90 protein-coding genes, 1 pseudogene and 2 riboswitches are annotated in these 101,291 nt (G+C 45.6%); of the genes and pseudogenes, 33 read left to right on the top strand and 58 right to left on the bottom strand.

Going from position 1 to position 101,291, the window contains the following annotated elements; translation table 11 throughout:
* The 5 genes and pseudogenes from BM049_RS11845 to BM049_RS08225 form a co-directional block, all read left to right on the top strand.
* Nucleotides 1-231: pseudogene (locus tag BM049_RS11845) on the top strand (ISLre2-like element ISAot1 family transposase); the annotation flags it as partial.
* A gap of 138 nt (nucleotides 232-369) precedes the next feature.
* Nucleotides 370-1,266, top strand: coding sequence for a tyrosine recombinase XerC (gene xerC / locus BM049_RS08240; protein ID WP_091530408.1), 897 nt, complete (start codon nucleotides 370-372; stop codon nucleotides 1,264-1,266).
* Between the two features lie 29 nt (nucleotides 1,267-1,295).
* Nucleotides 1,296-1,835: an ATP-dependent protease subunit HslV gene (gene hslV, locus BM049_RS08235; protein ID WP_091530405.1), complete on the top strand. Its 540-nt coding sequence runs from the start codon at nucleotides 1,296-1,298 to the stop codon at nucleotides 1,833-1,835.
* A 13-nt stretch (nucleotides 1,836-1,848) separates the two neighbouring features.
* A complete protein-coding gene (hslU, locus tag BM049_RS08230) occupies nucleotides 1,849-3,273 on the top strand; it encodes an ATP-dependent protease ATPase subunit HslU (RefSeq protein WP_091530402.1) in 1,425 nt (474 codons plus the stop codon).
* Between the two features lie 21 nt (nucleotides 3,274-3,294).
* Nucleotides 3,295-4,281: a sensor domain-containing diguanylate cyclase gene (locus tag BM049_RS08225; protein ID WP_091530398.1), complete on the top strand. Its 987-nt coding sequence runs from the start codon at nucleotides 3,295-3,297 to the stop codon at nucleotides 4,279-4,281.
* A gap of 59 nt (nucleotides 4,282-4,340) precedes the next feature.
* Here the strand turns inward: BM049_RS08225 and plsY are convergent, their stop codons facing one another.
* Nucleotides 4,341-4,940, bottom strand: coding sequence for a glycerol-3-phosphate 1-O-acyltransferase PlsY (gene plsY, locus BM049_RS08220; protein WP_091530395.1), 600 nt, complete (start codon nucleotides 4,938-4,940; stop codon nucleotides 4,341-4,343).
* Between the two features lie 264 nt (nucleotides 4,941-5,204).
* Here plsY and parE point away from each other — a divergent pair, with 264 nt between their 5' ends.
* The 4 genes from parE (at nucleotide 5,205) to BM049_RS08200 (ending at nucleotide 11,420) form a co-directional block, all read left to right on the top strand.
* Nucleotides 5,205-7,184, top strand: a complete 1,980-nt coding sequence (gene parE, locus BM049_RS08215; protein WP_091530393.1) for a DNA topoisomerase IV subunit B — start codon at nucleotides 5,205-5,207, stop codon at nucleotides 7,182-7,184.
* Nucleotides 7,185-7,204: 20 nt separating this feature from the next.
* Nucleotides 7,205-9,682 (top strand): DNA topoisomerase IV subunit A, encoded by a 2,478-nt coding sequence (gene parC / locus BM049_RS08210; RefSeq protein WP_091530390.1) that lies wholly within the window; start codon nucleotides 7,205-7,207, stop codon nucleotides 9,680-9,682.
* Between the two features lie 279 nt (nucleotides 9,683-9,961).
* Complete coding sequence (locus tag BM049_RS08205; protein WP_091530389.1) at nucleotides 9,962-10,483, top strand: RNA polymerase sigma factor; 522 nt, start codon at nucleotides 9,962-9,964, stop codon at nucleotides 10,481-10,483.
* Nucleotides 10,476-11,420, top strand: a complete 945-nt coding sequence (locus tag BM049_RS08200; protein WP_091530386.1) for a hypothetical protein — start codon at nucleotides 10,476-10,478, stop codon at nucleotides 11,418-11,420. The genes BM049_RS08205 and BM049_RS08200 overlap by 8 nt, the downstream gene beginning before the upstream one ends.
* A 65-nt stretch (nucleotides 11,421-11,485) precedes the next feature.
* On the opposite strand, the gene BM049_RS08195 is transcribed toward BM049_RS08200, so the two are convergent.
* Nucleotides 11,486-12,490 (bottom strand): potassium channel family protein, encoded by a 1,005-nt coding sequence (locus BM049_RS08195; RefSeq protein WP_091530384.1) that lies wholly within the window; start codon nucleotides 12,488-12,490, stop codon nucleotides 11,486-11,488.
* A gap of 440 nt (nucleotides 12,491-12,930) precedes the next feature.
* Nucleotides 12,931-15,528, bottom strand: coding sequence for a bifunctional acetaldehyde-CoA/alcohol dehydrogenase (gene adhE, locus BM049_RS08190; RefSeq protein WP_091530382.1), 2,598 nt, complete (start codon nucleotides 15,526-15,528; stop codon nucleotides 12,931-12,933).
* A 339-nt stretch (nucleotides 15,529-15,867) separates the two neighbouring features.
* Between adhE and pflB the strand changes: the two genes are divergently transcribed.
* The 3 genes from pflB (at nucleotide 15,868) to BM049_RS08175 (ending at nucleotide 19,978) form a co-directional block, all read left to right on the top strand.
* A complete protein-coding gene (gene pflB / locus BM049_RS08185; protein WP_091530380.1) occupies nucleotides 15,868-18,129 on the top strand; it encodes a formate C-acetyltransferase in 2,262 nt (753 codons plus the stop codon).
* 34 nt (nucleotides 18,130-18,163) lie between these two features.
* On the top strand, nucleotides 18,164-18,916 hold the full coding sequence (gene pflA, locus BM049_RS08180; RefSeq protein WP_091530377.1) for a pyruvate formate-lyase-activating protein: 753 nt from the start codon (nucleotides 18,164-18,166) through the stop codon (nucleotides 18,914-18,916).
* Between the two features lie 135 nt (nucleotides 18,917-19,051).
* Nucleotides 19,052-19,978 (top strand): manganese-dependent inorganic pyrophosphatase, encoded by a 927-nt coding sequence (locus BM049_RS08175; protein WP_091530376.1) that lies wholly within the window; start codon nucleotides 19,052-19,054, stop codon nucleotides 19,976-19,978.
* Nucleotides 19,979-20,534: 556 nt separating this feature from the next.
* Here the strand turns inward: BM049_RS08175 and BM049_RS08170 are convergent.
* From BM049_RS08170 to BM049_RS08135, 8 genes are all read right to left on the bottom strand, one after another.
* Nucleotides 20,535-21,506, bottom strand: coding sequence for a hypothetical protein (locus BM049_RS08170; protein WP_091530373.1), 972 nt, complete (start codon nucleotides 21,504-21,506; stop codon nucleotides 20,535-20,537).
* Between the two features lie 605 nt (nucleotides 21,507-22,111).
* Complete coding sequence (locus BM049_RS08165; protein ID WP_091530370.1) at nucleotides 22,112-23,161, bottom strand: alanine racemase; 1,050 nt, start codon at nucleotides 23,159-23,161, stop codon at nucleotides 22,112-22,114.
* Complete coding sequence (locus BM049_RS08160; protein ID WP_091530368.1) at nucleotides 23,158-24,318, bottom strand: M20 metallopeptidase family protein; 1,161 nt, start codon at nucleotides 24,316-24,318, stop codon at nucleotides 23,158-23,160. The genes BM049_RS08165 and BM049_RS08160 overlap by 4 nt, the downstream gene beginning before the upstream one ends.
* 50 nt (nucleotides 24,319-24,368) lie before the next feature.
* Nucleotides 24,369-25,085, bottom strand: coding sequence for a 2,3,4,5-tetrahydropyridine-2,6-dicarboxylate N-acetyltransferase (dapD, locus tag BM049_RS08155; RefSeq protein ID WP_091530365.1), 717 nt, complete (start codon nucleotides 25,083-25,085; stop codon nucleotides 24,369-24,371).
* Nucleotides 25,086-25,088: 3 nt separating this feature from the next.
* Nucleotides 25,089-25,823, bottom strand: a complete 735-nt coding sequence (gene dapB / locus BM049_RS08150) for a 4-hydroxy-tetrahydrodipicolinate reductase (protein WP_091530362.1) — start codon at nucleotides 25,821-25,823, stop codon at nucleotides 25,089-25,091.
* Between the two features lies 1 nt (nucleotide 25,824).
* Nucleotides 25,825-26,709, bottom strand: a complete 885-nt coding sequence (dapA, locus tag BM049_RS08145; RefSeq protein WP_091530359.1) for a 4-hydroxy-tetrahydrodipicolinate synthase — start codon at nucleotides 26,707-26,709, stop codon at nucleotides 25,825-25,827.
* Nucleotides 26,706-27,698: an aspartate-semialdehyde dehydrogenase gene (locus BM049_RS08140; RefSeq protein WP_091530356.1), complete on the bottom strand. Its 993-nt coding sequence runs from the start codon at nucleotides 27,696-27,698 to the stop codon at nucleotides 26,706-26,708. The genes dapA and BM049_RS08140 overlap by 4 nt, the downstream gene beginning before the upstream one ends.
* A gap of 28 nt (nucleotides 27,699-27,726) precedes the next feature.
* Entirely contained in the window at nucleotides 27,727-28,929 is a 1,203-nt protein-coding gene (locus BM049_RS08135) for an aspartate kinase (protein ID WP_091530353.1), read from the bottom strand.
* A 93-nt stretch (nucleotides 28,930-29,022) separates the two neighbouring features.
* A riboswitch (Lysine riboswitch) is annotated at nucleotides 29,023-29,203 on the bottom strand.
* A 558-nt stretch (nucleotides 29,204-29,761) separates the two neighbouring features.
* Between BM049_RS08135 and arcA the strand changes: the two genes are divergently transcribed.
* From arcA to BM049_RS08095, 8 genes are all read left to right on the top strand, one after another.
* Nucleotides 29,762-31,006 carry an arginine deiminase gene (gene arcA / locus BM049_RS08130; RefSeq protein ID WP_091530413.1) on the top strand — a complete coding sequence of 415 codons (1,245 nt, stop codon included), beginning with the start codon at nucleotides 29,762-29,764 and terminating at the stop codon, nucleotides 31,004-31,006.
* Between the two features lie 30 nt (nucleotides 31,007-31,036).
* On the top strand, nucleotides 31,037-32,050 hold the full coding sequence (gene argF, locus BM049_RS08125) for an ornithine carbamoyltransferase (protein ID WP_091530351.1): 1,014 nt from the start codon (nucleotides 31,037-31,039) through the stop codon (nucleotides 32,048-32,050).
* Between the two features lie 77 nt (nucleotides 32,051-32,127).
* A complete protein-coding gene (gene arcC, locus BM049_RS08120) occupies nucleotides 32,128-33,069 on the top strand; it encodes a carbamate kinase (protein WP_091530348.1) in 942 nt (313 codons plus the stop codon).
* 31 nt (nucleotides 33,070-33,100) lie between these two features.
* Nucleotides 33,101-34,609, top strand: coding sequence for a YfcC family protein (locus BM049_RS08115; protein WP_091530345.1), 1,509 nt, complete (start codon nucleotides 33,101-33,103; stop codon nucleotides 34,607-34,609).
* 189 nt (nucleotides 34,610-34,798) lie between these two features.
* Complete coding sequence (locus BM049_RS08110; RefSeq protein WP_091530342.1) at nucleotides 34,799-35,542, top strand: DeoR/GlpR family DNA-binding transcription regulator; 744 nt, start codon at nucleotides 34,799-34,801, stop codon at nucleotides 35,540-35,542.
* A 2-nt stretch (nucleotides 35,543-35,544) separates the two neighbouring features.
* Entirely contained in the window at nucleotides 35,545-36,468 is a 924-nt protein-coding gene (gene pfkB, locus BM049_RS08105; RefSeq protein ID WP_091530340.1) for a 1-phosphofructokinase, read from the top strand.
* Nucleotides 36,469-38,367 (top strand): PTS fructose transporter subunit IIABC, encoded by a 1,899-nt coding sequence (locus BM049_RS08100; RefSeq protein ID WP_091530337.1) that lies wholly within the window; start codon nucleotides 36,469-36,471, stop codon nucleotides 38,365-38,367.
* A 568-nt stretch (nucleotides 38,368-38,935) separates the two neighbouring features.
* A complete protein-coding gene (locus BM049_RS08095) occupies nucleotides 38,936-39,286 on the top strand; it encodes a DUF2200 domain-containing protein (RefSeq protein ID WP_091530334.1) in 351 nt (116 codons plus the stop codon).
* A 1,224-nt stretch (nucleotides 39,287-40,510) separates the two neighbouring features.
* Here BM049_RS08095 and BM049_RS08090 read toward each other — a convergent pair.
* Together BM049_RS08090 and BM049_RS08085 are read right to left on the bottom strand one after the other, a co-directional pair.
* The gene (locus BM049_RS08090; protein WP_091530332.1) at nucleotides 40,511-40,771 is read right to left on the bottom strand and encodes a hypothetical protein; all 261 of its coding nucleotides are present in this window, start codon (nucleotides 40,769-40,771) and stop codon (nucleotides 40,511-40,513) included.
* 72 nt (nucleotides 40,772-40,843) lie between these two features.
* Nucleotides 40,844-40,948, bottom strand: a riboswitch (SAM riboswitch).
* A gap of 185 nt (nucleotides 40,949-41,133) precedes the next feature.
* Complete coding sequence (locus BM049_RS08085) at nucleotides 41,134-41,361, bottom strand: DUF6718 family protein (RefSeq protein ID WP_177188650.1); 228 nt, start codon at nucleotides 41,359-41,361, stop codon at nucleotides 41,134-41,136.
* 461 nt (nucleotides 41,362-41,822) lie between these two features.
* Between BM049_RS08085 and BM049_RS08080 the strand changes: the two genes are divergently transcribed.
* Nucleotides 41,823-43,079 (top strand): isoprenoid biosynthesis enzyme family protein, encoded by a 1,257-nt coding sequence (locus BM049_RS08080; RefSeq protein WP_091530326.1) that lies wholly within the window; start codon nucleotides 41,823-41,825, stop codon nucleotides 43,077-43,079.
* A 64-nt stretch (nucleotides 43,080-43,143) separates the two neighbouring features.
* On the opposite strand, the gene BM049_RS08075 is transcribed toward BM049_RS08080, so the two are convergent.
* The 15 genes from BM049_RS08075 to BM049_RS08005 all read right to left on the bottom strand — a co-directional run bounded on the left by BM049_RS08075 (nucleotide 43,144) and on the right by BM049_RS08005 (nucleotide 58,735).
* A complete protein-coding gene (locus tag BM049_RS08075; RefSeq protein WP_091530325.1) occupies nucleotides 43,144-44,583 on the bottom strand; it encodes a phospholipase D-like domain-containing protein in 1,440 nt (479 codons plus the stop codon).
* Between the two features lie 170 nt (nucleotides 44,584-44,753).
* A complete protein-coding gene (locus BM049_RS12115; RefSeq protein ID WP_177188649.1) occupies nucleotides 44,754-45,098 on the bottom strand; it encodes an ArsR/SmtB family transcription factor in 345 nt (114 codons plus the stop codon).
* 111 nt (nucleotides 45,099-45,209) lie between these two features.
* Complete coding sequence (locus tag BM049_RS08065) at nucleotides 45,210-45,518, bottom strand: DUF3784 domain-containing protein (protein ID WP_091530322.1); 309 nt, start codon at nucleotides 45,516-45,518, stop codon at nucleotides 45,210-45,212.
* A gap of 180 nt (nucleotides 45,519-45,698) precedes the next feature.
* Nucleotides 45,699-46,253, bottom strand: a complete 555-nt coding sequence (locus BM049_RS08060; protein ID WP_091530319.1) for a hypothetical protein — start codon at nucleotides 46,251-46,253, stop codon at nucleotides 45,699-45,701.
* Between the two features lie 27 nt (nucleotides 46,254-46,280).
* A complete protein-coding gene (locus tag BM049_RS08055; protein WP_091530318.1) occupies nucleotides 46,281-47,129 on the bottom strand; it encodes a patatin-like phospholipase family protein in 849 nt (282 codons plus the stop codon).
* Between the two features lie 134 nt (nucleotides 47,130-47,263).
* Entirely contained in the window at nucleotides 47,264-48,082 is an 819-nt protein-coding gene (locus BM049_RS08050; RefSeq protein WP_091530315.1) for an Ltp family lipoprotein, read from the bottom strand.
* A 182-nt stretch (nucleotides 48,083-48,264) separates the two neighbouring features.
* Nucleotides 48,265-49,854 carry a hypothetical protein gene (locus tag BM049_RS08045; protein WP_091530314.1) on the bottom strand — a complete coding sequence of 530 codons (1,590 nt, stop codon included), beginning with the start codon at nucleotides 49,852-49,854 and terminating at the stop codon, nucleotides 48,265-48,267.
* 64 nt (nucleotides 49,855-49,918) lie between these two features.
* Nucleotides 49,919-50,356: a hypothetical protein gene (locus tag BM049_RS08040; RefSeq protein ID WP_091530311.1), complete on the bottom strand. Its 438-nt coding sequence runs from the start codon at nucleotides 50,354-50,356 to the stop codon at nucleotides 49,919-49,921.
* Between the two features lie 122 nt (nucleotides 50,357-50,478).
* A complete protein-coding gene (locus tag BM049_RS08035; RefSeq protein ID WP_091530309.1) occupies nucleotides 50,479-51,378 on the bottom strand; it encodes an alpha/beta hydrolase in 900 nt (299 codons plus the stop codon).
* A 346-nt stretch (nucleotides 51,379-51,724) separates the two neighbouring features.
* Nucleotides 51,725-52,066 (bottom strand): hypothetical protein, encoded by a 342-nt coding sequence (locus BM049_RS08030; RefSeq protein WP_091530307.1) that lies wholly within the window; start codon nucleotides 52,064-52,066, stop codon nucleotides 51,725-51,727.
* A 185-nt stretch (nucleotides 52,067-52,251) separates the two neighbouring features.
* The gene (locus tag BM049_RS08025; protein ID WP_091530303.1) at nucleotides 52,252-52,551 is read right to left on the bottom strand and encodes an MTH1187 family thiamine-binding protein; all 300 of its coding nucleotides are present in this window, start codon (nucleotides 52,549-52,551) and stop codon (nucleotides 52,252-52,254) included.
* Between the two features lie 183 nt (nucleotides 52,552-52,734).
* Complete coding sequence (locus tag BM049_RS08020; protein WP_091530301.1) at nucleotides 52,735-55,626, bottom strand: insulinase family protein; 2,892 nt, start codon at nucleotides 55,624-55,626, stop codon at nucleotides 52,735-52,737.
* A 668-nt stretch (nucleotides 55,627-56,294) separates the two neighbouring features.
* Nucleotides 56,295-57,299: a hypothetical protein gene (locus BM049_RS08015; RefSeq protein WP_091530299.1), complete on the bottom strand. Its 1,005-nt coding sequence runs from the start codon at nucleotides 57,297-57,299 to the stop codon at nucleotides 56,295-56,297.
* Nucleotides 57,296-58,009, bottom strand: coding sequence for a SatD family protein (locus BM049_RS08010; protein ID WP_091530297.1), 714 nt, complete (start codon nucleotides 58,007-58,009; stop codon nucleotides 57,296-57,298). Before BM049_RS08010 ends, BM049_RS08015 begins: the two co-directional genes overlap by 4 nt.
* Nucleotides 58,010-58,165: 156 nt before the next feature.
* A complete protein-coding gene (locus tag BM049_RS08005) occupies nucleotides 58,166-58,735 on the bottom strand; it encodes a hypothetical protein (protein WP_091530295.1) in 570 nt (189 codons plus the stop codon).
* A 133-nt stretch (nucleotides 58,736-58,868) separates the two neighbouring features.
* Here BM049_RS08005 and BM049_RS08000 point away from each other — a divergent pair, with 133 nt between their 5' ends.
* Nucleotides 58,869-59,762: an SDR family oxidoreductase gene (locus tag BM049_RS08000; RefSeq protein WP_091530292.1), complete on the top strand. Its 894-nt coding sequence runs from the start codon at nucleotides 58,869-58,871 to the stop codon at nucleotides 59,760-59,762.
* 87 nt (nucleotides 59,763-59,849) lie between these two features.
* Here the strand turns inward: BM049_RS08000 and BM049_RS07995 are convergent, their stop codons facing one another.
* The 3 genes from BM049_RS07995 to BM049_RS07985 form a co-directional block, all read right to left on the bottom strand.
* Complete coding sequence (locus BM049_RS07995; RefSeq protein WP_091530290.1) at nucleotides 59,850-60,272, bottom strand: OsmC family protein; 423 nt, start codon at nucleotides 60,270-60,272, stop codon at nucleotides 59,850-59,852.
* A gap of 17 nt (nucleotides 60,273-60,289) precedes the next feature.
* Complete coding sequence (locus tag BM049_RS07990; RefSeq protein WP_091530287.1) at nucleotides 60,290-60,775, bottom strand: hypothetical protein; 486 nt, start codon at nucleotides 60,773-60,775, stop codon at nucleotides 60,290-60,292.
* A gap of 609 nt (nucleotides 60,776-61,384) precedes the next feature.
* Entirely contained in the window at nucleotides 61,385-62,026 is a 642-nt protein-coding gene (locus BM049_RS07985) for a hypothetical protein (protein WP_091530285.1), read from the bottom strand.
* 379 nt (nucleotides 62,027-62,405) lie between these two features.
* Between BM049_RS07985 and BM049_RS07980 the strand changes: the two genes are divergently transcribed.
* Complete coding sequence (locus BM049_RS07980) at nucleotides 62,406-63,689, top strand: YeeE/YedE family protein (RefSeq protein WP_091530283.1); 1,284 nt, start codon at nucleotides 62,406-62,408, stop codon at nucleotides 63,687-63,689.
* A gap of 765 nt (nucleotides 63,690-64,454) precedes the next feature.
* On the opposite strand, the gene rplS is transcribed toward BM049_RS07980, so the two are convergent.
* The 6 genes from rplS to BM049_RS07950 all read right to left on the bottom strand — a co-directional run bounded on the left by rplS (nucleotide 64,455) and on the right by BM049_RS07950 (nucleotide 67,328).
* Nucleotides 64,455-64,811 carry a 50S ribosomal protein L19 gene (gene rplS / locus BM049_RS07975; RefSeq protein WP_091530280.1) on the bottom strand — a complete coding sequence of 119 codons (357 nt, stop codon included), beginning with the start codon at nucleotides 64,809-64,811 and terminating at the stop codon, nucleotides 64,455-64,457.
* Nucleotides 64,812-64,947: 136 nt separating this feature from the next.
* Nucleotides 64,948-65,721 (bottom strand): tRNA (guanosine(37)-N1)-methyltransferase TrmD, encoded by a 774-nt coding sequence (gene trmD / locus BM049_RS07970; RefSeq protein ID WP_091530278.1) that lies wholly within the window; start codon nucleotides 65,719-65,721, stop codon nucleotides 64,948-64,950.
* On the bottom strand, nucleotides 65,718-66,233 hold the full coding sequence (gene rimM / locus BM049_RS07965; protein WP_091530275.1) for a ribosome maturation factor RimM: 516 nt from the start codon (nucleotides 66,231-66,233) through the stop codon (nucleotides 65,718-65,720). The genes trmD and rimM overlap by 4 nt, the downstream gene beginning before the upstream one ends.
* A gap of 80 nt (nucleotides 66,234-66,313) precedes the next feature.
* Entirely contained in the window at nucleotides 66,314-66,559 is a 246-nt protein-coding gene (locus tag BM049_RS07960) for a KH domain-containing protein (RefSeq protein ID WP_091530273.1), read from the bottom strand.
* Nucleotides 66,560-66,673: 114 nt separating this feature from the next.
* Entirely contained in the window at nucleotides 66,674-66,946 is a 273-nt protein-coding gene (rpsP, locus tag BM049_RS07955; protein ID WP_091487555.1) for a 30S ribosomal protein S16, read from the bottom strand.
* A gap of 178 nt (nucleotides 66,947-67,124) precedes the next feature.
* Nucleotides 67,125-67,328 carry a hypothetical protein gene (locus BM049_RS07950; protein WP_091530271.1) on the bottom strand — a complete coding sequence of 68 codons (204 nt, stop codon included), beginning with the start codon at nucleotides 67,326-67,328 and terminating at the stop codon, nucleotides 67,125-67,127.
* A 150-nt stretch (nucleotides 67,329-67,478) separates the two neighbouring features.
* On the opposite strand from BM049_RS07950, the gene BM049_RS07945 reads away from it, so the two are divergent.
* From BM049_RS07945 to BM049_RS07935, 3 genes are all read left to right on the top strand, one after another.
* Nucleotides 67,479-67,733, top strand: coding sequence for an SHOCT domain-containing protein (locus BM049_RS07945; RefSeq protein ID WP_091530269.1), 255 nt, complete (start codon nucleotides 67,479-67,481; stop codon nucleotides 67,731-67,733).
* Between the two features lie 116 nt (nucleotides 67,734-67,849).
* Nucleotides 67,850-68,206, top strand: coding sequence for a hypothetical protein (locus BM049_RS07940; RefSeq protein ID WP_091530267.1), 357 nt, complete (start codon nucleotides 67,850-67,852; stop codon nucleotides 68,204-68,206).
* Between the two features lie 310 nt (nucleotides 68,207-68,516).
* Nucleotides 68,517-69,872, top strand: coding sequence for an FAD-dependent oxidoreductase (locus tag BM049_RS07935; protein WP_091530266.1), 1,356 nt, complete (start codon nucleotides 68,517-68,519; stop codon nucleotides 69,870-69,872).
* Between the two features lie 18 nt (nucleotides 69,873-69,890).
* Here the strand turns inward: BM049_RS07935 and BM049_RS11840 are convergent, their stop codons facing one another.
* Nucleotides 69,891-70,130 carry a hypothetical protein gene (locus BM049_RS11840; RefSeq protein ID WP_177188648.1) on the bottom strand — a complete coding sequence of 80 codons (240 nt, stop codon included), beginning with the start codon at nucleotides 70,128-70,130 and terminating at the stop codon, nucleotides 69,891-69,893.
* Between the two features lie 63 nt (nucleotides 70,131-70,193).
* Between BM049_RS11840 and BM049_RS11835 the strand changes: the two genes are divergently transcribed.
* Nucleotides 70,194-70,442, top strand: a complete 249-nt coding sequence (locus BM049_RS11835) for a hypothetical protein (protein WP_177188647.1) — start codon at nucleotides 70,194-70,196, stop codon at nucleotides 70,440-70,442.
* 120 nt (nucleotides 70,443-70,562) lie between these two features.
* On the opposite strand, the gene ffh is transcribed toward BM049_RS11835, so the two are convergent.
* From ffh to BM049_RS11830, 7 genes are all read right to left on the bottom strand, one after another.
* Nucleotides 70,563-72,056 carry a signal recognition particle protein gene (gene ffh / locus BM049_RS07925; protein ID WP_091530262.1) on the bottom strand — a complete coding sequence of 498 codons (1,494 nt, stop codon included), beginning with the start codon at nucleotides 72,054-72,056 and terminating at the stop codon, nucleotides 70,563-70,565.
* Nucleotides 72,057-72,063: 7 nt separating this feature from the next.
* Complete coding sequence (locus tag BM049_RS07920) at nucleotides 72,064-72,411, bottom strand: putative DNA-binding protein (RefSeq protein WP_091530260.1); 348 nt, start codon at nucleotides 72,409-72,411, stop codon at nucleotides 72,064-72,066.
* A 46-nt stretch (nucleotides 72,412-72,457) separates the two neighbouring features.
* Nucleotides 72,458-73,591, bottom strand: coding sequence for a signal recognition particle-docking protein FtsY (ftsY, locus tag BM049_RS07915; protein ID WP_091530258.1), 1,134 nt, complete (start codon nucleotides 73,589-73,591; stop codon nucleotides 72,458-72,460).
* A gap of 56 nt (nucleotides 73,592-73,647) precedes the next feature.
* Nucleotides 73,648-74,460, bottom strand: a complete 813-nt coding sequence (locus BM049_RS07910) for a Cof-type HAD-IIB family hydrolase (protein ID WP_091530255.1) — start codon at nucleotides 74,458-74,460, stop codon at nucleotides 73,648-73,650.
* A gap of 18 nt (nucleotides 74,461-74,478) precedes the next feature.
* Nucleotides 74,479-78,039, bottom strand: a complete 3,561-nt coding sequence (gene smc / locus BM049_RS07905; RefSeq protein WP_091530253.1) for a chromosome segregation protein SMC — start codon at nucleotides 78,037-78,039, stop codon at nucleotides 74,479-74,481.
* Between the two features lie 54 nt (nucleotides 78,040-78,093).
* The gene (gene rnc / locus BM049_RS07900; protein ID WP_091530250.1) at nucleotides 78,094-78,798 is read right to left on the bottom strand and encodes a ribonuclease III; all 705 of its coding nucleotides are present in this window, start codon (nucleotides 78,796-78,798) and stop codon (nucleotides 78,094-78,096) included.
* A 582-nt stretch (nucleotides 78,799-79,380) separates the two neighbouring features.
* A complete protein-coding gene (locus BM049_RS11830; protein ID WP_177188646.1) occupies nucleotides 79,381-79,527 on the bottom strand; it encodes a hypothetical protein in 147 nt (48 codons plus the stop codon).
* 77 nt (nucleotides 79,528-79,604) lie between these two features.
* Between BM049_RS11830 and BM049_RS07895 the strand changes: the two genes are divergently transcribed.
* Complete coding sequence (locus BM049_RS07895; RefSeq protein WP_245751896.1) at nucleotides 79,605-81,527, top strand: right-handed parallel beta-helix repeat-containing protein; 1,923 nt, start codon at nucleotides 79,605-79,607, stop codon at nucleotides 81,525-81,527.
* Nucleotides 81,528-81,613: 86 nt separating this feature from the next.
* Here BM049_RS07895 and BM049_RS07890 read toward each other — a convergent pair whose 3' ends face one another.
* The 7 genes from BM049_RS07890 to BM049_RS07850 form a co-directional block, all read right to left on the bottom strand.
* A complete protein-coding gene (locus BM049_RS07890; protein ID WP_091530245.1) occupies nucleotides 81,614-82,009 on the bottom strand; it encodes a hypothetical protein in 396 nt (131 codons plus the stop codon).
* Nucleotides 82,006-82,380, bottom strand: a complete 375-nt coding sequence (locus BM049_RS07885; protein ID WP_091530242.1) for a hypothetical protein — start codon at nucleotides 82,378-82,380, stop codon at nucleotides 82,006-82,008. Before BM049_RS07885 ends, BM049_RS07890 begins: the two co-directional genes overlap by 4 nt.
* Complete coding sequence (locus tag BM049_RS07880; protein ID WP_143079472.1) at nucleotides 82,377-82,796, bottom strand: hypothetical protein; 420 nt, start codon at nucleotides 82,794-82,796, stop codon at nucleotides 82,377-82,379. Before BM049_RS07880 ends, BM049_RS07885 begins: the two co-directional genes overlap by 4 nt.
* Nucleotides 82,797-83,326: 530 nt before the next feature.
* The gene (locus tag BM049_RS07870; RefSeq protein WP_091530236.1) at nucleotides 83,327-83,581 is read right to left on the bottom strand and encodes a hypothetical protein; all 255 of its coding nucleotides are present in this window, start codon (nucleotides 83,579-83,581) and stop codon (nucleotides 83,327-83,329) included.
* Complete coding sequence (locus BM049_RS07865) at nucleotides 83,581-83,901, bottom strand: type II toxin-antitoxin system Phd/YefM family antitoxin (RefSeq protein WP_177188645.1); 321 nt, start codon at nucleotides 83,899-83,901, stop codon at nucleotides 83,581-83,583. Before BM049_RS07865 ends, BM049_RS07870 begins: the two co-directional genes overlap by 1 nt.
* 779 nt (nucleotides 83,902-84,680) lie before the next feature.
* The gene (locus BM049_RS07855; protein ID WP_177188644.1) at nucleotides 84,681-85,994 is read right to left on the bottom strand and encodes a CHAD domain-containing protein; all 1,314 of its coding nucleotides are present in this window, start codon (nucleotides 85,992-85,994) and stop codon (nucleotides 84,681-84,683) included.
* A 164-nt stretch (nucleotides 85,995-86,158) separates the two neighbouring features.
* A complete protein-coding gene (locus BM049_RS07850; protein WP_091530226.1) occupies nucleotides 86,159-86,437 on the bottom strand; it encodes a DUF427 domain-containing protein in 279 nt (92 codons plus the stop codon).
* Nucleotides 86,438-86,615: 178 nt separating this feature from the next.
* Here BM049_RS07850 and BM049_RS07845 point away from each other — a divergent pair, with 178 nt between their 5' ends.
* Nucleotides 86,616-88,250 carry an alpha/beta hydrolase gene (locus tag BM049_RS07845; RefSeq protein WP_091530224.1) on the top strand — a complete coding sequence of 545 codons (1,635 nt, stop codon included), beginning with the start codon at nucleotides 86,616-86,618 and terminating at the stop codon, nucleotides 88,248-88,250.
* A 119-nt stretch (nucleotides 88,251-88,369) separates the two neighbouring features.
* Here BM049_RS07845 and BM049_RS07840 read toward each other — a convergent pair whose 3' ends face one another.
* From BM049_RS07840 to BM049_RS07815, 6 genes are all read right to left on the bottom strand, one after another.
* Nucleotides 88,370-88,879, bottom strand: coding sequence for an SOUL family heme-binding protein (locus BM049_RS07840; protein ID WP_091530221.1), 510 nt, complete (start codon nucleotides 88,877-88,879; stop codon nucleotides 88,370-88,372).
* Nucleotides 88,880-89,096: 217 nt separating this feature from the next.
* The gene (locus tag BM049_RS07835; protein WP_143079471.1) at nucleotides 89,097-89,738 is read right to left on the bottom strand and encodes a hypothetical protein; all 642 of its coding nucleotides are present in this window, start codon (nucleotides 89,736-89,738) and stop codon (nucleotides 89,097-89,099) included.
* Between the two features lie 305 nt (nucleotides 89,739-90,043).
* Entirely contained in the window at nucleotides 90,044-91,024 is a 981-nt protein-coding gene (locus BM049_RS07830) for a Lin1244/Lin1753 domain-containing protein (RefSeq protein WP_091530216.1), read from the bottom strand.
* A 262-nt stretch (nucleotides 91,025-91,286) separates the two neighbouring features.
* On the bottom strand, nucleotides 91,287-91,517 hold the full coding sequence (locus BM049_RS07825; protein WP_091530213.1) for a hypothetical protein: 231 nt from the start codon (nucleotides 91,515-91,517) through the stop codon (nucleotides 91,287-91,289).
* Nucleotides 91,518-91,828: 311 nt separating this feature from the next.
* Nucleotides 91,829-92,566 (bottom strand): SEC-C metal-binding domain-containing protein, encoded by a 738-nt coding sequence (locus BM049_RS12050; protein WP_091530212.1) that lies wholly within the window; start codon nucleotides 92,564-92,566, stop codon nucleotides 91,829-91,831.
* A 310-nt stretch (nucleotides 92,567-92,876) separates the two neighbouring features.
* A complete protein-coding gene (locus BM049_RS07815; RefSeq protein ID WP_091530209.1) occupies nucleotides 92,877-95,252 on the bottom strand; it encodes a hypothetical protein in 2,376 nt (791 codons plus the stop codon).
* A 221-nt stretch (nucleotides 95,253-95,473) separates the two neighbouring features.
* On the opposite strand from BM049_RS07815, the gene cas9 reads away from it, so the two are divergent.
* From cas9 to BM049_RS07795, 4 genes are all read left to right on the top strand, one after another.
* On the top strand, nucleotides 95,474-98,716 hold the full coding sequence (cas9, locus tag BM049_RS07810) for a type II CRISPR RNA-guided endonuclease Cas9 (RefSeq protein ID WP_177188643.1): 3,243 nt from the start codon (nucleotides 95,474-95,476) through the stop codon (nucleotides 98,714-98,716).
* 178 nt (nucleotides 98,717-98,894) lie between these two features.
* Nucleotides 98,895-99,797: a type II CRISPR-associated endonuclease Cas1 gene (cas1, locus tag BM049_RS07805; protein ID WP_091530204.1), complete on the top strand. Its 903-nt coding sequence runs from the start codon at nucleotides 98,895-98,897 to the stop codon at nucleotides 99,795-99,797.
* Nucleotides 99,745-100,110 (top strand): CRISPR-associated endonuclease Cas2, encoded by a 366-nt coding sequence (gene cas2, locus BM049_RS07800; RefSeq protein WP_307723341.1) that lies wholly within the window; start codon nucleotides 99,745-99,747, stop codon nucleotides 100,108-100,110. The genes cas1 and cas2 overlap by 53 nt, the downstream gene beginning before the upstream one ends.
* A complete protein-coding gene (locus BM049_RS07795) occupies nucleotides 100,107-101,042 on the top strand; it encodes a hypothetical protein (protein WP_091530202.1) in 936 nt (311 codons plus the stop codon). The genes cas2 and BM049_RS07795 overlap by 4 nt, the downstream gene beginning before the upstream one ends.
* The last annotated feature ends 249 nt before the right edge of the window (nucleotides 101,043-101,291 follow it).

Here is a 101,291-nt window from a genome sequence, read left to right as displayed (position 1 = left end):
GTAGCTAATGTCGTAGCATTACTAACAGCAGAGCAAAACAGTCTTCTGGAAAAAGCTTTGACCACAAAAGTTGATTCTATCGTTGAACCGTTAGGTGAAGATCTTAAGGGAGCAGTCCGTCAGGCTTTGAAAAAGCCTCGTTCAACCACACACACTGTTCAAACTGGGAAAATATCCAACTTTGACCCTGTGAGTAGCTTCATTGGGAAATTAGGCCAGGCATTTTCCTAAAAATATTAACACAACATAATTTCTGTTAATTCTACTAGTTAAAGGTTACCGAGAAAAACTTGACGCATACATCCCACTTTCTTTGTGTGCCTGAATGTCTCGCATATGGTAAAATAGAGAAGGTGAGGAGAGATACGCATGGAAAATAAATGGATCCGCCTTTTTTCAAACTATCTGACCAATGAACGGCATTATTCTGAGCATACGAATCTTGCTTATATTGACGATTTACTGGCGTTTGAGCGTTTTTTAAAAGAAACAGGGGAAGAGGATATCTTGGCAGTGGAATTGTCTGACGCGCGCATATATCTGAGTTATTTAACGGATAAAGAATATTCGCGTGCTTCGATCTCCCGGAAGATATCCAGTATGCGTGCTTTTTATCAGTTTTTACTCAACAACGAGATCGTTAAGGACAACCCATTCTCTTATCTGCATCTGAAAAAACGCGGCTCACGCTTGCCCAGCTTTTTCTATGAAGAAGAAATGAAGGTGCTGTTTGAAGCTGCAGAAGGCGATGCGCCGCTTGACCTGCGCAATCAGGCTCTTTTAGAACTGCTTTACGGGACAGGGATCCGTGTGAGCGAATGTCAGGGCATCCGGCTGCAGGATATCGATTTTGAGATGGGTATGCTCTTCGTTAAAGGAAAAGGCCGAAAGGAACGCTATATTCCTTTCGGGCATTATGCAAGTGAAGCCGTCAAGGCCTATATCGAAGATGGAAGAAAGCCGCTGATGTTAAAATACAGGAAAGACCATGATCATCTTTTTATTAACCATCATGGGGATCAGATCACTCAAAACGGCATTCAGTTCGTATTGACACAATTGATCAAAAAGAGTGCGCTGTCTCATAATATCACCCCGCACATGCTTCGACACACCTTTGCGACTCATTTACTTAATAATGGCGCGGACATACGAACGGTGCAGGAACTGCTGGGGCATAAGAGTCTGGCTTCGACGCAGATCTATACGCATGTGACCACCGAGCACCTGCAGAAGGACTACAATTCTTACCACCCAAGAGCGTAACTAAACACTTTAAAATGGAGGAAAACAAAATGACAGAGTTTCATGCAACGACGATTTTAGCTATCCAACATAATGGCGAATGTGCCATGGCTGGAGACGGTCAGGTCACGATGGGCGAGAAAGTCATTATGAAAGGCTCAGCCCGTAAAGTAAGAAAAATATACAACAATGAAGTCCTCGTCGGTTTTGCCGGCAGTGTGGCTGATGCGTTTACTCTTGAAGAAAAGTTTGAAGGCTATCTGAACCAGTACAACGGCCATCTGATGCGGGCGGCGGTCGAACTCGCCAAGGAATGGCGCACAGATAAAATGATGAAAAATCTGGAGGCCCTGCTCATCGTGATGAACAAGGAACAGATGCTTTTAGTCTCCGGAAATGGTGAAGTCATCCAGCCGGACGACGGCATTTTAGGCATCGGTTCAGGCGGGAATTTTGCCTTGTCAGCTGCCCGTGCACTGAAAAAACACGGAGAAAAGCTCTCGGCGGAAGAAATCGCTAAAGACAGCCTGACGATCGCTGCTGACATCTGTGTGTATACCAATCATAATATCGTAACCGAAAAACTGTAAGGAGACTGATGACATGAAAGCTAGAAATGATTTAACACCAAGAGAAATCGTAACGAAACTGGATAAATATATCGTGGGTCAGAAGGACGCTAAAAAAGCTGTCGCGGTCGCTTTGCGCAATCGCTACCGCCGTCTGAAACTCGATGACGACATGCAGAAGGAGATCACACCGAAAAACATCCTGATGATCGGTGCGACCGGTATCGGTAAAACAGAGATCGCCCGTCGTCTGGCTGCTATCGTGGATGCTCCTTTCATCAAAGTGGAGGCAACAAAATTCACAGAAGTCGGGTACATCGGCCGGGATGTGGAATCCATGGTCCGTGACTTGACGGAATCTGCCATCCAGCTGGTTCGGGATGAATACCGCAGAAATGTGCGTGGACGCGCTGAAAGACGAGCCATCGAACGCGTGGCTAAAGCGCTGGCTCCCGGTATCAAAAAGGAAAAAAGCGGCTATGACAACAATCCTTTAGCCGGCATGTTCAAAGGGATGGGGATGGACCCGAACCAGTTCAACCAGAATGCCGATGAGGAAGAAGAAACAGTAACGGAAGAAATCTCTTCCAAACGCGATGCACTGATCGATCAGATCAGTCGCGGTATCCTTGACTCAAGAGAAGTTGAGATCAAAGTGGAAGAAAAGAAAAAAGCAACCAGCAGCCCGATGAGTCAGCCGCTGGAACAGATGGGCATCGACTTGTCAGAAACGTTCGGTCAGCTGACGCCTGCTAAAAAAGTGAAACGTAAAGTCACAGTGAAAGAAGCCGTCGATATCTTTACGGAAGAAGAAGCAGACAAACTTATCAATACGGAAGATATCTACTCAGACGCGATCCACCTGACTGAGAACTCAGGCATCATCTTTGTGGATGAAATCGATAAGATAACCTCTAAAGGGCAGCAGAACAGCGGTCAGGTGTCCAGAGAAGGTGTCCAGAGAGATATCCTGCCGATCGTTGAAGGATCCAGTGTCCGTACGAAATACGGAACGGTCAATACGGATCATATCCTGTTCATCGGCTCCGGTGCCTTCCATTTATCCAAGCCAAGTGATCTGATCCCAGAGCTCCAGGGACGTTTCCCGATCCGCGTGGAACTGGACGATTTGACGAAAGATGATTTTGTCAAGATCCTGACAGAACCGGAAAATGCGCTGGTGAAACAGTACCGGGCCTTACTGGAAACCGAAAACATCAACGTGATCTTTACGATGGAAGCGATCGAAAAAATCGCTGAGATCGCTTTTGACGTCAATGATTCGACAGACAATATCGGGGCACGTCGTCTGCATACGATCCTCGAGCGCCTGCTTGAAGATCTGCTGTTCGAGTCGCCGGACATGACGATGGGTGAAGTGAAGATCACAGAAAAATATGTTGAAGACAAAATCGGGCATATCGTCGAGAACAAAGACCTCAGCCGATATATCCTATAAAACAGTTATTGGGGTGCGTAAATGACGAGTGAGAACTTGCGGGAAAAGACAAAAGAGGAACTGCTTTTAAAGATCAACGCTCAAAAAATGCTGATCGATGAACTTCTGGCCGAAAAAGAGGCAGAAGTGAAACTGGACTATCCCTGGAAAGGGAATCTTGGTCACTGGTACTGGAACATCCAGACCAATGATGTGGTCTTTAATCCCCTGAAAGTAGAGGCCATCGGCTACTCTATCGATGAATTGCCTGAAAAGATCCCTTACGATTTTTTCACAAATAAGCTGCATCCTGAGGATTATGAATCTGTGATGGAGAATATGCGCCGGCACTTGGAAGGGCTCACTCCCGTTTACGAAGTCGAGTACCGCATAAAGGCCAAGGACGGCTCCTGGAAATGGTACTATGACCGTGGCAAAGTCACGAAAAGAGCAAAAGACGGGGCGCCTCTCTTTGCTGCAGGCATCGTGTTCGATGTGTCTAAGCAGAAAAGTAAAGTGGAGAATCTCGAGGATCTGACGTCTTCACTGATCGAACTGGTCGACAAGGATGAACTGACAGAGATCAGGAACCGCCGAGCCGTCATCAGAGAATTGAAGACGCATATGATCGATTCAGCGGTCAAGGGCAAGAAACTGGCTGTCAGCATGGTGGACATTGATGATTTTAAACAGCTCAACGACACCAAGGGACATGTCTTTGGGGACTATGTGCTCAAAGAAATCGCCAAGACACTGGAACGTAAACTGGATAAAAAGGGCATCGTCGGACGTTATGGCGGCGAAGAATTCCTGATCCTTTTACCTGACACCACAAAAGAGGCTGCAGAACAGCATCTCAATGACTGTCGGATGGCGATCGAAACCAATGAATTCCTGAAACTCGAGTCTTTGACTATCAGTGGCGGCTTCACACTCTATGATCAGGGAGATCATGAGGATGTGCTAAAGGAAGCAGATAAAAACTTGTATAAAGCAAAAGCTTCCGGAAAAAACAGGATCATCGGATAAAAAAAGACCTTTTTCACGCTCAGTCAGAACAAACCGACAGAGCTGGAAAAGGTCTTTTACTATTTTTTTGAACGGTTGAGTCCAAAAGGTACTTTGTTTTCTTCTCCTCTGCGGATCCGGTCTATGTTTGCCCTGTGCCTGACGACGACGAGGACCATAGCGATCCAGACGATGGCCGTAAAGACCCAGTCACCCACGAAGAGCGAAGCGACCGCAGCAAGGATCAAAGTCAGCACGCTCGCTAGACTGACCATGCTGGATGTGTACAGAATGCCTGCAAACACCATGATCAAAACCAGGACGAAGAGGGGTTGAGCACCCAGAGCGACGCCTGCAGTCGTGGCGACGGCTTTCCCGCCTTTGAATCCGGCAAAGATCGGATAGACATGACCGATGATCGCGAATAACCCGATGAACATGGGATGGATCGTCACACCAAACCACAGGGGCAGCAGTACTGCCAGCGTGCCTTTAGCAATGTCCATGATCAATACGACTGTTCCGGCCCATTTCCCCAGAACACGGTAAGTATTCGTGGTACCTGAATTTCCGCTCCCGTGCTCTCTTATATCTGTCTTATAAAATGCTTTGCCGATCCACACACCCGAGGGGATGGACCCCAGCAGATAGGCAGCAGCAATTAGAAAAAATTCAATCAAATGTATATCCTCCTTAAGTTGTCCCTTGATCCTTTATTATTCTACCATGCGGGGACCGTCGCGACAATAAAAGATGGCGGGCACCGCAGACGCCTTGAGTCACATGAAGTGGACGGGAACAAAGGTTTTTTACACATGCCGCTTAAATTATGGTAAGATTAATAGTGCTTGGCTTTTAATGAAAGAGTACACAATCTATATTTATCATAAAACGTTAACTCATGAAACATCAGCATGTGAAGAATCAAAGGAGAATCTGTGGTAATGGCAAAAAATAATTACGATGATAGTTCAATTCAAGTATTGGAAGGTCTGGACGCTGTCAGAAAACGTCCGGGCATGTATATTGGATCGACGGACTCCAGAGGGCTTCATCATCTTGTCTACGAGATCGTGGATAACGCAGTGGATGAAGTGCTGGCCGGATTCGGCTCGCGGATCGATGTCACGATCCATAAAGACAACAGTATCACGGTCAAAGATGACGGTCGCGGCATGCCGACGGGGATGCATAAATCCGGTGTCCCGACGATCCAGGTCATCTTTACGGTCCTGCACGCCGGGGGTAAATTCGGCCAGACAGGAGGCTACAAGACATCCGGCGGTCTGCATGGTGTTGGTGCTTCTGTTGTGAATGCGCTGTCTGAAGAGTTGACGGTCCAAGTCAACCGTGACGGCTTTGAATATACCCAGCATTTTAAAAAAGGCGGAAAACCTGCCGGCAAATTGACAAAGAAAAAAGGCCAGAAAAAAATGACCGGAACGACGGTGCATTTCAAACCGGACCCTGACATCTTTTCAACGACGGACTATTCATTTTCTATTCTAAGTGAACGTTTGAGAGAATCGGCTTTCCTTTTAAAAGATGTCACGATCACAGTCAAAGATGAACGGAAAGAGGATGCCGAAGAAGTCTTTCACTATGAAGAAGGAATCAAGGCATTCGTTGATTACATCAATGAAGAAAAAGATACACTGACGCCGATCGCCTATTTCGAAGGGGAGTATAAAGGCATCGAAGTGGAATGTGCCTTTCAGTACAATGACGGGTATTCGGAGAACCTGCTGAGCTTTGTCAACAATGTACGGACCAAAGATGGCGGGACGCATGAAATCGGAACGAAAACGGCGATTACAAAGACCTTTAATGAATACGCTAAGCGTGTGAACCTGCTTAAAGAGCGTGACAAGAACCTGGAAGGGACGGACGTGCGCGAGGGGATCGCAATCATTTTATCTGTCCGCATCCCTGAGAAACTCCTTCAGTTCGAAGGTCAGACGAAGAGCAAGCTGGGAACGACAGAAGCACGTGCGGCTTGTGACACGGTCATCTCAGAGCAGTTCAACTTCTGGCTGGCTGAAAATGGAGAAATGAGTCAGCAGATCGTCCGTAAAGCAATCAAAGCCAGAGAAGCCCGGGAAGCGGCACGTAAAGCAAAAGATGAATCCCGTAACGGCAAGAAAAAGAAACGTAAAGAAACTCTGCTGTCAGGTAAACTGACACCGGCGCAAAGTAAAAACGCTAAAAAGAACGAACTGTATCTGGTCGAGGGAGATTCCGCCGGTGGATCGGCCAAGCAAGGACGAGACAGAAAATTCCAGGCGATCCTGCCTCTACGTGGTAAGGTCATCAATACAGAAAAAGCGAACATGCAGGATATCCTAAAAAATGAAGAAATCAGCACAATGATCTACACGATCGGGGCCGGTGTCGGACCGGAATTCGATATCAAAGACTGCAATTACGATAAGGTCGTCATCATGACCGATGCGGATACGGACGGCGCACATATCCAGGTGCTGTTATTGACCTTCTTCTATCGTTACATGAGACCCTTGATCGAAGAAGGCAAGGTGTATCTTGCGCTTCCGCCCTTATATAAAGTGTCCAAAGGCAAAGGCAAAAAAGAAGTCATCGAGTATGCCTGGACGGATGAAGAACTGGATAAGCTACTTGAAACTTTCGGCAAAGGCTATATCATTCAGCGTTACAAAGGTCTCGGTGAGATGAACGCTGACCAGTTGTGGGATACAACGATGAATCCCGAGTCACGTACGCTCATACGTGTGACGATCGATGATGTGGCACAGGCTGAACGCCGCGTGTCTGTTCTCATGGGGAACAAAGTCGATCCCCGTCGTAAATGGATCGAAGAACATGTTGAATTCTCGCTTGAAGAGGAAGGCAGCATTTTAGAAACCAATGAAATTCTTGAAGAAGTGGAAGAAACTGTAGAGTTGTGAGAAAGGTTTGACTTACTGACATGGCAAAACAACGAGAAGAAATACAAGAGTTGACATTAGAAGAAGTAATGGGCGACCGTTTCGGCAGATATTCGAAGTATATCATCCAGGAACGGGCTCTTCCTGATATTAGAGATGGGCTCAAGCCCGTCCAGCGCCGTATCCTGTATGCAATGTATTCTGAAGGCAACACGCACGATAAGGGATTCAGAAAATCAGCGAAAACGGTAGGTAACGTTATCGGTAACTTCCACCCGCACGGCGACAGCAGTGTATATGAAGCGATGGTCCGTATGAGTCAGGACTGGAAAATGAAGACGCCTCTGGTCACGATGCACGGGAATAACGGAAGCATGGATGGCGATCCCCCTGCAGCGATGCGTTACACCGAGGCACGCTTGTCAAAAGTGGCCAATGAACTTCTGAAGGATATCGATAAAGAAACGGTTGAATTCGTCCTTAACTTTGATGATACAACAAACGAACCGACTGTTTTACCTGCGCGTTTTCCGAACCTGCTCGTCAATGGCGCAACCGGTATCTCTGCCGGTTATGCAACAGATATCCCGCCCCATAACCTGGGTGAAGTCATAGATGCTTGTATATATCAACTACAGCATCCGAATGCATCGGTCGACAAGCTGATGGACTTCGTCAAGGGGCCGGATTTCCCCACCGGCGGGATCATTCAAGGGATCAAAGGCCTGAAATCCGCCTACCAAACGGGGAAAGGCAAGATTGTTGTCCGTTCCAAGACCGAGATCGAAAAAATCCGGGGCGGCAAAGAACAGATCGTCATTACTGAGATCCCTTATGAAGTGAATAAAGCGACGATGGTGCGTAAAATGGATGAGATCCGCATCAACAAGAAAATCGACGGGATCGCAGATGTCCGTGATGAAAGTGACCGGACCGGCCTGCGTATCGTAGTCGAGCTGAAGAAAGACACACCGACTCAGGGGATCCTGACCTACTTATTCAAAAATACAGATCTTCAGGTCTCATATAACCTTAATATGATAGCCATCAGCGACAGACGTCCGCAGCAGGTGGGGCTGAAGGAGTTTCTAGCGGCGTATATCTCTCACAAAAAAGATATCGTCAGAAAACGCACGAAGTTTTTACTCAATAAAGACCAGAAGCGTGCACATATCGTTGCAGGTCTGATAAAAGCCATTTCCATCCTGGATGACGTCATCAAGACGATCCGCGGAAGCAAAAACAAGGGCGATGCCAAAGACAATATCGTCAATGCTTACGGATTTACTGCGATGCAGGCTGAAGCGATCGTGAGCCTGCAGCTTTACCGCTTGACCAATACGGACATCACGCAGCTTCAAAAAGAAGCCAGTGAGCTGGATGCGCGCATCAGTGAGTACAATAAAATCCTGAATGATGAGAAAACGCTGGAATCAGTTATGAAGAAAGAACTGAGAGAAGTAAAGAAGGAAAACGCCAAAGACCGACAGACGGTGATCCAAGACAAGATCGAAGAACTGAAAGTCGAAAAAGAAGTCCTCGTTACCGAAGAAGAAGTCGTGGTTTCAGTGACAAAAGAGGGCTACTTGAAACGGACAAGCCTGCGTTCTTACGGGGCTTCAAACGCTGAGGAAATCGGCTTAAGAGACGGGGATCACTCTGTCTTTACCGAAAAAATATCAACGCTGGATCACGTCGTTCTGTTTACGACGAAAGGGAATGTCATCAACCGACCCGTGCATGAGATCCCGGAAATTAAATGGAAAGACCTGGGCGAACATATTTCCCAGACGATCAGTATACAGCCTGACGAGAAGATCATCGCAGCATATGGCTTGAAGGAATTCTCAAAGCAGCAGAAATTCGTCTTTATCACGCAGGCGGGCTACATCAAACAGACGCTTGCTTCAGAATATGCGCCGAAACGGACCTACCGTTCACGTTCAGCGACAGCGATCAAATTAAAGACGAAAACCGATAAGCTGCTCTCCGTTTATCTGATCAATGACGAGTCGCTGTATGATGTCTTTTTAGTGACCCAGCTCGGGTTTGGTCTGCGCTATACGTTGCCTGAAGTGTCAACAGTCGGCGCGAATGCGAGTGGTGTAAAATCCATCAACTTGAAAAAAGAGGATCATGTAGCAGGGGGCCTCATCTTTGACCCTTCTGAAGGAAACAAGAGCGCTTTGATGATCACCCACCGCGGATCTGTCAAGCGGATGAACGTTGCTGACTTCGATGTTATTTCAAGAGCCAAACGCGGCCTGCTTGTGCTCAGAGAACTCAAGAACAAGCCTCACCGCATGGCGCTGTTGATCGATGTCGAACAGCTGGATGCTGAATGGACCATCGTGACGGACAAAGGCAATGAATTTACGGTCAGAGCGAAAGATTATGCCTTCAGCGACCGCTACAGCAACGGGTCATTCATCCTGGATGAAGATTCCGACGGTGTGCCTGTCGATGCCTATAAGGAAAGTATTGTTCAAATAGAAGAAGAAAAAGAAGCGAAAGAGTAATATCCACAGAGAGGGTACACATTCCGGATGAATGCGTGCCCTTTTTCTATAAAATAAGGGGATGAACAAAGCACAGCAGAGCGAATCACGGTGTCGCTAAAACGTCACATGGGAAGCAGCAGAAGTTTGGGTCATTATCTCTTCATTATCATCCTCACATGAGGGGGGAATACATCTGGGGCGTGAAATCAGTAAAATATTTTACATAAATCGGAAATAATTTAAACTATTTAAGGATCTGTTTCGTCTAATAAGTAAAGAGGAAAAGGAGGCGATGGCGTGGACAAGATACTTAAACGAGCTAAAAAAGGGGACAGTCAGGCTTTTTACACCCTTTTTCATTCCTGTGAAGAGGATATCTATAAAATGGCATACGTGTATGTCAACAATCAGACAGATGCTCTAGATATCGTACAGGAAACGGCTTACCGTTCTTTTAAAGCAGTGAAACACTTAAAAGATGGAAGATATTTCAAGACCTGGCTTATTCGGATAACCATCAACTGTGCGATTGATCATTTGAGAAAAAATCAGCGGCTGACCTATGTGGAGCCGGAAAAGAATGGCTATTATTACCAGGCGCCGGTTCACCAGACAGACCTTTCGCTTACACTTAAGTCGCTGATCAGCAAGCTGGATGAAATGGAGAAATCCATGGTCCTGCTCAAGTATTATGAAGAGTATACATTCAAAGAAGCGGCCGAGTTGTTAGATATACCTTCGGGGACGGCCAAATCCATATTATATAGAGCTATCGATAAACTCGGAAAAGATCTTCAGGAGGAGGATTTTTATGAATAAAGATCTCAAAGATATCATGAATGAAATAGAGGTTCCCAAAGAGCTGAAAGATAGAAGCACAAAGGGGATCCAAGAGGCAGAGCGGGAATGGGGAAAAACACAGAGATCCAGACCGAACAGTAAGGTGGTCTGGTCCATAGGTCTGGCAGCGGCTGCCGTGTTATTGATTTTCGCTTCTGTCGAGTTCTTTTCTCCAGAAGAAAACAAACGTACGGGTGAAGGCATTGATATCCCTGCTTTAGAATTGCCAGAGCAGCCAGAGGCAGACAGCAGCTCTATGGTTTCCCTGATCGTCTATAAAGGAAATATTTATACTCAATCGGATACCACGATCGATCGAGAGGATATCAGGGCGCTCCAGGGGGAAAAACTGGGAGAAACGATTCCCTCCATTGATGAGTGGAGTGATCAAAGTGATTATGCGGAGGAATTCGCCTCGACCATCAGTCAAGCGTCTGTCTATTCAGTGGAAGGATATGAGGAGTCGTTCCGGATCATGACTCTTTCCGAAGAAAATGAGCATGTGGACGGTATGCTTTTTGAAAAATTAAATGGATTGACGGTAACGCGTGGGGAAGATGTCTTCGGTAAACTGAAAATCGAAGGAAATATCAAAGCAGTACAGTATAGAAGTTTCGAGGGATGGGACAGTAAGACCGACACGTTCCAGACCCTGGAAAACGAAGCAGCTGTACAGTCTTTTATCACAGGGTTGTACAATGCCGTGCCTGTTGAACGCACCTCAGAAAACGATCCTATTGGAACGATGCGCAGCGATGAAACCTTTAAAGAACTGGTATTAAATCTGAAAGATGGAACAGAAATCTCCCTCATCTTATTAAGTGACAAGTATGTTTATTATGGTACGATGCCTGTTTATTTTGAAATGACTGATGAGGCATTCAGCGGGCTCTGGAATCAGCTCGAAATCAACTAAACAAAGGGGAAGGCAAAAAAAGCCGGGCAGAAAATGTCTGCCTGGCTTTTTTTGTATGATCAGGTTCAAGAACCGGCTAATTTTTTCAGTTTTTTGAAATCATCGTCGTCACCCAGAGCGATCAGTGTCTGACCAGGTGTCAGCAGATGATCTTTAGTCGGGTTGAAAATAATACCGTCCTCATCTTTTTCCTTGATGGCAATGATGATCAAGTCCGTCTGTTCAGGAATATTTGCTTCCATCAGGGTTTTATTGCTTATCCGCGAGGCCGGTTTGATGACCACTTCATTCAGGTTCAAGTCGATCTGACCGGAATGCGTGATCGTATCCAAAAAAGCAATGACAGAGGGTTTCAAGAGCATGGAAGCCATACGGTGCCCGCCGATCTCGTTTGGGGAGACGGTTTTGTCTGCCCCTGCCCGGATGAGTTTCTGGTGTGAGTTATGTGTAATCGCTCGTGCGACGATCAGAAGATCAGGCTTGAGCTGACGTGCCGTAAGCACGGTATAAAGGTTGTTCGCATCACTGTTCAGCGCGGCGATCAGCCCCTTGGCACGGTATATACCTGCTTTTTCAAGGACTTCATCCTGCGTTGCATCTCCCTGAAAAACAATGACGTTATCGAATTCTTTTACTGCTTCCAGTTTTTCCTCTTCGAATTCGATAACAACAAAATCCACTTGTTCCTTTTCAAGCGACTGGATGATATGCTGGCCTGTTTCACCGGCCCCACAGACAATAATGTGATCGTGTAATTCATTAAGCTGTTCATTCATTTTCTGTTCCCTCCATGCTTCCCTAAGTGTGCCTCCAAAGAAAAAACCGATCAGCTGTGACCCTGTATACCCGAGGATCCCCAGACTGAAGAAAATCAGGATGATCGTGAAGAGCTGGGCTGGGACAGTCATGGGAGCGACTTCCTGGAAGCCGACAGTGGAAATCGTGATGACCGTCATATAAAAGGCGTCCATGAGGCTGATGTCCAGCAAGAGATAATAGCCAATGATCCCCACCATGACAATGGTGATAAGTAGATATAAAATGTATAATGTCCGTTTGCGCTGCTGCACGTGATCAACTCCTAAATAGGTAAGTCTTCTTTCTCATTTTATCATGTAATCAGGTAAAGATATAGGAAGAGATCAGTTTGGTAACCGCTAGTATGGTATCCGCTGGACTTATTAGTACAGTTTTCTGGATTTGCGACTCCTGGTACAGTGGAGTATAGAGTGAGTAAAAACGATCACTAGAGATGATTGGCACCACTTCCTGAAAAATTTCCATCAGAACTGGTCGCAAAAACCATATTGAGATCACTTATAGTATACAGATGAACGAGGGGACAGGACGTTACCCTATAACGTAGAGAACCACTTGATCCTAAATAAACACAGAAAAGAGGTGTGCAGTTCAGAACAAGTCATACTGGTTTTAAAACTGAAATTAGAGCAAAAAAGAAGAGTCCGGCACGAATGTCCGGACTCTTCATATCATTCATTATACTGTTTGTTTATCCTTTATAGGCATTTCGGTAAACTTCTGCAAGTTCAGTGACTAAAGGCATTTTTGGATTGGCGATCGTACATTGGTCTTCGAATGCGCGGTCAGCCATTGCGTCGACAACTTTTTCAAATTCTTTTTTGTCTACGCCGTTTTCTTTGATACTCATTGGAATGTTGAGTTCTTTAGCTAAGTCGTAGACGGCTTTGATCAGGCTTTCTACGCCTTCTTCAGTTGTTTTTGCAGGTAAGTCAAGAGCTTTAGCGATTTCTGCATAGCGTTCGTCAGCAATAAAGTGTTCGTATTTAGGGAATGCCACGAATTTCGTTGGTTTCTTGGCATTGTAGCGGATAACATGCGGCATCAGGATCGCATTTGAACGGCCGTGTGCGATATGGAACTGTGCACCCAGTTTGTGAGCCAAGCTGTGGTTGATCCCCAGGAAGGCATTGGCGAAAGCCATACCGGCAATAGTCGAGGCATTATGCATTTTCTCTCTGGCTGTTTCATCTGCACCGTTCTTGTAAGCCATAGGCAGGTACTTGAAGACTAACTGGATCGCTTTGATGGCCAGTCCGTCTGTGTAGTCGTTTGCCATGTTTGACACATAAGCTTCGATCGCATGAGTCAGCACGTCCATACCTGTGTCCGCTGTAACAGCAGGGGGGACAGTCATCACGAACTGTGGATCGATGATCGCGACGTCTGGAGTCAGCTCGTAGTCAGCCAATGGGTATTTGGTCGATGTTTCTTTATCAGTGATAACCGAGAATGAAGTGACCTCAGAACCTGTTCCGGATGTCGTTGGAATCGCAACGAATTGAGACTTGCCGCCCAATTTAGGGAACTTGTAGACGCGTTTTCTGATATCCATGAATTTCTGTTTGATACCATTGAAGTCTGTATCAGGCTGTTCATAGAATAACCACATGCCTTTAGCAGCATCCATAGGAGAGCCGCCACCTAAAGCAATAATAACGTCAGGCTGGAAAGCGGCCATAGCTTCGGCGCCTTTCATGACTGTTTCTTTAGAAGGATCCGGTTCAACGTCAGAGAAGATCTCACAGTGAACATAATCCGGACGGTTTCTCAAGTGATAGAGGACACGGTCCACATAACCAAGTTCGACCATCATCGGATCAGTGACGATAAAGGCTTTCTTGATGTCCGGCATTTTAGCCAAATATTGTACAGAATTACGTTCGAAATAAACTTTTGGTGGAATCTTGAACCACTGCATATTGTTTGCACGTTTGGCCCGTTTCTTGACATTGATCAGGTGCATGGTGCTGACGTTTGTTGACACAGAATTCCCTCCGTATGAGCCACATCCAAGCGTAAGGGAAGGGATGTAGGCATTATAGATATCACCGATGGCACCTTGACTTGATGGTGCATTGACGATCAGTCGGCCGGCTTTCATGGCACGGTCAAATTTTTGAATGACTTCGTCACTGTGGGAGTGGATCACTGCGGAGTGTCCTAAACCACCGTAAGCCAGCATCTCTGTCGCGCGTTTGATTCCTTCCTCGGTATTGTTTACTTTATAGGCTGCAAGAACTGGGCTCAGTTTTTCTCTTGATAATGGATATTTCTTACCGACACCGGCATATTCTGCAATAAGGATCTTCGTGTCCTGAGGAACTTTGACTCCAGCCATGTCAGCGATCTCGTAAGCTGAACGACCGACGATTGCTGAATTCAACTGGCCTTCTTCTGAGACCATGAATTTCTCTACTTTTACTCGGTCTTCGTTGTTCAGGTAGTGGCAGCCGTTCTCGATCATTTGCTGTTTGACTTCATTATAAATCTCTTTATCTACAATAACTGCCTGCTCAGACGCACAGATCATACCGTTATCGAATGTTTTTGAAAGGATCAGATCGTTTGTGGCACGTTTGACGTTTGCAGTTTTTTCGATGTAGCACGGCACGTTACCGGCACCAACACCGAGGGCTGGTTTACCTGAACTGTAGGCTGATTTGACCATACCGGGACCGCCGGTAGCCAGGATCGTAGCGACACCGTCGTGCTTCATTAATGCCTGAGTTGCCTCAAGTGAAGGCTTGTCGATCCACTGAATGCAGTTTTCAGGTGCTCCGGCTTTGACAGCTGCTTCATATAAAGCTTGTGCTGCAGCAGCACTCGATTTTTGAGCAGAAGGGTGGAAAGCAAAGATGATCGGATTTCCTGTTTTGATTGCGATCATTGACTTGAAGATCGTTGTTGATGTCGGGTTCGTGACAGGTGTTACCCCTGCGACTACACCGATAGGTTCAGCGATCTCAACGGTTCCTTCATGGACGTTCTCATTGATGACACCGATCGTTTTGTCTGCTTTGATGCTGTGATAGATGTATTCAGACGCGAAGAGGTTCTTGATGATCTTATCTTCATATACGCCGCGACCAGTTTCTTCTACGGCCATTTTGGCAAGCGTCATATGTTCATCCAGACCAGCCAGTGCCATTTGCTTGACGATTTCATCTACCTGTTCCTGATCAAGTTCACGCATACCGTCCAGCGCTTTCTGTGCCTTCGTTACCAACTGATCGATAGCATCGTACACACTTGTTTCTTTTTTGTTTTTATCTAAAACCTTTACCATAATCATTTCCTCCTATAGTTAGTGAATGTTTGAGCAATACACTTTAAAAATAAAAGCCTTTCTCATATTTAACAAAGGGGCCCTGAAAAAGACTGGAAATTGTGAAGCCAAAGTGTTTAACTTTTTTCACTTTTTTACCACAAACCAAGAGTAACATAGTGAATTCGCTTTCATAAAGAGGGAGTTGTGTCAATATTGTGACAACTTGAACATGCAGCCGAAAACGTTGATTTAAAAGCAAAATGTCACATAATGTTCACTGGTTCACTTGTAAATAGTGAGCGATATGTGATATTATGAACTTGTCGAAATTGATATACACACAAAGGAGAATTAATTATGGAAAAACAGCGTACCGAAGAATTTTCTCTTGAAACCATCTGGGATGGTTTCACAGGCAAGACTTGGAAAGAAGAAATCGATGTTCGTAACTTTATCCAAAGCAACTATCGTCCATACGACGGCAACGAATCCTTTTTAGAAGGTCCGACAAAAGAAACAGAAGCTCTGTGGGCTCAGGTCATGGACCTCAACAAAAAAGAGCGTGAAGCTGGCGGCGTACTGGACATGGATACTGATGTCGTTTCTACCATAACTTCTCACGGTCCAGGATATTTATCTAAAGATAAGGAAAAAGTCGTCGGTTTCCAGACAGATGAACCTTTCAAACGTTCACTCCAGCCATTCGGCGGCATCCGCATGAGTGAAATTGCAGCTGAATCTTATGGTTATGAAGTGGATCCTTTCCTGTCACATGTGTTTAGAGACTGGAGAAAAACGCATAACCAGGGTGTATTCGATGCCTATACACCAGAAATGCGTAATGCACGCCGCACAGGGATCATTACTGGACTTCCTGATGCTTATGGACGTGGACGTATCATCGGAGACTACCGTCGGGTTGCTCTTTACGGCTTAGATCGTCTGATTGCTGAAAAAGAAGCAGACAAATCAAATACAGATAAAGCAATGATGAATGAAAAAATGATCAGAAAACGTGAAGAGATCAGCGATCAGCTGAAAGCTCTGCATGAACTGAAAGAGCTGGGTAATATATACGGCTTTGATCTTTCACGTCCGGCTCAAAATGCTAAAGAAGCCTTCCAGTGGCTGTACCTTGGATACCTAGCTGCGGTTAAAGAACAAAACGGTGCGGCAATGTCACTTGGACGTACATCGACATTCTTAGATATCTATATTGAAAGAGATCTGGAAAACGGCACGATGACTGAAGTGGAAGCGCAGGAATTGGTTGACCACTTCGTCATGAAGCTTCGCCTGGTCAAATTTGCCCGTACGCCAGAATACAACGAACTGTTCTCAGGCGATCCTACATGGGTAACAGAAGTCATTGCCGGTGTCGGCTTAGACGGCCGTCACATGGTCACTAAAAACAGCTTCCGATTCCTGAATACTTTAACGAACTTAGGACCGGCTCCAGAACCTAACTTGACTGTATTATGGTCAACAAAACTCCCTCAGTCATTTAAAAACTACTGTTCACGCGTTTCCATCGAAAGCAGCGCGATCCAGTATGAAAATGATGACATGATGCGTGAAGAATGGGGCGACGACTACGGCATCGCCTGCTGTGTGTCTGCTATGCCTATCGGTAAGCAAATGCAGTTCTTCGGTGCCCGTGCCAACTTGGCTAAAGCCTTGTTATATGCCATCAATGGTGGTGTGGACGAAAAATCTAAAGCGCAAGTTGCACCTGAATTCCGTCCGATCACTTCCGAGTATCTGGATTATGATGAAGTGACTCAGAAATATGACCAGATCTTAGACTGGTTAGCTGAAATGTATATCAATACCTTGAACATTATTCACTACATGCACGACAAATACAGCTATGAAAGTGTAGAAATGGCCCTGCATGATTCAGACGTTGCCCGTACGATGGCTACAGGTATCGCCGGATTCTCAGTTGCTGTTGACTCACTTTCAGCTATCAAACATGCGAAAGTCAAAGTCATTCGTGATGAAGACGGCCTGGCTGTGGACTACGAAATCGAAGGCGACTATCCAAAATATGGTAACGACGATGATAGAGTCGATGACATTGCCGTAGAACTTCTGAGATCATTCATGAACAAAGTCAGACAGTTCCCGACTTATCGTGATGCGACGCACACAACCTCTATCTTAACGATCACATCAAACGTTGTTTATGGTAAGAAAACAGGTAACACACCTGACGGACGTCGTGCCGGCGTACCATTCGCGCCTGGTGCCAACCCATTACACGGTAGAGATACAAATGGTGCCCTGGCAAGTCTGAACTCTGTGGCTAAACTACCTTACAAAGAGTCACTGGATGGCATTTCAAATACCTTCTCGATCGTACCGAAAGCCTTAGGCAAAGAAGACAGCGTTCAGCAGAACAACCTGTCCACGATGCTTGACGGCTACGTGAAAACAGGCGGACACCACTTGAACGTCAATGCCTTGAACCGCGAAACACTTGAAGATGCGATGGAGCATCCGGAAGAATATCCGCAGCTGACGATCCGCGTTTCTGGATACGCTGTAAACTTCATCAAACTGACAAAAGAACAGCAAATGGACGTACTGAGACGTACATTCCACGACTCATTATAAGAAAGCAGTTAAAAAATATTAGGGGGAAGTAATAATGACAGATTCACCAATAGGCTATGTACATTCAACAGAAAGCTTCGGCTCTGTTGACGGACCTGGGATCCGCTTCGTAGTGTTCATGCAGGGGTGTCGTATGCGTTGTGAGTTCTGTCATAACCCTGATACCTGGAACATGGGCGGCGGCACACCTTACGCACCTCAGGAACTTCTGGATAAAGCACTGAAATATAAGAATTACTGGGGAGAAGAAGGGGGGATCACCGTCAGTGGCGGTGAACCGCTCCTCCATATCGATTTTCTGATCGAATTTTTCAAACTGGCGAAAGCAGCAGGCGTCAGCGTTTCTTTAGATACCTGCGGTCAGCCGTTCACGTATGACGAACCTTTCTTCAGCCGTTTTGAGGAATTGATGAAGTATACGGATCTTGTCCTGATGGATATCAAGCATATCGACAATGAGATCCACAAGAAATATACGATGCATCCCAATACCAGTATTTTAGATATGGCAAACTACCTGTCTGAAATAGGGAAACCCATGTGGCTGAGACACGTGCTCGTACCTGAACGCTCGGATTATGATGAGCATCTGGAGCGCTTGAGTGCCTTTATCGAACAGCTGGACAGTGTGGAGAAAGTGGAAATACTTCCTTATCACCGCCTGGGCGTTTATAAATACGAGCAGCTGGGTATCCCTTATAAACTGAAAGATATCGATCCGCCTACGGCTGAACGTGTTGAAAATGCCAACCGCATTTTGAAAACACATAAATATCAGACGCAGTAATTAAAAACTATACGGGTGAGTGATTCAGCAGGAGATTTGCTGAATCAGAGCCTGTATAGTTTTTTTCATTTATTGAAATTTGAAGGATTTTACTATATCCTATAAGAAGAGAATGCAATTAAAAGGAGAATGACAGTGAGTAAAATATTGATTTTCGGCCATCAAAGCCCGGATACAGATGCCATCACATCAGCGATAACCTTTTCCCATCTGCAGAATGCCTTAGGAAAAGAGACGGAAGCCGTAGCATTAGGAAAAACGACAGCAGAAACGCAGTATGCTTTAGATCAGTTCGGCGTAGAAGCTCCCCGTATCATTACCACTGCTGCGGAGGAGACACAGGAAGTCATGCTTGTGGATCACAACGAAGCCCAGCAGAGCGTGCCGGATATCGATAAAGTCAAAGTTCTGGCCGTTGTCGACCATCACCGTATCGCCAATTTCCAGACAGCGAATCCGCTGCTTTACCGTGCTGAACCTGTAGGGTGCACCAATACGATCATCTTGAAGATGTACAAGGAAAACAATGTCGGTATTCCTAAACACATCGCCGGATTGATGCTTTCAGCGATCATCTCAGATACGTTATTGTTGAAATCACCGACATGTACGGAAGAAGATGAAAAAGCGGCAAAAGAATTAGCGGAGATCGCCGGAGTGGAATTGGAAGCTTACGGAAAAGAATTGCTGAAAGCCGGTACGGATACATCAAGTAAAAATGCCGACATGATCTTGAATGATGATGCGAAGAACTTCCCAATGGGCGGTTTGACCGTACGTATCGGCCAGGTGAACGTAGTGGACGTGGATGAGATCCTGGACCGCAAACAGGAACTGCTCGATGAAATGGCTGCTCAATCCGAAAACAACGATATTGATTTATTTGTCCTTGTAACGACGGATGTACTGAACAGCAATTCTGTAGCCATTGTCTATGGTAAAGAAAAAGCGCAGGTTGCTCAAGCCTTCAATAAAGAGTTGATCGACGATACCCTCATGCTTGAAGGAGTCGTTTCCAGAAAGAAACAAGTCGTGCCACCTTTGACTGCACAGTTCGGTTAAACGCGATAATAAATTTAATTGAAATTGGAAAGGACAGTCTCCCTGGAGACTGTCCTTCTTTTTTGTTTTTTAGCGATAGTTTTTCTGGGGAGTGACGAAGTTAAACCAGCCCGTAGTTCTTATTACCTTGAATGGATAGATAAAGCGGTCAGTTGTGCCTGCCCGCTTTTGATTCGTGGCTGACTGAGTCCTAAACTGCTCATGTTGCGCCAAGTCAGCGGGGCTATTTATCTGAGTAGAAAGCAAACGGTCCTTTTATAGTCTGCTCAGTTGTGTGGGAGGTCGGAGCGGTCGGAATAAAGCCGTTTTAGGGTCATCCCGCTAGGAACAGTAATCTGAGCAGGAGCAAGCAGAGGTGAAAAGAGCCTGCTCGGAGCAATGAGCCGGCTGAGCTTGTAGAATCTTTTTCTTATGTAGTAACTCAGCGATTGTAAGAGGTTCCGTTTGTCACAATTAGTTAAAAACTAATATGAAAAGACTCCTTAATGAGCTGCCCCAAAAACTCAGAAGTTTCAAGTCTGACTTTTTTGGGGCAGAATGCAAAGGAGTCTCTTTTTTACTTATCGATGGATTGCTGCTGGGGTTTGATGTGACTCGTTTTCACCCAGTTAAGTGTGTCCAGCAGGCCACGCCCCGAAACGGTTGCCAGGAAAGCGGTGGCTCCGAGTTTTCCGCCTGAACCGTCAAAAAGTGATGCGACGGCGATAAAAAGGATAGCGGTCAGGAGTGTCAGAAAGAACATTTCCGGATAGTTTTTTGCGCGTTCTTTGGAAACCATTCCGGCAAAGGTTGCGCAAAAAGCGGCAACGACCAGAATATGTCCGGGGTCCGGCGAAAGCACAGCGATGATCAAACCGACAAGGGCTGAGGCCGTCACGGGACTAAAAGAAAACTTGTCCTGCAGGAAATAGGTCGCCATGCCTGCTGCTATGATGATGAAAAGTAACGGCATATATAAATCAGAAGACAAAGGTTCTAAGGTTCTTAAAGGCGACCGGAACAGGACGGATGCCAAAACTGTTCCGCAGAAAGCCATGAATCCCAGTTTCCCTCCAAATCCTTTGAACAGATCCTGGGCCAGTATAAAGATTACGCCCGCAAGCAGACTGGCCAGCAGAAATGACCAGGGGTTTGAAAAAACGATGTTGCAGGCCATGCCCACAAAGGAACCGCAGTAGATAGCGACGGCGTACTTTTTAAATAGATAAGCCCCGGCTAAGCCGACACCGGCAGATGCCAGCACACCACCTAATCCCCATTGATGGTTTAGAAAAAAGGTCACGTAAGCTCCAGTGACGAGAGCAGCTAAGGTGTAAATATTTTTCGTTTGTTTTAACTGCATGGGCTGTCTCAGATCACTCTTTACAGACTGCCATTCCCTGCCTAACTGTTTGGCAAGGAACAATGCCGCTATTCCTAAAATCGTTAGGGAAGCGGTATTCATGATCCCGATATTTCCCTGGATCATTGAATAGAGGATATAAAAAGCGAAGAAGACAAAAAGCAGAAAACTGCTGGCTAAAACCACAGGATCAGTCCTTTCTATTTTTCACAAAAAAATGACTTACTGATAATTTGTTTTTAGTGTAAACGATTTAATTACTACGGCTAGTTTACCACATGTTTTAATCCCTTTAAACAATTATTTCACAAACTGAAGTTGTTTATGAGACGATTTTTATATTCGGTGAAAAAGGTGAGTATGCAAACTCGTCTGTCATGTCTTTTTGATGAAGAGGTTGGGGTCATCCCCAACCTCCACGGCCTTTATAAGGATATGTCATTCCGTGTAGTCACGATAGACTAGGATGGCGTCTTTCTATTATCTTTACGCTGCATAAACGGGCGTTCATAATAATTTATCGAACTTATCAAGGAATTCTTAGGGAAGGTGATACCCTGACTGATTTCCATCAGCTTTAAATGAAACAGTGATCTAAACTGGTCGCCATACCGACATTAGACCAACTTTTCGTAGCCCACCAGTGAAATTTATGTCGTAATAGCCTGATATTAAAAATTTGAAACTCAACATCGCTTGAGAAGCTTCTGGTTGTCTCAGGATTACGAATCGAAGAGTTGGACACATAAGAAAAAAGCTGAGACTATTGTCCCAGCTTCGAATGCTTTCTATTAAGTTAAGACGACCTCAAACGTTTGTTTATTGAGACTGGACATCTGCTGAGAAAACGAGCCGATGCCGTTTTTGGTGAACCAGTCAAAGCGCAGATCATCATCATAAAGCGTCACTGTATCGCCGATCTCAACATCTTCGTCGACTTCGACAAGAATATGGCTCATCATCATGACGCGGATAGGATATGCCTTCTCATTGATCTTAACGGGGAAGGCTTTGCGTCCTTTCAGCAGACCGTTCCCATAACCGATATCGCAGACTGCGACTGTAATGTCCTTCTCGGTCAGGTAGTCTGCAGAATAGCCTATCGATCGGCCGGCTTTTACAGGAGTCAACTCGATCACACTGGCTTCGATGCTGACTGCTTGTTCAGCGATAGAAGTGTCCAGGCCGTCGTAGTAAGGACGCGTCCCATATAAGATCACGCCACCGCGAATATGGGTGTGGTAAGGAAGCAGGTCGTCACGCAGATAGGAAGAGCTGTTCTGGGCGTGGATATAGGTCATATCCGGGAGATAAGCTTTTAATTCCTCCAATACGGTCTGCCAGTTCTTGACTTCCTTCTCATAGCGGTCGACTCCGAAGTCATCAGCTGAGGCAAAATGCGTCCACAAGCCAGTGACGTTCATGTCCGGATCGTCCAGGATCTGTTTCATCTGTTCGCTCGACGTAAAGCCCAGCCGGTTAAGATCATTGCGATAAACCAGCTGGATAGCGATGTCTTTCAGTTCTTCTCTGTATTTCTTGTAGAAATCCATCGAGGAAACGGTCAAGGTTAGGTTATACGTCCTGATCTGGTCAAAGTCGGCACCCGGATCGAGCAGCAGGATAAAAATATCCCGGTCCCATTCTCTCAGCTGGATGGCCTCTGCCAGGCTCGTCGTAGCGAATGATCGGATACCACCGGCATAAAAGGCCTCAAAGACCGTTTTCAGGCCGTGGTTATAGCCGTCATTTTTAACGATAGCGATGGTGTCGACCTGCGACTGGAAACGGCGCGCTTGCCGGGTCAGTCGTTCGGTGTTCAGTATTAAGCGTGCGGTCATCTAATCAGTCCCAGCGTAGAGGCAATCGCCTGATAATATTTCACACCGTTAAGCAAAATCTTTTCATCGAAGTTGAACAAAGCGGTATGCAGGCCGTGGATATAGCCTTTTTCTTCATTGCGGACACCTAAGAAGGCAAAGTTCGTTTTGGCGATGGAGGAATAAAAGGAAAAGTCTTCCCCGAACAGATAGGGGACAGCCAGCAGCTCGAGCGTCAAGCCGGCCTGGTCAGCCCCTGCCTGGACGGTATCCATCAGGGACTCATCGTTATAAACAGCCGGATAGCCTTTGGCAAAGTCGAGCGTCGTTTCCGTTCCAAAAAGGGCATCGGTACCGGCTACGATAGTTTCCATTTTCTCCTGGATGTGTATGAGATCCTCTGGTACATAGGTCCGGATCGTTCCCTGGATGTGACCGTCTGTGGCCACCGTATTGATGGCTTCGCCGGCATGGAGTTTCCCGATATGCAGGATATTCTGGTGCAGGCCGTTTAAAAAGTACTGCTGGACCTGACCGAGCTGGGTCGCGATGTGCGTCACCGCTCCGAGCGCACTGTGTCCTTTTTCTTTCTGTGCCACATGAGCAGACAGACCCTTGACGTTGATGCGGTATTCAGTCGCGCTCGCCATCAGAAAGCCTGGTTTGGTGGCCAGCGTGTGCTCAGGGATATCCGGGCCTAAATGCAGGCCGTAGATTTCCTTGACCTGATAGTCTTCAAAAGGAAACGCACGGATCAGTGCATCGGCACCGGCATTGGATTCTTCAGATGGCTGAAAGATAAGCAGGATATTTTTCTCGAGCTTTCCCTCGTCCTGTTTTTCCTTGCACCATTCGGCGAAAGTCAGCAGTATGGACGTGTGACCGTCGTGGCCGCAGGCATGCATGGCGCCGTCGTGCTGAGATTTGAATGGCACTTCTGTTTCTTCCTGAATAGGCAGGGCATCGATGTCCGCCCGAAAACCGATCGTTTCTTTTGAAACGGTACGGCCTTCAAAGAAGACGACGGTTGCGGTATCCAAAGGGGTGAAATAAGGAATCGACAAGTCATCTAACGTGGTTCTGATGTAGTCCGTCGTTTTATATTCATGAAAAGACAGTTCCGGGATCTGGTGCAGGTTTCTTCGGTGTTGTGTTAAGGTTTCTGGTATGTGATCCATACATTCCTCCTGTAAGTGATGATCGGGATAAGTGTCGGGTCGTTAGCGCCTTAGGAATCAAGTTCCCTTAATGCCGAGATGATGGCGACTTTTTCAGAAGCCACATCGGACGTGTTCTTGATTTTACGGGCAGGGACGCCGGCAACGACCGTATCTGCCGGGACATCTTCTGTGACGATGGCGCCTGCTGCGACGACCGAGCCTTTGCCGACACGGACGCCTTCCAGGATCACGGCATTCGCCCCGATCAGGACGTTGTCTTCGATAATGACAGGGGTGGCGCTGGCGGGTTCGATGACACCGGAAAGGACAGCACCGGCTCCCACATGGACGTTTTTACCGGTCGTTGCGCGGCCACCTAAAACGGCACCCATGTCGATCATGGTCCCTTCGCCGACGACAGCACCGATATTGATCACTGCGCCCATCATGACGACAGCGTTTTTGCCGATCGTGGCGTGGTCACGGATAAATGAACCCGGTTCGATCCGTGCATCCACTTTTGACGTATCTAAAAGCGGGATAGCGGAATGACGTCTGTCCTGTTCGATTTCAAGCGCACTGATTTTCTCATTGTTATCGTCATAAAAAGGGCGCCATTCTTTCAGATCGGCAAAAATCGTATAGCTGCCTTCTGATCCAAAGACTTTAAAGGTCTCGGGGAAAGCGTCTTGCTTAAGGGTCGTGTTGATGTAGATCTTTAAAGGGGTCGTTTTTTCTGAGCGGCTGATATATTCAATGATTTCTTCCGGGTTAAATGTCTGCATATTCTACACTCCTAAATTATTATACGTATAAAATCCATTTTCTTTGTTGACTAACTTTTCTGCTACTTTTAAGGCCCCGCGGGCAAAAATGTCCTTCGACTGGGCCGAGTGTTTCACGGAGATGACTTCATCGTGTCCGGCAAACAGAACTTCATGTTCGCCCACGATCGTACCGCCGCGGATAGTGGAAATACCGATCTCTTGTTTATCGCGTTTTTCAGATAACTGACTGCGGTCATAGACTTCTCTGGCATCGGGCCGGGCCTTGTCTTTGATGGCGTCCAGAAGCTTGATCAGTGTGCCGCTTGGGGCATCGATCTTCTGATTATGATGTTTTTCGATCATCTCGATATCGTAGTCATCCATCAAAGGAGCGATCGTTTCAAGAAGCTGGGTCACGATATGGACGCCGTAGCTCATGTTGGCACTGAAAAAGACCGGGGCCGTTTCCGCTTTTTTATCCATCAGTTCAAGCAGGGTCTCTTTTTCACCGGTGGTGGCGATGACCATCGGAATATTAAGGTCAGAAGTCAGCACCTCCTTTGTCAGCGTGGGGTGTGAAAAGTCGATCAGACAATCTGCTTCAGGCAAGCCTTCATTTACAGAATCAAAAAGTGGATGAGGACAGTCGTTTTCTTCAGTCGGTGAAAGCGCGCCGACGATCTCGTGACCGTTCGCTTCAGCCAGTTTGGCGACGCGTTTATTCATTGCACCGTATCCGACAAGCAATAGCTTCATCTCAATCATCCTTTCTTGTGTGATCGAAAAGTTCAGTAAGGACATCCTGAGCGGCAGATTCCAGGGGCACTAAAGGCAGACGCAGAGAATAATCGCCGAACCCTAAGTGACTGGTCAAGACTTTGATCGGGATCGGATTGACGTCCACGCCCAGAGCATCCACTAAGGGGAAAAGACGGTGACTGATCTCAGCAGCTTTTTTCGGATATTTTTGAGCGGCTTCATACATCTCCTGGTATTCTTTCGGCAGGGCATTGGCCAGTACGGAGATCAGACCATGTCCGCCAAGTGCATAGAAAGGCAGGGCCAGATCATCGTTACCGCTGTAAAAGGAAAAACTGTCGTCTACGACATACTGCAGACGATTCAGATGGGCAAGATCACCGGTCGCATCTTTCAGACCGACGATGTTCGGCTGCTTTAGAGCCAGCACTTCCAGTGTTTCCGGAGCGATGGTCATGCCTGTGCGGGCAGGCACGTCGTATAATATGATCGGAATGGTGACAGCTTCAGCGATCGCTGTAAAGTGAGCCAGCAGGCCTTTCTGACTGGTCTTATTGTAGTAAGGTGTGATGACTAAAAGGGCATCGACGCCCAGCTTTTCCGCTTCCTGTGAATGCGCGATGGCATCTGCCGTGTTGTTCGAACCCGTTCCGGCAATGACCGGGATGTCGCCGTCTGCCACATCGATCGCGATAGATAACAGGGTCGCTTTCTCTTTCTTTGTCAGCGTGGAACTTTCGCCGGTCGTCCCGTTGATGACGAAGGCCTGGATGCGGTTCTTTTTCAAATAAATCAGATGATTTTTGAAGCTGTCATAATCAACATTTCCTTGTATGAAGGGGGTGGTGACAGCAGCTGCTGCTCCGGTGAATAATCGTGTCATTGCTGATCTTCCTTTCGTGATAGGAGTTCTTCAAGTATCTGGACAGCATTCAGGGCGGCACCTTTCAGGATGTTGTCACTGACTGACCATAAATGATAAGTGTTCTTCAGGCTGTTGTCTTTTCGGATCCGACCAACGAAGACACCCTCTTGACCTGCTGCATCCAGCGGTGTCGGGTAAAGGTTTTGAGCAGGATCGTCCATCAGCACAATAGAAGGGAAGCCGGCTAAGGCCGTTCTCAGATCTTCGACAGACGGTTCTGCCTTCAGAGTCACATTGATGGCCACCGCATGGGCGTGCGGCACAGGGACGCGCACGCAGGTCGCGGTCACGTCAATGGATGCATCGTTCAAGATCTTCTGTGTCTCCCTGATCATTTTTTCTTCTTCTTTCGTATAGCCGTTGTCTAAAAAGACATCGATTTGAGGAATCACATTATGATAGATCGGTTTAGGGTAATTCACCGCCGCTTCACCGCGTTCGCCCCTCTCCAGGTCCTCAATGCCTTTCCAGCCGGAGCCGGACACAGACTGATACGTCGTGTAGGCCACGCGCCGGACACCAAAGGCATCAGCCAGAGGTTTCAAGGGAACGACGGACTGGATGGTCGAGCAGTTCGGATTGGCTATGATGTGACGCTTGAGGCTTGGTTTGTTGACTTCCGGAACGACCAGGTCGATCGCCTGATCCATGCGCCAGGCACTTGAATTGTCGATGACGACAGCTCCAGCCTGTTCAAATAGAGGGGCGAAGTGCAGACTGGTCTCCCCACCGGCGGACATCAGGACATAGTCAAACCCGCCATCTGTTTTTTCCTCTGTCAGTTCTTCAACCACATATGTCTTTCCTTTAAGTGTCACTTCTTTGCCTGCTGAGCGGGCAGAAGAAAAAAGAGTCAGGGAGGAATAGGGGATGTTTTTCAAATCCAGTATTTCCAGCATGGTGTTCCCCACAAGACCTGTGGCACCGACTACGGCAATGTTTGTCATGAAATCGTCCTTTCTTTTTTCAATAGTATTATAGATTGAAGGCCTGGCACAGAAGACGGGTAGCTTTCTCACCGTTTTGCTCATCCACTACATAGGAGACACTGATTTCAGAGGTCGTGACCTGATAAAAAGGGATGTCTGAGGCCAGCAGCGTCTTGAAAATCTTGGATGCGACACCGGTCATGTCGCGCATCCCGGCACCAATGACCGACAGCTTGCAGTAAGTGGTTTCTATTTTAACGTAAAGATTGGTATAAGACTCTTTTAAAGCATCGAAAAGCTGGTTCAGTTCGCGTTCTTCCGATTCTTTAAAGGTAAAAGACAGCTGCAGGCCATCCTGGTTCTGGATCTGTGAAATCATATCGATATTGATTTCAGCTTCTTCCAGTTTGATGAATAAATCGGTCAGAAACGTCTTGGTTTCCAGGGGATAGGTAATCGTGACGTGAGCCATCTCTTTATCTAGAGCGACTCCCGTGACAGCTTTGCGTTCGAGCATTTGATCATTGGGCACGATCCATGTTCCTTTCTCTTTCGATAATGTTTTCCCTAAGTAAAGCGGGATATTATGATTATTAGCCAGTTCGACGCTGCGCGTTTCAAGCACACCTGCGCCCAGCGCAGACATTTCCATCATTTCCTCAAACGAGATTTTTTCCCAGCGTTTGGCCTCAGGGAAGATTCGCGGATCTGTACTGAATACCCCAGTGACGTCGGTATAGATCTCACACGGGCAGTCCAAGGCGGAAGCGATGGCCACTGCTGTCGTATCTGAACCCCCCCGGCCGAGGGTCGTCAGTTCACCGGCTTTGTTGAAGCCCTGAAAACCGGCGACAATAAGCAGATCGTGTGAATCAAACAGTTCCTCCAGGAAATCCGTTTTGATGGAAGAGATTTTGCTTTTCAGATGTTTACCTGTCGTTTCGATGCCGGCCTGATAGCCGGTCAGCGGTTTGGCCCGGACGTTCATATCGTTCAAAGCGAGCGACAAGAAGGAGATCGTCTGCTGTTCACCTGTATTGAGCAGCATGGCCAGGTCCATGTCGTTGGGGTCAGCTGTCAGGTGGCTCACAGAGGCCAGCAGGTCATCCGTCGTTTTTCCCATAGCGGATACGACAACGATCAGCTGTTCGTCCTGTTCGATACGTGATTTGAGGTAGCCGGCGATCTCTTTGATTTTCATGAAATCTGCCACACTTGATCCTCCAAATTTTAAAACACTTCGTTTCATAGCGACTCCTTTTCTTTAAGTGATTGGGGAGAAGGTTGGTGATAAACAAAAAACAAGCCGGGAATGCCGGCTTGTCCGCAAAAAGATATCGTCACAAGCGGAAGCACTCCGTCAAGCCTAAGCTTTACGGCAGTCTGCATATTATTCATATGCAACCCAACAGTCTGTTCTCTGTAACAAACAGACCATTTCGGCAAATTTCCCTTTTCTCAGCTTCGGACTTACAGGTCCATAAAAAGTGAGTACTCATGATTTTTGCGCCTCATCCAGTCATTTAATTATTAACTTTATGTTTTTTAGCTTATCAAATTTTAATGTTAATGTAAACAACTAATCACTGAAAGTTAAAAACGGCTTCTGATCGTACCTGGCGAGGTCAAAAGGTCCCCGGACCATATTAATTGAGATTTATAGTTATGCAAGGTAAGATATAAGAGGTGAAAATCACAAGAAGAAAAGGGAGAGAAACAATCGTTATATCGATCAGGGCGTCTTATCGATAGCGACCCTATAGGGTTTAGTCAGCCTCGAACGTACAGCGGATGAAAAATTGTGATTTTTTTAATAAACTTATTAGCAATTATTTAAAATTAATAATTTTTGTATATTTTTCATCATTATACAAGACAGTTGCCATGATGACCCATTAATTATACATTATTTTAATTATTATACGTAACCCCCATGCCCACACGCTTGGGAAGCGTTACCAAAAGCTTAACAAGGCGCTTTGTAAGTGTTATCATATGCTTATCAAAGCGAATAAGGAGGAACAAGAGTGAAGTCAACGACTGCATCAGAAAGTACATCTTTAGAGACAGGAGAGAATGAAATGGAAACGAATAAGAAGTCAATTCACGTCTTTTCAGAAATCGGTGAACTGCAGACCGTCCTTTTGAAGCGTCCGGGGAGAGAAATCGAGAATCTGACCCCTGACATTATGGAACGCCTGCTTTTCGATGACATTCCACATTTGCCCGTTATTCAAAAAGAACATGACAAGTTTGCTGAAACATTGAGAGAAAACGGGGTAGAAGTTTTATACCTTGAAAAATTGTCGGCTGAAGCTATCGATGCATCCGACACGAAAGAATCCTTTGTGGAAACGATGCTGAATGAATCCGGTATTTCTTCCAAAAATGTATATAAAGCACTAAAAGACTATCTGCTTTCTATGGAAACACTGGACATGGTCGAGAAAATCATGGCAGGTGTACGCAAGAATGAAGTGGAGGTGGACTCCAATCATCTGGCCGATATCAGTGACCGCCATCAGTATCCGTTTTACATGGACCCTATGCCTAACCTCTACTTTACACGGGATCCCGGTGCATCAATGGGTAACGGCATGACCATCAACAACATGACCTATCAGGCACGTAAGCGTGAAACCTTGTTCCTTGAAACGATCATGAAACATCACCCACGGTTCAAAGACGGCGGCACAGAGATCTGGCGGGACCGCAATGTGACGACGCATATGGAAGGCGGAGACGAACTCGTCTTAACCGACAAAGTTCTGGCTGTCGGTATTTCTCAGCGAACAGAAGCAAAAGCAGTCGAAGACCTGGCCATTGAGCTGTTTGAGCGAGGTGCCTCGTTCGAAAAAGTGCTGGCCATCAAGATTCCGAATGTGCGCGCCATGATGCATCTGGATACCGTCTTCACTATGATCGACCATAATAAATTCACGATCCATCCGGGCATCCTGGAGCTTGACGGCTCGATCGATACCTACATCCTGGAACAATCAGATCAGCCTGGAAAGGTCAAGATCACGCACGAAACGGATCTAAGTGAGGTATTGAAAAATGCGCTGGGCGTAGAGGACATCGAACTGATCCAGTGCGGCGGCGGTGATGCTATTGCAGCGCCGAGAGAACAGTGGAATGATGGGTCGAATACCCTGGCTATTGCCCCTGGTGTCGTGGTCACGTATGACCGCAACTATGTCTCCAATGCTTTACTGAGAGAAAAAGGCGTCAAAGTCATCGAGGTCGAATCAAGTGAATTGTCCCGAGGTCGTGGCGGCCCGCGCTGCATGAGCATGCCGCTGGTGAGAAAAGATCTAAACTAAAAAATTATAAAACTATTAGGAGGAAACATTATGCAAAATGTATTTCAAGGACGCAGCTTATTAAAGGAAAAAGATTTTACTAAAGAAGAGCTAGAGTATTTGATCGACTTTTCCGCTCACCTGAAAGAAATGAAGGAAAAGGGCATTCCGCATCGTTACTTGGAAGGGAAAAACATTGCCCTGCTGTTTGAAAAAGCCTCAACCCGTACCCGTTCATCCTTTACCGTTGCTTCTATCGACCTGGGAGCACATCCGGAATATTTAGGTAAAAACGATATCCAGATCGGCAAGAAAGAATCGGTCGAAGACACCGCCAAAGTACTGGGACGCATGTTCGACGGCATCGAGTTCCGCGGATTCAAACAGGAAAACGTGGAACTGCTCGCTGAACACTCGGGGGTACCGGTCTGGAACGGTCTGACAGACGAGTGGCACCCAACTCAGATGATCGCGGACTATTTGACACTGAAGGAAAACTTCGGGAAACTGGAAGGGCTGACTCTGGCTTATACAGGAGATGGCCGTAACAACGTCGCCAACAGTCTGCTGATCACAGGCGCTATATTAGGGGTAAACGTTCATATCGTCTCGCCTGAATCCCTCTTCCCTGATGAAGCACTCGTCGACCTGGCTAAAGAATATGCCGAGAAGTCCGGCAGCCGCGTATTGATCACGGATGATGTGAAAGAAGGCGTTAAAGGTGCCGATGCCCTTTATGCGGACGTATGGGTATCCATGGGTGAAGAAGACAAATTCGAAGAACGCGTCAATCTGCTGAAACCGTATCAGATCAATATGGATATGATCAAGGCCACAGGCAAAGAGGAAACCATCCTCCTGCACTGCCTGCCAGCTTTCCATGATACCGAGACAGAATACGGAAAAATGGTCGAAAAAGAATTCGGTGAAGTCGAAATGGAAGTCACCGATGAAGCTTTCCGAAGCAAGCATGCCCGCCAGTTCGATCAGGCAGAAAACCGCATGCACTCTATTAAAGCCATCATGGCCGCAACCTTAGGTGATTTATTCATTCCACGCGTTTAAAACAATCGAATAAACTGGCTGGGCAGTCCGGTCAGTTTATTTGCCTATAAACTAATCGATGAAAGAGAGTGATCCTATTGTCAAAACGAAAAATCGTCGTCGCTTTAGGCGGCAATGCTATTTTAACGAATGATTCTTCCGCTAAAGCTCAGCAGAAAGCCTTGGAGCACACAGCTGAGTATCTCGTCCAGTTTGTCGAAAACGGGGATGCGATCGCTATTTCACACGGGAACGGTCCGCAAGTCGGCAATCTTCTCCTGCAGCAGGAAGCCGCCCACAGTGAAAAGAATCCGGCCATGCCTCTGGATACATGTGTGGCGATGACGCAGGGCAGTATCGGCTACTGGCTCCAGTCAGCCATGTCCAAGGCGCTGAAAGCCAAAGGTCTGGACAAAGAAGTGGCATCTATCGTGACCCAGGTCGTGGTCTCAAAAGACGATCCTGCTTTTGAAAGCCCTTCAAAACCCGTCGGCCCCTTCCTGACTAAAGAGGAAGCTGAACAACAGATGGAAGAAACAGGCGCGAAATTTATCGAGGATGCCGGTCGTGGATGGCGGAAAGTCGTGCCTTCTCCAAAACCTGTCGATATAAAAGAAGTCAAAGTCATCAAAACACTGATCGAGAACGATATCATCCCGATCACTGTCGGCGGCGGGGGAGTACCGGTCGTCAAACAAAATGATGAGTATGTCGGTGTGGAGGCTGTGATCGATAAGGATTTTGCCTCAGAAACACTGGCTGTCAATATAGAGGCTGATCTGCTGGTCATTTTAACTGGTGTAGACAACGTCATGATCAATTATCATACCCCAGATGAAAAAGTATTGAGCGAAGTGACCGTGGATGACATGAAAAAATATGTCGATGAGAAGCAGTTTGCTGCAGGCAGCATGCTTCCGAAAGTGGAAGCAGCCATCAAATTCGTTGAAGGGAATCCAAAAGGGAAGGCGATCATCACTTCTCTTGAAAATATTCAGGCAGCGATTTCAGAGAGTGGTGGTACGATAATCACGCGTTAAAGAATCAAAATAATGAGTTGGAGGGTTTAATATGTCAGAAAATAAAATCAAAGATAGATTGCTATCCTTGCCATCATCGTTTACCATACTATTTATCATCATTGTGATCATGTCCATCCTCACCTGGTTCGTTCCGGCAGGTACGTATGAGGTGAATGAAGCAGGCGAGATCATTGCCGGCACCTTTGCCTACACTGATCAGCAGCCTCAGGGACTGTGGGATGTATTCATGGCTCCTGTGAAAGGGATGCTGGGGACTGATACAACGCCGGGTGCGATCGAAGTCTCGCTGTTCATTTTAGTCGTCGGTGGGTTCTTGGGCGTCGTCGATAAGACGGGTGCCCTAGATACGGCGATCGCTCAAGTCGTCAGCGCCAATAAAGGCCGCGAAAAAATGCTGATTCCTATCCTGATGTTCATTTTCGCTTTAGGTGGAACGACATACGGGATGGCGGAAGAAACACTGGCCTTTTACCCGTTGATCATTCCCGTCATGATCGCTGTCGGCTTCGATATGCTGGTCGCTGTATCTGTGGTCCTTCTTGGTGCCGGGGTCGGGGTGCTCGCGTCGACCGTCAACCCGTTCGCTACAGGGGTGGCCTCACAGGCGTTAGGCATCAGCCCGGGTAACGGGATCGTTCTGCGTCTGGTCTTCTTCGTGGTGATGTACGTCATAGCAGTCGCTTATGTCTACCGTTACGCTACGAAAGTTCAGAAAGACAGAGAAAATTCGATGGTCGCAGAAGACTATGAAGAAAACAAAAAGAAATTCAAGACAAAAGATACCCATGATAAAATGAATACCAGACAGAAAATAGTTATTTTCCTCTTTGGCTTGACTTTCCTGTTGATGGTCCTGGGGCTTATTCCATGGACCCTGCTCAATGAGGACTGGACATTATTCGAAAACTTGAACACCTGGCTGATGGGACTTCCACTCATCGGAACGGTCCTTGGTCAGCAGATGGTTCCTCTGGGCGACTGGTATTTCGTTGAGATCACGATGCTTTTCCTTGCGATGGCTATCATCATCGGGATCGTCTACAGAGTGCCTGAAGAAGATATCGTTTCAGGCTTTGTCAATGGCGCGAAAGACCTCTTGAGTGTTGCCCTGATCGTGGCGCTTGCCCGCGGGATCCAGGTCATCATGAATGAAGGCATGATCACGGCGACCATTCTGCACTTCGGTGAAGAAACCCTATCCGGCTTATCGCCAGTTGTCTTCTCAGTGCTGACATATATCTTCTATATTCCGTTGTCCTTCCTGATTCCTTCAACATCCGGACTTGCTTCTGCGACGATGGGGATCATGGGACCTTTGGGGACATTCGTTGGCGTTGCCGAACATATCGTCGTTACGGCCTTCCAGTCAGCCAGTGGTATCGTCAACCTGATCACACCGACTTCTGGTGTCGTCATGGGTGCTTTGGCTATCGCCGGGGTCGAACTGACCACCTGGTGGAAGTTTACCGCCAAACTGATCGGCATCATCTTTGTGGTGACATGTATCCTCATGGCGCTGGGTGTCCTGTTCTTTTAATACCTGATTCGAATAGAAGCGAAAAGATCTCTGATGCAGCAGTTCAGCTGTATCGGGGGTCTTTTTTATTTAGAAGGAGGAAAACCACCGCCGCTGATCGACACTTTGGATGTTTTTGAACGTTTTAGATTGAAAATGATTGTTTTATATGAGCGAACATGTTAAAATTCAGTTGAAGAGGTGAAGAAAGTGCTTACAGACGAGAGACATTCGTTTATTATCGAGCAGCTTGAACAGAAGAATACACTGACGGTACAGGAGCTGGTGGAACAGCTGGGTCATTCAGAGTCGACCATAAGGCGTGACTTGACCACACTTGAAGATCTGGGAAAGCTCGTCCGTATACACGGCGGCGCCAGAAAAAAACGCAGGCCCGTGGATGAACCAACGATGGATGAAAAAACGGTCAAATTCATGCAGGAAAAAGAAAAAGTCGCTCAACTGGCTGCTTCTCTGATCGATGACTTTGACGTGATCTATCTGGACGCCGGCACCACGACGTATGCCATGATCCCGTATCTTGAAGGGAAAAACATTACCGTCGTGACCAATGGCGTCCCGCATGCAACGTTATTGACGGATAAACATATAGAGACCATCTTGCTGGGAGGGATGATAAAACAGCGGACAAAAGCGATCATCGGTTCGATCGCAGAACGGCAGCTGAATGAAGTCAATTTCACTAAAGCCTTTATGGGCATGAATGGCGTCGATATCACGCAAGGCTTCACCACACCGGACACGGAAGAAGCAGCCATCAAACGAAAAGCGATCAGACAGTCCAATCAGTCCTATGTCCTCGTGGATGTATCTAAACTGGATGAAGTCAGCTTCTCGAAAGTGGCGGACATCGATGAATGCACGGTCATCACCAATCAGCTACCCGAAAAACAGCAGCGATTAAAAGAATACACAAGAATATTGGAGGCATAAAAATGATTTATACAGTGACATTGAATCCCTCGATCGATTACGTTATTTATCCGAACAGCCCCATCCAACTGGGCCAGCTGAACCGGATCGAGAAGGATCAGAAAACTCCCGGAGGAAAGGGCATCAACGTATCCCGAATCCTTACACAGTTGAATACAACGAATGTTGCACTGGGCTTTGTCGGTGGACATATCGGTCAGTTACTGATCGAACAGCTGCATGACGAGCGTGTCAGGACAGACTTTACTCCCATTGATGCCGATACGCGTATCAATGTGAAGCTCAAAGGCGATCAGGAGACAGAGATCAATGATGACGGCCCACTCGTGACAGAAGCGGACAGTCAGCACTTTTACACCAAGCTGGATAATCTTTCGGAGGATGATCTCGTCGTCATCGCCGGAAGCAAACCCAAAGGTCTGTCGGAAGATTACTACCAGCGGCTGATCGACTTTGTAAAAAGCAAAAAAGCCGATTTCATCATCGATACGACCGGTGAGGAACTGCAGATGGCATTAGCTCAGAGTCCGCTCTTGGTCAAGCCGAATATACATGAACTGGAAGACTTGTATGAGGTGACCTTGGATGGCTTGAGTGATATCGTCCCTTACGGCAGGAAAATGCTTGAAGCGGGCGCCCAATATGCCATTATCTCACTTGGCGGAGACGGTGCTTTATTCTTTGTGGGCGATGACGTGTATTACAGCGCCCCGCCAGAAGGTCAGCTGGTCAATTCGGTGGGTTCCGGAGATTCGATGATCGGTGGATTCATTGGTGAATACCAGAAAAATGGCGATCCACTGGCTGCCTTCAAGATGAGCCTGGCCTGTGGCAGCGCGACGGCTTTCAAGGAAGACCTGGCTGAAAAGGAAGACATAGAGAAACTCTTACCACAAATCACAATTGAAAAATGGGAGGAAAAATAAATGAAGATAAATGATGTCCTGAAAAAAGACTTGATGATCATGGATCTCAAGGCCCGCACAAAAGAATCCGCTATCGACGAAATGGTGAAACGCCTCGTGGATGAAGGGGCCGTGAGTGACTTTGATACCTTTAAAGAAGGGATCATGGCCCGTGAAGCACAGACGTCAACGGGCTTAGGTGACGGCATCGCCATGCCTCACTCGAAAAATAAAGCTGTCAAAGAACCCGCTGTTTTATTTGCAAAGTCCTCAAACGGGGTGAATTATAACGCCTTAGACGGACAGCCGGTCGAGATTTTCTTCATGATCGCTGCACCTGAGGGAGGGAACGACCTGCACCTTGAAGTGCTGGCTTCTCTGTCAAGACGCTTAGTGGATGCAGACGTTGTCCAGGCGTTAAAAACAACCCAGACGCCGGAAGACGTGCAGATGATTTTTGACGAAAGTCAGGAAGAAGAAAAGGTCACCGAAGCGCAGGCCCGTGAAGAAGGCAAGAAATTCGTCGTCGCTGTCACCGCATGTCCGACGGGTATCGCACATACCTATATGGCGGAAGATTCATTGAAGAAAAAAGCAGCAGAGATGGGCGTCGAGATCCGTGTCGAAACAAACGGAACAGACGGGGCCAAGAATAAGCTGACAGAAGAAGAAATCGCCCGCGCAGACGGTGTCATCGTCGCCGCAGACAAGAAGGTCGATATGGCTCGTTTCAATGGCAAACCTTTAGTCCAGCGTCCAGTCTCTGACGGGATCAAAAAAGCAGAAGAACTGATCACCAAAGCCAGTACGGGCAATGCCCCTGTGTTTGATTCTGGAGAGAGCTACAGTGCTGAACGCTCATCTGAAACGGAAGAAAGTGGATCTGTCTGGCAGTCGGTATATAAAGACTTGATGAACGGGATCTCTCACATGCTGCCTTTCGTTGTCGGTGGTGGTATCTTACTTGCCATTTCTTTCTTATTTGAATCATTATTGGGATCCGACAGTGTGTTCTTTACATCACTGAACGCTATCGGAGGTTCGGCTTTCCAGTTCCTTATTCCGATATTGGCAGGATACATTGCCTACAGTATTGCTGACCGTCCCGGGTTGCTTCCTGGTATGGCAGGTGGTTTACTGGCCGTTAACAGTAACGCCGGCTTCTTAGGTGGACTGGTCGCCGGTTTCGTTGCCGGTTATGTGATGAACTGGATCAAGAAAATGCTCAGAAATGTACCGAAAACATTTGAAGGGCTTAAAGCGATCTTGCTTTATCCTGTATTGGGATTATTAGTTGTCGGTTTACTGATGTTCTTCCTGATCGGTCCGTTCTTCGCTGTTATCAATAATGCGATGCTGGACTTCCTGAACAATCTGGGAACTGGGAATGCGGTCGTTTTAGGTGCAGTCTTAGGCGGCATGATGGCTGTAGACATGGGCGGTCCTGTAAACAAGGCAGCCTACGCTTTCTCGATCGGTATCTTTACAGATACTGGCGAGGGTGCACTGATGGCAGCGGTCATGGTCGGTGGGATGATTCCACCACTTGCGATCGCGATTTCTACCTTGTTATTCAAATCTAAATTTACTGACCTCGAAAGACAGTCTGGCCTCTCTAACTTTGTCTTAGGTGCGTCATTCATCACTGAAGGAGCGATCCCGTTCGCAGCTGCAGATCCATTGCGTGTCATCGGATCCTCTATCTTAGGCGCAGCCGTTGGTGGCGGACTGACTCAACTGTGGAACGTCTCCATTCCAGCACCTCACGGCGGTTTGTTCGTCGTCGGTATCGGAGAGAATCCATTGCTGTTCGTTGTAGCGCTGCTCATCGGTTCCGTTATTACAGCAGTCGTTATGGGCTTATGGAAACCTCGCGTGGAAGATACCAAGAAAAACGTCACAGCAAGTGACATGAACTAAGAACTATCGTTGAAAAGGGCTTCTCTTTTGAGAAGTCCTTTTTTATGTATACAACGTGAACGAATGTTCGTAGAGGCGATTTTGGGCACTGGGTCAGCACGAAGGTGAGGGAAGAGGCGTAAATGAACGTTGCTAGAAGTGTTTCTATGTTAAAATAAGGGAAGATATCAATTTAAATCATCCCTTTTTAAGAGATTCGGACTGAAGATGTCGCCATTTCAAGCAAAGAATTACAAACTGAACGATTTTAGAAAACTGCCTTTACTATTCCTTATGAAAAGTGTTCACTCGTAAACCAGATGCTACGTGAGTTCGACATTTTAGAGAGAAAAGTGTTCACTCATGGCTCAGATGCTTCGTAAGTTCGCCATTTTAGAAAGAAAAATGTTCACTCGTGAACCAGACGCTTCGTGAGTTCGCCATTTTAGAGAGAAAAGTGTTCAGTGGCGACGGAACGGACTTTGAGTGGGTCATCGCAGCTACTTAGCGACTTTATTACTATGTAAAAAACGACTAGGATGGAAATCATTAAATTACAGCATAACAAACGAAAAAGGAGATTTGAAAAATGACTACCCACAAGATATTCTCGATGAGTTTTAATAGAGTGTACCCCAGCTATGTTAAAAAAGCAGAAAGAAAAGGCAAGACAAAAGCTGAAGTAGATGAACTCATTCGCTGGCTGACAGGTTATACGCAGGAAGGCTTGGAAGAGCAGCTCGAAAAAGGCAATGACTTTGAAACGTTTTTTGCCGAAGCGCCTCAAATGAATCCTGCACGTCGATCGATCAAAGGTGTGATCTGCGGTATCCGTGTAGAAGAAATCGAAGAACCGCTGATGCAGGAAATCCGTTATTTAGACAAACTGATCGATGAACTGGCCAGAGGTAAAAAGTTCGAAAACATTAAACGGGACTAAGTAGAAGTAGATTTAAATACCTGATAAGGAAGATCATCTGCGGATGATCTTTTTCTAAATTAAAGGTTTGTGTGTATTAAAAGCATGAATGAAGAGAACACAACACAAATCGGAACAGTTACGATTTGGTAAAGTTGGACTATAATTACGACTATTAAACAAAGAAGTCAGCTTGTAGATATTCAAATGAAAATATGGATCGTCAACTGAAAGCAGACAATCAAACGTATGTATGATGTAAACTAGAAGAAAATTCAAAAATTTGACTCAGACCAGCATAAGTAGCAATTAACAGATCATCTAGAAAAAACGGATCACCACAGATCTTCAGGACGATTCTATGAAACAATCATCCGTGAGCCGATCTGAAATCGTCGTGTAAGGCCTGCTGAAATGATGGAATTGAATCTGAAGTCATATCAAACGAGACTTACGCGACAGATAGAAATTATTACAATAGAAATGACAAAATAAAGTCAGCAGATAAAAATAATACGATAGAACGGAAAAATTAAATTAGATATCAATTATAAATAAATCTGCTGTAAATCAGGTTGAATTGAATTCAATTCAGAACGGAATCAAGAGAGACTTAAATTTAATCTATAATGATCCTGAGAGTGGCATATCTTATATAATCTACTTGGTATAATATATATTATGTAAACTAAAATAAAGAAAATGAAACCAGCTGTCAGGATACGTTAAAAATTGAATTAATCCCCTGTTTTTGGGTTTATTTTCTGTTTAATTTCTTTGCTTCAAATAAATCATGGATCAATTACTGAATTAAGTGTCTGTTATTGTCGTTAAGTCCACTGTTCAAAGAAATAATTCAGCAGCACTGCCATCTGTCTAACTCTTATGAGTAACTCTTTAAGCCGTTCTGCTCGATCATTTATGCAGAATATTTCTTTGATTCTTTCTTTAGTGCTGATCTGACTTTTTTCCTGAGATTTTTTCATTCTTCATACTTTATGAATCTCAATGCATTTGTACATAATTTCGATTCCAGTCCGTATTTTCAAGCTTCACCCAGAAACGCATAAAATAATCATATCAGCCAAAGGATTTTTTAGCAGATCGATTAACAATGTCGATCTGTGATCCTCAAATAAAAACCATCTCAACGACGATTAGCTATAAAATTAGCTCTTGAGATGGTTTTGCGTCTATTCTATGAAGATTTCAGGTATTTATGCGGATACAGTACTTGAACAGCAATTACAGCGCGCCGAAAAGTGTTTCTTCGAGTTTATTCAAACGTTCCAGTGCATCTTCACGGTCATATGCTAGTGCATCTTTGATCTCGTCCAGCTCGTCACGTAATGCCTCAACCTCGTCACGCATTGCCTCAACGTTAGAAACCCGTCTATAAACGCCAATGATGGATACTGAAAAACGCCGGTCGATTTTCGACTTCAAAATCGATTCACGACGGTCCAAAGCATAACGCACATGGTTTATTCTTTCGTCAAAAAGCATGTTTCCAACTCCTTTCTAAATTTAAACCACAAAAAAAGCACCACTTGAAATAAAGTCGTGCCTGAAGGGTTGGACTCATCTTTCAAGATTTCTCTTGTTGGATTTAGCACAGTGCCGCATAAGGTCTGCTGCTGAAGCTTCACAGGGCCAATTCCCTCTGCTTACTCTCGATAAGATGTTTATGTGATTAGCTCAAAGATACCTGATGTATGCTGTTTTGTCAAAGGTTATGGAGTGCCGGAAACTTGAGCGTAAAGAAAAAGAGAAGAGTCTCCTCTTCTCCCCCCTCCTCCCTCTCCTCCCTCTCCTCTATTCAACAGGCACTATCACACTGAATTGAAGGTGAGATTTACAGTAAATACTTATTTCAGGACTTTTTTGATCGATTCGATAAACAATTCAAAATGTCCGACATTGAACACAGGTAAAAACTCTTTCTTTTTACATAATTCTGACGTGATAAAGATATCAATATCGCGATCCAAGTATTCCTGTTCCAGCTTGCTGATCAACTGTATCTCAGCTGAATCATATGTATAAGCAACGGATCCGTTTCTTCCGTGTTTTTTGGCTATAACATAGGCCATCATTCAGTTTCCTTTCTCTATGTAGATAATGATACATATACTATTCTTTTAGTTGTTTAATGTCTATACAGGTTAACAACGTACAAAAGATGTCAACGATTTTATTCTACGTTATTCTGTTCGGTTAATCCATACACTTATAAGTAAAAAGATGAATAAAAATAAGGTTGAGGAATATTTATCGTCCTCTTACCTTACTTTTTGTCTGTTGAGTTTAGGCTATAAGTGAATTTAACCGTCACTCGAGCGCCTCTGTCCGCATGAGTCCTGGTTATAGACAATGGCCATCACCTTGCTTCAAAGGAAAGCTACCTTATAAGCTCCGGTTTATGGGCTTCAAAACTACTCGAGCCAGATTTTCTGTAGACGGAACCTTTAAACTTTTAAAAAGGAAGGTTTTACCTACTCTTTCCCCTTCCATAGCGGTATAATAAAACTAAACCCGGTACAAGGAGGCCCCTATCGTGATCGAATCACCCACCCTACATACCAGTCATACCATTCCCATCGATGAGCTGATGGCTTTGTCTGTGGAGGAGTACAATAAAGAAAGGCCCTTCCCTGCTGACAGGATGAAGAAAATTCCGCTGTGGAAAAAGCTCTGGAATGAGCGGCGACTGAAGAAACTGATCAATAAGCTTTTGGATGACATCGGACCCTACGTCCCTGAAATAAGGGAGCATATGGATGAGCCTGGAGAAATACCTGCTTCCGTCATGGATGAAGTAAAGGCTCTCCTAATAGATGCCATGAAGACGATCGACGAAAAGAAACTCTTGTTCGAACGCCCCTTTCTGGCTCATTTTATCGAACAGGGGTATCTGGATGTGGCTGAAACCTTTATCTTTCGAACAAGGAATGAAGATAGCCGCTTGGATAATGCAGAAGTGTTCCAGGCATTGCGGAACGTCTGGATCATGAACAGCCTGCAGTTGTGCTGGGAGATACCTCTCGCGTTGACGCCGCCGATGTATGCCTATAGTCTGTTGTACCCTTATACTGATAACATGCTCGATGATCCCAATATCAGTCCTGAAGCTAAACAGACTTTCAACCGGCGGCTGGGAAAAGTCCTGGCTGGTGAACATTTATCTTCAAATGAACCCGTCGAACAACGAATCTTTGCTTTAGTCGAAATGATCAAAGACGATTTTCCGCAAGCCCACTTTCCCCCCGTGACTGAAAGTATCCAGCTGATCCATGAGGGACAAGTCAAGAGTCTCCTTCAAAGCAGCGGGCCCCCTTTGAGCCAAGAGGAAATAAGGACTATCAGTTTTTTTAAAGGCGGTACTTCTGTGCTGGCCGATGCCTATTTGATCAAAGGCACACTCACCCGAGAGGAAAGCACGTTTGCTTTTCACTACGGTGCTTTCCTGCAGCTTCTCGATGACCTGCAGGACAAAGATACGGATGAAACAGAGCGTAATCAGACGCTCTTCAGTAGGAAACAGGATAAAGCAGCTGTGGATCAAGAAATCAGACGGCTGATCACCTATATCTTCACAGTCAATACGGTAGATACTGAGGACAGCTCTGCAGCTGCTTTAATGAAAGACGTGATCAGTCAGTGTACCCTTTTGATGGTGATGGAAGCGGTCGGAAAAAACCCGGAGACCGTGACGCGCTCCCTCTATAAAGAACTGGAGTCTTTTTCGAATGTTCGATTAACGTTTTATAAGGAACTGGAAAATAAAGCGAGTGATATTTTAAAAACTAACTAGACAAAAGCGGACAGGAAGAAGTGACTCTTCCTGTCCGCTTTAAAGGTTGGTTCCTGAAATTACTTTACAGCAGATCCTCCAGTGGATGCAAAAGCACATAGGCCAGTCCCAGAAGGATTTTCTTGTACCAGGGTGTAGGCACGTTCTCTGCTGTATTTTCTACAAGATGTTCGGCGTTTTCATTATACGGGACACTGTTTCGTGCGATGTCTTTCAGACTTTCTTCCAGTGCCGCTGAAAGTTCAGGACTGTCTATGACGACCAGATTTTCCTGACTTAAAAACGAACTGCGCGGGTCAAAGTTAAAGGACCCCACCAGACTCAAGCGGCGGTCGAACATATAGGCTTTGGCATGAATATAGCCTTTGCCCTGGAAATGATAAAATTGTGTGGTGTCACTACTTAATTCGTTCAGATATTTACGCTGCCCGGCAATGGCAGGAAAGTTGGTCGAGACAGCCATCGAATTAGTGATGAAGAAAATCTTGGCCGTCGTATGTTCCAGCGAGATGTATTCCCGCATTTCCAGACTCGGTACGACATAGGGACTTTGAAATATCACACTGTTTTCAGCTTCATCAAAGAGCCTTCCAAGTGTCGCCAGAATATGCGGGTCTTTTTTCCAGCGCTGGATCGCATTCGTCACGAGACTCACTTTTCTAGTCGGATACAGATGCTCGTCCCAGTCGATCGTTCTCGAGGCTCCATACAGATTCTTCTCTTCCGCTTCTTTTACTGTGGATACGAGCTCTTCATACGTTTCCCTTGCGAGGTTCTCATACCTTTTCATGACATGATTGGGTCTGACATTGGTATAAGGATGGAACCACATAGCCTCAAAGTATTCTGCATACTGTTTCACGACACTTTCGTCATAGCGTTCAGGCTCTTTATTGATGATCACGACATCCCGGTCATAGACGGCTTCTTCATTATCTTTGACAAAGAAGGCATCCTCCAGATTGACACCACCCGTCAGGATATAGGTTTCATCGATGAGCATATATTTGTCATGCATCCGGTTCTGCCAGGTCCAGGGACGCAGCCAGTCAAACTCCTCGTAGAACGCCAGATTGATATTTGGATGACCCATCAGTGCCCAGTATTTCCCGTTACTGATCCCAAACAGGTTATGCCCTTTGCCATCGAACAGGATATAAACTTCGACCCCTCTGTCAGCGGCTTCCAGAAGTTTACCATAGAATAAATCACTGGCCGCTCCATCTTCGATCGAGAAGTTGGCAAATTTTATCGTCTTCTCCGCAGAATCGATCAGGTTCAAATGCAGCGTCAGCAGGATATCCTGAGTGTCAAAGAATGCGGCTTTATCCGGTCCGTCGTTTTCATCGTCCCCGTAGTAATCAGGTAAACCCTTTTCTTCCAGTTCTTCTCTGCTCTTTGGTTTCTTATAGTGAAGCAGGATATTCGAGGTGAAAAAAGCATAGCCTAAATAAGCACCGAGCCCGATCATCCCGCCTTTAGCTATTTTTTTTAACATGTTCATCAACCCTCTCCGGTCGTTACAAACTGTTCATTAGTACCTTTAGTATAACATTTATTATTAAAACGATAAAAAAATAGCGATTCTACTTCACGACAAAAAACAGGAGCTGAACGATCCTCGGTTTGTGAGAAGGCGTTCAGCTCCTGTATCTATTCAGTCATTCACATCATTTATCCAGCACATGTCCGGCACTGTTTACCATTCGCCTGTTTTTCTGTTGGCTCTTTACATACGCATTCTTCTGTATGGGTGAGATAGTGTTGCGTATGCTGGAGAAACTGGCTGGCAGTATCCTGATCGATCGAATAGTGATTCCAGGTCCCCTCTTTTTCGACAGTGACCAGCCCGGATTGCGTCAGGGCTTTGATGTGATGCGACAGGGTCGGCTGGGTAAAGTCGAAGTGCTCCAGTATATCGCAGGCACACATCGCACCACAGGACAGCATATCAAGGATCTTGACACGTTTCGGGTCGGATAATGCTTTGGCGATTTTGGCATAGTCTTCATAAGTCAAGTATATCGTCTCCATTCAAAGTTGTTCGTGTTATGTTCTAAACATCAAGCTCAGTCATCAGTCATTAATGAGCTTGCTTTTTTTCTGCTATGCACAACATACCCCATTGTTTTACTTTTCATCCTCATCGTCTTTCTGTGCAAAGTACATGACGATCATTGTCCCTACGATAAAAATGGCTGTAACGGGTGTGGGAGGTACACTGATGCCCCGGTATTCCAAAAATGCCAGCAGAAAGAAAAGTCCTCCTGTGATGTATCCGTAAAATCCCAAAATCTTTCGATAGCTTTCTGTGTTTTTATTATTCTTTTTCGCTTCCGGTTTCGTATTATAATAAGCGACCAGTATGTTCCACTTCAGAACATGCACAGCAATGCCGATGGCCAGCAACACGATACCCATGAATAGATATGTCAGCATGGTTTTTCCTTCTTTCTACATGAAAACGAGTATAGTACTACATATATTATATCATTCTTTCCCTTTGTCTGAAGGCTTTTGAAAGGAATAGTCGAGAGTAAAAGGTAATGTAACTTAGGTGCAAAAAGGCTGTTCGTCGTATATGGAGTGTCTGCTGCAGTAATTTGCAGATAATCCCTTTTACTCAGAAAACTGCATCTGCGGCCGCCATTTTCCGTTGGATGCTTCTTTAAGGAAATCATAAGTTTGAAAGGCGCTGGCGTTGGCTCCAAAGACGTCAGGGCCTTTTTCTTTGCTGATGGCTCCCAGTTCAAATAATATCCAGGTCAGGTACTTTGCACTCCATTCGGGGTCGCTGACCTGATACAGACGAGCCAGCGCAATGGCATCTTTGTCTTCGAAGATGTCTTCACGTGTCCTTCCTTTGTCTGTTTCAGTTTTAATGTGGGCACTCAGCATATCAAAGAATAGTTCCTGCTGCTCGAGTGTCGCCGGTCCTCTCAGTGTGGTCACTTTAAAGACAGCTAAAAGTTCGATGACCTCTTTATAGTCCGGGAGTTTATATCTTGTCAGGATCTCCCGGCTGTTTGCCCGCACATCTTCCATCGCGTCGAGAAAGAATGCGAATTTTTCCAGATTGGCTGCATAAACGACGCCTGTTTCATTCAAATCCGGATCAAAATAGAGGTACTCTCGCGCCCACGGTCTTTCTTCTAATAGTTCTGTTAGTGTCATGGCTTTTCTTACTCCTCTCATAAAGTTCTAGTGTGCATTCTTTAAGTAGCGTTTGAGCTCTTGTATGCGTGTTGTGGCGTCTTTGACTCCCAGGTCATACATGGCCTGCAGTTTATCCGGATCGCGCTCCAGGCGCTTGATCGGGATACTCATAGACGGTCGGATGACGAAATTTTTTCCCTGCTTTTCGTCTTCAATGATTTTCTCGACCGTGTCGTTGTAGTTCTTGTATCTGCTTTTCAGTGCTTCCTTGAAAGCCGGATACTTTTTGTACCAGCGGTCGATGATGAAGTCGTTGGGTTTCGTCTTTCTGTAATCAAGCGGCCGGGTCAAAATGACAATGTTTTTCTCGTAACCCAAAGCCTCTGCTTTTTCCAGCGGGATACTGTCACTGACACCGCCGTCCAGGTACTTCGTTCCGTTGTGCTCGATGGGTCTGGAGACAAAGGGCATCGATCCGGATGCGCGTAAGGCTTCCATCTGCTTGAACGGCTCCGTGATGTGGATATATTCAGGGAGACCCGTTTCCATATTGGTGACTGTGGCATAAAAAGCGATGCCTGATCGTTTGAAAGCTTCCTCATCAAAGACATCCAGTGAGAATGGGACGGTGTAGTAAGCGAAGTCTTTATTCACCATATCCCCTGTTTTCAGCCAGCTTCTCAAGCTGATGTAGCGCTTGTCTCTTATGTATGTTTTATTGTATCTGAGGGCCCTGCCTTTCTGTCTGGAAGCAAAGTTTATGCCAAAGAGCGCGCCAGCAGATACAGTCAGCATCCCGTCGATGTGGATCTCCTCATCCAATAACGTGTCCAGCACACCAGCCGTATACAAACCACGCATCCCTCCGCCTTCTAAAACCATTCCTGTACTCATGTGTTCACCTTTTCATTCGTTATTCATAAACACTTATAGTGTTAACTACGGAAAAACCATTCTTCTTAACTATACCATTTTTAGTCTTTACAAAGAAAGAACCCATGCTGAATTTTCAACATGGGTTTACCGTCTTATTCTATATTATCCAGCGCGTACTGGGCCTGTTCAGGAGTGAAGCCTTCAAAAATCAGCTGATCATAGAGCTCACTGTCTGAGTAAGTGGAATAATCCAGGTAGTCTCTGGCTTGCTTCAGAGCATGGTTGTTCCAGTCTGCTTCGATATTCGAGATGGCATACAGGGCCTGCTCTTCGGTGAATTCATCATAAATGAGCTGGTCGTATAAACTGTCTTCTGAAAAAGAGGTGTGCGCCAGATAGTCTTGGGCTTGTTTCAGTGCCTGCTCGTTCCAGTCCGCTTCGATAGTATCGATGGCATACTGGACAGCATCTTCCGGATAACCTTCAAGTATAAGCTGGTCGTATAAGGCGTATTTTGAGTAAGGAGAATACGATAGATTTAAACGCGCCTGAGTCAGGGCAAAGTCCTGTTCACGCGTCACTTCGTTCTGTGGTTCCTCAGTCACTTCTTCTGTCTCTTCCACCACTTCTCCAGTTTCTTCTCTGGACTCTTCCTTAGCGGTATCTTCCGTCTCATCGATTTCTTCCTCAACGGCGTCGTCGGTTTCTGTTTCCTCTGGTTCTTCGACGGGGTCTTGTTCGCTTACTGCTTGGGCATCTGTTTCTTCCTGACGGTCCTCTTTTGTCTCGGTTTCTTCGACCAGTTCGGGCGCGGTGTCCTCCGGCTGTGCCTCATCGGCGTCTCCTAAGTTCGCACCGGCAGCGCCGAATCCGATAAGGGCGGCGATCAGCCACACCCACGCTTTTCTATAGAAGGGTTTCTTCTTGTTTGTTTGTTTGCTGCGTGTGTTGCGTGACGTATTTTTTGTCATCGATCATGTCTCCTCGAGTATTAATGGGTTCAGTTTATATATAGCCACTATATTAACACTATTCTAAGCTGTTTGATAGATTATTTCCCATCCTTTTTTCTAAGATTTTTTTAATGTGAAGTTAGAAAAAACCTGCCCCTCATCACTTTGGCTGCGAGTAATGAAGAGCAGGTTTTTGGATTTTAGTCTAAAATAATCACTTTGAATTCATTGTCTTCGTTGGCTTCTCCTTCGATGACTTGACCTTCTTCAACAAAAGGCAAGGCATCGTGTAAGGTGATGTCGGCTTTGTAGATGCTGCCGTCGATCATGAAGTAGTAAAGGGTATTACCGGAAACGACCGCCTGCGAGATGTTTTCCACTTGGCCGCTGACTTCACTCAGGTTTTCGTCGACCACTTCAACGATATCTTCTTCGGCGTCCTCTGAATCAGTCAATGTTTCGCCGTTCAGCTGAGTGATCAGGCCATCCACGGTGTCGCTGGTGATGACTTTCTGATAGTCCTGTGCATCGACCAGGGCATAGGAACGGACAAGGCCGGAATCATCTTTCAGGGATGAAATGTAATACGGGCGTTCGTTCAAGCTGATCAGCAGCGGAAAGGTCGATTCGAAACGCATCTGCTGGAGTGCCCCTTCGGCAGAATCCATGGCAGAAAACTCATCGGCAGAAGTGACCGGATAAAATTCAGCGGCTTTGGTACGCATGTTTACAAGATAAAAGCCGATATTCGAGGCATCTCTGTTAATGGATGTTACGCCAGTATAAAGATAAACATCATCATTCATCGGGATATAGTTGTAGCCTTCTGTCGTTTGCGTGACCCCGCGTTTACCAAAGAGTGCATTGAAGAAACCGCCGCTGTACTGGCCTCTGTAGTTCAGCTGCTGTAAAATAAGATCTGCCGAATACACACGGTCCACCCAGGTCGGCATATTGTCTAAATCAAATTCTTCCGTTTCACCTGTCACGGCGTCTAAAACGATCAGGCCGGTCGGTTCGAGCTGCTTGAACCAGAAAACATTCTCATAGGTCGTCGCGATGTAATAGGGGTGCCCCTGATCATCGACTTCAAAATCCGGGTCTGCAAAAAGTTTGGTCGGATGGTTGAAGCGCAGGTGCCGCTTGACGTTCCGGTTAAAATACTCTGAATCCGAATATTTGATGTTTTGTTCCAGATCTTCTACTTCGACTGCTCCCGTCACCATGTCGACTTTCAGGTAATTGGGGATGCCTTCACTGCGGTTGCTGAACCAGCGGATAAAACTGGCATACTGCAGTGGGGTGACGCGAAAAGGATCATTATCGATATTGATCTGCGTATACGTATCAGCGGGGACGAATTGAGAAACCAGTTCGCTGATCGAGCCGATGCGTCGGTCTCCCAGACGCTGGGCTGTGTCTTTATCCATCAATGGGATAGATGATTCATCCATGGCCGGGAAATCGTCCTGGAAACTCTTCTCTTCCACTTCGATCAGGGAGGCATAGTCTGTGGCACGGAACATGACCCCGTTCACCAGGTTGCCTGCAGCGATCACGATGACGCCCAGGATCGGCAGGGCCAAAGCCCCATACTTCAGTTTTTTCTGATAGAAAAACTGACCGTCTAGAGACAGTTCGATACCGATGGCAGCTACGGCAAACAGCAGGATATAAAATCTGAATGCCTGCGAGTGGATGTTGAGCGCTGGTGTATATATGTAAAATACAGCTAACGCAGCAATAAACAGTGCGAGATATAAAAATAAGCGTTTCTTAAATGGTTTCATAATACCTTCCTTTTTCTGTGTGATTCATCCATCAAGGGATAAACAAGTGATTTATAAGTAGTGCTCAGTCGCTGGAGAAGCGTTTGAGTGTAAGAACGAGCTGGATGATGTAGAGATATAACGGAATGATGGCCGTGGATATGACGACATTGAACAGCTTCATGGGTGTCCATTCCATCCATTCAAGGGCGATGCGTCCGACTAATCCCACAATATGCAGCAGGCTGATGATCTTTAATACGTTCAACGGCTGGTTTTTATAGAGCCCGTACAAGATGACCCCGACAAATAAGTAGAGCACAGCATACCTGAGGATCAGTGCCGTGTCAATAGAGTCGAACGGCACCATGAATACACCCATGAAAATGATATGGATAAACGTGGCGATCTTAAACGGCCGTCTGTATGTATCGATGGCTTTAAATAACTTGTTTATTTCTTTTTCTTCGTTTAAAAACAACAAGATGCCGCTCATAACGATGGCGAAATAAAACAGTCCCATTTTGTCCTCCCCCCTTCCCGTGCAGAACTAAACACTACCTTACTATAGTATAAACGTCTTTTGGCTTTTATCAATAACACATTTTCTGCAGGAAGGCATTTCCTGTCTCTTTATAAAAGCGGCTAATCGACATGCGTGATCAGAAAGTCTCTGATGATCCCCACGACTTCATCGGTATAAAAGATGCTTCCGCCGTGATCGGCTTCGTCCACGCAGTAAAACTCAGCGTCCAGGTCATGCTCAAGGCAGGCTTCATAGAGCAGCACGCTTTGCTCAAAGGGAACAACCGTATCTTTGTTGCCGTGGAGGATCAACAGGGGAGCTTCTGGTTTGTGCCTTTCCAAATAATACAAAACGGACGCCTGTTTGACATGGGCGTCATCGTTCCCTCTGATGAACTCTGTGAGCAGCAGGTTCGGCGGACTCGTCGGCTTGGCATGGTCGGTCGCTGAGGGCTGATTCACGATAGCCCCAAAATCAGTGACGCCGTATATATCGATACAGGCCTTGACAGCTGGAAGCGGCACAGTCGAGTTGTCCAGCCTGTCTGTCTGCCAGGTCGCCCAGGCCATGACGGCGGTATGTCCGCCGCTCGAGTCACCAGACAGGAAGAGGTTTTTCATATCGAGCGCCAGTTCATCGGCGTGTGCGTCCAAATAACGGACAGCGGTTTTAGCGTCATGGATATGACTCGGGAAACTGGCGTCAGGTAAGGGCAGATACTCCACCACAGCCAGCACGAACCCGCGCTTGACGATCGGCATGAAGTCCGTGATGATGTTGTTCAGATCCTGCTGGAACCAGCCTGATCCCTGGATATGTACTAAGGTTGGATACGGCCCTTCAAGTTCATAGCCTTCCGGATAGACTAGTCGGATGCGCAGGTTCCGGCCGTTCTTGCGCTGGTATATATGATCTTCCGGAATAATGCGCGCCTGGATATTTTGTTTGTCGCCATGGACCGTCTTCATTCCTGCTGGGTGTGCGTTAGATTTCGGCATGTTTTCATAACTGTCGATCATATGTAATGTCTCCGTTCTGTTGGGTGATTAGGTTGCTTATTGAAAAGGATAAATCAGTTGAACATGTAGAATTGTCAGGGACTCAGATTGTGTGCTAGTTGAATCCCTACTAAGTATCTGTAATAGTATGCTTTCCGGTAAGTCGATTGAGGAGCGGTGTTTGAGTGCCTGTAATGTAGTGCTATTCCCGTAAGTTAGACGTGTTGATAGTGATGAATGCCTGTAATACGGCATCATTCCCTAAAGTCGAACAATGAGCAGTACTTGAGTACCGATAATACTACGCTGTTCTCGAAACTCGTACAGGAAAGCAAGCCTGAGGTCCTTCAAAACGCGGCAAACTGACTTAATTATTCAGCCAGTCCCAGACCGGTCCTTCTTCCATTAAAAAAAGCTGGCCGGCAATACCGAAGACCCGGATGGTGAACGACTCGCCGTTTTCATCATAAAAAACTTTTTCCTCGCTTGCAAAGAGACCCGTATTTCTGTAGTGACTGAACATCTCCTGGATCTGTTTCCCGTCTTTTTTGAATAAACCAAAGGCGATCGCTTCGTTCGAGTCATCTCTTTGAGTGATGCCTTGCTCGTGTTCCAGCCAGTCATAGATATCGTCCTTATCCGGCTGGGTCAGGAACAGGATCGAACAGAGAAACAACAGGGCAATCACCGCGCGTTTGCTTTTATTCATGTCATCCCTCCTGTATGGCTATGTTTTTTAGTCTATCTTTATTCATTATAGGTATCAATGAAGGCATTTTCAATGCGCGCGCGACTAAAAGAGAAAAAACCGACTGCCGAACGGATGTTTCTGTACGAAAAAAGGTGTCCCCTCCTTTATCCTGGAGCGGACACCTCTTCGAGTTTTCTATTGGTTTACTGACCCAGCCTGTCTTCGATCTCCTGGACTTTCTCTTCCATGGCGTTCTCACGTCCGGGACGAATATCGCCTTTCAGAACGACTTCCGTTCGGATCCCTTCATCAGCCAGGACCATCACAGCGTCTTTGACGACGTTCATTACCTCATCCCAGGGGCCTTCGATTTCTGTAAACATCGAGGTCGTTTTATTGGGCAGGCCGGAGTCTCTGATGATCTTGATGGATTTTGACACATGCGGGGCCAGTGCTTCCTCTGTTCCGATGGGCACGATAGAAACGGCAACGAGTGTATTCACGCTTTATCCCTCCTCTTTAGTTATAGTCCTAGTGACAATCTATTTCTTCCTCAGTGATCTACACGCTCAGTATACAGCGCGGCTTTTTGGAGATGCAAAGGATAGCTATTGAGGATGAAAAAACCAGACCAGCAGCGATTATACGCTGCTGGTCCGGTTCTAGTTTTGTTCTGATCGAGCTGATCAGTAAAGGTCGTACACTTCATCGAACAGCTCTTTTTCGTTTTCGATCTGCGTCTTGTTCCCGATGACGACCACAGAACCTGAGTCGATGACTGTGCGGAAGTCTTCGTGCAGGGCTGACAGTTTGTCTGAATCGGTCGCTAAAATCTCTTTTTTCAGCTTGACGATATCGTCCTTTGTGATATTACGCTGCAGTCGATTGAAAGCAGTGAGTCCCTTGCTGTGAGCTGATTTCGGCTGCTCCAGCGGGCTGAGTGACCCGATGATATATTTCAGCAGTTCAGACTCGGAAAGTTCCAGTCCTTTGACGTAGTCCGGGATTTCTTTATACACGTTCAGTGTCTTACTGATGTTCGGATCACGGTAAGATCCCAGCGCCACACTGCCGTTGCGTGTATGACGGTAAAGGGAGCCGTATGCCCCGCCTTTGACACGAATGGCATTCCACAGGTAGTCAAAACGGAAAGCCGTCGACAGGACTTGCGAGGGCCCCGAGTAGTCGAGCGTTCCGGTGGCGTCACTTCCCAAACCGACATAGTTCACGTCTTGTGCTGTCACATAGGCTTCATTTTGCTTGGGTCCAGGCTGGTACATGGCTTTGTCGCCAAGGGGGTCATTCGGAAAGGAAGAAAAGGCTGCTTTCAGCGCTTCTTTGACCGTGTTCTTGCGGTCCGCTCCGCCGGTATAAAGCACATTCAAGCGGCGTTTGTTCATCAGTTTAGCTAGTAACTGAGTCAGGCTGTCTGTCAGATCAGTGGAATCTGTTTTCAGTTCATCGCGAACAGATTTGAGATAATTGAACTGGTCGACGCCGCCAATGCGTTCACTCAGTTTGGCAGTCGGTTTCACTTGGCTCAAGGCCCGGTTCGCGACGATCGCGTGTGAACCGAAGTTTATCTTGTTTTCAAAGTTGGAGATCAGTCGCTGGGTGATCTTCAAGAGTTCCGCTTTGTTGTCGAACTGAGTATGCAGGGAGATCTCTTTCATTAAACCAACCAAGTCATCTAAAGCAGCTGCCAGAGCTTTCCCGCTGACTTTGAAGAACGGTTTGATGTTCCCTTCGATATCTTCATAAACAGACATGCTGCCGTAAATGCCGCCTGTGTGGGTATCCATTTCCGTCTGCAGCGCCGCTTCATCGTAGTTCTCCGTGGCCAGTTTACCTAAGAGATGGCTGAAATAGCCTAGAAGGACATACTCGTCCGCTTCAAAGTCTTGGATGTCGAAATACAGGTCGATGTAGTCGATGCCCGACGTGAACTGATCCGCATGATAGAAACTGGTGTCTTCGCCGAACACTTCTTCATCGATCGGATAGTCCTGCTCGTCCGTCGTCAGATCCTCGCGTTTAAGTGTCGGGATCTTCGCCAGATCTTCCGGACGGTCCGGGGTTTCCTGACGCGCGATCAAAGCACGTGTCTCTTTGATGATCGTCTGACGTTCGTCTTCTGTTATATTAGCCTTATATTCCTGAAGCTGCTTGAGTGTCTCGGCTTCCTGCTTGTCGCTCTTGCCGGGTTCGGCTTTCAATATGACTTGCGTGAAGATGGCGTTATCGATCAGTTTGCGCTGGATCAGCTCTTCAAAGTAGCCCTCGTCCGCTTTTTCAGCCAGTTCTTCCAGGTAATGGTTGAACTGCAGGTTCACGAACGGGTCCTTGTCGTACAGCCAGGTGTTCAGCGTCTGGATGGCGTAAATGACCCCGCGCGGGTTGTCTTCTGATATCGCCGCTTCGCGTGTCTGGAAAGTGATTTTGTTCAGGGCTGCCTGGATCAGGTCTTTGTTGATGCCGTTCTTGACTAAATCCTTCAGTGTGTCTTGAACGACTTCTTTGAACTTAGGCATCTTGTCGGCACTGGAATACTTCGCCATGATCAGGAAAGCGGTCGGATAACCGATATCTGAGACATCGCTGTTGATGTCGCCACCGATCTCTGCGTCCAGGAGCGCTTTTTTAAGCGGTGACTGATTGTTGCCGAACAGGATCTCCTCCAGAACTTCAAGGCCGAAGATGTCCAGCGTTTCATCCGGAAAGGCCCCATGCCAGCCGAGTGCCAGGTAGTCTTTCCCGGTCGGATCATCGCCTGCTGTGATGGAATACGTATCGGAATAGACCGCTTCTTTCGGTCGGGACGGTTCGATGGACAAGTCGACAGCTTCGTCCTGTCTGCCCATCCCACTAAAGTACTCTTCCAGTCGATCGAACACATCGGAAATATTCAGGTCTCCGTAGACGATCGTCAGGGAGTTGCTTGGGTGGTAGTACATCTGGTGGAAGGCAATGAATTCTTCCTGAGTCAGGGTCGGGATCTCTTTGGGGTCGCCGCCTGAATTCTTGCTGTAAGTGGTATTGGGATACAGCTGACTGGAAACGTGATCATAGACCTGACGCTCCGGTGAAGCTGCAGCCCCTTTCATCTCGTTGTAAACGACCCCTTTATAAATGAGATCATCCTCTTCATTTTCCAGATGATGGTGCCAGCCTTCCTGAGCAAGGATCTGCGGATCCTGATACAATTTCGGCTGGAAGACCGCGTCTAAATAAACCCCGACCAGGTGACCGAAGTCTTTCTCGTTGGTGGATGCGACCGGGTAAATGGTTTTATCCGAGAAAGTCATCGCGTTGACAAAGGTGTTGAGTGACCCTTTGATCAGTTCAACGAACGGTTCTTTGGAAGGATATTTTTGTGAGCCGTTCAGAACGGAATGCTCGAGGATATGGGCGATACCGTTGTCGTTGTAAGGCGGTGTTCTAAAGCCGATCGTAAAGGATTTATTGGTATCATCGTTGGCCAGGTACAACACCTGTGCCCCCGTTTCTTCGTGTGCATATAAGTGACCTTCAGAATGGATATCTGGAAGGTCCCGTGATTCGATTTTCTTAAAGACCATACGTATCTCCTTCGTGTTCTCATTATTTTTTCATATAGGACCATTGTACATGATTTCAGCCCGCTTTGACTAGAGGAAGAGATTGAATACCTTCAATCTCCACACTTTAAAGCTTTGGATAAGGAAAGAAACGAGGCCTGCGCCTCGTTTCAGCAGCATTGTTTAGGGACTGGTTCGACTTGTCTTGATTTTGTGTATCTGAGATAAGGTTATGTGAAGAGGTGTCGGCTCAGTCTTCGGGTATAAGTGAGTGAACACTTTTGTTGGCGTAATGTCGCACTCACCCCAGTCTGACGCATGAGTGAACAGTTTTTCCATGTAAACTGTTCACTCATGTAGCTGAGAGATCATGAGCGAGCACTTTTTGTTGGCAAAATGTATCACCCACGCCATGACTGTTCACGAGTGAACACTTTCGTACTTAAAATGTATCACCCACGCTTTTAATTCTTCATGAGTGAACATTTATCCTTCCAAAATGTCGCACTCACTGAATCGCTGATCCACAAGTGAACACTTTCGAGCTTTAAATGTCGTACTCATGACAACGAACCCTTACGACTGAACACTTCTCTACAAAATTGTTCAACCCGCGCCTCACTAGAGGCGCGGGTTGTTCCTTCTTGGCTTTATAACGAAATTATATGGATACCCTGTCATCATCTTGATTATAGGAGCAGCAAAACAAGCAGTGCATAGCACGCAAAGGTGATCAGGACACTGAGCATGGTCCCGATGACGAAGTACTCAGAGAAGTACGGGTCTTCGGCGATCAGCTTGTATCGGGCGAAGGCTTTGATGGACAAGATCGCGACCACAGACAAGAGGCTACCAAAGAAAAACGACAGCAAAATCAGCAGGCGTTCGAGATTCCCGATCATGGCGCCGGCTCCTTTGAAACCGGAGTCCTGTTCAGCCTGAGACGTCAGCGCTGTATCTTTTTTCGGGTCATACTTGGAACTGACCGCCCGGATGACCTGATTGGTGGGCTTCATCAACAACAATAGCACGAAATTTAAGGCAATGAGCATTCGATACGGCGACTGTGTGACGAACGCTCCGACTGGAAACGTTGCAAGCTGGAGCAACTCTAGCCCCTGCAACAGAATCTGCAGAAGGATCAGTGTCACAGCACTTAACACGATGTATGTACTCGCATGCTTGAGCAGTCTGTTCCAGGGATAGTGACTGCGGGACTCTTTCCTGGTCAGTGCATAAAGACTGACCATAAAAATAAGGAGAAAGAGTAGCCCGATCCCCACTAGAATCCATGGATCATCACTCACAGTCACTAATTCATTCAATATGAAGATCCAGAGCAGATAGAGCATCTGCTGGATAACGAACTGGACGATAGACCTGTTTTTCACATAAAACATATGCAGCGAATGTTCACTGCTCAAGTTACTCGTGAAAAAGAAGTTCAGCGGGTGCTTGATTTTATTTTCGAATAAGATATATCCAAAAAGCAAACCCGAGACGATCACGAGCCACTTCAAGGTGAAGCCGTCACTGTCGTCATTTAGGCCGTAAAGGATCACACTCGTAAAGAGCACGCCCCAGACGAAATGAAGCGATTGAGAAACGGCGTTAGTTTCCTTTGCCTTCCCCGTACTGGTTGGCTGAAAGTAAAAGTAACTGACGACATGGGCGATCAGCGTTTCAATGATCATTTCACCGTTCTCCCCTCTTCGATCTTATCGGCAAGCAGCTGGCGCGACTGGATGTACTGTTTGATCTGGGTAGAGATGATACGCTTGCTGACGGTCTGGGCGCTGAATGACTTCCCAAGGCCGTCTCTCAAGGCGTCTGTGACCTGCTGATTACTGACTGCTCCGTAGCCGCCGGCCTTCAATACATAGTACACCGTCTCTTTTTGCGTCGCGGTCCACTGGTTGCGGATGACACTTTGAAGTCGGATAACGCTATTATGGAAAAGGTCATCAGGGTGTTCTGTCCTGATTTTTTCATTGAGCAGACCGTAGTCGTTATCTTCATGGACGGATTCGATGGCTTCTCTGGCGTGCCAGTATGCCGGCCCGTCGACACCGATACTCACTTCTTTATCTTTGATCGGTGTGATCAGCTCCCCTATACCGATCCCCCACCGGAGCGATATTTCCTCATCCAGCTGCTCTCGAGTCGTCAGCTGGAGTGCTAAAGTGATACGGTCAATAAGCAAGAAGGCCGTTTCCATATTGCTGACGAGACCCTGGAATTCATCGCCCAGTGTGATGGTGAGTTTTGACTCGATCTGTTCTGAAAATTCCTCGTTCATCTTATCGAGTATATCTGACAGGATCTGCTGGGTCTGTGCCCGTTCTTTCATCTTCTTTGACGCAATGATGTCGGCAATCAAAGCGATTTTTGACTGATGTTCCACTGTGTACTCCCCTTTCTCTATTCTTTTCTTAAATATAAACCATATATCGTTGATTTTCAAGTTTCAACCGTTTTTAGTTTATTGTTGTGAATGTAAACTGCCTCAGCAACTACGATTTTAAGGATAATCAGGCTGTTCACTTTTTATCCGCCAAGACTAGGACGTACTCATGGCAAATATCCCTTGAGTGATGTCAATGAGCAGATCATTGAGCGTGCTCACGACAAAAATAGCTTGAGTACTGCCAATGAGCGGGTCATTGAGCGTGCTCACGACAAAAATAGCTTGAGTACTGCCAATGAGCGGGTCATTGAGCGTGCTCACGGCAAATATAACTTGAGTACTGCCAATGAGGACCGCATTGAGCGTGCTCACGACAAATATAACTTGACTACTGCCAATGAGGACCGCATTGAGCGTGCTCACGACAAAAATAGCTTGAGTACTGCCAATGAGGACCACATTGAGCGTGCTCACGACAAAAATAGCTTGAGTACTGCCAATGAGCGGGTCATTGAGCGTGCTCACGGCAAATATAGAGTGAGTACTGCCAATGAGGGCCGCATTGAGCGTGCTCACGGCAAATATAACTTGACTACTGCTAATGAGAAGCTCATTAAGCGTACCCGCAGACAATGCAACTTCAGTGATGCCAATAAAAAGAGTATGGACCTCACACAAAAAAATCAGCTCGATGAAGTCTAATATATGGTCTGGATCAGGCAACTACCTGATCCCCCCTCTTATATGGGTGAATCTTCGATGAGTCATTTTAATAGAAAAACAAAAGATCCCTTGATACACTTTAACTGTCTGTTGAGTTAGACAGACACAAAATCATTAAAGGAGTCGAACGTTAATGACAGAGAGAAAACTAACTGATCCGCGTACGAAGTATTACAATGAGAAGTTTCCTGATCAAGAACAAGATACTCCTGCTTTACAGAATAAGATGGATCCTCAACCGGATTCAGGAGAAAAATCGTATAAAGGCTACAACCGGCTGGAAGGACGCAATGCCCTGATCACGGGTGGCGATTCCGGTATCGGACGTGCGGCAGCGATCGCTTATGCGCGTGAAGGCGCCAACGTGGCCATACAGTTTTATCCAGGGGAAGAAAAAGATGCCAACGATGTCAAAGAGATCATTGAAACAGAAGGAAGAAAAGCCCTGCTTCTTCCCTATGACCTGCGTGACGATCATGCCGCGACAGAAATCGTAGAGAAAACCGTTGAGGCTTTCGGCCTGCTTGACATTCTGGTCCTGAATGCCGCGCAGCAGATCGCTCAGCCGAATCTGGAGAGCTTATCCATGAAACAGGTCAACGATACATTTAAAGTCAATATCATCAGCATGTTTGAAACGGTGAAAGCGGCTGAAAAACATCTGGAACCTGGAAGTGCGATCATCACGACCACATCTGTCCAGTCCTTCAACCCAAGCACAAGTCTGCTGGACTACGCGGCCACGAAAGGCTCGATCAGTAACTTTACCGTCACCTTATCCCAGTACTTTGGCCCCAAAGGCATTCGCGTGAACGGTGTGGCACCGGGCCCTGTATGGACGCCGCTTCAATTGGACAATGGTAAACTGCCAGGAGATATCCCGACTTTCGGTCAGAATACACCACTTGGACGTGCCGCTCAACCAGTCGAACTGGCTCCCCTCTATGTCTTCTTTGCCTCAGACGAAGGCAGCTATGTGAATGGACAGATCTACGGCATCACCGGCGGGAAACCGATCGCCTTGTAATCAACCGTTTTAAGTTGAAAGACACGAATCATCCATATAAAGTTGAAAAAGACACTGTAGACTAGTCTACAGTGTCTTTCATTTTGATCAGTTTTCATAAGGAACCGTTTTGAGTGTGATCGTGGATGCATTCTGTGTCAGTTTAGCCACAGGACAACGCTTGTCTGCCGACTGAACGATCGCATCGGCACGGTCCAGCTCCAGACCTTCGATAGCCGCAAAGACATATACCTGGAAATAATATCCCGCACCGCTGTCTTCACGTCTGAGCTGGATTTTTGCCGTGACTTTGCTTTTATTCGTCAGGCCACGTGCTTTAAGTAACGATTTGATCGTCGCATTCAGACAGGTGGTCAGAGCCAGACCGAACAACTCTTCAGGATTCGTTCCGGGCTGATCGTTGACCGGACTGGAAACTGTCACATTAAGCTTCCCTTCACCTTCGACGTAGGCTGTGCCTTCGACCCCATCTTCATTATGAACGGTTGCTTCAAACAAATGATCTTCCACTTGTCTCACCTTCGCTCTTAAGCTTTGACTTGAGAAACGTCTACACCTTCGATTTTTTCAAGCTGTGGCAATAATGCTTTTAAAATACGTCCGCCGTAAACAAAGACGTCCATCATCGGGCTTGCGTCTTCCCCTGTGATTCCTAAGTGACGCATGATGATCTCACCATCACCTGAAACTACGAAACGGTAGTAACCGGAACGCATGGCATTGATTTCGTTCAATGCTGTCGTGATTTCAGGCATTTTGTTGCGGTCTGTGACCTGGCCGATTTTATTGTAAGTGATCTGGTAGTTTACACGCGGCTGATCTGACTCATGAATGATCACACCACATGCGACAGCTTTCTTATCCTGGATGCGCAAAGCTGTCTGGAATACGATCTGTTTCTGTGTTACCTGTTCGCCGTCTTTAGTACGGATCGGTGTTTCAATGTCTTTCATTTTGAATTGGATCTTTCTGTCTTGCGCTAAGTGCATAAAGTTATCTGTAATTTTGCTCATGATATAAATCCTCCAATAATTATAGTTTCGCGTGTCTGTGTTCCACACAAAAATTATTATAACATAAAACGCTTACTAAATATAGACAACTTGAGGGATTGACTCATGGTTTTTAATAATGCTGAATAAATAGAGCGATCCTAGGCTAATTTCATTAAAATCAGGTGAGCGAAGCAGCCTCTTGTTTCCTTCATGATACACTTGGTTCGTGGAAATGAGCCATGTATTTATTTTTAGAATTCCTTTACCAGCTGATAAGAGAGAGTGCGATTGAGATGGTAAGAAATTTGGCGGGTTTACCAGCTGCTGGATGTCTATCCTTTAGAGCTGGTAGGCAATCTGTTAGGCCTACCAGCTCAATTAGCTTTTATCTAATGAGATTGTAAGCAAAAGGCTGGGCCTACAATCTCGATCTGCTTCAATCCAATGGGTGTGTAAGCAATAGCTTGGGCCTGCCAGCTCAATCAGTGCTGGTCTGCTGAGTCAGTATTCCAATCATTTCCAGTACCCGCTCATCTGTGCTGTTGTTCCTGAGTTGGCCATAACGATCTCTATAAGTGCAAATACACCCACAAACTACACGTGTTCGCCCCTGATTCACTAAAGTCCTCACATCAGTTCAAGGGTATCCATTTTCCAGATGCCGTCCTCTTTCTTCAACCCATAGAGCGTCGAAAAGCCATAGGTTCTGAAATGCCCCTTGATTTCAACAGTCACATACTCCTCTGTACGATCATCATCCCTGGACCGAACGGAGTCATAGTTCCTATACCTTACTGTCGAATCCTTGGCACTCATCATATAGTCTGAATCAAGATATAGCTGTTTGAATCCATCGAAAGACGGGAGCGAGCCGTTATCGTAGGTTAATGTGTAGAGTGTTTCCAGATCATTCTCAGTTATGGCATGATAGTACAGCAACGTGATTTTTTCTGGTGAAAGATCTGTGAGATGCCGCGTTTCGTCTGTTTCCAGAAACCGCTGATAAGCCTCTTCTTCTAACGCACTGAAAGCTGAGAGATATGTAAAGTCTCGTGAAAGTTTGTCTATCTTTACCTCTTTTTCATATAGTTCACTTTCCAATGCTTCGATCTTAGAAGCCTGTGCAGCGATTATTTCCTCTTGAGCAGTAAGTGTCGCCTGTAGCACTTCGCTGTCAGTCGTCTCTTCTGCGCTGTTATCTGCAGCTGAGCATCCGGAAAGTGCTGTTGCAGCAAGACCGATTACGACAAAGTTCCTGATCTTTATCATGTATTCACCTCCTTCTTTGACACACGTAATGGTTATACCAAGAGTATAGTACACTGCCCTGTTATTTTAAAGCAGTCAGGGAAAGATTGCTGTGCAAACTACTTTTTTCAGTGTATTAGAGGAAAAGTTAAGTGCTCACGCTTTTAGTTGAGTTGCAGCGGCCATTATGTTCAGCAAAATACAATATATTCTAGTGTGCAAAAATAAAAAAACATAGGTGATCAAATGCGGAATGTTGAATAAAAACCTAATATAAAGTGGTTTGTTTTTGTATTCCTTAAAAGAATGGATCTATAACTAAATCATTTATTGTACTTGTCCTGTTCCTATTATATTATAATAGTGAAATAAATCACATATACAAAAAGGAGAGTTCAATATGTTACTGTCAAAACCAGTACAGAAAGAGTCGAAGATTCAACCGATTTTTGGCTTTGCGTTTTTAGGCATTATTTTATTTATGGGTTACAATTTCCTGGGATCAGGTATGCTGTTTTTCCGTCTGATCATGGGACTGACGCTGGGTTACGCTTTATCCCGCGCTTACACCGGTTTCGCCGGAAGTGTGAACCGTGCGTATACCACGGGGTCCACGAAGTTGATGCGTACCCTCATGTTCCTGTTTTTCATTTCGACAATGGTCACTACAGCTTTTCTGTTTAATTCAGATCCCACCACTTTTGGTTTGTGGATCAACCCGATCAACTTCGGTTTGATTGCCGGAGGATTATTATTCGGCTTTGGAATGGCCTTTTCCGCCTGCTGCGCTTCAGGCGTTTTAACAGACTTGGTAACGGCTTTACCTCGTGCGTTAGTGACACTGGTATTTTTCGGCATGGGTGTTTTCTTAGGTTTCCCGATCCAGCGTTCCAGTGAATTCGTCACAACGACCTGGTTCAACTCCAGCACGTTCGAAAGAGGCGTGTTCTTCCCTGACTTATTTAAATGGGACGGCATGAATGGTTACTTGGGAGCAGTCGTTCTGACTGGTCTATTGTGCGGTGTGGTCGTCTTCTTCAGCTTCATGTATGAACGTTCACGTAAACGTAAAGGCTTAGGCACGACTCACTTTATGGAAGCTATGCAAGATGAACCAGATACCTTTGACTCAAAAGACTACAGCTTATTCTCAAACGAAACATATAACCGTCTGTTTATCCGTCCCTGGACTTTGAAAGAAGGCGCAGTCGTTATCGCGCTGGTGTTTGCACTTCTGATGGGTGTGACAGGTTCAGGCTGGGGTGCTTCTACCCCTTACGGTTTCTGGTTCGGTAAAGTTCTTATGCTGTTTGGTGTTTCTGCAGAGGCTCTGGCCGACTTTACCCTCGGTGCTCCCGAACACTACAGTGCGCCGTTCTTCAGTCATCCGATCAACACTCAGAACATGGGAATCTTGCTCGGGACATTGATTTTCCTTCTGACAGCCAATAAATTTAAAGAGACATTCATGTCTGAAATGAACTTATCCCTGCGTCAATTCTTCCTGTTTGCATTAGGCGGCTTGTCCATGGGATTAGGCACACGCTTGGCAAACGGCTGTAATGTCGGTGCGCTTTATACACCGATCTCACAGTTCTCATTATCCGGCTGGGTCTTCTTAGTCGTCATGGTTCTGGGTGGTATCCTCGGAAACAAATTCGCCAAAGCCTGGTCTTCTCAATAATCAAAGATTCAGTAAAGCACCACGTTCCGGTTTTAACGGAGCGGGGTGCTTTTTACATGTTATCGAGTATTATTCGTTAAGTGGACAGCGGGGCTGTTTTTTGGAGTAAGGTTATGCTAATCATTCGAAAGCTCAAACATACTAAGATTAGTCCCAGCCTCTCCCTTCTTGGAGCACATTTAATAGTAGTCAGAATTAATATGATGCTGCTGACTGTTCCTTTACCATTTCATAGGTAAAAGCTACTTTGAGATGGTGAGCAATTCGTCGGGCCTACCAACTGGTTAGTACTTAGTCGTTTGAGTTAGTGTACTATGCTCTAGGCTTACTATCTCAATGATGACTTTTCCATCGAGATGGTGCGGAAATATGAAAGCTTACTAATTGGCGATCCATTATACTACTGAGTAAGTAAGCGTTGAGCTAGGCACACCATCTCAATAAGCATTTATCTAGTGAGATGGTAGGCAAATGGCGATCCACACCATCTCGATCAGCTTTCTCCCCTCGAGTTAGTAGGCAATCCCCTGGGCTTACCGGCTCGAGGACCATCAGCTCGTCCAGTTGGTCTTACAGTCATTTCCGATCGCTTCATCGGAACGCTTCTCTTCTAACTAAATTGAACCTAACCATCTCTAAGAGCGAGAAAAAGGCTGACTGAGCGCCCGCTCTCAGTCGTCTATCTTAGCTCTGCTGTCCTCTTTTTCCGGACAACAGAAAAACACCGGTTCCTCGTAAAAGAGGTTCCGGTGCTTCAATAGCATACTATTTGTTTTTACGTACGCGTTCTGGAATACGAGCTGCTTTACCACGTAGGTTACGTAGGTAGTATAACTTCGCACGACGTACACGACCTTGACGCGTGACAACAATTTTTGCAACACGTGGGGAATGTACTGGGAAAGTACGTTCAACGCCGACACCGCCAGAAATCTTACGGACAGTGTACATTTCGCTGATGCCTTTACCACGACGGCTGATTACGACGCCTTCAAAAAGCTGAATACGTTCGCGTTCACCCTCAACAATACGCGCATGAACAGTTACGCTGTCTCCTGGACGGAAGTCCGGTAAGTCAGAACGTAATTGTTCTTTTGTGATATCTTCGATCAATTGATTCATCTTTACATCTCCTCTCGCGCAACACTCATAAAGAGCACGTCCCAGCGGAATATTGCGAAAATAAAAGTGGTTGCCCACTCAATTATTAACTTTACCATACTACCAATAAGGTGTAAAGGACTTTTACTTACTTTCTCTAAAAATCCTCTGTATGATTGACTTGCTCGCCGGTCTCGTCTGCTTCCTTTTTCCACTTTTCGATCAGGGCTTTATCCCTGTCCGATAAGTCATAAGCTTCCAGCATGTCCGGACGGCGTTCAAAGGTCCGCTTCAGGGATTCCTCGTGGCGCCATGCCTCGATCAGCCCGTGATTGCCGTTCATCAGGACTTCCGGGACTTTCATGCCTTTGTATTCAGCCGGCCGCGTGTAATGCGGATGTTCAAGGAGTCCGCTGGAATGCGAATCGGTCTGAGCGGAAGCGGCATTGCCCAAAACTTCAGGCAGCAGGCGGACGGTCGCATCGATCATGACCATGGCAGCCAGCTCGCCCCCTGTGAGGACGTAATCCCCTAAGGAGACCTCATCTGTCACCAGTGTGCGGATACGCTCGTCATAGCCTTCATAATGCCCGCAGAGGAAGACCAGATGCTCTTCTTCTGCAAAGTCTTCGGCCATCGCCTGGTTAAACGGCTTACCGGCCGGATCCATCAAAATGACCCGTTTTTTCGTTTCAGGATCACGTTCGTTGATTGAATCCATTGCTTCAAACAGCGGTTCCGGTTTCAAGAGCATCCCGGCTCCCCCGCCATATGGCGTATCGTCAACGACCTGGTGCTTCCCTTTGCCGAACTGGCGGAAATTCACTTTGTTGACTTCAACGATATCTTTTTCGATGGCCCGCTTGACGATCGAATGACCGAGCGGCCCGTCGAACATTTCTGGAAAAAGTGTCACGACATCTATTTTCATTCGTCCAACCCTTCCATCACATGGACACGAACGACCTGGTTCAAGATATCCACATCTAAGATCACCGGTTCGATATAAGGCAGCAGCAGGTCTTTCTTGTTCGGACGCTTGACCACCCAGACATCATTGGCGCCGGGCGACAGGATCTCTTTGATCGTGCCGATCTCTTCACCGGAATCATCATCGATAACGGTACTCCCGACGACTTCGTGAATGTAAAATTCGTTCTCAGGCAGTTCTAAAAGCATATCTTCACTCACGCGCAGGGTCCCGCCGACGAAATGTTCCACTTCGTTGACATTGCCGTACCCTTCAAAGGATAACAGATCAAAGTTCTTGTGCGTACGGTGTGTTTTAACGGTCAGTTCTTCCTGCCCGCCCTTTTTACCAAACCAGATCAAAGGCGCTCCTTCATAATAACGCTCTTCAGGATTGGTCGTGGTCGACAGCACGCGGACTTCCCCCTTGATCCCGTGCGTGTTGACGATTTTTCCAACATCATAGTAGTCCATCGTTTTCCTCCCTTTTATTCAATATCGATACAAAAAAAGGATGAACTCATAGAGCCATCCCCGTTTTTCTGTTCAATTGACTAGTCGACGATCGTCAGACGGACACGTTTAGGTCCATCGAACTGGATACTGTAAACGATGGAACGGATCGCCTTGGCAATACGTCCGCGTTTCCCGATCACACGCCCGACATCCTCTGAATGAACAGATAACAAATATTCGTGAAAGTCATCTGTGTCTTTTAAATCGAGTTTAACGTCTTCAGGGTGACTCACTAATGGTTCGACAATGGTTCTGATTAACTCTCTCATCTCTGTATCAGTCATAATACCATCCTTTGTTTAAATGCTCTCTATATAGAATGAAGAAAAGACATGGAACAGTAATAACTATTAGCGCTCCATCCTTTTCTTCTTAAGTGATTCATTTAATTCGAACGATTATTTGCTGTATTTCTCGTCGTGGAATCGTTTGATGATTCCTTTTTCTGATAATAAGTTTTTAACTGTATCAGAAGGCTTAGCGCCATCTCTCAACCATTTCATAACGAGTTCTTCGTCAACTTTAACTTCAGCTGGTTTTGATACAGGGTTGTAAGTTCCAACTTGTTCAATAATGCGTCCATCACGTGGAGCACGAGAATCAGCGACTACCAAACGGTAAAATGGATTTCTTTTTGAACCCATACGTTTCATGCGGATTTTTACTGCCATTATACTTGCACCTCCTGTTGATTTGATGATAAGGCGTTCTTTTCATTTTAAAGACCCTTTTGCTTGAGTTTAGTTCTCTTTCAAACTCACGATAGTAATCTTATCATGGAATGAAATGCTCGTCAAGTGTTTTTTCTTTACAGAGTAAAATTTGTCGGGGCTGTACCCTTTCACCTAATCAGAACTCTTTTAGATCCTCTTCAGACTTTATCGGAATCACTTTGCTTAAAAGAAAACCAAGACCGAACGCCATGAGTGCGATCAACGGTAACCGCCAGAGAAACGGCAGGCTTCCCAAGGCTGTTTCTTGAACAATGATCGATACAAGGAATACAGTTAGTGCGACATTCAGACCGAACCGCACTGAATTTTTATTGGACATAATTTTCCGCCACCTCTTCGAAAGACTTTATTCTAAGATATCATAAACCAGGTGAAGTTTTCATAAAAAAATGAAAAGTGCTTCTCCATAAAATCTACATATTCAGCTATTATACTAAATAATGTAAAAGATTTTTAGGAGGACTGCGACATGATGCATTCGATGTACGGCTTATTTGGAGGAGGATTCAGTATGATGTTAGGTGGATTATTCTGGATCGTGCTCATCATCGTTTTTCTGTACTTGCTGTTTAGAAAGGTTTCAGAAGATAATACGCGCCACAACACTCACCATAACACCATTTCACGGAATCATTCAGCTTTAGATATTCTGGATGAAGAGTACGCGAAAGGAAATATCTCAGAAGACGAATATATGAGAAAAAAGAATCATTTAAGACAGTAAATGATCATTAAGAGACTGAAAAGTTTGAAGGGTTGCCCTTCCCCTTTTCAGTCTTTTCTACGTGATGAGATCAATAATCATGGTATAGTAAAGGAGAAGTTAAAGGAGTGAGCCATATGCCATACGAAGACCAGGATTTTATCATGCGCCAGATCAAGGGGTACGCAAAAGGGCTTGGGGTGCTTTTAGATATCGAATCACTTAAAGAACTGCTGAAGCTGGAATTCTCTGTGGACGAAGAGTTATCCGACCGAGAAATCGAATCGATCATCTATACCGCCAGAGTCGAAAACTATATCAATACACGCCTGCTCAGTCAGGTCGAACTGGAAAAAATGCTGGATCTGCCCCCTGAACGCGTGGAACATTTGATGACCACCACGGAAGACGCCTCCCAGCAGGACCTTGACATGCTGAAGAAGCTGATCGAAGATGAACAGAACTGGCTGAACACCGAAAGAGGTGACGAGTAACGGGGGTTTCTATAAAGTCGCTGCCCTGAATACCTATTTTGACTCTGACTGCTCTTTCATTTAGAGGTTCACATTATTACTCTGATCGTGTTTGATGCATAAAAAAATCAAGACCTCTCAAAGCAGACCTGAATGCCGGTCTGCTTATTTTTATTGTATTTTTTTGCAGTAATCTTATGGAAATTTTGTCACTGATAACATTTCTTGAGCATATCATTATCTATAATGATTATAATCTGGTAAAGTGTTCCCTGTTGTGGTTTTTATACATATCATAATCCACACAACACACACATAGGAGGAATTTTTTATGAAATATATCGTAGTAGGAACATCACACGCCGGTTACGAAGTGACCGAGACACTCTTGAAGGACCACCCGGATGCGGAAGTCCATCTTTATGAACGTGGCTCCACCGCTTCTTTCCTGTCTTGCGGGATCCAGAGTTATCTGGAAGGCATCAGTAAGCATGCTGACCAGCTTCACTATGCCACTGAGCAATCATTCAAAGACCAGGGCGTCATCGTTCACATGAACAGCGATGTCGTGGGAATCGATCCGGCCGAAAAAACGATCACGGTTAAAAATGAACAAGGCGAATCAACGGAAAGTTATGACAAACTCTTCCTCTCACCTGGAGCCAAGCCTGTCGAGCTGCCAATTCGGGGTACTGACCTTGAGCATGCTTTTTATGTTCGCGGACGTAACTGGGCTGAGAAAATAAAAGCCCGCATGAACGAGTCTAAAAAAGCGGTCGTCGTCGGCGCCGGCTACATCGGTATCGAAGTCGTTGAAGCCTTTGCTAAAGCCGGTATCGAAGTCACCGTTATCGATGCCCTGGACCGCGTGCTGAAAACGTATCTGGACAAAGAATTTACAGATATCTTGGAAGAAGACATGCGCCAGCAGGGCATCAGTGTCCGTACAGGTGAAATGGTCAAGGAGATCGTCGGTGAAGACGGTAAAGTGAAAAAAGTTATTACAGACAAAGGTGAATATGAGGTGGATACTGTCATTCTTTCTGCCGGGGTCCGGCCGAACACCAGTTGGCTCGACGGTGTTGTGGAGTTGAACGATGATCGTACAGTCGTTGTGGACGAGTATATGGAAACATCTGAAACAGACATCTTTGCGGCCGGCGATGCGACAAAAGTACCTTTCGCTCCTACCCACGGAGACAAACTGATCGCTCTGGCATCAAACGCCCGTCGTCAGGCTGTTGTGGCTGCTAAGAATATGGGCGACAAAAAAATGAAAATGCCTGAAGTTGCCGGCACGTCTGGACTCTCTCTTTTCTCTCGTAAATTTGCTTCAACAGGTGTCAAAGACATCGACAGTGACTCAGTCAAAGCGGAAGTCGCGAGCAAATATGTGGAAGAACGGCTGCGGCCCAAATTCATGGGAGATGACGAAACGGTCCTCATGAAAGTGCATTTTGAAAAAGACAGCCACCGTATCGTCGGCGGACAGCTGATGTCGACCTATGACATCACCCCTGCTATCAATACCTTGTCTGTGGCAATCACAGCCGGATGGACTCTGGAACAGCTGGCTTTCGCTGACTTCTTCTTCCAGCCGGCATTCAACCGCCCATGGAACTTCCTTAACGTGCTGGCTCAAGAAGCACTGGGAGAAACATACGGCAGCGGCAACATGTTATTCTAAAAAAATAGTCGTATTATTTTAAAGCCCCGGATCATCCTGCTTATAAACAGGATGATCCGGGACTTTACTTTTTTCTCGCATGAAGTCCTCATTAGTCGTGCTCGCGAAGAAATTCGTTTGAGCGATGCCAATGTGAGACTCATTCGACGTACTGGAAAGGAAATTCTGGTGAGCACGGCCATTGCGGCACTTATTAGACGTACTCACGAAGAAAATCGTTTGAGTGAACCCAATGAGACGTTCATTAGACGTATTCACAAAGAATACGGCCCGAGTAATCCTAATGAGACATTCATTCGACGTACTCACAAGCAATATATAATGAGTGAACGTAATGAGGCTCTTATTGGACGTGCTCAAGGTAAAGTAAGCGTGAGTACGCTGAATGAGTCGGTCATTCAATGTACTCACGAGAAAAATAATTTAAGCAAACCCAATCAGGCGCTCATTCGACGTACCCAGGGTAAAGTAGCGTTGAGCGAACCCAATGAGGCACGCATTAGGCGAACCCAAAGTTATCCTAATTTGAGTAAACCGAATATAGTGCGCATTAAACGCACTTACCGCTGAATAAATCTGACCAGGTCGAATAAGGTCTGGATCAGGCCGCCGCCTGATCCTTCCTATCCCAAAGAACTTAAAGCATAGAAAAAGCAGGCGGATTCCCGCCTGCTTCCCTTTTCATACTTTTTATTTCTTGCGTTTGACGATTTTCTTCTTCTTCTTTTTCTTTTTCTTTTTCTTCTTGCTGCCGGAGTTTCCGCCGCCGCCAAGACCACCGAGCAGGTCGCCCATGCCGCCGCCCATCTTGCCCATCTTACCGAGCTTGCCTTTGCCGCCGCCCATCTTACCGAGCATTTTTTCCATGCCGCCCATTTTGCCGTTGGACATCTTACTCATCATGTCTTTGGACTGTTTGAACTGCTTGATCAGGCGGTTGACTTCCGCGATGTCGCGCGCAGACCCTTTAGCGATACGGCGTCGGCGTTTCTGTGACAGGATATCCGGATTCTGGCGCTCTTCTTCGGTCATGGACATCACGATCGCTTTCATGTGCGCCATGTCTTTGGGATCCACTTCGAACTGGTCCATCCCCGGTAGATTGTTCATCCCGGGGATCATCTTGATGATGTCTTCCAGTGGTCCCATGTTCTGCATCTGGTCCATCTGTTCGATGAAGTCGTTGAAGTCATAGCGGTTCTCACGCATCTTCGCGGCCATTTCTTCGGCGCGTTCTTCATCGACTTCCTGCTGGGCGCGTTCGATCAGGGTCAGGATATCGCCCATTCCCAGGATCCGGTTGGCCATACGGTCCGGATAGAACGGTTCTAAAGCGTCCAGTTTCTCGCCGGTACCGGTGAATTTGATCGGTTTATTGGTGACGGAACGGATCGAAAGCGCCGCACCCCCGCGTGTGTCCCCGTCCAGTTTCGTCAGGATGACACTGGTGATGTTCAGACGTTCATTAAAGGAATCCGCCACGTTGACGGCGTCCTGACCGGTCATGGCATCAACGACCAGGAAAATCTCATGCGGGTTGACCGCCGCTTTGACGTCTTCCAGTTCGTCCATCAGGGTTTCGTCGATGTGCAGACGACCGGCCGTATCGATAATCACGACGTCACGGTTTTCAGCTTTCGCTTCGTCAAGACCGCGCTTGGCGATTTCGACCGGGCTGACCTGGTCGCCCATGCTGAACACGGGGATATCCAAGTCGCGTCCGACGGTCTGAAGCTGGTCGATCGCAGCTGGGCGGTAAATATCCGCCGCGACCATCATCGGTTTTTTCTTCTCGTATTTACGTAAATAATTCGCCAGTTTACCGGCGGTGGTCGTTTTACCGGCACCCTGAAGACCGGTCATCATGTAGACGGTCGGTCCTTGTCCGGGTTCAGCGAAGATGATTTTCTCCTGCTCGCCACCCATCAGTTCCGTGAGCTCGTCATTCACGATCTTGACGACCTGCTGTCCACCATTCAGGCTCCCGAGCACTTCTTCTCCGAGTGATTTTTCACGAACGGTTTTAACGAAATTTCTTACCACTTTATAGTTGACGTCGGCTTCAAGTAAAGCGAGTCTGACTTCGCGCATGACGTCTTTGACATCGGCTTCGGTTACTTTCCCTTTTTTACGCAGTCCGGAAAAGGCATCCTGCAGACGTCCGGTTAATCCTTCAAAAGGCATACGTGCTTCATTCCTCTCTCATGGATTCTAAACTGACTGCCTGAATATAGTCAAGCAGCTGAGAATCCTCATTATAATGTTCTTTCACATAATCAGTTAAATCTTCTACAGCTTTTTGCTTTTTCTCAAAGTCGGAAACTAAGTGCAGTTTCTTTTCATAATCCGTCAGAATCGTTTCTGAACGTTTGATGTTGTCGTACACCGCTTGACGGCTCACAGAAAAGGCATCGGCGATCTCACCGAGTGAGTAGTCATCGCCGTAGTAAAGCTGCATGTATTCCTGCTGTTTCTTGGTGAGCAGCGGACGGTAGAACGAGAACAGCCGGTTCATCCGTAATGTTTTTTCCAGTTCCATTGTTCCTTCGTCTCCTTTATCCCTGCCCAAGCGTTCACAAAAGCCTTCAGGCAGTCTGTTCGATCAGTTCCTTGAATAATCCGTAGGCGAATTTCTCCGTGTCGAAGGGGTGCAAGTCGTTCATCGTTTCACCCAAGCCGACGAATTTGACCGGGATACCCAATTCTTTCCCGATCGCCAGCACGATCCCACCTTTGGCCGTGCCATCCATTTTCGTCAGGACGATGCCGGTGACATCAGTGGTCTCTTTAAAGATCTTGGCCTGATTCAAGGCGTTCTGTCCGGTCGTCGCATCTAAAACGAGTAGCGTTTCATGCGGCGCATCCGGGATTTCTCTTGAAATGACGCGTTTCATTTTTTCCAGTTCGTTCATCAGATTTTTCTTGTTCTGCAGACGTCCGGCCGTATCGATGAGGAGGATATCTGCGCCGGAATTTCTGGCCGTTTCGATCCCGTCATACACAACAGCCGCTGGATCGCCGCCCTGTTGGGTGGACACCACTTCAGCGCCTACGCGGTCGCCCCAGACATGGAGCTGTTCGATCGCTCCGGCACGGAAAGTGTCTCCGGCTGCCATCACGACTTTCTGCCCTTTTTCGATGTACTGATGTGCCATTTTGGCGATCGTGGTCGTTTTACCGACACCGTTGACCCCAACGAAGAGCACGACCGTCAAGCCGTCTTTGTTTTCATTAAAGAAGTGATGGTCCGGATTGGTTTCACCGTACATATCCACCATCGTCTGAACGATCACGCGTTCCGCGTCTTTCATGCTGCGTACGTTCTGCACTTTGGATTCATAGCGCAGCGTATCGGCGATATGCATGGTTGCTTCAAAGCCGACGTCGGATTCGATCAGAAGGTCTTCCAGTTCTTCGAAGAACTCTTCATCTTCATAACGGAAGTTGGCTAACAGTTCATTCAAACGTCTAGTGAAGCTCACGCGGGACTTTTTAAGTCCTTTTTCATACTGTTCGGTTTCCCGGCGGTCACTGTCCGGTTCCAGCGTCGTGTCCTTCGCCGTGGACTGTTCACTGATATCAGTGACTTTCTCGACTTTTTCTTTCTCAGTGACCTCAGCAACCTCACTGACTTTTTCTTCTTTGACTTCCGGCTGTTTCGGTTCTTCTTTCTTATCTGCACCAGTAAAAGCTGATTTGATCTTGTCAAATAATCCCATAGTGGATCCACTCTTTCTATAGCTTATTTATCTTGAAGTGATTTGTCTTAATAAAATCAGTTTAACACATATTTCTCAATAGCATAACCGACACCATGTTCATCATTCGTTTTCGTGATGATCTGTGCGGCATCCTTGACGAGCGGTATCGCGTTCGCCATTGCTACACCGGTACCGGCACGAAGGACCATGGCCAAATCATTTTCCTGGTCGCCGATGGCCATCATATCGGCCACGTCGATGCCTAAGATTTCAGAAAGAAGGTCGAGGCCTTTGCCTTTATCGATCGATTTCGGCATGAATTCCAGAAGCTGCGGCCGTGATTTGATCAAGTTGTACCGCTCACGGTAGATATCGGGGATCTCTTTGATCTTGGCATCGAGCTCTTCCTGATGCCAGCAGTAGACGATCTTGTTGACCGGAAACTCTTCCGGCAGATTCGTCATATCGATCGGTTCAAACGGCAAAGCATGCATCACTTCAGGATACATGGACGGTTTCCCTTTCGGATAAGGCGGAGCGTGCACGACATCCAGATCGATGAAGTTGCAGGGCAAAGCCAGTTCCTGACTCAGCTTGTAAATATCCAAGGCATCTTCTTTCGGGAACGTGATCTGACGGATCGATTCGCCGGTCTGGGTCCACTGGACTAGCCCGCCGTTATACGTCAGAGCGATATCACCTGCTTCTGTGAGCCCGCAGTCTTCCAGGATATGCAGCATGGCTTTAAGCGGACGTCCTGTGACTAAAACGACTTTGACGCCCTGTGCTTTCGCCTTTCTGATGGCGGCTTTGTTTTCTTCTGATACGTCATGATTACTGTTAAGTAGTGTGCCATCCAGATCGATGGCAACGAGTTTGATAGACATAAAATCCTCCAAAGTTTGTTATTGGGTCACTGTTTCCTCGATATCCTGCAGGTGCACGGAAACGAGACGGGACACGCCTTTCTCGCGCATGGTCACGCCATAAAGCGAATCGGCTTCTTCCATCGTCCCTTTACGGTGCGTGATCACGATGAACTGGGTCTCAGACGCAAATTCATGCAGATAGCGGCCGAAACGGGTGACGTTGGCTTCATCCAGAGCCGCTTCCGCTTCATCTAAAATACAGAATGGGATCGGTTTGACCTGGATGATCGCAAAGAGCAGCGACAAGGCGGTCAGTGCCCGCTCGCCCCCGGACAACAGACTCAGTGACTGCAGCCTTTTTCCGGGTGGCTGGGCGATGATCTCGATCCCTGAATGCAGAAGGTCATCCGGATCGGTCAGGCGCAGTTCCGCTTTCCCACCGCCGAACATGCGCGGGAAGACGAGGGCGAACTGTTCTTTCACCTGACTGAAGGTCTCGTAAAAGCGACGCTCCACTTCTGAATCCATCTGATCCATCGTATCATACAATTTCTCTTTCGCTTCTAAAAGATCCTGCTGCTGGGCGGCTAAGAAGTCATGGCGTTCGGCCACGCGTTCATATTCTTCAATGGCCCCCACATTGACTGGTCCAAGTTCTTCGATCCCGCGCTTCAGGAGCTTGACACGTTTTTGTGTTGCTTCAGCGTCGATGTCATCCGGCTGGATGCTTTTGGCTTCCTCGTAGCTTGTCGTGTATTCTTCTGACAGGTACGCCAGCAGATGATCCATCGACACATCCAGACGGGACTGGGCAATATCCAGCTGATTCTTCTTATCCGTAAGTTCGGCTTTATAGTCGATCGCATACGACACGGACTCGTCCAGCTGACTGACCATTTCGTCAAGGTCCGTGTGTGATTCTTTCAAGTCGCTTTCTTGAGCTTTCAGTTTTACCGCTTCTTTCTGCAGCGTCTCCAGCTTCTCGCCCAAGTCTTCTTTCGACTCCAGCTCGACACCTTCTTCCAGCTGCGTGAGTTCCGCTTTGAGGTTCTCGATCGACTGATCGACCTCTCTGATCTGCGCTTCCACACTCTCGCGCTTGGACCGCGTAAATGCCAGGGTCTCCCGCTCAGCATTCCACTGTTCGCTCAGTTCCTCGCGTTCCTGTTCCAGACGTTCTTTCTGAACCTGTTTGTCTTCTTTTTCATTGGTCAGCTGATCCAGTTCATGCTTGAGTCGTTCAAGGTCGCTTTCTGCACGCACACGTTTCTCTTTGACCTCTTTTAAGTCTGTATTGACTTGTGTTTCTTCTTTTTCGGCTTCCTGCTGTTCATAGCGCAGACCTTTACATTCGCGCTCCAGACGGTTCACGGTTTCTGAGAGGCTTTCAACGACCTGTTCCAGCTGGCGTTCTTCCAGGCGTTTGTCTTCGCCGGAGGTCCGCAGCTCTTCAAGATCTTTCGTTAACGACTCGATCGTGTCTCTGTCCGTTTGGTTCTCGTCTTCACGCAGTTTGATCGTTTTTTCCAGTTCATCGATTTCGATGCGCAAGGCTTTCTGTTCTTTTTTCTGAGAGAACAGATGAGCATTCGACGAACGCTTGCCCCCGCCCCCGGTCATCGAACCGCCGGCATTCATCACGTCACCGTCCAGACTGACGATACGGACAGAATAACGCAGCGCCTTGGCAATGGCGTTGGCTGAGTGCAGGTCTTTTGCAACGATCGTCTGACCGAGCAGGTTCTCCATCACATTTCTGACTTTGTCGTCAAAGTGGATCAGGTCGCTCGCGATCCCGATGAAGCCGTCCACATTCTGGGCTTTCTGTCGCATCTGCGGTGAGACGAAACGTTTTTTGATCGTCGTCAAAGGCAGGAAGGTCGCCCGCCCCGCTTTTTTGTTTTTCAGATAAGAGATCGCGTCACGTCCGGATTTCTCGTCTTCCACGATGACGAACTGACTGGCCGCACCCAACACCACGTCAATGGCTTCGGTCACGTCCGTCGGCACATCCATCATATCTGCGACGGTCCCGACGATCCCCTGAAGGTTGTCCTTGCCGCGCATAACGGCCTTGACTCCGGCAAAGTAGCCGGCATAGTTCTCCTGCATTTCCTTGAGACTGGCCTGTTTGGCCTGAGCCCGCTGCAGCTGATGGTTCAACTGGTTCAGTCGATCGGCTTTCTGCTTAAAGGACCCCTGTGTGTCGTCCATCAGGGCTTTTTTAGACGTATACGTTTCTAAAAGTTCATCGATCTCTGTTTTTATCGCTAAAAGAGCCGCTTCTTTTTCTGTATGAGACGTTCTGGCCTCATCCAGCTTCTGTGACACGTCTTTGAGAGACGTTTTATGCTTTTCAGCATTGATCGTCGCCTGCTGGCGCTCACGTTCCAGATACATCTCTTCGTTTTTCAGAGACGTCTTGTTCTGCATGGCATCGATGTACGCGCCGCGCAGCTCCTCGATGGCTTCTTCCTTGTTCCCCATCAAACGGGCCAGACGCTCGTCATACTTCTTCACATCATTTTTCAGATCCGTGACGTGTGCCGACTGTTTTTGATAGGCTTGTTTCAGTGATTCATACTCGTCATTCAAAGCAGCCAGACGCGTTTCTTCTTTTTTCAGACTGCCCTGTTTTTCAGACAGGAAGGCATCCTGGTGCCGCTCTTTTTCTTCGACTAAACGCAGCTGGGCTTCTGTCCGTTCGATCTGCTGAACAGAGGTGATGGTCTCAGCCTGCAGTTTCTCCCGTTTGTCTTCGATGTCATGAAGTGCTGCCCGTTTCTCTTTCAGTTCAGTCGACTCACGGTCGAGCTTCGTCTGTACCCGTCTAAGATCTTCATTCAGCGCTTCGATTTTCGCTTTGTTTTCTTTCTGTTCTCTGGCGTACTGATCGATCTTCAGTACAGATAAGGCGATGTCCAGATCTGTGAGTTCTTCTTTCTGTGACACAAAGGACTGGGCGATGTCTTTCTGCTTTTTCAAGGGCTCCAGCTGGTCGTTCAGTTCATACAAGATGTCCTGAACACGGTCCAGATTGTCCTGGGTCTCAAAGAGCTTGCGCTCCGCTTTTTCTTTCTGCAGTTTGTACTTGAACACGCCGGCAGCTTCTTCAAAAATGGCTCGGCGGTCTTCCGCTTTACTGTTGAAGACCGCTTCGACCTGCCCCTGGCTGATGATGGAAAAAGACTCTTTCCCAAGGCCCGAATCCATGAAGAGATCCACAACATCTTTCAGCCGGCAGCTTTCTTTATTGATATAGTAGTCGCTGTCCCCATTACGGTTGAGCCGGCGGCCGATACTCACTTCTTCAAAGTCGATCGGTAAGAAACTGTCCGAATTATCCAGGATCAGGGTGACTTCAGCGATGTTGATGGCTTTACGGGAATCGGTCCCGGAAAAAATGATGTCATGCATGCGTCCGCCGCGCAGGGTCTTGGCCGACTGTTCACCCATGACCCAGCGGATCGCTTCGATGATATTTGATTTTCCGCTGCCGTTGGGCCCGACCACAGCCGTGATGCCATCCGTAAAATCGATGACGGTCTTGTCAGCAAAGGATTTGAACCCTTTGATTTCTAATCGTTTTAATTGCACGTTTAAAGTCTCTCCTCTCTAGCATTTAAAGACTTTCTAAATTTGTTTTAAACACTAGGACTGATTCCCTTGTTCCAAACTCTCCAGGGCATGCTTGGCTGCATTCTGTTCTGCCGCCTTTTTGGAACGGCCGACACCGCGACCGTAAGAATCCCCTTCAACAAACACCTCGACCACAAACTCGCGCTGGTGGTCAGGCCCGCGTTTATCGACGACCTTATACTGGATCGTCACGACGCCGTTCTGCTGAAGCAGTTCCTGTAGAGCAGTTTTGTGATCCATCCCATGAGAGAAAGCACCGGAATCGATTTTCGGAAACAGAATCTGTTTCAACACCTCAAGTACAACGTCCATTCCCTGGTCAACAAAGACCGACCCGATAAAGGCTTCAAACACATCACACAAAAGTGATGGACGGTTCCTCCCGTTCATCTGTTCTTCCCCTTTGCCCAGACGGACAAATTCATGCAGACGATACTCTTTGGCCAGCTTGGCTAAGCTTTCTGCACGGACGATCGACGCGCGCTTGCGTGTGAGCTGTCCTTCAGGCTGGTTCGGATACTTGTGGTAAAGGTAATCGGAGACGGTGAGTTCCAGTACGGCATCGCCAAGAAACTCCAGGCGTTCCAGATTCTTGATGTTCTGTTCACGATGATCATTCGCATAGGATGAATGGGTAAACGCTTCGACTAACACAGACTCGTCATCGAACGTCACACCAAACGTTTTTTCAACATGGTTCATTAAATTTTTCGTCATCTAACTTCCCTCCCTTACAAAAAATTCTATACCCCGTTAATTATACTTGATTTCATGGGAAAAATAAACAAGGGACTGCAAGGAAAGGCGTTTCTGTTAGGTTTTATCCGGCGGTTTCGATAAAGTCAGCTGAAAAGAGCATTCAGCTAGGTGAACAGACCGTCCCAGCTCTCCTGTAGTGACGACCGATCTCCTTTTGGCCTGTGAGTGGTCGTAAGAAAAAAGAGTTGTGACCACCCCGTGCATTATGAGCCTGAGCTGGCGGTATTTGACCTTCGTTCGGCCCCCTCACCTGAGGAATTTCTGTGACTGGCCACTATAATGGCGTTGTAGTCACCGCTCGACAATTTTCAATAGACGGGATGGCCGAATGAAGGCCTTCTGTTGCCCACTGAATAAAAATATCCGGTTGGGTGGTCACTACAAGCTCTGTGTAGCAACCGCTCACCAGAACGGGTCTTATGGGTGGTCACAACTTCCCGCTTTTATCACCCACCCAGGCAGGAAACGGCCCCCACTTTGACCAATGAACGAGCATTGTGTCGGCTCAGAAAAATAATCGTCTGACTCTTCTCTGTTCGCTTAGATAAAGACCCAATCGATCTGATCATAACGGTCATACGCGCCTGCCACGCGTATGGTCTGCTTTAAAGCTCTTTTTGAAGGTGAAACTGACCAGCCGGTCAGTTTCGTCTTACTTTCAGAGACAAAATCACTAATATTGTCCATCAAAAGACAAATGACGGGCCTGTTTTCACTATTTTGGAAGCGTTATAATGGGACACAAAGACAAGGAGGAATGTCAATTGGTAACTGAATATCACGTAGCAAAAAGTGGGTCCGATCAATCTGAAGGCACAATAGAGGCCCCTTTTTTAACGATCAATAAAGCAGCTGCTGTCGCCATGGCCGGAGACACGGTCATCGTTCACGAAGGGGTCTACAGAGAACAGGTGGATCCTCAGAATCCCGGCTTGAGCAACTGGCGACGCATCACGTATAAAGCAGCTGAGGGTGAAAAAGTCGTGATCAAAGGTTCAGAAGAAGTCAATTATTGGAAGCATGTAGAGGGTTCTGTCTGGAAAGCCGTAATTCCAAACGACTTCTTCGGCGATTTCAACCCTTATAAAGAAGAAATCTACGGCGACTGGGTCGTTTATAGCCCGAACCGTCACCTAGGAGAAGTTTATGTCAACGGGAAATCCTTCTATGAAGTGGAAACACTGGAGGAAGTGAAAAATCCTGAAGTCAAAACAGAAGCCACGGAATTCTGGCAGGGCATCACGATCCCGGCTCATGATCCGGAAGGTCAGAAATACGTCTGGTACTCAGAAGTGAACGAAACACATACAACGATCTATGCTAATTTCCATGACTATAAACCGAATGCTGAACTGACAGAGATCAACGTGCGTAAAGCCTGCTTCTTCCCTGAAAAAACCGGTATGGACTACATCACGGTTCAAGGCTTTGAAATGGCTCAGGCCGCAACGCCTTGGACACCACCTACCGCTGACCAGCCGGGGCTCATCGGTCCGCACTGGAGCAAGGGATGGATCATCGAAAACAACGATATCCACGATGCCAAGTGTTCCGGTATCAGTATGGGTAAAGAAGCGTCGACCGGCGACAACTATTCAAGCAAGCGCCGTGACAAGCCTGGCTATCACTATCAGATCGAAACAGTCTTTTCTGCTAAGAAAGCCGGCTGGAGCAAGGAAAAAATCGGCTCGCACATTATAAGAAATAACACGATCCACGACTGCGGCCAGAACGGTGTAGTCGGTCACTTAGGCTGTATCTTCAGTGAAGTGTCAGGCAACCACATCTATAATATCGCCATCAAGCGTCAGTTCTACGGACACGAGATCGCCGGCATCAAACTGCATGCGGCCATCGATACGCAGATCGAAAACAACCGTATCCACGACTGTACCTTAGGCATCTGGCTCGACTGGCAGCTGCAAGGCACACGTGTGACGCGTAACCTGTTCTACCGCAACAGCCGCGACTTGTTCGTCGAAGTCAGCAGCGGGCCGTTCATCATCGATCACAATATCCTGACAGCCGACTACGCGATCGACAATCATGCTCAGGGCGGTGCATTCGTCAACAATATCGTCCGCGGACACATGGAACACAGAAAAATGCTCGACCGCTCGACGCCTTATCATGTGGCGCACAGCACGGACATCAAAGGGTTTGCCCCTATTTACGGCGGAGACGATCGCTGGTACAATAACATCTTCATCGGCGCAGAAGGCATTGAAGGCGTCGGGACCGATCACTACAACGGCTACACCACTTCGCTTGCTGAATATATCAGCAACGTCCACGATGACAAAGGCAGTGATCATGGCGCCTTCAACGTGGTGGAGCAACCGGTCTACATCAATCAGAATGCTTACCTGAACGGTGCCCACCCCTTCGGCCGTGAAGAAGAGAACCTGGTAACGGATCATGACCCGGAAATCAAAATCGTTGAAGATGGCGAGGAAGTCTATCTGGAACTGAATCTGCCTGACAACTTTGAGGAAATGAAAGGTCACGTTCACTCCACGCATACACTGGAACGCGTCCGTCTCACGGATGTTGATTTTGAAAATCCGGACGCCAGTGAAGTTGTCCTGAATCTTGATCTTTTAAGCAATATGAAAGCAGCACCGACTGTCTTAGGCCCTCTATCAGAGCTTAAGAGCGGCAAGAACCGCCTCAAAGTCTGGGGGTAAAAAACTCAGCAGAAGTTAAAAAGTGTACCGCAGCTTTTCAAAGCTGTGGTACACTTTTTTGTCATTTAAATAGGATAGTAATCTGTTTAGTTCATTTCTGTGTGAATGGCATCACGGAAGTATTTTGGATAGCTCGGGTATTTTGGGAACTCGCTGATGTTATCCAAATAAACGATTGTCCCCTCTGAATCGATATTAAAATGCACCGTTCCGGATGCGTCATCTGATCCTTCCCACTCGATCGTTCCTGTATCCTCTTCTAGCGTAATATCTGCAATGCGTAAGAAAGACTCTTCCAATTTGTGCTTGTGACTGGCGATCCAGTGGTCTTCCAATGCAGACCGTTCTTGTTCGCGTTTATCGAGACGTTCCTTTGAAACGTCCAAACGCGCAGACAGGAAGGCAACAACCAGGAAACCGATCATGATGAGTGCTGCAAAAGATAAAAATGTAAATCCAAGATAGGCATAAAACTTCTTCACTCTTCCACCATCTTTTTACTTATTAAATCAATGATCTCATCCATCACCGGATGATTATTATCGATATCATCACCGGACCGGTCGAAAAACTGGAAGGATGTACCGTTTCTAACGTAGAGGACTTTACCCCTTTCATCGCTGTCCACATCAGACCATACCACGACACCGCGTTCGTCGTCGATGATATTATAGGCTTCAATATATTCCGGCGCCTGTTCGATCTGCTGAATCGCTCGTTCTTCTTCCATCTTGGTCTGCTCATTCATTAACAAACTGATCATGACTCCGAAAAAGAATAGTGCAACGGCAGCCAAAGCGAATGAAATAATCAGACCTGCAGCAGACCCTGTATATGTAAGAAACTTTTTCATTCGACTTCACCCTCCTTGATTTCCGCTATGACGATACTGATGAATCGCGACCGGTCGACGTCACGAATCACATCCTCGTCAGTAAATAGGACGATGCCATTTTCCACAGTAAAGGCCGTTTTATGCTCGACACCGTCCGGATCTTCCCAAAGAATATGCCCGGCATCGCTTGACTCAAGGGTGATCCCTTTATAGGTCGAATGGTCGGGTGGGTCAGGTATTTTGTATTTCTGTTCTTTCAGCTGATATTCGTGCTGAGCCACTGTCACGATTTCATCGATTTCTTCTAAAGACAGGTCCCCGGCATCTGAAACCTCTGACGCTTCCGGAGTTTTAGCAAGGAGGCCGGAAAGGGATAGGAACAAGCCTGTAAGTCCTATAATGATCATCGAGTTATGAAAATAGCGTTTCATCATTCTGCCTCCCTCATTTATGTATATATTTAAATAATAATTTACCTATTTTAAATTGTCAAGGAAACAGATTTTTTGTTAGAGATTGGATCATGAGCTATCCTTTGATACCATTAAAAATAAGAAATACAAATGAAAGGTGATTCGTATTTTAGAACTGATTTTTTATATCATCCCAATCAGTCTGTTGGTACTATCCGTATTATTGATGTTTTTATATATCATGTTTTTTACACTTGTCATTGTAGCAGCATACTCAGTAGAAGTACTTTACTCTCTTACGATTTGGGTCGTGAAACTTATCCATTTAATTTTAGATACCTTAGAGTTCTTGTTGGATTTTCTTAATGACCAGTTAAATAATCTTCTGGTCAAATTAAACGATGAAAATACATAAAGTTTGAGTATGAATAAGTCTAACAAAGAAAAGCTACGTCACTTGTCTATAAGTGACGTAGCTTTTCTTTTTGAGGTTATGATCGGTTTTTTCTTCTTTGTTCAGCTGTAAGAAATACTTTTTCGTCTTCCCTATTTCAAATCGTCACGATTTCAATGATTTCTACTTGACCGTCTTTAGTCGGTTTAAAGATAAGTCGAATACCTAGTTTATTGTTTTTGAGTTCCTTGAATCCTGCTAATTTGGCATAATTTGTGTCACCCAAGTCTTTACCGATTTCAGAGCCTCTAAGGCTGAGACGATCTACAGCTATATCTACCCATTGCTTTAACGAACCGTCCAGCTTTTTGTAGTCTTTTTTCGCTTCTCTCCAAAAATAGACGTTAGCCATCAGTCGAAGAGATCCTCATCTGTCATAGCATCAAAAGGATTTCTGTCTTTTTCCGATTCAAGGACTTCACTAGCAGGAATCAGTTTTCCGGGCCCCTCATTGACGCGGGCGTTCAACTGAGCATAAAAAAGACGATTTTCTAACTCTTCATTTTTTTTAACGAGATCTTCATAGACATTCACGCTGATGATGACTGCCTCGGGTTTGTTATAATTAAATACAAAAGTAGGCTCTCCTGTTTCATTTGCTTCACTGACTATTTTAGAGAATTCTCTTTTCACTTCAGTTACTGATCTTGTCTTCACATCAAGTGTTTTCATTTTCTGCACCTCTTTCTCGTATATCTTCTTGCAACTATTATACTTCATTAAAGCACTTAATTCAAATCATAAAAAAGTGCTTATTAAAGCCCGTTTTCTTAGGAACTCAGCCATACAGCTCATTTCTTGTTCTTAAATAAAAAAAGAATTGATAAAAAAGGTTCATACGCGCTTGCCGGCGCGTATGACCATTATAGACAGGAAATTATGATGGTGGTTGAGAAAAATAAGACCAGCTGATATTCTTTTTTTGAGTGAACCGGCACAATTGAGTTTCGTTGTACAAACTGAGTGCCGTTACCTTTGCGGGTCGGTAATAAAAGCAGATCGTTGTGACCGCCCAAAATCATAAGAAGCGTGAGAGGGAGCTATTTACCCCCTTTAGTGACCACCCGCTCCGTTTTTACTAATCGGTTGGAAACAAAAGGCCCTTGTTTTACCTTCCCAGATTCCAATAAGCTTTGAGCGGGTCATACAGCGCCTAAATAGTGCCTGCTGACAGGATGTATCAGATTGAGTCTTACGAACTGCCTCAATATAGAACCCGCTCACATGACGGTCGTGTTCAGTGGACAGAATTATTTTTGAATCTGGCTGCTCGTAGTCAAAAAAGACGTCAGTGATCACTATCCCAGCAAATAGAAGCTTCATTGGGTCATTGAACACTGACCCCTTATGGAGAGTTAAATTTCACCATAGAAAAAGCATCAGATGCTGAGCAACTCACAGCCTCTGATGTTTTTTCTTTACTTGTTTGAGTCGATAGACCTTCATTCCTATCAAGCGTCATGCAGGAACGGTTCGTCATCGATCACTTCTTCGCGCTGGCTCAGCTGCCGTTCAGCAAGCGCAGTGAACGCCGCTTCAAGCTTAGGATCTTCGACTTTTTCCGCATAGTCTTTGAGCCACAGACTGTTGACATACAGATCCCCGATCTCTCCCAGCTCGTTCTGGATGGCCTTCAGTTTCTTCTTCGCCTTTTTCGCTTTCTTTTTAGGCAGCAGGGCTTCAAAGCCTTTGACAGCGTACCGCAGTTTTTTCGCTTTCTTTCTGACATCGTGCGCGGCTTCGTGGTCCGAGTGGTCGGCTTTTTTGAATGCTTTATACACTTTTTTCTTTCGCGAGTTGAAGCGGTCGTTCAAATAAGCCAAGACATCGCCGTCGTCTGTTTTATCCAGATCGAAAGAGAGCCGATTGATTTCCTCTCTACTTTCCTGCAGCATCTCTTCGAATGCCGCCGTCATGCTCTGTGTCAGGCGCGTGCGCATCCACTTACGCCGCTCGTTATGCAAATAGCGGAAGACCTCAGCATAATCGTCGATCAGATCGGGTTCCACAGCAGCCCGTTCGCTGCAGGACGCGATCAGCACATCACCTTCGCGCAGCGGCTCCAGTCGGTGATAGGCATCTTTGATCGTGTCATTCAGTGTCCTGTACGTCTCTTTGCCGATCAGCGGTTTCACAAAATGCAGCAGGGACCGCATTTTTCGCATGTTCACCCGGAAGCGATGGGTCTGTTTAGGTGAGTAAGGATTATTCTGAAAGTGGCGGTAAGACATTTCCATCGCTTCGACCTGCTTTAAAAGGACTGCTTTGATCGGTGCGACTTTTTCATCTGCTTTTTTTTTAGACGTCGGATCATTGTCCCAAAGGAGCTTGCCTTGTGTCCGGTCATCGTTCAAACGGACCAGTGCTGCCCCGCCTTTTTTGAAAGAGTACGGTCTGCTGGTCAAAAGGCCGACCCAGTCTCCCTGGATAGGCTTGTGGCCGACACACACAAGGCGCGTATCTGCATCCAGCGTCTGGACTTCATTTCTGAAAGCTGTGTAGTCCCCGCTTTCCAGGAACTCTTTCTCATCTGCTTCCGGCCAATCCATCTGTTCTGTCAAGATAGCGGCAGTCTGTTTGGCCCGCGCTAAAGGACTCGTCCACACTTTGACGTTTTGGTCTGTTTCCAAATCTTTCTTGACGGACGCGATAAAGTCTCGAAATTCTGCCTTACCCTCTTCAGTCAGCTGGCGTTTGGCATCGTCTTTATCCGCTGAGCGGTCTTCGGCTTTTCCATGACGGACCATAAGTAGCTCTATTGACATAGCGATCTCTCCTCGTAAATGTCTGTTCAAGTCGTTCTTTCCTGTATCGATGGACTGATTTTTTAGACGTGTTGCGTCAGTTGTCTGCGCCTTATTTGAAATTGAAACGAAAAACGGCTCCGGCTCATTCATTGTGATGAGCAGAGCCGCTTGGATTGAACTGATTATTCTTTCACGAATTTCTTGTCGAAGCAGATATGCCCTGTGATGTGTCTGGCCTTTTCTTTTGGGTCCTCATATGACCAGGCCCCATTATCGATGCGTTCGTCATCCACGACAATATGGTAATAGGTCGCTTCGCCTTTCCACGGACACGTGTACTCTTTATCGCTTTCTGTGAGACACTCCATTTTCACGTCTTCTCTTGGGAAGTAATGATTGTTCTCGACCACTTCTGTGTTGTCGCTTTCTGCAAGGACGGTGTTCTTATAGACAGCTTTCATCTTGACTCCTCCTCTTTTCGTTTCTCTTACTCCAGTATACGCCAAGTGGCCGCTTCATGAAAAGTATGAGCGCTTGACGAAGGACCTCTGCCCGCTGCGGTCCGAATGATTGCAACTGGCGGTGTGACCGGCTACAATTAAAGGGACAGTAAAAATCCGCAAACGATGGAGGAAGATCATGAACCGTTTTTTAAAGTCATTAGCTGTAATGAACAGTGTGTCCCTTGTTTTAAGTCTCTTTTACGTCCTGTCCCCTGAAGAAAGTGTCTTCTGGAACGCCTATGGGATACTGGTGATCCTGACCTTGACCGGGAATAGTGTTGCCGCCACCCTCAGGACCGATCAGAAAAAAGGGTCTGCCTTGTATCTGGTCCTATCCAGTGCCGGGATGACCGGCGTCGCAGTTTTAACGACGCTTGCCTCTCTGGACCCCGCTGACCAAGCATCCAGGAGTCTGGTGGGGATCGTCCTGTTCTTATCGCTCTTTTTAGTCGGTACCCTGCTGGCCGGGACCTCTTTTGTACATACAAACCGGCGAGGACACACAAGCCATGCACCTTCACGACAGACAGATTCGACGCCCAAAAAAGTCATGCGCATCATGCTGCAGATCCTGCTGGGGCTCAGTTTACTGGTCGGTGTTTTACTTGCGGTTTCGATGGTCACGAACGTCAGTGTCGGCGTGGTTGAAGCCGCCGTCTCCCCGTACAGTCTGTTTTACAGTTTCATCTTTTTGAGTACGGCCGGGCTTTTCCTCAAAGTCTCGCCTTTTGACTGGCGGTCGTCAAAAGGGATAAGCGTGTTGCTCATCGGCACCACCCTTTACGTGGTCTTCGCCCTCCCCTTCTTCTCGATCCCTATGATGCTGGAGGAAGCGGAAGAAAATTATACCGCAGCGTTTGGAAACGACTGGCAGGACGAGGACGACACGATCCCCGCCTTCAAAGAGCTGCCGGTGTCGCTCCCCGCGTTCTTCTTCGGCAGTCCTTCAGGCAACTATGAGCTGGAAGAAGATGTCCAGTATTATGCAGGCGACAGCGGCGTGGATGAGGGTCTGGACTTGCGATTTGATGTCTACACGCCCACAGAAAACGCAGCCGACCTGCCGGGTCAAGGATCCGTGCTGATTCGGATCCATGGCGGCGGCTGGAACTCCGGCGATAAGGGCCCCGAGAACTTTTCTCAGGTCAACAAATACTTTGCCGAACAGGGCTATGTGGTGTTCGATGTCCAGTATGGCTTGAATGCAGCAAGACAGTTCTCCGGCATCCTCTCAGCTCCCGATGATGTGACCGGAGACTTTTCTGTCAGAGACATGGTCCGCCACCTGGGTCTGTTTACGACGTATCTGGCCGATAATCATGAACGGTTTGATGCGGACATCGACTCGGTCTTCATTTCAGGCGGCTCGGCGGGCGGACATTTGGCCAATGCCTTGGCTCTGGGCGCCTCAAGCGGTCAGTACCCCGAACTCATCGACACACGGATCACGGTGAAAGGCATCATCCCTTTCTACCCGGCCAACGGTCTGGCAGGTTTTCCGGGTGTGGGTGATGCAGAGGAACTGATAGATCCAGATCTGTTAGTGGAAGAAGACAGCCCACCGGCCTTAGTCTATCAGGGCGATTTGGATACCCTCGTCGAGCCACAGGTGACCATTGATTTCAAAGAGGCGTATGTAGAAGCGAATAACAGTGACATTGCGATCATCTGGCTGCCGTATGGCTCGCACGCCAGTGACCTCTATTTCACCGGCGTCTACAACCAGACCTTCATGTATTATATGGAGCGGTTTATGTATCAGTTCCGGTAAGCTCAAAGGTTATCTTAAAAAATGACGAAGAAAACACGTGTATCGAGAGGCGGAGATCCCTCTGTCCGATACACGTGTTTTTAAGTGCGATGACGTTGCATTATTGAAGAAAGGTGTGCTTAAGCGCTCTTGACTCTCACCCAGATCTCGTTTTTTCTGAAGGGCGGGAGCGTGAAAGGACCACTGTAAGAGGCCACCATAAAGGCCGACTGTTTTTCAAAGCCTTTGTCCGCGACCCACTGATTCAGCTTTTCTTTCATACTGATTTCTTTGGTGCGACTCCGCTTGCCGGAAAATTGGATGACCGCGAAGACGCCTTCCTCGAACGCTTCCACCTTCAAATTCGGATCAGTCGGCTCGGGCACCTGTCCCCAATACTTCTTAGGAACGACGAATGCCATTTTTCTGTTCTCATCCGTCTCCTCCTGGATCACTGGTACCGTCATCGAGATCTTTTCATTTTCCTGATTTTCACTGGAGATATACTTGAACAAGGTCCGGAAGCCGCGGTCGACATCCGGGTCTGCCCGGTTATCGTATTCCACGATATAGAACTGGCCATACTTCCGCAGTTCAAAGCTGTTCTCTTTCTCCAGCACCTCAAAATCAGGCGTCTCATAGTTTCCCATCGTCTCACTCCATTCCCTAAAGGTTGATGATCTTACTGACAGTATATCATTTTTGGTTTGAAACCCTTAATGATCGCTTTCAGCCTGATGGATTTATGATTTGGACTCAGTCTTTGTATACAAAAGGACGGCCCGGACTTCAGCACGTTCAGAAAAGACGCCACCCTAAAGAATCGTGTCCTAAAATCATTAGTCGATTGCTATCTGACTTAATCGGTCAGCGGTTATATGCACCCCAGTTGACAAGCATACTTTCGGCTGTCGTTTGGAAATCCTGCACTGTCCGTTCGTCCGTTTCCGGTAATGCCTCCCAGTCAGATGCGTTCGCAATGATTTCGCCGTCTGCTTCGACCGTGAACCGTACTTCGCCCCTAATCTGTTCGCTGCTTGCGTACTGCATCGTGCCTTCCGTTAGGTCGTCATTCATATAGCCTTCCATGAAATGAATAGCACGTGCATCCTGTTCGTGCTTACTTTTAATGGCGCCGACGAGTCTGCTATAAACCCCCTCGTCTGTTGGTTGGTCCTTGGTGAATACAACCTCGCTCTCTGGAGATATTTCGAATCCCGACGTCGTCACTTCTTCGTAATCGATCGGTTCGCCTTGGACTGTATAATACCACGTGATGAATCCATGACCGGCTGGGTGAATTGCCGGTGTCTGGATTTGAAGTTCAGGTTCCGGTTCTTCCTGTATTTCTGCAACCTCAGTCTCCTGTGCAATCTGATAGTCTTCAGCCCGGGCCTCATTTTCAGCAGCTAATTCGAGACCCACATTAATGATCAAGGCGCTGAGAGCAACGATGGAAAATACAGCCATAACTAGTGCAGCGATGTTGAAGTGTTTTTTCATTTTCATATCCCCTCCTGTATTTGATGGCTGGTTTCACGGTCAAAAACAGTGACTGATCGTAAAAGGTTTATTGTTTATGTATATATATAAACAATAAAAAACATGTAAAAAATTGTCAAGTAAAGCTGTTACTTGTAAGTATGTTATAGGCATGCTGAAAATAAGCAGCCGAAGAGTACAGCGACGGTTACCTGGAAAGGGCAGGCAAAATAAGTCTCCGCTGGCTGCCCTCTGACTCCCGTGGTAAAAGCCCATTCTTGAAGAACACTGTAAATGGGTTTTTCCGGCACAAAGGGACAAAAGATAGACCTCTAGCCTTGTTTCTTGCATCTGATGCGTTCAAGAGTGTTTTTAATACTCTGATTCGTTATTTCGTCAACCGGTAAATCATCAGCGCTATACTCTGGGGCTGCCCACAAGGGTAAGGTTTCCTGCTTGACGGATCGAGTATTGACTCTTTGAGCTTGCTGTTTAAAGGACACATCGTAGGCAACAAGGTCCGCAAGTGTCTGGACCTGCTTTCGCTTGAAATCATTTAAGATCGCATTTAAATAGCTGAAACGCTTCCCGTTCTGCTGGGTACGGTCGATCGCTTCAAGAATAATGGGTGCTTCAAACACGCTTAACCAGTTAGTTAACTGGCGTTCCACTTCTTTGGTCGGTGTTTCGATCTTTTCAGCGTAAGCTTTTAAGACGGTCAAATCATCATCATCGGTTTTCAGTGGTTCACTTTCGTTTTTTGATGATGATATCCTTTCCTTTTCTTTATTTTCCTCTACTATACTTTGTGGAGTTAATGTTGACATTAACTCAGCTAAGTCCAATGACGGCTCTAATTCCAATGTTTCTACTGTGATTTCAGGATAAAGGGAGACGATAGATAGATTGGTGTACTTTTCAGTCTCCTGTTCAGACAGCAGGAAATACTCTTTCACGGCATTCACGTTTTTGCGTCGGCTCACCGCTTCAAAGTAGCGCTTCTGGATCCCGTGACTCGTTAAGATCCCGTAGTCATCGAACAAAGACTGGCTGAAGAGGCCCCACCTCAGTCCTGCAGCGACGATCGCAGAAACAAGAGAGACCTCCACACCAATTTTTCGACTAAAGAGCTTCAGTTCTTTCTCGCCCCAGTGGTACATATACCCTTCCGCATAGATTTTCATCATTAATCTGATCGTCACCGCAAAACCTTCGAGTCCAAATTCCGATTCGATCAAAGCGATCTTGTCATCCTGATCGATCGAAACGTCCAGTGGAAAATAAGTCAAGCCTGTCTGTAGTGGTCGCGCCATTTTAAACACTCTCTTTTCGTTAAGTTATTTTGGGTATAGTCTTTCACTTATTAATAACGAAAAGAAATTGGGAAGTGTAACCGATAAACGTATATTATTTTAAAAAGTTTCTGTGCTTTATCTGTTCAAGAGAAAAAACTTCATTCGGAACGTATTGCTTTTGACAGGAGGTTTTCATTTTCCTACCCATATAAGAAAAAAGAACTTCCGATGAGTTGGAAGTTCTGACGCTGATTCTATCTTTTTATAACAGACGTTTGTTTTACCCAAAATTATAATAAAAGTTTAGAATGATCAGCAACATACTGATTATTCCCCAAACGATTACACCTCTGATCCACCAAACGATGGCTTTTTCTTTCTTCGTCTTTTCCTCGTATTCACTCTTTTTCTGTATATGCGCCAGCTTTATATCCATCCCTTTTTTCATGAAAAACAGAACAGAAAATCCGATAACTATGAAACTAATCGTAACCCAAAGCAACAAGTCCATCTTTGGCACCCCCTTTTTAGGTGTAATAGTTATGTCGTGTAGTCCTATCTTATACTAACCTCAGTTTATCATAAACAACCGTCGAAACTAAGTAAGCTCACTGCTGATTATTTAGCCGTTCAAAGCCTCTTCATTCTCCTAGGTTGAGGACTGTAGGATAACTAACACAGAACACTAAAAAAGGTCAGCAACTGTCAAGCAGCAACTGACTCTTTTTAGATTAGTTAATTTTTAAGTATCTGTTTGTGAAAGAAGTTAAGCCCATTTGTAGTGGTCACGCCATCGACAACACTCTCTTTTGACTATTATGATTAAACTTGTCGGGCGTTCATTTTCTGGTCTTTATCCAGACAACATTTTTTGTACTTCTTCCCACTGCCACAGTGGCACGGATCGTTGCGTCCGAGTTTCTTCGTTTGAGACGATGCTTTATTTTCTGAGGGAACTGCCGAGACGGTATACCCTTGTTCCTTTAATTCTTTATTTGTATGTCCATTGTTGTCCCAAAGTCTGACGTTATTTTGAAGTACCTTAACCATGCGACTGACCGTTTCTCTTTGTTTTCTGCTTTGGAACGTGACTCCCCTATGGTCAAAAATATTCATTAGACTTTTGAAACGCGCATTCACTTCGATCATGCCCTGGACATCTTCACAGACATCTGTTGCACGGTCGTCATCTCCATCCAAGAGATTTTCTAAAACATAGTGATATATGGTCGTATAAGCCGAGTTCTGTTCAAAGTAAAAGTCATCGACATACTTCAGCAGTTCCTCTTTTTCTGGAATATACCGCGGCTTGCCTGCTTGTTGTTGCAGCATAGCGTCCAAACCATCAAACGTCAGAACAGTCTCATGGGCAAAATGCTCGTCCTCTAAGTAAACAAAGGTTTTTTCAATTGCTTGCCTGTTTTCCAGGTAGCACTTTTCGACATCTTCTGTCATCACCTGTTCCTCGTTCTGATCATTATAAATATCTGCAACAACCGCTTTGGGTACCGCTCCGTAAAGGTGTGCTGATGCGACTATATATTGAGACAATAGATTCATATGTTAACCTCCAGGATGTATTTGAAACAATTGTATCATGATTCAGATCAATTGGATTAGTAATATACGTGATAGTGTATAAATTTTAAAATACAGCTATTATTCACATAAGTTAGCATCTTGCAGGATCATTTTTACATTCTCGCTGGAATTACAAATCTTTATAGCGAGAATGTAAAAAGTATTATTTTATCGATTTTAGATACACTCTATTTTTAAAAATCTATTGATAAGTGACTTTTAAGTTATACTCAGTATTTATTCGAGGAAGGAGTTAATAACATGTATAAAGAATCAAACTTTGTGCGATTTAAATTTCTTCTTCATTTAAACCGACTTCGAAAGAGCTGATAAACTTCCTTAAATTATCTCTTGCAATATTCATGGTGGTTAGAGTCTCTTCATTGTTTTTTATTCTTTCTTTGAGATTTTTCTTTTCTTCATCATCTGCGTCATCGAGTCGCATTCTTAATTCGACTAAATTCTTTTCCTTCTCAGTTATTTTTTCAATATATTGTTCATATACAGTGTTTGAATATTCAATATCATGTTCATCATTCAAAAAGACTTCTCTAATTGATACGAGGAGTTTGGCAGATTGTAATATAGTATGTTGTTTTCCAATTAGATCAACTGCACCGACTGTACCTCCAGTAACGCCTCCAACACCTAAACCTAAAATTGCTCCGCCACCTACGATAGTCATGGTCCCACCTGCTACACCAGCACCACCAGCTGCAACCGCTCCGCCACCTAAATATGCCAGCGATGCTGCTGTTAATGCAGCTCCATGAAGACCGGCAAAATGAGAGCCTACTAAAATAACTGCAATCTTTGGAGCTAAAGCCCCTGCCGTCGCAACGGTTAAAATAGTAATGACAGCGGTAATCGATAATGACTTTATGACTGTCTTTAGTGTTTCATTTAATTCAAACATGATTTTATTATATGTCTTTCGAAGTCTATCTACATACCCATCCGGATAATAACTGACTTTGAAAAATGTCTCGAAAAATTTATCACCTTTATTTTTTCTATAGCCATTTATTCGATTTTGCAGTTTTTTGTATTTTTCGCCTGGTACTTGTCTTCCCTTTTTATCTTCTTCGACTGATAAAGGAAAATAAGGTTCAAATAACATTGCTTCAAGTAACACTAATCTGAACCAAGTTTCATAAGGATTGTTTTGTTCGATTCTTTTGATCAATTCTTTCTTTGAGTACCAATTCAGCTCTGCCCCTTCAATATCTAAAAATTTAGGAAAATGTTTAGTCATATAGTCTTTCCATTCTTTAAGCCATTCATGTTTTAAGAGTTTAATATCCTGTGATTTACGAGGTGTTTTGGTCAGTCGTATATCATTTAACGTTTTGTGGTATTCAATATTATATAAAATTTCTGTCTGTTCAATGGTAAGGCCAAAATTGTCGGTCGTCATATCGTCACCTATCCTTTTATACAAAGTATTATCGGTTTTACTGTAGGAAGCCTGTTGAATATTTTTGTACATAGACCTAATCTTTTTAATGTTCCTGGCTCTCAAGCCCCAGCTTACATCTTCCCCGATAGCAACCGCAAATCTCCCTACTCCCACATAGTTGATTGATACCCAGTATGTTTGAGTGATGAGAGCCTCTCCAACATCGATGCTAGTAAAGACTCCAGATGCAATGGAAAGCATTCTGCTTATAGTGGGATTATTGTGAGGTCGCACTGTTTCCCAGTTGATCTGTTTCAGCTCTGAGATAGTCTGAATATCATTGGTCTTGATTTCTAAAGCTAAATGGCGAAAGAAGTAGAAACTTCTAACGATACTTTCGTTGGCTATGACAGGGATCGCTTGCCGCCCGATTTCGATTCCAAGACCCATCTCACCTCGCAGATCAAACCTTATTTCCTCACCTTTAATCATTTTACCGTTTTCATTTCTTTTAGCGAGTAACGTTCCATTAAAAAGTTTTGATAAGAACTTAGAGAGCGTGTGGTCCTGAATAGTGATGTTTTTAAATAGTGGAAGTGCTGAAAGTTCTTTTGCTAATGAAAGTAATGGTCCAGGTATGCCAGTTCCACCACTTTTCCCAGCAGTAAAACTGGAACCTGCCATATCGCTAACAAGATGAAAGAACCATACAAAGGTCCCGTTTATTAGTTTGGAGTGGATATTTTCACCTATGAACCTTCTACTTCTCTCTGTGACATCCAATACTATAAAGTTTCCAAGAGTATCTGTTCCATAGGATTTATAAGTAAATTGAGTAAGTATCGAGAACGCGAGTCCTGCAATAGATGGATGGTGAGCAAAATCTCTCAAATGATGCTGCAAGCCACCACCAAGTTCTGGTGTATTTCCATCGCTTGGAACAGGAAAGTGTTCTTCTAGAAACCTGACTGCAGATTGTATGTCCTCGGTATCACTGCCTAGGATATTCGCTGTCTTAATCACGAATTTGTCTATATCCTCACTGGCAACATCTCGACCTCTATCAAGACTAAATTCTCCCACCCATAATATATCAAGCATGGCACTCAAAATTCCACTGCTTATAGATATGAGATAATCATATTTATCTGCTTGACTAGTTAATAAGTCAATTTCGCTGTCTAAATCATAAATGATTCTATCGAGATCGAAGTTTCCGTCATCATATTCTTCAAGCCTTATCTGTAAATCCTCAGTTCCGGTCATACTTTTACTCCCTTCTAAAAGGTACTAATTAAATGAACAGTTTAATACTTAGCAATACATTTAGTTATAATATATATATTATAATGCACTTTGTCTTTATTAACCACTCCTTTAAAAAATTATCACTCAATATAGTGGAATTATTCGAAACAATGAGAAATTGAATCCCTTTTCATGTTACAATAGCATAAATATATACAATGAGATTTGGAGGAGACGTAATGGCAAATTTAGTTTTGGGATTGGATATTGGTGTGTCGAGTGTCGGCTGGGGTATTATTGACAAAGATACGAATGAAGTAATCGATGCAGGCGTTCGGTTGTTTGAAGAAGCAACACGCAACGCGAATGAAGACCGACGTAATTTCAGAGGTGCGAGACGTTTAAAACGACGTCGTAAACACCGCCTGGAGCGAGCAGAAGATTTTTTAAAGTCAAATGGTTTTCCTGTAGATGGTATCGGTTCTATTGACCCTTATCGTGCTCGGTATGTTGGGTTGTCGGAAGAGCTTTCAAAAACTGAGCTGGCTGCCGCCTTGTATCACTTGATCAAACGACGTGGAACGACTATCGACACACCGGAAGAAGATGAGAAAACTTCCGGCAGTGAATTATCTACCAAAGAACAACTGAAACGCAATGCGAAAAAACTGGAAGATAAAAACGTAGTAGAAATCCAGTATGAAAAATTAGTAAACAACGAGGTCGTTCGTGATCATAAGAATCGATTCAAGACAAGTGACTATATCAAAGAAGCGAAAGCATTACTTGAAACTCAGCGTGAATACCATGCTGAAATAGATGAAGAATTTATCGAAGGTATCGTTGCACTCATTAATAACCGCAGACAATATTATGATGGTCCAGGATCTAAAAAGTCTCCTACTCCCTATGGTGAGTGGTATTTTGATGAAAATGGTGAATTGCAGCACGAAACGATGATCAATAAAATGCGAGGAAAAGGAACGTATTTTACAGATGAGTTACGTATTCCAAAAAAAGCCTATACGGCAGAATTATTCAACCTCTTAAATGACTTGAACAACCTTCGCTTCCCTAGGGATGAAACCATGGATGGTTTGACGACTGAAGAAAAAGAGACACTAATTAAGAATCATATAGAAAAAGGCAGTAAAGTAACACTGAAAAAAATTGCCAAACTTGTCGGTATTTCTAACGAATTGGATATCAAAGGTGCCCGACTGAACTTAAAAACAAATAAACCGATCTTTTCAGAATTTACTGGCCTTAAAAAGCTAAAAACAGATTTAAAAGGTGTTGATACACCAGAAGGATTCTTTGAAAATATCGAGGTATTGGATCAGATTGCAGAAATCTTGACCGCTGAAAAAAGCATCGCCCGCCGTGAAGAACAGCTGGGTCAGTTATTCGAACAAGCATATGGTAGTCCCTTGAGCGATGTCGTTGCTGGCCTAGTCAATGACACGTCGATCAAGGAATACCACGCACTGTCTAAAAAAGCTATGGACCTTATTTTGCCTGAACTTTGGGAGACCAATAAGAATCAGATGCAGCTCTTTACAGAACATGGGCTTGGAAAAAGTCGACTGGAACAGCTACAGAAAGGATCAAAAATCCAGTTTGATGATGAAGCGATCTTAAGTACGGTCGCCCGCCGCGCACACCGTGAAGCCATTAAAGTAACGAATGCAGTTAGAGAAAGATATGGGGAACTCTCTCATGTCGTTGTCGAAATGGCACGCGAAAAGAACAGTGACGAAGCAAAGAAATCCTATAAAGATTATCAGAAGAAAATGGGTGCGTTTGAAAAGAAAATGGCCAAACTGCTTGACGTTAAAGAATTAAAGGACTTGAAACTGAACGGAAAACAGATGCTTGCTTTGAAACTGATGGACAGCCAGGATTATAAATGTATCTATACGGGTAAGCAGATTTTACCACATGATATTGTAAACCAAGAATATCAGTTTGAAATCGATCACATCATCCCTCTCTCCTACTCTTTTGACGACAGCCAGCAGAACAAAGTCTTATGCTATCGTCAAGAGAATCAGGATAAAGGCCAAATGACTCCTTTCCAATATTTTCAAAGCGGCAAGGCGAAGCGGACATTTGATGAGTTTAAAGCAGAGTGTACAAATTTGTTCAAGTCCAAAAAGATATCAAAATGCAAGTTGAATTATTTGCTCGAACAGCGTGACGTCCAGCATGATCCAGAAATCCAAAAGAACTTTATCAACCGCAACCTTGTCGATACGCGTTATGCTATGCGTAGTTTTTCATCAAACTTAAGAACATTCTATATGAATAACGATATTGACACGAAAGTCTTATCTATCAGAGGAAGTTTCACCTCTGCCCTCAGACGTCGTGCGAGATTGCATAAAGATAGAGATCATTATGCTCATCATGCTATTGATGCATTGATCGTCGCAGCCATTGGAACAACACCGATACTGAAACAGTTTAAATCAACGGACTTTAACCGTGAAGGTATTGCAGTCAACACAGAAACAGGAGAAATCGTTGGTGAAAAGGATATTTTTGATTCCCCTACTCGAGATTTCATTCACTGGTTAAGAAATATGGAAAGTGAGATCAAGTATTCTCATAAAGTCGACCGAAAACCGAACCGGACAATGACGAATCAAACCCTTTATTCTACTCGGGAAAAAGATGGCGACCAGTATGTTGTTGGAAAAGTAAAAAATATCTATGAACTGGATAAAAAAGGATTCGACTCACTTAAGAAAAGAATCGACAAAGACCCAGACAGCTTCTTGATGGCCCAGCATGATCCGAAGACATGGGAACTCGTTTTAAAAGTCATGGATGAACATAATCACGCGGACAATCCTTTCCAGGATTTCTACAAAGAAAATGGTTATATCAAAAAAGACGGTAAGGTCCCTGTTAAAGGCTTGAAGTACCTGGACTATAGTCCGGGAATATATGTTGACATCACTCATAAATATCCTGACGCAAAACGCAATGTGCTATTACTAAAAAGAAAAAGTTTACGTATTGATGTATATAAAAATGAAGAGGGCAAATATAAATATATAGGTGTCCCTTACAACTGGTTCAAAAAAGATGGGGATCATTACATTTTAGATAAAGAAAAATATTACGGTGAAGAAGGTTTGGCAGCCCCTTACAAACAAATTGATGACTCCTACGTTTTCCAATATAGTTTCTATAAGAATGATCGAATTTCATTTTTTAGGGAAGAAAAAACGAGAGATATTGACACTGGTAAGAATAAGAAAATATTAGTTCAATATAAAAATAAAATATTTAGAGGAGACAACGATCCTCGTCGAAGTACTATAGAATTAAAAGATAAGTCATTTAGCGATAAAAAGCAGCAGAAGTTCACTATAGGTACTCTTAGAGATTTAAAGAAATATAATGTAGACATCTTAGGTAATGAGTACCCTATAGATAAAGAAACATTTCAGGATAAAATCCCTTCAATTTAAAATAAAGGGTTTACATGTATACCTTGGTTTGGTATAATATAGTTGTCCTCGACGGAGGACTCCGTTATACCAAAGGTTGAGAGAACCTACCAAAAAAAGGCTTTATGCCGAGATCACAGATCAGCCCCTTTCGTTGGGGCTTTTTTGGTATCCAAATCCATGAAATGAGGTGTTTCATATGAGCTGGCGCGTCGTGTATATCGAAAAGTCTGATCGGCTGAAACTGTACCTGGATAATTTAAAAGTTGTCAGAGAAGAATCCGAAGTCCTTATCCCCTTATCCGATATACATACCATCATCGTTGATAATCAGCAAACCGTAGTTACTGCAAGACTTATTAATAAACTTTCCAAATATCATATCCTGCTCGTTTTTTGTGATGAAAAACATCTTCCTAACACCTACGTCTTGTCTCCCCACAGCCATCATCAGTCATCCAAGATGCTGAAAAAGCAAATGGATTGGTCCCCTACTTTCAAAGAAATCATGTGGAAACAGATCATACAAATAAAGATTTATAATCAGGCCTCCGTTCTTCACCATTTAAAGCGAGATGAACCGGTGATCCATCAACTGTATGACTTGGCTGAAACAGTTCAGCAGGCTGATCAGTCTAACCGTGAAGGCCATGCGGCTAAACTGTACTTTAAGGAACTCTTCGGTTCCTCTTTCATACGTGAACGCAGCAGTCTAGACGGTATCAACTCAGGACTGAATTATGGCTATATCGTCATGCGCTCGACGGTTGCGCGTAGCTTGATAGCTTCAGGGCTTCATCCTAGTCTTGGCATCGGTCACGACAATCAGTATAATGCCTTTAATTTGGCTGATGATTTGATTGAACCATTCAGACCGATCGTTGACCTCTGGGTAGCTGTTTTAATGAGCGAAAAGGATTATCTTGATTTAAAAACTAAGCAAAAACTCGTGTATTTGATCAGCAACAATAAAATTATGATTGGCAATCAAAAGCAAACGATTTTAAACGCAATATCTCTTCTCATTCAAAGTTTTATTAAAAGCATGGATGAAGAAAATCCCGATTTACTGGTGTATCCAGCTAATGGGATCGCCATATAGATTTATGCGTCTCATGCTATTTTTTGATTTGCCAATGAATACACGAAGTGAAAGACGAACGTATGCGAGATTTAGAAAGTATTTGATAAAAAATGGCTTTACCATGGTTCAATTTTCAGTTTATTCAAAGATCTTTCCTAACCGCAGTTCTTTAGATACGTATATGATGACATTAAGACAGAATCTGCCAAAACATGGTTCGATACGGGCAATGGCTGTGACTGAGAAGCAGTATAATAAAATGTACCTACTCGTAGGCGACCAGACATTGACTGAACAGACGCTGACAGATAATACGATGGTGATCTTATGAAAGAGTGGCGATTTAACGATCCAAAAGCTACCACATTATTAATGAGTCAGATAACTCTTCTAAAAGGTACTATTTTTGAATGGCAGGAAGTTATAGAACGGATCAGACTAACGTTTGAATTAAAAGAATATGATCTTTTTGAAAGTGAAGAAAAAATACATGTCGATGATTATTATTTAAGTATCTTGTCAAATTCTGATGACTATTATTCTCCAAATTTAAAGGATTCTAAAGACGCCTTAATGGCCTTGTTTGAAGCATACTTAGAACTGTCCCCTTTCTACAAAAATCTAGTTGAAAGCTGGGAAGAATTACAGGAAGAAGTCGAACTTTTAAGCCAAGAACTCGGTTATTCTGCCGAAGTCCGATTAGATAATTATAAAAAGAATATTGTCGAGGATCATTTAAAATGGAAAAGCAGCAAGGGAAATGCTTTGGAGGAAATGCTGCAGCAGATTAAGTTGACGAAAAAGTCTAAACCTGATAAAAGACATATTTTTATTCTAATATCTCCTGAAAAAACCTTAAACGATAAAGAGCTGGTGAAACTGAATGATCAACTGCAGCAATCACCAGGTTATTTTATTGTTGTAAGTGATTTTTCGTTTTCAGGCTCTCAGAATATTTTATACAACGATCAGATAATTAATCAGGCATCTGTAACGAGCTATAAAGACACAATCAGCACTCTATTACCTTTTGTATTCAGTGAAAACAAATTTGAAAACTCTCTAAAGTGGTATATTAATTCTGTGGGTAAAAGTAATGGAAACATCATAAAATTATCTCTGTCGTCTGTGGATAACTTGGAAGAATTAATTTATGTTTTTATAATGATATACGTAACTCAACTCCCGTTTACTGTTGACTACACGGGCATTCCTGAAGGTTACAAAAAGTACATTGAATCAATAATTGAATCTGGGGTATAATGAAATTGGCATTTTGGTACTCTCTCATCCTTTGGTATAACGGAACGGTTGAATTGCATTCCACATTTTCAAGAAGATTTTGGTACTCTCTCATCCTTTGGTATAACGGAACCGCTCAGTCGTCTGTCAGCGTTAGTCTTAATTTTGGTACTCTCTCATCCTTTGGTATAACGGAACCAACTGGGAGAAAGCGGACTTGTCCGAGGTATTTTGGTACTCTCTCATCCTTTGGTATAACGGAACAGACGG

Source organism: Alkalibacterium subtropicum (assembly GCF_900112455.1).
Taxonomy (GTDB): Bacteria; Bacillota; Bacilli; order Lactobacillales; family Carnobacteriaceae_A; genus Alkalibacterium; species Alkalibacterium subtropicum.
This window is presented reverse-complemented; position numbering and strand designations above follow the sequence as displayed.

Bases quoted from the DNA above. Each gene is read 5' to 3' on its own strand.
- xerC (WP_091530408.1), top strand. From the start codon at position 370: ATGGAAAATAAATGGATCCGCCTTTTTTCAAACTATCTGACCAATGAA.
- hslV (WP_091530405.1), top strand. From the start codon at position 1,296: ATGACAGAGTTTCATGCAACGACGATTTTAGCTATCCAACATAATGGC.
- hslU (WP_091530402.1), top strand. From the start codon at position 1,849: ATGAAAGCTAGAAATGATTTAACACCAAGAGAAATCGTAACGAAACTG.
- BM049_RS08225 (WP_091530398.1), top strand. From the start codon at position 3,295: ATGACGAGTGAGAACTTGCGGGAAAAGACAAAAGAGGAACTGCTTTTA.
- parE (WP_091530393.1), top strand. From the start codon at position 5,205: ATGGCAAAAAATAATTACGATGATAGTTCAATTCAAGTATTGGAAGGT.
- parC (WP_091530390.1), top strand. From the start codon at position 7,205: ATGGCAAAACAACGAGAAGAAATACAAGAGTTGACATTAGAAGAAGTA.
- BM049_RS08200 (WP_091530386.1), top strand. From the start codon at position 10,476: ATGAATAAAGATCTCAAAGATATCATGAATGAAATAGAGGTTCCCAAA.
- adhE (WP_091530382.1), bottom strand. From the start codon at position 15,528: ATGGTAAAGGTTTTAGATAAAAACAAAAAAGAAACAAGTGTGTACGAT.
- pflB (WP_091530380.1), top strand. From the start codon at position 15,868: ATGGAAAAACAGCGTACCGAAGAATTTTCTCTTGAAACCATCTGGGAT.
- pflA (WP_091530377.1), top strand. From the start codon at position 18,164: ATGACAGATTCACCAATAGGCTATGTACATTCAACAGAAAGCTTCGGC.
- BM049_RS08165 (WP_091530370.1), bottom strand. From the start codon at position 23,161: ATGACCGCACGCTTAATACTGAACACCGAACGACTGACCCGGCAAGCG.
- BM049_RS08160 (WP_091530368.1), bottom strand. From the start codon at position 24,318: ATGGATCACATACCAGAAACCTTAACACAACACCGAAGAAACCTGCAC.
- dapD (WP_091530365.1), bottom strand. From the start codon at position 25,085: ATGCAGACATTTAACCCGGAAGAAATCATTGAATATATCAGCCGCTCA.
- dapB (WP_091530362.1), bottom strand. From the start codon at position 25,823: ATGAAGCTATTGCTTGTCGGATACGGTGCAATGAATAAACGCGTCGCC.
- dapA (WP_091530359.1), bottom strand. From the start codon at position 26,709: ATGACACGATTATTCACCGGAGCAGCAGCTGCTGTCACCACCCCCTTC.
- BM049_RS08140 (WP_091530356.1), bottom strand. From the start codon at position 27,698: ATGACAAACATTGCCGTAGTCGGTGCCACAGGTCTTGTGGGGAACACC.
- BM049_RS08135 (WP_091530353.1), bottom strand. From the start codon at position 28,929: ATGAAACGAAGTGTTTTAAAATTTGGAGGATCAAGTGTGGCAGATTTC.
- arcA (WP_091530413.1), top strand. From the start codon at position 29,762: ATGGAAACGAATAAGAAGTCAATTCACGTCTTTTCAGAAATCGGTGAA.
- argF (WP_091530351.1), top strand. From the start codon at position 31,037: ATGCAAAATGTATTTCAAGGACGCAGCTTATTAAAGGAAAAAGATTTT.
- BM049_RS08115 (WP_091530345.1), top strand. From the start codon at position 33,101: ATGTCAGAAAATAAAATCAAAGATAGATTGCTATCCTTGCCATCATCG.
- pfkB (WP_091530340.1), top strand. From the start codon at position 35,545: ATGATTTATACAGTGACATTGAATCCCTCGATCGATTACGTTATTTAT.
- BM049_RS08100 (WP_091530337.1), top strand. From the start codon at position 36,469: ATGAAGATAAATGATGTCCTGAAAAAAGACTTGATGATCATGGATCTC.
- BM049_RS08095 (WP_091530334.1), top strand. From the start codon at position 38,936: ATGACTACCCACAAGATATTCTCGATGAGTTTTAATAGAGTGTACCCC.
- BM049_RS08090 (WP_091530332.1), bottom strand. From the start codon at position 40,771: ATGCTTTTTGACGAAAGAATAAACCATGTGCGTTATGCTTTGGACCGT.
- BM049_RS08085 (WP_177188650.1), bottom strand. From the start codon at position 41,361: ATGATGGCCTATGTTATAGCCAAAAAACACGGAAGAAACGGATCCGTT.
- BM049_RS08075 (WP_091530325.1), bottom strand. From the start codon at position 44,583: ATGAACATGTTAAAAAAAATAGCTAAAGGCGGGATGATCGGGCTCGGT.
- BM049_RS08065 (WP_091530322.1), bottom strand. From the start codon at position 45,518: ATGCTGACATATCTATTCATGGGTATCGTGTTGCTGGCCATCGGCATT.
- BM049_RS08060 (WP_091530319.1), bottom strand. From the start codon at position 46,253: ATGACACTAACAGAACTATTAGAAGAAAGACCGTGGGCGCGAGAGTAC.
- BM049_RS08055 (WP_091530318.1), bottom strand. From the start codon at position 47,129: ATGAGTACAGGAATGGTTTTAGAAGGCGGAGGGATGCGTGGTTTGTAT.
- BM049_RS08050 (WP_091530315.1), bottom strand. From the start codon at position 48,082: ATGACAAAAAATACGTCACGCAACACACGCAGCAAACAAACAAACAAG.
- BM049_RS08045 (WP_091530314.1), bottom strand. From the start codon at position 49,854: ATGAAACCATTTAAGAAACGCTTATTTTTATATCTCGCACTGTTTATT.
- BM049_RS08040 (WP_091530311.1), bottom strand. From the start codon at position 50,356: ATGGGACTGTTTTATTTCGCCATCGTTATGAGCGGCATCTTGTTGTTT.
- BM049_RS08035 (WP_091530309.1), bottom strand. From the start codon at position 51,378: ATGATCGACAGTTATGAAAACATGCCGAAATCTAACGCACACCCAGCA.
- BM049_RS08030 (WP_091530307.1), bottom strand. From the start codon at position 52,066: ATGAATAAAAGCAAACGCGCGGTGATTGCCCTGTTGTTTCTCTGTTCG.
- BM049_RS08020 (WP_091530301.1), bottom strand. From the start codon at position 55,626: ATGGTCTTTAAGAAAATCGAATCACGGGACCTTCCAGATATCCATTCT.
- BM049_RS08015 (WP_091530299.1), bottom strand. From the start codon at position 57,299: ATGATCATTGAAACGCTGATCGCCCATGTCGTCAGTTACTTTTACTTT.
- BM049_RS08000 (WP_091530292.1), top strand. From the start codon at position 58,869: ATGACAGAGAGAAAACTAACTGATCCGCGTACGAAGTATTACAATGAG.
- BM049_RS07990 (WP_091530287.1), bottom strand. From the start codon at position 60,775: ATGAGCAAAATTACAGATAACTTTATGCACTTAGCGCAAGACAGAAAG.
- BM049_RS07985 (WP_091530285.1), bottom strand. From the start codon at position 62,026: ATGATAAAGATCAGGAACTTTGTCGTAATCGGTCTTGCTGCAACAGCA.
- BM049_RS07980 (WP_091530283.1), top strand. From the start codon at position 62,406: ATGTTACTGTCAAAACCAGTACAGAAAGAGTCGAAGATTCAACCGATT.
- rplS (WP_091530280.1), bottom strand. From the start codon at position 64,811: ATGAATCAATTGATCGAAGATATCACAAAAGAACAATTACGTTCTGAC.
- trmD (WP_091530278.1), bottom strand. From the start codon at position 65,721: ATGAAAATAGATGTCGTGACACTTTTTCCAGAAATGTTCGACGGGCCG.
- rimM (WP_091530275.1), bottom strand. From the start codon at position 66,233: ATGGACTACTATGATGTTGGAAAAATCGTCAACACGCACGGGATCAAG.
- BM049_RS07960 (WP_091530273.1), bottom strand. From the start codon at position 66,559: ATGACTGATACAGAGATGAGAGAGTTAATCAGAACCATTGTCGAACCA.
- rpsP (WP_091487555.1), bottom strand. From the start codon at position 66,946: ATGGCAGTAAAAATCCGCATGAAACGTATGGGTTCAAAAAGAAATCCA.
- BM049_RS07950 (WP_091530271.1), bottom strand. From the start codon at position 67,328: ATGTCCAATAAAAATTCAGTGCGGTTCGGTCTGAATGTCGCACTAACT.
- BM049_RS07945 (WP_091530269.1), top strand. From the start codon at position 67,479: ATGATGCATTCGATGTACGGCTTATTTGGAGGAGGATTCAGTATGATG.
- BM049_RS07940 (WP_091530267.1), top strand. From the start codon at position 67,850: ATGCCATACGAAGACCAGGATTTTATCATGCGCCAGATCAAGGGGTAC.
- BM049_RS07935 (WP_091530266.1), top strand. From the start codon at position 68,517: ATGAAATATATCGTAGTAGGAACATCACACGCCGGTTACGAAGTGACC.
- BM049_RS11835 (WP_177188647.1), top strand. From the start codon at position 70,194: ATGAGTGAACGTAATGAGGCTCTTATTGGACGTGCTCAAGGTAAAGTA.
- ffh (WP_091530262.1), bottom strand. From the start codon at position 72,056: ATGCCTTTTGAAGGATTAACCGGACGTCTGCAGGATGCCTTTTCCGGA.
- BM049_RS07920 (WP_091530260.1), bottom strand. From the start codon at position 72,411: ATGGAACTGGAAAAAACATTACGGATGAACCGGCTGTTCTCGTTCTAC.
- ftsY (WP_091530258.1), bottom strand. From the start codon at position 73,591: ATGGGATTATTTGACAAGATCAAATCAGCTTTTACTGGTGCAGATAAG.
- BM049_RS07910 (WP_091530255.1), bottom strand. From the start codon at position 74,460: ATGTCTATCAAACTCGTTGCCATCGATCTGGATGGCACACTACTTAAC.
- rnc (WP_091530250.1), bottom strand. From the start codon at position 78,798: ATGACGAAAAATTTAATGAACCATGTTGAAAAAACGTTTGGTGTGACG.
- BM049_RS11830 (WP_177188646.1), bottom strand. From the start codon at position 79,527: ATGGACAATATTAGTGATTTTGTCTCTGAAAGTAAGACGAAACTGACC.
- BM049_RS07885 (WP_091530242.1), bottom strand. From the start codon at position 82,380: ATGAAAAAGTTTCTTACATATACAGGGTCTGCTGCAGGTCTGATTATT.
- BM049_RS07880 (WP_143079472.1), bottom strand. From the start codon at position 82,796: ATGATGAAACGCTATTTTCATAACTCGATGATCATTATAGGACTTACA.
- BM049_RS07870 (WP_091530236.1), bottom strand. From the start codon at position 83,581: ATGGCTAACGTCTATTTTTGGAGAGAAGCGAAAAAAGACTACAAAAAG.
- BM049_RS07865 (WP_177188645.1), bottom strand. From the start codon at position 83,901: ATGAAAACACTTGATGTGAAGACAAGATCAGTAACTGAAGTGAAAAGA.
- BM049_RS07855 (WP_177188644.1), bottom strand. From the start codon at position 85,994: ATGTCAATAGAGCTACTTATGGTCCGTCATGGAAAAGCCGAAGACCGC.
- BM049_RS07850 (WP_091530226.1), bottom strand. From the start codon at position 86,437: ATGAAAGCTGTCTATAAGAACACCGTCCTTGCAGAAAGCGACAACACA.
- BM049_RS07845 (WP_091530224.1), top strand. From the start codon at position 86,616: ATGAACCGTTTTTTAAAGTCATTAGCTGTAATGAACAGTGTGTCCCTT.
- BM049_RS07840 (WP_091530221.1), bottom strand. From the start codon at position 88,879: ATGGGAAACTATGAGACGCCTGATTTTGAGGTGCTGGAGAAAGAGAAC.
- BM049_RS07835 (WP_143079471.1), bottom strand. From the start codon at position 89,738: ATGAAAATGAAAAAACACTTCAACATCGCTGCACTAGTTATGGCTGTA.
- BM049_RS07830 (WP_091530216.1), bottom strand. From the start codon at position 91,024: ATGGCGCGACCACTACAGACAGGCTTGACTTATTTTCCACTGGACGTT.
- BM049_RS07825 (WP_091530213.1), bottom strand. From the start codon at position 91,517: ATGGACTTGTTGCTTTGGGTTACGATTAGTTTCATAGTTATCGGATTT.
- BM049_RS12050 (WP_091530212.1), bottom strand. From the start codon at position 92,566: ATGAATCTATTGTCTCAATATATAGTCGCATCAGCACACCTTTACGGA.
- BM049_RS07815 (WP_091530209.1), bottom strand. From the start codon at position 95,252: ATGACCGGAACTGAGGATTTACAGATAAGGCTTGAAGAATATGATGAC.
- cas9 (WP_177188643.1), top strand. From the start codon at position 95,474: ATGGCAAATTTAGTTTTGGGATTGGATATTGGTGTGTCGAGTGTCGGC.
- cas1 (WP_091530204.1), top strand. From the start codon at position 98,895: ATGAGCTGGCGCGTCGTGTATATCGAAAAGTCTGATCGGCTGAAACTG.
- cas2 (WP_307723341.1), top strand. From the start codon at position 99,745: ATGAAGAAAATCCCGATTTACTGGTGTATCCAGCTAATGGGATCGCCA.
- BM049_RS07795 (WP_091530202.1), top strand. From the start codon at position 100,107: ATGAAAGAGTGGCGATTTAACGATCCAAAAGCTACCACATTATTAATG.